This window comes from Cupriavidus sp. 291-E7 (assembly GCF_057798835.1).
Window position 1 is genome coordinate 56,564 of record NZ_JBYOJV010000015.1, and the last position, 111,131, is coordinate 167,694.

At 63.2% G+C, this 111,131-nt stretch carries 120 protein-coding genes and 1 tRNA gene (2 of these 121 running past the window's edge); 20 read left to right on the plus strand and 101 right to left on the minus strand.

The genetic code is table 11. The features are described from left to right. Positions 1-373, plus strand: the 3' portion of a protein-coding gene (locus AC3FLX_RS23790; protein WP_488699787.1) for a UbiX family flavin prenyltransferase. Its footprint begins 242 nt before the window's first position; 373 of the gene's 615 nt are visible here — the last part of the coding sequence; its start codon lies off the left edge, out of view; the stop codon is at positions 371-373. 148 nt (positions 374-521) lie between these two features. Here AC3FLX_RS23790 and AC3FLX_RS23795 read toward each other — a convergent pair whose 3' ends face one another. From AC3FLX_RS23795 to AC3FLX_RS23805, 3 genes are all read right to left on the minus strand, one after another. Beyond that, positions 522-740, minus strand: a complete 219-nt coding sequence (locus tag AC3FLX_RS23795; protein WP_488699788.1) for a hypothetical protein — start codon at positions 738-740, stop codon at positions 522-524. A gap of 150 nt (positions 741-890) precedes the next feature. Next, entirely contained in the window at positions 891-2,429 is a 1,539-nt protein-coding gene (gene amaB, locus AC3FLX_RS23800; protein WP_488699789.1) for an L-piperidine-6-carboxylate dehydrogenase, read from the minus strand. Further along, positions 2,426-3,619 carry a saccharopine dehydrogenase family protein gene (locus AC3FLX_RS23805; protein ID WP_488699790.1) on the minus strand — a complete coding sequence of 398 codons (1,194 nt, stop codon included), beginning with the start codon at positions 3,617-3,619 and terminating at the stop codon, positions 2,426-2,428. The genes amaB and AC3FLX_RS23805 overlap by 4 nt, the downstream gene beginning before the upstream one ends. A gap of 137 nt (positions 3,620-3,756) precedes the next feature. Here AC3FLX_RS23805 and AC3FLX_RS23810 point away from each other — a divergent pair, with 137 nt between their 5' ends. Both AC3FLX_RS23810 and dapB read left to right on the plus strand, forming a co-directional pair. Next, on the plus strand, positions 3,757-4,206 hold the full coding sequence (locus AC3FLX_RS23810) for an Lrp/AsnC family transcriptional regulator (RefSeq protein ID WP_488699791.1): 450 nt from the start codon (positions 3,757-3,759) through the stop codon (positions 4,204-4,206). A 70-nt stretch (positions 4,207-4,276) separates the two neighbouring features. Next, a complete protein-coding gene (gene dapB, locus AC3FLX_RS23815; RefSeq protein WP_488699792.1) occupies positions 4,277-5,086 on the plus strand; it encodes a 4-hydroxy-tetrahydrodipicolinate reductase in 810 nt (269 codons plus the stop codon). Positions 5,087-5,107: 21 nt separating this feature from the next. Here dapB and AC3FLX_RS23820 read toward each other — a convergent pair whose 3' ends face one another. The 4 genes from AC3FLX_RS23820 to AC3FLX_RS23835 all read right to left on the minus strand — a co-directional run bounded on the left by AC3FLX_RS23820 (position 5,108) and on the right by AC3FLX_RS23835 (position 9,045). Next, the gene (locus AC3FLX_RS23820) at positions 5,108-5,878 is read right to left on the minus strand and encodes a hypothetical protein (protein WP_488699793.1); all 771 of its coding nucleotides are present in this window, start codon (positions 5,876-5,878) and stop codon (positions 5,108-5,110) included. A 101-nt stretch (positions 5,879-5,979) separates the two neighbouring features. Beyond that, positions 5,980-6,276, minus strand: coding sequence for a hypothetical protein (locus AC3FLX_RS23825; RefSeq protein ID WP_488699794.1), 297 nt, complete (start codon positions 6,274-6,276; stop codon positions 5,980-5,982). A 240-nt stretch (positions 6,277-6,516) separates the two neighbouring features. After that, entirely contained in the window at positions 6,517-7,488 is a 972-nt protein-coding gene (locus AC3FLX_RS23830) for a Bug family tripartite tricarboxylate transporter substrate binding protein (RefSeq protein ID WP_488699795.1), read from the minus strand. Positions 7,489-7,551: 63 nt separating this feature from the next. After that, positions 7,552-9,045: an acyl-CoA synthetase gene (locus AC3FLX_RS23835; protein ID WP_488699796.1), complete on the minus strand. Its 1,494-nt coding sequence runs from the start codon at positions 9,043-9,045 to the stop codon at positions 7,552-7,554. Positions 9,046-9,176: 131 nt separating this feature from the next. On the opposite strand from AC3FLX_RS23835, the gene AC3FLX_RS23840 reads away from it, so the two are divergent. The 3 genes from AC3FLX_RS23840 (at position 9,177) to AC3FLX_RS23850 (ending at position 12,038) form a co-directional block, all read left to right on the plus strand. Next, positions 9,177-10,097, plus strand: coding sequence for a LysR family transcriptional regulator (locus AC3FLX_RS23840; RefSeq protein ID WP_488699797.1), 921 nt, complete (start codon positions 9,177-9,179; stop codon positions 10,095-10,097). Between the two features lie 77 nt (positions 10,098-10,174). Beyond that, complete coding sequence (locus AC3FLX_RS23845; RefSeq protein WP_488699798.1) at positions 10,175-10,687, plus strand: winged helix-turn-helix transcriptional regulator; 513 nt, start codon at positions 10,175-10,177, stop codon at positions 10,685-10,687. Further along, a complete protein-coding gene (locus tag AC3FLX_RS23850; RefSeq protein ID WP_488699799.1) occupies positions 10,674-12,038 on the plus strand; it encodes an MATE family efflux transporter in 1,365 nt (454 codons plus the stop codon). The genes AC3FLX_RS23845 and AC3FLX_RS23850 overlap by 14 nt, the downstream gene beginning before the upstream one ends. Before the next feature lie 92 nt (positions 12,039-12,130). Here AC3FLX_RS23850 and AC3FLX_RS23855 read toward each other — a convergent pair whose 3' ends face one another. From AC3FLX_RS23855 to AC3FLX_RS23870, 4 genes are all read right to left on the minus strand, one after another. Next, positions 12,131-13,591 (minus strand): efflux transporter outer membrane subunit, encoded by a 1,461-nt coding sequence (locus tag AC3FLX_RS23855; protein WP_488699800.1) that lies wholly within the window; start codon positions 13,589-13,591, stop codon positions 12,131-12,133. Then, complete coding sequence (locus tag AC3FLX_RS23860; RefSeq protein WP_488699801.1) at positions 13,588-16,761, minus strand: efflux RND transporter permease subunit; 3,174 nt, start codon at positions 16,759-16,761, stop codon at positions 13,588-13,590. Before AC3FLX_RS23860 ends, AC3FLX_RS23855 begins: the two co-directional genes overlap by 4 nt. Positions 16,762-16,773: 12 nt before the next feature. Further along, the gene (locus AC3FLX_RS23865; RefSeq protein ID WP_488699802.1) at positions 16,774-17,994 is read right to left on the minus strand and encodes an efflux RND transporter periplasmic adaptor subunit; all 1,221 of its coding nucleotides are present in this window, start codon (positions 17,992-17,994) and stop codon (positions 16,774-16,776) included. 159 nt (positions 17,995-18,153) lie between these two features. Then, positions 18,154-20,565: a carbohydrate-binding family V/XII gene (locus AC3FLX_RS23870; RefSeq protein ID WP_488699803.1), complete on the minus strand. Its 2,412-nt coding sequence runs from the start codon at positions 20,563-20,565 to the stop codon at positions 18,154-18,156. Positions 20,566-20,767: 202 nt separating this feature from the next. Between AC3FLX_RS23870 and AC3FLX_RS23875 the strand changes: the two genes are divergently transcribed. Beyond that, positions 20,768-21,922 carry a metallophosphoesterase gene (locus AC3FLX_RS23875; RefSeq protein ID WP_488699804.1) on the plus strand — a complete coding sequence of 385 codons (1,155 nt, stop codon included), beginning with the start codon at positions 20,768-20,770 and terminating at the stop codon, positions 21,920-21,922. A 63-nt stretch (positions 21,923-21,985) separates the two neighbouring features. On the opposite strand, the gene ettA is transcribed toward AC3FLX_RS23875, so the two are convergent. Further along, on the minus strand, positions 21,986-23,653 hold the full coding sequence (ettA, locus tag AC3FLX_RS23880) for an energy-dependent translational throttle protein EttA (protein ID WP_488699805.1): 1,668 nt from the start codon (positions 23,651-23,653) through the stop codon (positions 21,986-21,988). A 146-nt stretch (positions 23,654-23,799) separates the two neighbouring features. Here ettA and AC3FLX_RS23885 point away from each other — a divergent pair, with 146 nt between their 5' ends. Beyond that, the gene (locus AC3FLX_RS23885; protein WP_061953311.1) at positions 23,800-24,024 is read left to right on the plus strand and encodes a hypothetical protein; all 225 of its coding nucleotides are present in this window, start codon (positions 23,800-23,802) and stop codon (positions 24,022-24,024) included. A 42-nt stretch (positions 24,025-24,066) separates the two neighbouring features. Then, entirely contained in the window at positions 24,067-24,564 is a 498-nt protein-coding gene (locus tag AC3FLX_RS23890; RefSeq protein WP_488699888.1) for a M48 metallopeptidase family protein, read from the plus strand. Between the two features lie 18 nt (positions 24,565-24,582). On the opposite strand, the gene AC3FLX_RS23895 is transcribed toward AC3FLX_RS23890, so the two are convergent. After that, on the minus strand, positions 24,583-25,476 hold the full coding sequence (locus tag AC3FLX_RS23895; RefSeq protein WP_488699806.1) for an endo alpha-1,4 polygalactosaminidase: 894 nt from the start codon (positions 25,474-25,476) through the stop codon (positions 24,583-24,585). 350 nt (positions 25,477-25,826) lie between these two features. Here AC3FLX_RS23895 and AC3FLX_RS23900 point away from each other — a divergent pair, with 350 nt between their 5' ends. Both AC3FLX_RS23900 and AC3FLX_RS23905 read left to right on the plus strand, forming a co-directional pair. After that, entirely contained in the window at positions 25,827-27,710 is a 1,884-nt protein-coding gene (locus AC3FLX_RS23900; protein ID WP_488699807.1) for a PhoX family protein, read from the plus strand. A gap of 244 nt (positions 27,711-27,954) precedes the next feature. After that, positions 27,955-28,857 (plus strand): HNH endonuclease, encoded by a 903-nt coding sequence (locus tag AC3FLX_RS23905; protein ID WP_488699808.1) that lies wholly within the window; start codon positions 27,955-27,957, stop codon positions 28,855-28,857. Positions 28,858-28,956: 99 nt separating this feature from the next. On the opposite strand, the gene AC3FLX_RS23910 is transcribed toward AC3FLX_RS23905, so the two are convergent. From AC3FLX_RS23910 to petA, 6 genes are all read right to left on the minus strand, one after another. After that, positions 28,957-29,032: transfer RNA gene (locus tag AC3FLX_RS23910), tRNA-Thr, on the minus strand. Between the two features lie 52 nt (positions 29,033-29,084). Beyond that, a complete protein-coding gene (locus tag AC3FLX_RS23915) occupies positions 29,085-29,585 on the minus strand; it encodes a ClpXP protease specificity-enhancing factor (protein ID WP_488699809.1) in 501 nt (166 codons plus the stop codon). A gap of 28 nt (positions 29,586-29,613) precedes the next feature. After that, positions 29,614-30,225, minus strand: coding sequence for a glutathione S-transferase N-terminal domain-containing protein (locus AC3FLX_RS23920; RefSeq protein ID WP_008643086.1), 612 nt, complete (start codon positions 30,223-30,225; stop codon positions 29,614-29,616). Between the two features lie 306 nt (positions 30,226-30,531). Then, positions 30,532-31,275, minus strand: a complete 744-nt coding sequence (locus AC3FLX_RS23925) for a cytochrome c1 (RefSeq protein ID WP_488699810.1) — start codon at positions 31,273-31,275, stop codon at positions 30,532-30,534. A gap of 37 nt (positions 31,276-31,312) precedes the next feature. Next, positions 31,313-32,716: a cytochrome b gene (locus tag AC3FLX_RS23930; RefSeq protein WP_488699811.1), complete on the minus strand. Its 1,404-nt coding sequence runs from the start codon at positions 32,714-32,716 to the stop codon at positions 31,313-31,315. Between the two features lie 2 nt (positions 32,717-32,718). Continuing rightward, positions 32,719-33,336 carry a ubiquinol-cytochrome c reductase iron-sulfur subunit gene (gene petA, locus AC3FLX_RS23935; RefSeq protein WP_124683095.1) on the minus strand — a complete coding sequence of 206 codons (618 nt, stop codon included), beginning with the start codon at positions 33,334-33,336 and terminating at the stop codon, positions 32,719-32,721. Between the two features lie 243 nt (positions 33,337-33,579). On the opposite strand from petA, the gene mscL reads away from it, so the two are divergent. Then, positions 33,580-34,020: a large conductance mechanosensitive channel protein MscL gene (gene mscL / locus AC3FLX_RS23940; RefSeq protein WP_488699889.1), complete on the plus strand. Its 441-nt coding sequence runs from the start codon at positions 33,580-33,582 to the stop codon at positions 34,018-34,020. Between the two features lie 52 nt (positions 34,021-34,072). Here the strand turns inward: mscL and AC3FLX_RS23945 are convergent, their stop codons facing one another. After that, entirely contained in the window at positions 34,073-34,819 is a 747-nt protein-coding gene (locus AC3FLX_RS23945) for a Nif3-like dinuclear metal center hexameric protein (RefSeq protein ID WP_488699812.1), read from the minus strand. 20 nt (positions 34,820-34,839) lie between these two features. Here AC3FLX_RS23945 and AC3FLX_RS23950 point away from each other — a divergent pair, with 20 nt between their 5' ends. Next, complete coding sequence (locus AC3FLX_RS23950; protein WP_488699813.1) at positions 34,840-36,033, plus strand: Do family serine endopeptidase; 1,194 nt, start codon at positions 34,840-34,842, stop codon at positions 36,031-36,033. Positions 36,034-36,559: 526 nt separating this feature from the next. Here AC3FLX_RS23950 and AC3FLX_RS23955 read toward each other — a convergent pair. The 27 genes from AC3FLX_RS23955 to AC3FLX_RS24085 all read right to left on the minus strand — a co-directional run bounded on the left by AC3FLX_RS23955 (position 36,560) and on the right by AC3FLX_RS24085 (position 57,595). Continuing rightward, positions 36,560-37,723 (minus strand): porin, encoded by a 1,164-nt coding sequence (locus tag AC3FLX_RS23955; RefSeq protein WP_488699814.1) that lies wholly within the window; start codon positions 37,721-37,723, stop codon positions 36,560-36,562. A 254-nt stretch (positions 37,724-37,977) separates the two neighbouring features. Beyond that, entirely contained in the window at positions 37,978-38,769 is a 792-nt protein-coding gene (gene tatC / locus AC3FLX_RS23960) for a twin-arginine translocase subunit TatC (RefSeq protein ID WP_488699815.1), read from the minus strand. A gap of 2 nt (positions 38,770-38,771) precedes the next feature. Beyond that, entirely contained in the window at positions 38,772-39,281 is a 510-nt protein-coding gene (tatB, locus tag AC3FLX_RS23965) for a Sec-independent protein translocase protein TatB (protein WP_488699816.1), read from the minus strand. A gap of 90 nt (positions 39,282-39,371) precedes the next feature. Further along, positions 39,372-39,608: a Sec-independent protein translocase subunit TatA gene (gene tatA, locus AC3FLX_RS23970; protein WP_488699817.1), complete on the minus strand. Its 237-nt coding sequence runs from the start codon at positions 39,606-39,608 to the stop codon at positions 39,372-39,374. Between the two features lie 161 nt (positions 39,609-39,769). Continuing rightward, positions 39,770-40,126 (minus strand): histidine triad nucleotide-binding protein, encoded by a 357-nt coding sequence (locus AC3FLX_RS23975; RefSeq protein WP_488699818.1) that lies wholly within the window; start codon positions 40,124-40,126, stop codon positions 39,770-39,772. A 64-nt stretch (positions 40,127-40,190) separates the two neighbouring features. Continuing rightward, complete coding sequence (locus AC3FLX_RS23980) at positions 40,191-40,583, minus strand: DUF4870 family protein (protein WP_488699819.1); 393 nt, start codon at positions 40,581-40,583, stop codon at positions 40,191-40,193. An 87-nt stretch (positions 40,584-40,670) separates the two neighbouring features. Continuing rightward, positions 40,671-41,039, minus strand: a complete 369-nt coding sequence (locus AC3FLX_RS23985; RefSeq protein ID WP_488699820.1) for a phosphoribosyl-ATP diphosphatase — start codon at positions 41,037-41,039, stop codon at positions 40,671-40,673. Beyond that, on the minus strand, positions 41,036-41,443 hold the full coding sequence (hisI, locus tag AC3FLX_RS23990) for a phosphoribosyl-AMP cyclohydrolase (RefSeq protein WP_488699821.1): 408 nt from the start codon (positions 41,441-41,443) through the stop codon (positions 41,036-41,038). Before hisI ends, AC3FLX_RS23985 begins: the two co-directional genes overlap by 4 nt. Before the next feature lie 2 nt (positions 41,444-41,445). After that, on the minus strand, positions 41,446-42,216 hold the full coding sequence (gene hisF, locus AC3FLX_RS23995; RefSeq protein WP_488699822.1) for an imidazole glycerol phosphate synthase subunit HisF: 771 nt from the start codon (positions 42,214-42,216) through the stop codon (positions 41,446-41,448). 67 nt (positions 42,217-42,283) lie between these two features. Next, on the minus strand, positions 42,284-43,027 hold the full coding sequence (hisA, locus tag AC3FLX_RS24000; protein WP_488699823.1) for a 1-(5-phosphoribosyl)-5-[(5-phosphoribosylamino)methylideneamino]imidazole-4-carboxamide isomerase: 744 nt from the start codon (positions 43,025-43,027) through the stop codon (positions 42,284-42,286). Between the two features lie 176 nt (positions 43,028-43,203). Continuing rightward, a complete protein-coding gene (hisH, locus tag AC3FLX_RS24005; RefSeq protein ID WP_488699824.1) occupies positions 43,204-43,857 on the minus strand; it encodes an imidazole glycerol phosphate synthase subunit HisH in 654 nt (217 codons plus the stop codon). After that, positions 43,854-44,477 carry a YchE family NAAT transporter gene (locus tag AC3FLX_RS24010; RefSeq protein ID WP_488699825.1) on the minus strand — a complete coding sequence of 208 codons (624 nt, stop codon included), beginning with the start codon at positions 44,475-44,477 and terminating at the stop codon, positions 43,854-43,856. The genes hisH and AC3FLX_RS24010 overlap by 4 nt, the downstream gene beginning before the upstream one ends. Before the next feature lie 102 nt (positions 44,478-44,579). Next, positions 44,580-45,167: an imidazoleglycerol-phosphate dehydratase HisB gene (gene hisB / locus AC3FLX_RS24015; protein ID WP_488699826.1), complete on the minus strand. Its 588-nt coding sequence runs from the start codon at positions 45,165-45,167 to the stop codon at positions 44,580-44,582. A gap of 7 nt (positions 45,168-45,174) precedes the next feature. Beyond that, a complete protein-coding gene (gene hisC / locus AC3FLX_RS24020) occupies positions 45,175-46,275 on the minus strand; it encodes a histidinol-phosphate transaminase (RefSeq protein WP_488699827.1) in 1,101 nt (366 codons plus the stop codon). Positions 46,276-46,309: 34 nt separating this feature from the next. Further along, positions 46,310-47,644 (minus strand): histidinol dehydrogenase, encoded by a 1,335-nt coding sequence (hisD, locus tag AC3FLX_RS24025; RefSeq protein ID WP_488699828.1) that lies wholly within the window; start codon positions 47,642-47,644, stop codon positions 46,310-46,312. 61 nt (positions 47,645-47,705) lie between these two features. Next, the gene (hisG, locus tag AC3FLX_RS24030; protein WP_488699829.1) at positions 47,706-48,380 is read right to left on the minus strand and encodes an ATP phosphoribosyltransferase; all 675 of its coding nucleotides are present in this window, start codon (positions 48,378-48,380) and stop codon (positions 47,706-47,708) included. A 43-nt stretch (positions 48,381-48,423) separates the two neighbouring features. Beyond that, entirely contained in the window at positions 48,424-49,674 is a 1,251-nt protein-coding gene (murA, locus tag AC3FLX_RS24035; protein ID WP_488699831.1) for a UDP-N-acetylglucosamine 1-carboxyvinyltransferase, read from the minus strand. Between the two features lie 69 nt (positions 49,675-49,743). Continuing rightward, positions 49,744-49,992 carry a BolA family protein gene (locus AC3FLX_RS24040; RefSeq protein WP_124683075.1) on the minus strand — a complete coding sequence of 83 codons (249 nt, stop codon included), beginning with the start codon at positions 49,990-49,992 and terminating at the stop codon, positions 49,744-49,746. 34 nt (positions 49,993-50,026) lie between these two features. Further along, positions 50,027-50,857 carry an ABC transporter permease gene (locus tag AC3FLX_RS24045; protein ID WP_488699832.1) on the minus strand — a complete coding sequence of 277 codons (831 nt, stop codon included), beginning with the start codon at positions 50,855-50,857 and terminating at the stop codon, positions 50,027-50,029. Next, entirely contained in the window at positions 50,854-51,804 is a 951-nt protein-coding gene (locus AC3FLX_RS24050; protein WP_488699833.1) for an ABC transporter ATP-binding protein, read from the minus strand. Before AC3FLX_RS24050 ends, AC3FLX_RS24045 begins: the two co-directional genes overlap by 4 nt. 254 nt (positions 51,805-52,058) lie before the next feature. Next, positions 52,059-52,355: an STAS domain-containing protein gene (locus tag AC3FLX_RS24055; protein ID WP_488699834.1), complete on the minus strand. Its 297-nt coding sequence runs from the start codon at positions 52,353-52,355 to the stop codon at positions 52,059-52,061. A 123-nt stretch (positions 52,356-52,478) separates the two neighbouring features. Continuing rightward, on the minus strand, positions 52,479-53,108 hold the full coding sequence (locus AC3FLX_RS24060; RefSeq protein ID WP_488699835.1) for an MlaC/ttg2D family ABC transporter substrate-binding protein: 630 nt from the start codon (positions 53,106-53,108) through the stop codon (positions 52,479-52,481). Between the two features lie 243 nt (positions 53,109-53,351). Next, positions 53,352-54,134: an MlaA family lipoprotein gene (locus tag AC3FLX_RS24065; RefSeq protein WP_488699836.1), complete on the minus strand. Its 783-nt coding sequence runs from the start codon at positions 54,132-54,134 to the stop codon at positions 53,352-53,354. Then, positions 54,131-54,709 (minus strand): outer membrane lipid asymmetry maintenance protein MlaD, encoded by a 579-nt coding sequence (gene mlaD / locus AC3FLX_RS24070; RefSeq protein WP_488699837.1) that lies wholly within the window; start codon positions 54,707-54,709, stop codon positions 54,131-54,133. The genes AC3FLX_RS24065 and mlaD overlap by 4 nt, the downstream gene beginning before the upstream one ends. A gap of 23 nt (positions 54,710-54,732) precedes the next feature. Next, entirely contained in the window at positions 54,733-55,509 is a 777-nt protein-coding gene (gene mlaE, locus AC3FLX_RS24075; RefSeq protein WP_488699838.1) for a lipid asymmetry maintenance ABC transporter permease subunit MlaE, read from the minus strand. Further along, on the minus strand, positions 55,506-56,357 hold the full coding sequence (locus AC3FLX_RS24080) for an ABC transporter ATP-binding protein (protein ID WP_488699839.1): 852 nt from the start codon (positions 56,355-56,357) through the stop codon (positions 55,506-55,508). Before AC3FLX_RS24080 ends, mlaE begins: the two co-directional genes overlap by 4 nt. A gap of 149 nt (positions 56,358-56,506) precedes the next feature. Continuing rightward, positions 56,507-57,595, minus strand: coding sequence for a tripartite tricarboxylate transporter substrate binding protein (locus AC3FLX_RS24085; RefSeq protein WP_488699840.1), 1,089 nt, complete (start codon positions 57,593-57,595; stop codon positions 56,507-56,509). Positions 57,596-57,768: 173 nt separating this feature from the next. Here AC3FLX_RS24085 and AC3FLX_RS24090 point away from each other — a divergent pair, with 173 nt between their 5' ends. Next, positions 57,769-58,293, plus strand: a complete 525-nt coding sequence (locus AC3FLX_RS24090) for a GNAT family N-acetyltransferase (RefSeq protein ID WP_488699841.1) — start codon at positions 57,769-57,771, stop codon at positions 58,291-58,293. Between the two features lie 58 nt (positions 58,294-58,351). Here AC3FLX_RS24090 and AC3FLX_RS24095 read toward each other — a convergent pair whose 3' ends face one another. From AC3FLX_RS24095 to pilM, 11 genes are all read right to left on the minus strand, one after another. Beyond that, the gene (locus tag AC3FLX_RS24095; RefSeq protein ID WP_488699842.1) at positions 58,352-59,815 is read right to left on the minus strand and encodes a glutamate synthase subunit beta; all 1,464 of its coding nucleotides are present in this window, start codon (positions 59,813-59,815) and stop codon (positions 58,352-58,354) included. Positions 59,816-59,926: 111 nt separating this feature from the next. Further along, entirely contained in the window at positions 59,927-64,594 is a 4,668-nt protein-coding gene (locus AC3FLX_RS24100) for a glutamate synthase-related protein (protein WP_488699890.1), read from the minus strand. 389 nt (positions 64,595-64,983) lie between these two features. Continuing rightward, on the minus strand, positions 64,984-65,721 hold the full coding sequence (locus AC3FLX_RS24105; protein WP_488699843.1) for a transposase: 738 nt from the start codon (positions 65,719-65,721) through the stop codon (positions 64,984-64,986). Positions 65,722-65,776: 55 nt separating this feature from the next. Beyond that, a complete protein-coding gene (locus AC3FLX_RS24110) occupies positions 65,777-66,937 on the minus strand; it encodes a deoxyguanosinetriphosphate triphosphohydrolase (RefSeq protein ID WP_488699845.1) in 1,161 nt (386 codons plus the stop codon). 55 nt (positions 66,938-66,992) lie between these two features. Next, on the minus strand, positions 66,993-68,099 hold the full coding sequence (gene aroB, locus AC3FLX_RS24115) for a 3-dehydroquinate synthase (RefSeq protein ID WP_488699846.1): 1,107 nt from the start codon (positions 68,097-68,099) through the stop codon (positions 66,993-66,995). After that, on the minus strand, positions 68,096-68,695 hold the full coding sequence (locus AC3FLX_RS24120; RefSeq protein WP_488699892.1) for a shikimate kinase: 600 nt from the start codon (positions 68,693-68,695) through the stop codon (positions 68,096-68,098). The genes aroB and AC3FLX_RS24120 overlap by 4 nt, the downstream gene beginning before the upstream one ends. Before the next feature lie 255 nt (positions 68,696-68,950). Beyond that, entirely contained in the window at positions 68,951-71,092 is a 2,142-nt protein-coding gene (locus AC3FLX_RS24125) for a type IV pilus secretin PilQ (protein ID WP_488699847.1), read from the minus strand. Continuing rightward, complete coding sequence (locus AC3FLX_RS24130) at positions 71,089-71,631, minus strand: pilus assembly protein PilP (protein ID WP_488699848.1); 543 nt, start codon at positions 71,629-71,631, stop codon at positions 71,089-71,091. Before AC3FLX_RS24130 ends, AC3FLX_RS24125 begins: the two co-directional genes overlap by 4 nt. Then, positions 71,628-72,302: a type IV pilus inner membrane component PilO gene (locus AC3FLX_RS24135; protein ID WP_488699849.1), complete on the minus strand. Its 675-nt coding sequence runs from the start codon at positions 72,300-72,302 to the stop codon at positions 71,628-71,630. The genes AC3FLX_RS24130 and AC3FLX_RS24135 overlap by 4 nt, the downstream gene beginning before the upstream one ends. 2 nt (positions 72,303-72,304) lie before the next feature. Next, a complete protein-coding gene (locus AC3FLX_RS24140; protein ID WP_488699850.1) occupies positions 72,305-72,952 on the minus strand; it encodes a PilN domain-containing protein in 648 nt (215 codons plus the stop codon). An 18-nt stretch (positions 72,953-72,970) separates the two neighbouring features. Continuing rightward, complete coding sequence (pilM, locus tag AC3FLX_RS24145; protein WP_488699851.1) at positions 72,971-74,041, minus strand: type IV pilus assembly protein PilM; 1,071 nt, start codon at positions 74,039-74,041, stop codon at positions 72,971-72,973. Positions 74,042-74,506: 465 nt separating this feature from the next. On the opposite strand from pilM, the gene AC3FLX_RS24150 reads away from it, so the two are divergent. Then, positions 74,507-76,885: a penicillin-binding protein 1A gene (locus AC3FLX_RS24150; protein WP_488699852.1), complete on the plus strand. Its 2,379-nt coding sequence runs from the start codon at positions 74,507-74,509 to the stop codon at positions 76,883-76,885. Positions 76,886-77,001: 116 nt separating this feature from the next. Here the strand turns inward: AC3FLX_RS24150 and cyaY are convergent, their stop codons facing one another. Next, complete coding sequence (gene cyaY / locus AC3FLX_RS24155; protein WP_488699853.1) at positions 77,002-77,337, minus strand: iron donor protein CyaY; 336 nt, start codon at positions 77,335-77,337, stop codon at positions 77,002-77,004. Positions 77,338-77,452: 115 nt separating this feature from the next. Between cyaY and lptM the strand changes: the two genes are divergently transcribed. Both lptM and lysA read left to right on the plus strand, forming a co-directional pair. Continuing rightward, positions 77,453-77,719, plus strand: a complete 267-nt coding sequence (gene lptM, locus AC3FLX_RS24160; RefSeq protein ID WP_488699854.1) for an LPS translocon maturation chaperone LptM — start codon at positions 77,453-77,455, stop codon at positions 77,717-77,719. Between the two features lie 14 nt (positions 77,720-77,733). Then, on the plus strand, positions 77,734-78,996 hold the full coding sequence (gene lysA / locus AC3FLX_RS24165; RefSeq protein ID WP_488699855.1) for a diaminopimelate decarboxylase: 1,263 nt from the start codon (positions 77,734-77,736) through the stop codon (positions 78,994-78,996). A gap of 46 nt (positions 78,997-79,042) precedes the next feature. On the opposite strand, the gene msrQ is transcribed toward lysA, so the two are convergent. The 8 genes from msrQ to AC3FLX_RS24205 form a co-directional block, all read right to left on the minus strand. After that, positions 79,043-79,660: a protein-methionine-sulfoxide reductase heme-binding subunit MsrQ gene (gene msrQ / locus AC3FLX_RS24170; protein ID WP_488699893.1), complete on the minus strand. Its 618-nt coding sequence runs from the start codon at positions 79,658-79,660 to the stop codon at positions 79,043-79,045. A 77-nt stretch (positions 79,661-79,737) separates the two neighbouring features. Beyond that, the gene (gene msrP, locus AC3FLX_RS24175) at positions 79,738-80,748 is read right to left on the minus strand and encodes a protein-methionine-sulfoxide reductase catalytic subunit MsrP (RefSeq protein WP_488699856.1); all 1,011 of its coding nucleotides are present in this window, start codon (positions 80,746-80,748) and stop codon (positions 79,738-79,740) included. 81 nt (positions 80,749-80,829) lie between these two features. Then, a complete protein-coding gene (locus tag AC3FLX_RS24180; RefSeq protein WP_488699894.1) occupies positions 80,830-81,660 on the minus strand; it encodes an anti-sigma factor family protein in 831 nt (276 codons plus the stop codon). Further along, a complete protein-coding gene (locus tag AC3FLX_RS24185) occupies positions 81,660-82,193 on the minus strand; it encodes an RNA polymerase sigma factor (protein ID WP_488699857.1) in 534 nt (177 codons plus the stop codon). Before AC3FLX_RS24185 ends, AC3FLX_RS24180 begins: the two co-directional genes overlap by 1 nt. Before the next feature lie 34 nt (positions 82,194-82,227). Continuing rightward, positions 82,228-82,656 (minus strand): COG4315 family predicted lipoprotein, encoded by a 429-nt coding sequence (locus tag AC3FLX_RS24190; protein WP_488699858.1) that lies wholly within the window; start codon positions 82,654-82,656, stop codon positions 82,228-82,230. 255 nt (positions 82,657-82,911) lie between these two features. Then, complete coding sequence (gene ccsB / locus AC3FLX_RS24195) at positions 82,912-84,135, minus strand: c-type cytochrome biogenesis protein CcsB (protein ID WP_488699859.1); 1,224 nt, start codon at positions 84,133-84,135, stop codon at positions 82,912-82,914. Positions 84,136-84,237: 102 nt separating this feature from the next. Further along, complete coding sequence (locus AC3FLX_RS24200) at positions 84,238-86,490, minus strand: cytochrome c biogenesis protein ResB (RefSeq protein WP_488699860.1); 2,253 nt, start codon at positions 86,488-86,490, stop codon at positions 84,238-84,240. A gap of 198 nt (positions 86,491-86,688) precedes the next feature. Continuing rightward, complete coding sequence (locus AC3FLX_RS24205; protein WP_488699861.1) at positions 86,689-87,351, minus strand: c-type cytochrome; 663 nt, start codon at positions 87,349-87,351, stop codon at positions 86,689-86,691. 332 nt (positions 87,352-87,683) lie between these two features. On the opposite strand from AC3FLX_RS24205, the gene yihA reads away from it, so the two are divergent. From yihA to AC3FLX_RS24220, 3 genes are all read left to right on the plus strand, one after another. Continuing rightward, the gene (gene yihA / locus AC3FLX_RS24210; protein WP_488699862.1) at positions 87,684-88,364 is read left to right on the plus strand and encodes a ribosome biogenesis GTP-binding protein YihA/YsxC; all 681 of its coding nucleotides are present in this window, start codon (positions 87,684-87,686) and stop codon (positions 88,362-88,364) included. Positions 88,365-88,638: 274 nt separating this feature from the next. Next, positions 88,639-89,637, plus strand: a complete 999-nt coding sequence (gene hemB, locus AC3FLX_RS24215; RefSeq protein WP_488699863.1) for a porphobilinogen synthase — start codon at positions 88,639-88,641, stop codon at positions 89,635-89,637. Positions 89,638-89,652: 15 nt separating this feature from the next. Beyond that, entirely contained in the window at positions 89,653-90,894 is a 1,242-nt protein-coding gene (locus tag AC3FLX_RS24220) for a magnesium transporter CorA family protein (RefSeq protein ID WP_488699864.1), read from the plus strand. A 21-nt stretch (positions 90,895-90,915) separates the two neighbouring features. On the opposite strand, the gene dsbD is transcribed toward AC3FLX_RS24220, so the two are convergent. From dsbD to AC3FLX_RS24390, 34 genes are all read right to left on the minus strand, one after another. Next, a complete protein-coding gene (gene dsbD, locus AC3FLX_RS24225; RefSeq protein WP_488699865.1) occupies positions 90,916-92,775 on the minus strand; it encodes a protein-disulfide reductase DsbD in 1,860 nt (619 codons plus the stop codon). Positions 92,776-92,876: 101 nt separating this feature from the next. Further along, complete coding sequence (gene cutA / locus AC3FLX_RS24230) at positions 92,877-93,257, minus strand: divalent-cation tolerance protein CutA (RefSeq protein ID WP_488699867.1); 381 nt, start codon at positions 93,255-93,257, stop codon at positions 92,877-92,879. A gap of 99 nt (positions 93,258-93,356) precedes the next feature. Next, positions 93,357-93,752, minus strand: a complete 396-nt coding sequence (rplQ, locus tag AC3FLX_RS24235) for a 50S ribosomal protein L17 (protein ID WP_010812373.1) — start codon at positions 93,750-93,752, stop codon at positions 93,357-93,359. A gap of 158 nt (positions 93,753-93,910) precedes the next feature. Next, entirely contained in the window at positions 93,911-94,891 is a 981-nt protein-coding gene (locus AC3FLX_RS24240; RefSeq protein ID WP_488699868.1) for a DNA-directed RNA polymerase subunit alpha, read from the minus strand. Positions 94,892-95,066: 175 nt separating this feature from the next. Then, the gene (gene rpsD, locus AC3FLX_RS24245) at positions 95,067-95,690 is read right to left on the minus strand and encodes a 30S ribosomal protein S4 (protein ID WP_488699869.1); all 624 of its coding nucleotides are present in this window, start codon (positions 95,688-95,690) and stop codon (positions 95,067-95,069) included. Between the two features lie 280 nt (positions 95,691-95,970). Continuing rightward, the gene (gene rpsK / locus AC3FLX_RS24250) at positions 95,971-96,372 is read right to left on the minus strand and encodes a 30S ribosomal protein S11 (RefSeq protein WP_008642963.1); all 402 of its coding nucleotides are present in this window, start codon (positions 96,370-96,372) and stop codon (positions 95,971-95,973) included. A gap of 24 nt (positions 96,373-96,396) precedes the next feature. Next, complete coding sequence (rpsM, locus tag AC3FLX_RS24255) at positions 96,397-96,762, minus strand: 30S ribosomal protein S13 (RefSeq protein WP_011299299.1); 366 nt, start codon at positions 96,760-96,762, stop codon at positions 96,397-96,399. A 19-nt stretch (positions 96,763-96,781) separates the two neighbouring features. After that, positions 96,782-96,898: a 50S ribosomal protein L36 gene (gene rpmJ, locus AC3FLX_RS24260; protein WP_008642959.1), complete on the minus strand. Its 117-nt coding sequence runs from the start codon at positions 96,896-96,898 to the stop codon at positions 96,782-96,784. Between the two features lie 31 nt (positions 96,899-96,929). Beyond that, a complete protein-coding gene (gene infA / locus AC3FLX_RS24265; protein WP_010812378.1) occupies positions 96,930-97,148 on the minus strand; it encodes a translation initiation factor IF-1 in 219 nt (72 codons plus the stop codon). 28 nt (positions 97,149-97,176) lie between these two features. Next, on the minus strand, positions 97,177-98,520 hold the full coding sequence (gene secY, locus AC3FLX_RS24270; RefSeq protein ID WP_488699870.1) for a preprotein translocase subunit SecY: 1,344 nt from the start codon (positions 98,518-98,520) through the stop codon (positions 97,177-97,179). Between the two features lie 49 nt (positions 98,521-98,569). Next, positions 98,570-99,004 (minus strand): 50S ribosomal protein L15, encoded by a 435-nt coding sequence (gene rplO / locus AC3FLX_RS24275; protein ID WP_008642954.1) that lies wholly within the window; start codon positions 99,002-99,004, stop codon positions 98,570-98,572. 19 nt (positions 99,005-99,023) lie between these two features. Continuing rightward, entirely contained in the window at positions 99,024-99,206 is a 183-nt protein-coding gene (gene rpmD, locus AC3FLX_RS24280; RefSeq protein ID WP_008642953.1) for a 50S ribosomal protein L30, read from the minus strand. 10 nt (positions 99,207-99,216) lie between these two features. Beyond that, positions 99,217-99,735, minus strand: a complete 519-nt coding sequence (rpsE, locus tag AC3FLX_RS24285; protein WP_488699871.1) for a 30S ribosomal protein S5 — start codon at positions 99,733-99,735, stop codon at positions 99,217-99,219. 21 nt (positions 99,736-99,756) lie between these two features. After that, complete coding sequence (gene rplR, locus AC3FLX_RS24290) at positions 99,757-100,113, minus strand: 50S ribosomal protein L18 (protein WP_488699872.1); 357 nt, start codon at positions 100,111-100,113, stop codon at positions 99,757-99,759. An 11-nt stretch (positions 100,114-100,124) separates the two neighbouring features. Continuing rightward, positions 100,125-100,658 (minus strand): 50S ribosomal protein L6, encoded by a 534-nt coding sequence (rplF, locus tag AC3FLX_RS24295; RefSeq protein WP_488699874.1) that lies wholly within the window; start codon positions 100,656-100,658, stop codon positions 100,125-100,127. Positions 100,659-100,667: 9 nt separating this feature from the next. Next, positions 100,668-101,063: a 30S ribosomal protein S8 gene (gene rpsH / locus AC3FLX_RS24300; RefSeq protein ID WP_153949082.1), complete on the minus strand. Its 396-nt coding sequence runs from the start codon at positions 101,061-101,063 to the stop codon at positions 100,668-100,670. 27 nt (positions 101,064-101,090) lie between these two features. Further along, positions 101,091-101,396 (minus strand): 30S ribosomal protein S14, encoded by a 306-nt coding sequence (gene rpsN / locus AC3FLX_RS24305; RefSeq protein WP_008642942.1) that lies wholly within the window; start codon positions 101,394-101,396, stop codon positions 101,091-101,093. Positions 101,397-101,405: 9 nt separating this feature from the next. Further along, entirely contained in the window at positions 101,406-101,948 is a 543-nt protein-coding gene (gene rplE, locus AC3FLX_RS24310; RefSeq protein ID WP_124683034.1) for a 50S ribosomal protein L5, read from the minus strand. Positions 101,949-101,973: 25 nt separating this feature from the next. Next, the gene (rplX, locus tag AC3FLX_RS24315) at positions 101,974-102,282 is read right to left on the minus strand and encodes a 50S ribosomal protein L24 (RefSeq protein WP_488699875.1); all 309 of its coding nucleotides are present in this window, start codon (positions 102,280-102,282) and stop codon (positions 101,974-101,976) included. A 9-nt stretch (positions 102,283-102,291) separates the two neighbouring features. Continuing rightward, positions 102,292-102,660 (minus strand): 50S ribosomal protein L14, encoded by a 369-nt coding sequence (rplN, locus tag AC3FLX_RS24320; RefSeq protein ID WP_006576237.1) that lies wholly within the window; start codon positions 102,658-102,660, stop codon positions 102,292-102,294. A 274-nt stretch (positions 102,661-102,934) separates the two neighbouring features. Further along, a complete protein-coding gene (rpsQ, locus tag AC3FLX_RS24325) occupies positions 102,935-103,213 on the minus strand; it encodes a 30S ribosomal protein S17 (RefSeq protein ID WP_008642939.1) in 279 nt (92 codons plus the stop codon). Beyond that, the gene (rpmC, locus tag AC3FLX_RS24330) at positions 103,210-103,404 is read right to left on the minus strand and encodes a 50S ribosomal protein L29 (RefSeq protein ID WP_010812390.1); all 195 of its coding nucleotides are present in this window, start codon (positions 103,402-103,404) and stop codon (positions 103,210-103,212) included. The genes rpsQ and rpmC overlap by 4 nt, the downstream gene beginning before the upstream one ends. 10 nt (positions 103,405-103,414) lie before the next feature. Beyond that, a complete protein-coding gene (gene rplP, locus AC3FLX_RS24335; RefSeq protein WP_006576240.1) occupies positions 103,415-103,831 on the minus strand; it encodes a 50S ribosomal protein L16 in 417 nt (138 codons plus the stop codon). A 2-nt stretch (positions 103,832-103,833) separates the two neighbouring features. Further along, on the minus strand, positions 103,834-104,631 hold the full coding sequence (gene rpsC / locus AC3FLX_RS24340) for a 30S ribosomal protein S3 (RefSeq protein WP_488699876.1): 798 nt from the start codon (positions 104,629-104,631) through the stop codon (positions 103,834-103,836). A 9-nt stretch (positions 104,632-104,640) separates the two neighbouring features. Then, on the minus strand, positions 104,641-104,970 hold the full coding sequence (gene rplV, locus AC3FLX_RS24345; RefSeq protein ID WP_092602198.1) for a 50S ribosomal protein L22: 330 nt from the start codon (positions 104,968-104,970) through the stop codon (positions 104,641-104,643). A gap of 9 nt (positions 104,971-104,979) precedes the next feature. Then, a complete protein-coding gene (gene rpsS, locus AC3FLX_RS24350) occupies positions 104,980-105,255 on the minus strand; it encodes a 30S ribosomal protein S19 (protein WP_488699877.1) in 276 nt (91 codons plus the stop codon). A gap of 22 nt (positions 105,256-105,277) precedes the next feature. Then, positions 105,278-106,108 (minus strand): 50S ribosomal protein L2, encoded by an 831-nt coding sequence (gene rplB, locus AC3FLX_RS24355; protein WP_488699878.1) that lies wholly within the window; start codon positions 106,106-106,108, stop codon positions 105,278-105,280. A 2-nt stretch (positions 106,109-106,110) separates the two neighbouring features. Continuing rightward, positions 106,111-106,425: a 50S ribosomal protein L23 gene (rplW, locus tag AC3FLX_RS24360; protein ID WP_061956557.1), complete on the minus strand. Its 315-nt coding sequence runs from the start codon at positions 106,423-106,425 to the stop codon at positions 106,111-106,113. Next, positions 106,422-107,042 (minus strand): 50S ribosomal protein L4, encoded by a 621-nt coding sequence (rplD, locus tag AC3FLX_RS24365; protein WP_019451020.1) that lies wholly within the window; start codon positions 107,040-107,042, stop codon positions 106,422-106,424. The genes rplW and rplD overlap by 4 nt, the downstream gene beginning before the upstream one ends. Positions 107,043-107,054: 12 nt before the next feature. After that, entirely contained in the window at positions 107,055-107,699 is a 645-nt protein-coding gene (gene rplC / locus AC3FLX_RS24370; RefSeq protein WP_066731279.1) for a 50S ribosomal protein L3, read from the minus strand. Positions 107,700-107,967: 268 nt separating this feature from the next. Further along, the gene (locus AC3FLX_RS24375; protein ID WP_488699879.1) at positions 107,968-108,483 is read right to left on the minus strand and encodes a flavin reductase family protein; all 516 of its coding nucleotides are present in this window, start codon (positions 108,481-108,483) and stop codon (positions 107,968-107,970) included. A gap of 1 nt (position 108,484) precedes the next feature. Beyond that, positions 108,485-109,726, minus strand: coding sequence for a styrene monooxygenase/indole monooxygenase family protein (locus tag AC3FLX_RS24380; protein ID WP_488699881.1), 1,242 nt, complete (start codon positions 109,724-109,726; stop codon positions 108,485-108,487). Between the two features lie 32 nt (positions 109,727-109,758). Beyond that, positions 109,759-110,547 carry an SDR family oxidoreductase gene (locus AC3FLX_RS24385; protein ID WP_488699882.1) on the minus strand — a complete coding sequence of 263 codons (789 nt, stop codon included), beginning with the start codon at positions 110,545-110,547 and terminating at the stop codon, positions 109,759-109,761. A 68-nt stretch (positions 110,548-110,615) separates the two neighbouring features. Then, positions 110,616-111,131, minus strand: partial view of a dienelactone hydrolase family protein gene (locus tag AC3FLX_RS24390; RefSeq protein WP_488699883.1) — the end only. Its footprint extends 714 nt past the window's final position; only the last 516 of its 1,230 coding nucleotides appear in the window; its start codon lies off the right edge, out of view — the gene reads right to left on this strand; it ends in the stop codon at positions 110,616-110,618.

Consider the following 111,131-nt stretch of genomic DNA (forward strand, 5'->3'; position numbering starts at 1 on the left):
CAGCGGTTCGTTCCGCGCCCACGCGATGATCGTCGCGCCGTGTTCGATGCGCACGCTGGCCGCCGTGGCCCACGGCCTGTCCGACAATCTCATCACGCGAGCGGCCGACGTTACGCTCAAGGAACGTCGCAAGCTGGTGCTGATGGTGCGTGAGACCCCGCTGAACCTGGCGCACCTGCGCAACATGACCGCCGTGACCGAGATGGGCGGCATCGTGTTTCCACCCGTGCCGGGGTTCTATCAGAAGCCGCGGACCATCGCCGAACTCGTCGACCATACCGTGGGTCGCGTGCTCGATCTGGTGGACCTGCGCGAAGTTGGTGAAACGCTCGCGCCCGGATGGGGCGGGTTGAATGGCACCACTAGCGACTGAGACTGACTGCTTTCCCCCTCGGCTGTCTCTCCCCGTTTTCTCCCCCTCTTCCGCATGAACTGGTTTCTCCGTGGCTTTGCTCCCCTCACCTGCTACTTGTCGGCGAGGAGAGTTTGCTTCCGGCGTTCACGCGGTATTGCTTTATTGCTTACCAGTGCCTGTAGTACCGGCGGCCATAGTAGCCACCGTAGTAGCCGTACGCCGGCCGCACCACGACCGCGGGTGGCGACACATATACCGGTGCCGGCGCGACTGCCACCGGTGCCGGTCCCACTTCGGGGCCGTACGGCGTGGGATATACCGCGCAGCCGCCAAGCATGGCTGCACCAGTCACTGCCAAGCCCAATACAATCGCTTTCGTTCTCATCGCAACGTCCTTTTGTCACAGGCACTGCGAATCGCAATGCGCTGCTCTTAAGAACGTTATACGGGGGGGTCCGGTAATACAGCGTCAAGGCGCTGTAACCATTGTTACGATTCGCAACCTCTTCATGCATGTAAGTCGAGGAGGGATGGCTCAGACATCGAAGCGGATACCCTGGGCCAGCGGCAACGTGTCTCCATAGTTGATCGTATTGGTGGCGCGCCGCATGTAGCCTTTCCATGCATCGGAACCGGATTCTCGGCCGCCGCCGGTTGCCTTCTCTCCGCCAAACGCGCCACCAATTTCCGCGCCGCTGGTGCCGATGTTGACGTTGGCGATGCCGCAATCGCTGCCCGCCGCCGACAGGAACATCTCCGCCTCGCGCAACGATTCCGTGAAGATGCACGACGACAGGCCATGCGATGCCGCATTGTTCAGCGCGATGGCCTCGTCCAGCGATGTGTACGGCATCAGGTAGAGGATCGGCGCGAAGGTTTCGGTCAGCATCGTGTCGTGCTGGCTATCGGTCAGCACCAACGCCGGCCGCACGTAGCAGGCATGCGGATAACGGTCGGCCAGCAACCGCTCGCCGCCGTGCACGACGTTGCCCTGCGCGCGGCAACTGGCCAGCGCGTTGGCCATGACATCGCCAGCGGCTGCATCGATCAACGGTCCGACCAGCGTCCCGTCCTGCAGCGGATCGCCTACCGGCAGCCGCGCGTACACCTGCCGCAAACGCTGCGTCACGGTTTCGATCAGGTCCGCGTGCACGAACGCACGACGCAACGTGGTACAGCGCTGGCCGGCCGTGCCGGCCGCCGCGAACGTCATCGCACGGATCGTCATTTCCAGGTTAGCCGACGGCGCGACGATGGCCGCGTTGTTGCCGCCCAGCTCCAGGATGGCGCGCTTGAAATGCGCGGCGCAGGCCATGCCGACCTCGCGGCCCATGCGCGTCGAACCGGTTGCGCTGACCAGCCGCACCGATGGATGCTGCACCAGCGCCTGCCCGAGCTGGCGCCCGCCCGTCAGCACGCAGGACAGACCGGAAAACTGCGGCGCATGTTCGTCGATCACACGATCGAGCAGACCCTGAACGGCCAGCGCGCACAACGGTGTCTTCTCCGACGGCTTCCAGACCACGCCATTGCCACACACCAGCGCCAGCGCGGCGTTCCACGCCCAAACCGCCACCGGGAAATTGAACGCCGAGATCACGCCGCAGAGGCCATACGGATGCCAGGTCTCGCGCATCGCGTGCGCCGGCCGCTCCGAGGCAATCGTCAGCCCATGCAACTGGCGCGACAGCCCCACCGCGAAGTCGCAGATATCGATCATTTCCTGCACTTCGCCCAGCCCTTCCTGCAGGATCTTTCCGGCTTCCATCGATACCAGCCGACCCAGCGCAGGCTTGTGGGCGCGCAGTGCCTCGCCAAGCCGCCGCACCACCTCGCCGCGTACCGGGGCCGGTGTCAGCGCCCAGATGCTCTGCGCGGCGTGGGCGCGGGCGATGCGCGCGTCGGCATCGGCGGGAGAACAAACCGGCAACTGGCCGAACACTTCGCCGTCGATCGGTGACCGCACGGGCAACGTGCCCGGCGCGGCCTGGTTGGTGGCGGTCCATGCCTGTTGCGGCAGGCCCATGTCCCGCCAGCAGTCTGCAAACTTCCGGGCAAACTCCTGCGCTTTCATGCGAGCGTCTCCTGTAGTGGATGCCGTGCGTAATGCTGGCCGAACCGGTTGGCCATGAAGCGGCCCAGCGGCATGGCTTCCTGCCTCACGAATCCGGCCTGCGGCAACACGCCGGTGGCCACGAGGTCCAGCGCGGTGCAGATGCCCGCCGCGGTGGTCAGCTGGATTGCGTTGACATGGCCGATGCCCGCGAAATCATCCATTCCGCCGATCCGCGCCGAGAACGATGCCTGGGTCAGCGGCCCGCGTTTGCCCTCGCCTCGCACGCCGGGCGGGTGGCCCGTGGCGCTGGCGAACACGATCACCACATCCTGCTCGGTCACCGGAATGGCGTGCTCGAAGATCTCGCGCAGCCAGTCGCGGCGCTCGCGCAGGCGCAGGTCGTTCAGCAGCAGCTTCATCTGGGCACAGTGGCCGGGATAGCGGATGGATTTGTAGTCGACCTGGCGCGCGCGTCCCGCCAGCGTGTCGGGCAAGGTGCCCAGGCCCCCTGAAGTATTAAAGGCTTCGTACTCCACGCCGTCCAGTGCGAAAGTCTCCTGGCCCTCCAGCGCGGGCAGTTCCACGCGACGGCCATCGACAATCGCTTCGCACGGGTTGCAGTACTCGTTGATCAGCCCCTCGGTGCTCCACGTGAGGTTGTACTTGAGGGCATTGCTGGGATAGCGCGGCAGCGCGCCCACGCGCATGCGAAGGTCCAGCAGCTCACCGCCGCGCCCCAGAAAGCGCTGCGCCAGATCGTGTCCCACCACGCCGATAAAGCCAGGCGCCAGCCCGCATTGCGGCATCAGCACCGACCGTGCGCCGTTGGCCAGCGTGCGGATGGCATGGGTCGCGGCCACGTCCTCGGTCAGGTCGAAGTAGTGCACACCGAGTCGCGTGGCCACCGTGGCCACATGCACCGCCGCATGGAACGGCAGCGCGTTCAGCACCGCATCGGCGCCGGCCAGCAAGGCCGCACAGGTGCCGGGTTCGGTCGGATCGCCCGCGCGCACGGCGATCTCGCGCGGCAGGCCATCGAGCCGGTGCGCGTCGTGATCGACCAGGCAAACGCGGTAGTCGCCGGAATTGGCCAGCATCGTGGCAATCACACGGCCAATCTTGCCCGCACCGAGCACGACGACCGAAAGCGGACGGGGGGCGTGAGTCAGGTCACGCGCGGAAGCGGGACCCAGCGTGGAGGGTTGCATGGCTGACTCCGTCAGAAACTTGTTGTCGGTGACTGAAGTATGGGCAGTGGCGCGCACGTTTTATAGCCACAAGATTGACGAAAGCCCTGCATAATCGGTCGTACTGACATCGTATTTCGACGAAACGTCAAACTCATATGGCTGACCTCGACCACACTGACCGGCATCTGCTGGCACTGCTGCAAGCCAATGCGCGCGAAAGCGCGGCCAATCTGTCGCGTGCGCTGGGCATTGCACGCACCACGGTCGTGGCGCGCATTGCCCGGCTGGAGCGCACGGGCGTGATCGCCGGCTACGGCGTGCGCCTTGGCAGCCAGATGGAAGACAACGCGATCCTGGCGTTCTGCGGACTATCGGTGCAGCCGAAGTCGGCGCCCGCGGTGGTGAAGGCACTGCAGCGGCTGCCCGAAATAGAAGAACTGAACTCGGTGAGCGGCCCGGTCGACTACATGGCCGTCATCCGCTGCGACACCCATGCGCGGCTAGACAAACTGCTCGATGAGATCGGCATGCTCGATGGCGTGAACCATACGACGACGTCGATCGTGCTGGCGCGCAAGATCGATCGGCGGCGGGCGGCGGATTGATGGCGCGGCCAGCGCGCCCGAGGCCGGCGCGCTATGCTTGCTCCCCTTGCCACCGGATAAGGAGAGAACGATGACCGACAACATTCGCGTTGCCGTAGGCGGCGTCACCGGATGGGCCGGAGGTGAACTCGCGCGGGGCGTTGCGCACGCCGCCGACATGACGCTCGTTGCCGGCCTTTCGCGTGGCGCGGCGGGCCAGACGCTGGCCAGCCTGACCGGCCACAAGGACACGCCGGGCGTGGCCGCCGCCAGTATCGAGGAACTTGGGCAGACGCCCTACGACGTCTACGTCGAGTACACCAAGCCGGCCGTCGCCAAGCACAACATCCTGCAGGCGCTGGCGCACGGAGCGCACGTGGTGGTGGGGACTTCGGGACTGTCCGATGATGACTACGCCGAGATCGACGCCGCCGCGCGCAAGGCCGAACGCGGCGTGCTGGCCTGCGGCAATTTCGCCATCACGGTGGTGCTGTTGCAGAAGTTTGCCGAAGCGGCCGCCCGGCACCTCGATCACTTCGAGATCATCGACTACGCCAAGGCCGGCAAGGTCGACGTGCCGTCGGGCACCGTGCGGGAACTGGCATTCCGGCTCGGCCAGGTCAAACAGGCCGCGCAGGCCGTGCCCGTGGATCAGGTCAGCGGACCGAAGGAGACGCGCGGTGCCACGATGTCGGGGGTGCAGGTCCACGCGGTGCGGCTACCCGGCTATCAGCTTGGCGTCGAGGTGATCTTTGGCGCCGATGGCCAGCGCCTGCACCTCAAGCACGAGGCAGGCGACGGTTCCAAGCCCTATGTGTCCGGCGCCTTGCTGGCCATCCGCAAGGTCGGCACGCTGCGTGGCGTGGTGCGCGGGCTGGATAAGGTCATGGAAGGGCTGTGACGCCCTTCCATGCCATGCGGCTTACCAGCTGCCAGGATTGACCGGTTTGGCGGAGGCTTTCTTCTCCGCCTTGTCGGTCTTTTCCGTCTTATCGGTTTTTTCTGACTTTTCGGTCTTGCCGCCCTTGGCCGCCGCTGCGGAAGCAGGCGGTGCCAACGACTTTGCAACCTCGGCATCGCGGTTGGCCATCAGCGCGCGCGCCTGCGGCAGCAGAAGCTCGATCGTGCCTTCAGCCGGATCTTCGGGGATTGCGTACAGCTCAATCGTCAGCGGCTTGCGCATCCAGCCGGCGTGGATGGTCTTGACGCTCTTGCCAGCCTTGTCCTTCATGTCCTCCATTTCCTGGCGGAACGGCTTGCCATAGCGGGCGTTCAGCGCCTGCGCGGCGGCGTCCTGCGAGCGGATGCCATCGGTCGGCACGATCAGGCCCACCAGTGCGTTGCCATCGGCGAGCGCTATCAGTCGCGGGCCATCCATGAAGGTGGGACGCTGGTCGCGCGGCACACCTACCTGGCGCATCACGCCATCGCCACGCAGTTCCACGCAGTACGCGGTCACGTCCTTGCCGTCAGGCGTCCGGTGGTCGGCGCAATCGGGCAGCGCCGGCAGCGGGCTGCCGATCTCGAGCGTGTCGAGCATCGTCGAAAAACGGTCCTTGCCGTCGATGTTCGGCGCGGCAGCGGCTTTGGTGACAGGCTGCGCGGCGGGCGCGGCAGGCGCTGCCGGTGCGGCATGGGCGACGGTTGTCGCCAGCAGGGCGGCTGCGGCCAGCCCGGCAAGAGGAAATCTCAAAACACACTCCTGGAAATCGGCTCCGCGTTGGAGCCTGCCCCGGGCCGAGGGTTCCTGCCGGGCACCGCATCAATGATGTGATGCCGGGTCGACAGCGTCGGTCAGAGCATATGCTTCACGGCCTGAAAGCATACCAGCGCGACGCCGATCAGCAGCGCCCACAGGATCAGCTTCGGCACCTGGCTCGGCGGCAACTGCCGTGGCGGCGTGCGTTGCGCCACGGGTACGCGCATGCGGGTGTTGGTCTGCAGGCCGCGCGTATGCCAGATGGCGGTGTCGGCGTTCAGGTCGCCCCACGGGGCGCCTTGCCTGGGCGCGCCCGGCTTCGACGCATTGCTGCGCGGCGCGTTGCCGTGGGACGTGGTTGGGCGCGTGCCGCCCGGTCGTTGCGTGGCCATTTCCTGCTCCCCCGAAATGCTTCGAATGCCAGTTCGCCCGACGAGTCGATGTGCCGCCGGAACACATGCACGCCGTCCGATCTACTGCCAACGGTCAGTGCGCGGCACATGGTATGACAACGCGCAAGTGCCCGCTACGGGGCTTCGATGCCAAACCCACACTTCGACTGCGTGGCGCGGCAAAGACTTTGTAACCACCTGTAACTCCGCGCGCGGGCGGGGGGAGAAGTGCGGAAAGCGTCAGTCCAGGCTGATGCTGTTGGCGCGAATGACCTTGCCCCAGTTGTCACGATCGGCGTTCACAAAACGATCGATCTCCGCCTGGGTGCGCGGTTGCTGCACGACCAGCCCGAGCGCACTGAACACATTGCGGAACTGCGCCTCGGTCAGCACGTGCGACGCCGCGGCCTGAAGCTTCGCAACGGCGTCCGGCGGCGTCTGGGCCGGCACGGCCAGTCCGAACCACGTGGATGCATGGAAGTTCGGATAGCCGCTTTCCGCCACGGTCGGCACGTTGGGCAGCACGTCCAGGCGCGCGCGCGTCGTTACGGCCAGGGCCTTGAGCTTGCCGGCCTTGATGTGCGGCAGAGAGGTACTGACCACGTCGACCATCAACTGCGTGTCGTTGGCCAGCAGTGACGACAGTGCCGGCGCGCTGCCGTTGTAGGGCACGTGCGTCATCTCGATGCCAAGCTCGGATTTCAGCATTTCCGTGGCCAGCTGCAGCGGATTGCCAAGCCCTACCGACGAATAGTTGAGCTTGCCGCCCGCCGCCTTCGCATAGCCGGCAAAGTCCTTGATCGTGCTGGCCGGCACCTGGTTGTTGGTGACCACCACGAGCGGTACCTCGATGCCGATCAGGATGACCTTGAAGTCCTTCGGGTCGTAGCCGGTCTTCTTGTAGAGCATCGGGTTCAGCACCATGCTCGCGCTGCTGCCCATCAGCACCGTGTAGCCATCGGGCTGCGCACGCGCCACGCTCTGCGTGCCAACCATCGTGTTGGCGCCGGGGCGGTTCTCCACCACCACGGGCTGTTTCAGTTCGCGTGCCATGCCTTCGGCCATCGCGCGGCCGAACTGGTCCGTCGAGCCACCGGGGGTATAGGGAACGACCAGCTTCACCGGACGCTCGGGGTAGGCAGCAAAGGCCGATGGGATGGCAAGCGCCATGCCGAGTGCGGCGGCACAGAGTCTGAAGGTAATACGGTTCATGGTTGTCTCCTGCTTCTTGTTCTGGAGCGTCCGCGTCTCTGGCGACCGCCTCTTTCGTTCACATCAAACCCGCCGCTGCCTGCCCGCCCAGTGCTGGTCGCGCAGGCGGCGCTTGGCCAGCTTGCCGGTCTCATCGCGCGGCAACTGGGCCACGATCTCGATCGTGCGCGGCACCTTGAAACCGGACAGCCGGCCACGCAGCCAGTCGATGACGGCCTCCGGTTCGACGCCCGCACCTGCCACCGGCTGCACCACCGCGTGCAGGCGCTCGCCGTACTCGTCGTCAGGTACGCCGAACACCACGCAGTCCGCCACGCCGGGGTAGTGCACCAGCTCGTGTTCGATCTCGGCGGGATAGATGTTCACGCCGCCCGAGATCACCATGTCCGATGCACGGTCGCAGATGAACAGATAGCCGTCGGCATCGACGTAGCCCATGTCACCAAGCGCGACGCGGCCGTCGATATCGATGGCACGCCGTGCCGCATCGTTGTTCAGGTACGTGAAATCGGGATACGCGGGCTGGCGGACGTAGACCAGGCCCACCTCTCCGGGCGCGCAAGGCTTGCCGTTTTCGTCGATGATCCGCACGCTGCCTCCATCGACGGGACGCCCCGCCGTGCCGGGCCGCATGGCGGCGTCCTCCGGCGTGGCCACGGTGACCAGTCCGGCTTCGCTGGACGCGTAGGTTTCGTGGATCACCGGCCCGAACCAGTCGAGCATGGCTCGCTTGACCTCGGGCGCGCACGGCGAGCCGGTCGATGCCACAAAGCGGATCGACGACAGGTCGTATCGCGCGCGCACTTCCGCCGGCAGCTTGAGCAGCCGCACGTACATGATCGGCACCAGGTAAAGCACGTCGATACGATGCTTTTCCACCAGCGCCAGCACCTGCTCCGCATCGAAGCGCGGCGTCAGCACCAGCCGCTCGGCCATCTGCAGGGCGTTCTGCACGAACACGCTCGGGGCGCTGTGATAGAGCGGCGCCGACATCAGGGCACGGCAGCCCGGCACGATTCCGTATGCCTGCCTGATCAGCGAACGCAGACCGGTCTGCTGCGCTTCCAGCTCATCGAGCGGCACCGGCTGGCGCAACACGCCCTTGGGCCGGCCGGTGGTGCCGGAGGTATAGGCCAGATGCCCGCGCGGCGCCACGCGCGGGCCATCGTACGGCGTCTGCGCGGCGAGCCACGGTTCGTACTCGATGGCATCGGGATGCGCGCCTCCCACGGCCAGCACCACCACGCCGGCCGGCACCACCGCCTGCACCGCCGCCAGCAGGTCGGCATGGACGATCAGCACGCGCGCGCCGCTATCCTCCAGCAGAAAGCGCACTTCCTCGGCCGTGAAATGCCAGTTGATCGGGCAGTAGTAGGTGCCAGCCATGCGGCAAGCAAACACCACGTCGGCGAACACCGGATCGTTGCGCAGCAGCACCGCGACGACCGCGCCCTGCTCAAGTCCAAAGCGCCGCAGGCCGCCAGCCAGCCTGGTGCCACGCTCCTGCACCTCGTCACCGGGGCGTTGCAACGATTCGAACCAGAGGTCTGCGGGCATGCGGGGTCTCCTTGAAATGCGACTTCTCGACTAATAGCAGAGCACTGTAGCGATGCACGCTGCCGTCGACAATCCCGTCAACCGGAATCACAATGTTGCGTCAAACTTGACATTGCTTTCAGAGAAGTCGCATGGACCTCAATCTCGTTCAGGCCTTTGTAGATATCGTCGAAGCGGGCAACCTGGCCGAGGCCGGACGTCGGCGCGGCGTCACCCGGTCGCAGATCAGCCGGCAGCTCGGGCAGCTTGAAGAGCAGGCCGGCACCATGTTGCTGCGCCGGACCACGCGCCACCTGGAAATGACCGATGCCGGCCAGTCGCTTTACGAGCACGGCCTGCGCATCCTGCAGGAGATGGCGGCGGCACAGGCCGAGATCGACAGCCTGGGCAAGACACTGCGCGGCCATGTGCGCGTCAGCGTGCCAACCGGCCTGGGCGACGCCTTTATCGCCCCGCTGCTGCTGCGTTTTGCCGAACTGCATCCCGGCATCTCGCTGCGTGTGTTCTTTGCGAACCGCGTCACCGACCTGATCGCCGCCGAGATCGATGTGGCGCTGAAGGTGACCTCGCTGCCGCCGCTGGATACGGTGGCACGCGAAGTCTGCGCCATCCGCTGGCAATTGTGCGCATCGCCCGAATACCTGGCGCGCGTGCCGCCGCTGCAGAAGCCGCCAGACCTGGCCGAGTGCCGCTTCCTGTGCCCGCCCTACACTTCCAGACGTTTCCTGTTGACGCTGGGCCGGGATTCGTCCTGCGGACCGGAGCGCCACGACGTCGAGATTACGCCTTACCTGCAATCCGAACATTTCCCGTTCCTGATGAATGCCGTGCGGCAGGGACACGGCATCAGCCTGCTGCCGGTCTACATGGGCTGGGAAGACGTGCGCCGTGGCGCACTGGTGCCGGTGCTGCCCGAGTGGAAGCCGGAGGGCCTGGGCAATCGGCTCTACATCATCACCACGCCGAATCCGCACCTGTCGATGGCGACGCGGGCATTGATCGGGTATTTGCGGGAGGCGGTGGCGGGGCTGCCGGTATTCGCACAGGCCTGACAAAAAACGCCTACAAACTTTCAAATCGCAAGCTATCATCCTTTTTACTTGCATATCAAAAGTAAAAAGAGGAGACGATGGCACACACGGACTTTGCCAACATGCCATGCCCGGTGGCGCGTTCGATGGCGATGCTGGGCGAGCGATGGGCGATCCTGCTGATGCGGGAGGTCTACTACGGCAGTTCCCGCTTCGACGAATTCGAAAAGCACCTCGGCATCGCACCGAACATTCTCAGTGCACGGCTCAAGACGCTGGTCGAGCATGGGCTGCTGGAAAAAGTGCCAGCCCCTGGCGGCGGCGCGCGGCAGGTGTATCTGCTGACCGAAATGGGGCGCGACTTCTTTCCGGTTTATGTATCGCTCAAGGCCTGGGCAGACCGCTGGCTGGCCGATGAAAAGGGGCCGCTGACCGTGCTGGAAGACAAGCGCGACGGCAGGGAAATCGTGGCCGGATGCCTGACCCGGCCCGATGGCAGCACGATTTCGGTGGATGACCTGCGCGTCCGGCCCGGCCCTGGCGCCGGCCGGTATCTGCGCGAACGGTTCGGCACGCAGCCTGCCCCGGAGGCCACCGATGAGCAAGTCTGATTCCCTGACCCTGAACGCCTCGGCTACGCCAGCCGAGTCCGTTTCCTCCTACGAGATTGCCCGCCGTATCGCCGTGCTGGCGGCGCCCACCAGCCTCGTCGCATTTCTGCAGGCCGGCTCGCAGTTGATCGAAACCTGGCTGGCCGCGCGGCAAGGCACGGAGGCATTGGCCGGCTGGGCGGTCGTGCTGCCATTTGCCTTGTTGCTGCAGCAGATGTCCGCCGGCGCGATGGGTGGTGGCGTCGTCTCGGCCATCGCGCGCGCGCTCGGTGCGGGCAAGCGCGAAGATGCGTCATCGCTGGTGATGCACGCCGTGATCATCGCGGTCACCGCGGGCCTGGTCTTCGCCATCGTACTGGCAGGCTTTCCACGTGAGGTATTTGGCGCCGTGGCCGGTTCCACGGCGGCCGAAGCCGCGGCGACCTATGCAATCTGGCTGTTCGGTGCCGGCGCGGTGCCAGCGTGGCTGGCCAATACGCTCGCGTCAGTGCTGCGCGGCGGCGGGCGGCATGCGCTGGCGGCGCGCGTGCTGGCCGGCATGTGGATCGCCTTTCCGATACTCGCATGGTGGTTCTCGGAAACGCTCGGCATGGGCCTGGCCGGCATTGGCGCCGGGCTGGCGGCTGCATCGTGGGCGGCGGCGCTGATGATGGCTTGGGTGGTAATGCGCGGGGGCGCCGGCTTTGTGCCGACGCTGCGCGTGAAGCTGTTGGGTGCGCTGTTTCATCGAATTCTCGCCGTCGGGCTGATCGCCTGCGCGCTGGCATCGGTGGCGAACCTCACCACGATCCTGGTCACGGCGCAGCTTCGCCACTACGGCACCACGGCCGTCGCGGCCTATGGCATCTCCGCCCGGCTGGAATTCCTGATGATTCCGCTGGCATTCGGCGTGGGATCGGCCCTGACCGCGCTCGTCGGCCGCTCGGTTGGCGCGGGCGACTGGCACACCGCACGCCGCACCGCCTGGGTAGGCGCCCTGCTTGCGCTGCTGCTTGCCGGCAGTGTCGGTGCCGCGGTCGGGCTGGCCCCAACCAAGTTCGCCTCACTGTTCACCAAGGACGTCGAAGTGGCAGCCATCGCGGCGCAAGCGTTGTCGTGGGTCGGTCCGGCATTCGGCGGATTCGGGCTGGGCATGGCGCTTTACTTTGCCTCGCTCGGTGCAGCGCGCATGCGCTGGCCGGTCGTCGCGGGCTTGAGCCGGATCGGCCTGGCGGCCGGCGGCGGCTGGGTGCTGGCCAACGTGGCCGGAATGGGCCTCGATGGCCATTTCCTGGGCGTGGCGCTAGGCATCACGGCCTATGGACTGGTCACGGCAATAGGTGTGCGCAAGGGTGAGTGGTCACCGCGCTAACCTGCTGAAGGGCTGACGACCGGTCCCCTCTCCCATTCGTGGGAAAGGCGGGCCGGATGAACCATCCGCGCAGTCGAAGACGACGGGCGAACCTAGCGCGTGGTTGGCGTGTTCGCCTTGGCCTCGCCCACCAGGCCGGCATCCCGCACATCGGGCGGCACTGCCGGCCACCCTCCGCCCAGCGCCTTGTACAGCCCGGCCGCGCTCGTCAGCACGTCGACCTGCCCCTGGATCGCCGCAAGCTGCACGCTGAACAGCTTCTGCCGTGCATCGGTGACTTCGAGATAGCTCGAATAGCCGCCCTCGTAGCGTGCGTTGGCCTGGTCCGCGTAGATCGTCAGGCTCTGCTCCTGCTTGCGCAGGCTGATCAGCCGGTTGCGCGTTTCGATGCCGTTGGCCAGCGACGTGTTCACATCGGCCAGTGCATTCAGCACACTCGACTGATAGCCAAGCATCGCCTGGCTGCTGACTGCTTCCGCCGCATTGACCTGCCCGCGAATCGCGCCGCCCTGGAATACGGGCTGCGTCAGGTTCGCGCCGAATCCCCATATCTGCGATGCGCTGTGCCACAGCGCGCCCGGTGAAGTGGCGAGCGCTCCGAAAAATCCCGACAGATTGACCGATGGCAGGAACAGCGCCTGCGCCGCACCCACCTGCGCATTGGCGGCCACGGCCTGCTGCTCGGCCTGCAATACGTCGGGCCGGCGCGCCAGCAGTGCGGCCGGCAGGTCGGCGCCCACGCCCGGAGCCTGCAGATCCGTGATCGATTTGCCCCGCTCGATCGTTCCCGGCTCGCGTCCCAGCAGCAGCGACAGCGCGTTCTCTGTCTGCGCGATCGAACTACGCAGCGTTGGAATCGTCGCCTCGGCCGAGTAGTAATCGTTTTCCGATTGTGCAAGCTCGACCTGCGAAATCACGCCGCCTTCATAGCGCTGCTTGAAGATGTCCAGCGCCTGGCCGCGCGTGACCAACGTCTGCTGCGCGACTTCCAATTGCGCATCGAACCCGCGCAGCGTGGCATACCCTTGCACGACCGATGCGGCCAGCGACAGCACCACGCCGCGCCGCGTGTATTCGGCATTCCACAGGCTGGCTTCCGCGGCTTCGGCCTGCCGTCGGATGCGGCCCCAGAGGTCGATCTCCCAACTCGCGTTCAGCAGTGCCTCGTACGAATTGCGCGGCCCGCCGAACGACTCGAACGCCGTGCCATTCAACGTGCCGCCCTTCTGCCGTCCCGCCGCTGCCGTCGCGTTGATTTGCGGATAGAAACCCGACCGCGCAATCATCAACTGCGCGCGGAATTCGTCGATACGCGCCGATGCGATGCGCGCGTCGTAGTTGTTGCGCAGCGCGGTCTCGACCATCGCCGTCAACACCGGGTCATTGAAACTGTTCCACCAGTCGTCGTCAGCCGCCACGGTCAGCAGGCCCGTATCGAGCCGGTACGCCGGTGGCTGGGCCACCTCGGGGCGCTGGTAATTGGGGCCGATGGAACAGGCCGACATCAGGCCGGCACCGAGGGCCAGCATCGCGCAGCGGCAGGTACGCTTCATGACGGTTCTCCAGCTTGGGGCGTGGGCGGCGTGACGGCGGATTCCGGCACGGGTCCGCGCTTGCGCGCCGCCCACTTGTCCGCCGCCGAGCCAACGATCCACGAGAACAGCGGCACGAACAACAGCGCCAGCGTCGTGGCCGCAATCATGCCGCCGATGATGCCGGTACCGATCGAATGGCGCGAGTTCGACCCCGCCCCCGAAGCGATGAACAGCGGCACCGCGCCCAGGATGAACGCCAGCGACGTCATCACGATCGGACGCAGCCGCAGCTTGGCTGCCTCGACCGCGGCATCGGCATGCGACAAACCTTCCTTGTGCTTCATTACCGCGAACTCGACGATCAGGATCGCGTTCTTCGCGGCCAGTCCTATCAGCGTCACCATGCCGATCTGGAAGTACACGTCGTTCGACAGCCCTCGCAACAGAATCGCCAATAGCGCGCCAAAGATGCCGAACGGCACCGCCGTCAGGATCGACAGCGGCAGCGACCACGACTCGTACTGCGCCGCCAGGATCAGGAACACCATGACGATGCCAAACACGAACACGATGGTGGTGGTGTTGCCCGATTTCTTCTGCTCGAACGCCTCGCCGCTCCATGCAAAGCTGTAGCTGGCCGGCAGCGTTTCGCGCGCCACGGCCTCCATCGCGGCCAGTGCCTGGCCGGAGCTATAGCCAGGCGCGGCATCGCCGGTGATCTTCGCCGCTGGGAAATTGTTAAAGCGCGACAGCAGGTCCGGCCCGCTGCCGTAGTGGTTCAACAATAGTCCAGATACCGGCACCATCTTGTTGTCGCGGCCACGCACGTACAGGTATTCCAGATCGTTGGGCGTGCCCCGGTACTGCGGCTCCGCCTGCAGGATCACCTGCCACACGCGGCTGTACTGCGAGAACTGGCTCACGTAGAGCGAACCGAATTGCGTCTGCAGCGTGCCGTACACATCGGAAATCGGCACACCCATCGTTTCGGCCTTCTCCTTGTCCACCTCCACGCGCATCTGGCGTGACGCCGACTGGATCGTGCTGGTCAGGCGGCCCAATTCCTTGTGATTGGCCGCGGCCTTGATGAAGTTGCGCGTCACGCCCTCCAGCTCGGCCGTGCTGCCCGTGCCGCGGTTCTGGACCCAGAACTCGAAGCCGCCTTGCGAACCCAGTCCGGGTATCGATGGCGGGTTCACCGGAATGATGATGGCTTCGGGAATCGCGCGCAGCTTCGGCGTCATTTCGTGCAGCATGGCCGGCACGCCGAGGTCCGCCGAGTCGCGCTTCTTGAAACTCTTCATGCCGACGAACACGGTGCCCGCATTGGTCTTGTACTGGCTGTCGATAAAGCTGTAGCCCGACAGCGCCGATGCATCCTCCACGGCGGGATGCTGCCGGAACATCGCCGCCACCTGCTCGGTCACTTTCTCCGTGCGGTCCAGGCTGGCCGAGTCCGGCATGATCACGGCCACGAGGATGTAGCCCTGATCCTCGGCCGGAACGAACGCCGTGGGGATGTGCGAGAACATCTGCCACACCGCCACCATCATCACCGCGAACAGGCCAAGCGCCAGCACCGCGCGTCGCATGAAGCCGCGCACCCAGGTGCCATAGTGGTGCACCAGCCGGTCAAACTTGTCGTTGAACCAGACAAAGCCGCGCCACGGCGTGTGATGTCCCGGCTTCAGGATCATCGCGGCCAGCGCGGGCGACAGCGTCAACGCGCAGAAGCCCGAGATCACCACCGACACCACAATGGTCAGCGCGAACTGCCGGTATAGCTGGCCGGTGGTGCCCGACACGAACGCCACCGGTATGAACACGGCGGAAAGCACGAGCACGATGGCGATCACCGGGCCGGTCACTTCCTCCATCGCGCGCAACGTCGCTTCGCGCGGCGACAGCTTGAACTCCGCCATGTTCCGCTCGACGTTCTCCACCACCACGATGGCATCGTCCACCACGATGCCGATGGCCAGCACGAGCGCGAACAGCGTCAGCAGATTGATCGAAAACCCGAGCGCCAGCAGCCCGGCAAACGTGCCGATGATCGACACGAACACGGCCAGCACCGGAATCACCGTGGCGCGGAAGTTCTGCAGGAAGATGAACACCACCAGCACCACCAGGATCACGGCTTCCACCAGCGTGTGCACCACTTCCTCGATCGAAGCGCTGACGAACTCGGTGGTATCGAGCGATATTTTGTACGCCATGCCAGCCGGGAACGTCTTCGACATTTCATCGAGCGTCTTCTTCACATCCTTGGCCACCTGAATCGCGTTGGAGCCGGGCTGCTGGTAGACCGCGATGATCGTCGCCGCCTTGCTGTTCAACGACGAACGCAGCGTGTACTGCTGCTGGCCGATCTCCGCATGCCCCACATCGCGCAGCCGTACAATGGCCGCGCCCTGGCTGTCGGCGCGCAGGATGATGTTGTCGAACTGCTCGGGCGTGGTCAGCCGTCCCGGCGTGACCAGCGGGAACGACAACTCCACCGGCTTGGCATTCGGTGCCTGCCCGACGCTGCCGGCACCGAACTGTTCGTTCTGGCTTTGCACGGCGCGCTGCACGTCCTGCGCGGTGATACCAAGCGCGGCCATGCGATCCGGCCGCAGCCAGATGCGCATCGCCAGATCCGCCGAACCCATGATCTGCGCCTGATTGGCGCCGTTCACGCGCTTGATGGCATCGAGTACATACAGGTTCGCGTAGTTGTTGATGTACTGCTGATCGAATCGGCCATCGGGCGAATAGACGGCAATCAGCAGCAGGAAGCTCGACGAGCGCTTTTGCACGTTGATACCGGTCTTCTGCACCGTATCGGGCAACTGCGGCAGCGCCAGGTTCACGCGGTTCTGGACCTGCACCTGCGCCGTGTCCGGATCGGTGCCGATGTCGAAGTAGACGTTCAGCGTCATCGATCCGGTTGGCGAGGACGTGGACTGCATGTAGATCATGTTGTCCGCGCCATTGACCTGGGTCTCGATCGGCGCGGCCACTGTCTGGGCCACCGTATCGGAGTCGGCGCCCGCGTAGGTGGCGCTGACGGTCACCTGCGGCGGCGTGATATCGGGATACTGGGCGATGGGCAGCGCGAACATCGCCACGCCGCCGCCGATGACAATGATCAGCGATATGACCATCGCGAAGATCGGCCGGTTGACGCAGAAGGCTGAGAGCATGGCGGCCTCCGGTCAGGGCTTGGTGGCGGTTGGCGCGGAAGCCCCCGCGGACGCGGGTGCCGCGGGCCGGCTGCCCTCGCCCACGGCCGCCAGCGGTGCGTCGCCGGTGACGCGCACCGGCGCGCCTTCGGTGAGCTTGCCGGCGCCGTCGACCACCACCACCTCGTCGGGCTGCAAGCCCTTGGCGATGCGCCACATCGGACCGGACAACTCGCCCACCATCACCGGGCGCGGCATGGCCTTGTTGTCCTTGTCGATGACAAACACGACGTCGCCTTTCGGCCCGTGCATCACCGCGCGCTGCGGGACGACGATGGCATTGGGGCGCCGGGCGCCGTCCACCAGCACGCGCACGAACTGGCCTGGCCGTAGCACCCCGTCGGGATTGGGCATCAGCGCGCGCACCAGGAAGGTACCGGTCTGCTGGTTGTAGGTGGCATCGGCGAACGTGATGCGGCCCTGGTGCGGATACTCGCTGCCATCGGCCATGACGACGGTGACGGTGTAATGCTGGTCGTCGGGCACGACTAGCGACTTATCGAGTCGCTGCGCGCGGAATTGCAGTGTCTGCGGCTCGGACACGCTGAAGTTGATCCGCATCGGCTGCAGCGTGGACACCGTGGTCAGCAGACTGTTGGTGGTGCTGACATAGGCACCTTCGGGCAGCACCGCGAAACTCGATACGCCGTCCACCGGTGCGCGCACATAGGTATAGGACAGGTTCAGCTGCTGGGTTTCCACCTCGGCGATGGCCTGCTCCACGCCCGCCGAGGCTTCATGAAAATTTCCGGTGGCATCGTCGAGATCTTTCTGCGAAAGCGCGTTGCGCGCCGCCAGTGGCTTCACACGCGCCAGATTGGCGCGGGCCACTTCGAGCCGCGCCTTCTGCTGCTGCAACTGCGCGCGGGCGGCATCGAGCTGGGCCTGAAACGGCTTGTGATCGATCTCGAAGAGCAGCTGGTTCGTCTTGACCACCGCACCTTCGGTGTAATTACGCTTGATCAGGAAACCAGCCACGCGGGCGCGGATGTCAACGGCCTGGTCGCTCTGCGTCTGTCCGACGAAATCGAACGTGACCGGCAGGTCCTGCGCACGGGTCTTGAAGACCTGCACGGGAACGGCCTGCTGTGCCGCCGCTGGTGGTTCGGACTTGCCGCAGGCGGCCAGTGTCAGGATGGTCGCTACGAAAACCGCAATCCGGCGCACCCGCGCCATCTGAACTGCCCGCGTCATCAGCCGCTCCTTGGCGTACCGGGCGCGCAATGCGCCCCTGTATGCGGCAGGTTATGACTGTGCAAAGACCGCGACCACTGAATCTTTTAGTCAACGGCGTTAAGGGAAATCGTAATGAAATTGTGCGCCGTGGATGGCAGCGTTTCAATGTGCGCGATGCTATCGCCTGAATCCGTGGAACCGTCCGCCACCGCCGCCGCCAAAGCGGCCGCCACCTCCTGAAAACCGCCCCTGCCATTGCTGTGCCGCCGCGCTATTGAACCGCTGCTGCCCCGTTTGGCGTGCTTGGCGCTGCTGATCCAGCCGGCCCTGCATCTCATTGTTCTGCTGCACGGGCTCCCAGCCGTTGGTCGTATGTTTCTGCCAGCCGTTGTCGGTGTGCTGATAGACGTTGCCATCATGGCCCGCGTAGACATTGCCGTTGTTCCAGACCACCGCATTGTCCTTGTTCGGATTGGCGACAAAGCCACGGCTGCCCGCCGTGTACTGGCCGGTCTGCGTATTGCCCGTGATGCCGGCTTCCGCGGCACCGACACGCCCGGTCTGTGCGTTGTAGCCCGCCGCCTGCCGGCCGGCGGCATAGTTACCCGTGTATTCGTTGCCGGCCACGCCGCCGCGTGCCGCGCCTTCGCGTCCCGTTGACGGATTGGCGAACGAACCCTGCCGGCCCGCCGCATAGTTGCCCGAGTATGGGTTGAACGCGGCACCCTGGCTGCCCTGGAAGCGCGCGCCGGTGGCCGCGTTGTAGCCAGAACCGGCGGTACCGCGCCACTGCGTGCCGGTCCACGAATTCCACCCTTCGGCATGGGTCACCGTGCCTTGCCCCCATCGGCCATAGAAGTTGGCCTGGTTGACGTTGACGAAGTTGGCGCCGCCATACCAGTACGGTCCCCAGTACGGCACGGCGGAACCCCAGATCGCCCCGGCTGCGAAGCCGAAGGCGAACCCTTCCGCCACGCCAATCCCAAACCCCGCGCCGTAGCCGTACGTCACCGGGTATCCGTAGTAGTAGGTGCCGACGTAGGGCGGATACACGTAGCCCGTGCCATAGACCACGGTGCCGTCGGGACCGACCACCACGCCCAGATACCCCGGCGTGTAGCCCACCACCACGGCGGTGGGTGTGACCGAATAGATCCGCACATAGGTCACGTAGTACAGCGGTGAGTTGGGCGGGATCGTGTAGATGGCCGACGGCACCTCGGTGGCAACCTGCCACGGTCCGCCCGGCACGCTGGCGGTGAACCAGACACCGTTGACCACGGCATAGTAGTGCGTGCTGTCGACCTCGATCACCGGCGTGCCGGTGTTGATCGCATAGCGCAGCGACGTGCTCGGGATCGACTCGAACTTCGGCGGTCCGTCATAGGTAATCGCCGCCACCGCCTTGGAGCGCGACACCGACGCCGTTTGCGGAATCGTCGCCGCGATCTCGGCCTCGCGCGCCTGCGGGGTGCCCGGCACCGATACCAGCACGTTGGCCTTGGGGTCCTGTGGCGAGATCTTCGCAAAGTCCGGTGGCAACTGCGTGCCCTGCACGTGCTCCCAGGGGCCGTTGAGCATCGCCGCCCGGAACCAGCGGCCCGAAATCAGCACATAGGTCTGGTTGCTCGACGGATCGATGAATACCGCATGGTCGGCGTTCGACATCGTCAGCAGACCGGTGCCACCGACCGGCGTCATCTGCGGCTCGCCCGTGGTCAGGATCAGTTCGGCGGGCCGCGTGGCCATCAGCACCGCCGGCGCGCGCGGCGGCTTCTTGCCATCGGCGGGCATCATCGGATCGGGCTTGGGTTCGTCCTTGCCTGCGGCGATCTTGCTCGCCGCGCCCAGCAATGCGGCGGGCGGCGTGGCCACTGGCTCCCAAGTGCCGCCCGCGGATTCCGAGCGGTACCAGTATCCGGCCACCTGCAGCCACAGTTCTCCGCCTGCTTCGCGCAGCAGCAACGCGCGACTGTTGATGGCGCGCTCGTAGGACGTGCCGGCGGCCTGGCGCCACGCCGGATCGCCATCGACATGCACCAGAACGGTCGGCGTGGTGGCAAAAAGGATCTGCGGCGCGTCGTTCTTTACCGGCACACGCGCTGCCTTGGCCAGTTGCTGCGACACCGCGTAGCTGGCCTGCAGTTCTTCCAGCGGCACGGTCAGGCCCTGGGGCGACAGGCGGCCAATCAGCGCCTGCCGCACCTTGTCGGCAGCTTCGGGCCGGGTCGGCACGTCGACACTGTCGATCTGGATATTGCTCAGTTGCACCAGCGACGATGGTTTGTCGATATCGGCCGTTGCCGAGAACCGCGCCACCCCATAGACGGGCGTGCCGTCCTTGGCGCCGATACCCACGGCAGCGCGGCTCGCCAGCCGGTTGCCTTCCCATTTCTCGATTTCCGGCTGGTACAGCTCGACATGGTCGCCCGCCACCTCGAAGTTGCGCGGCCAGCTCAGCGGCGCAAGCGGCTGGGCGGTATTGGCCAGCGTGGCGGGCTTGGCCGCCCGCACAGTCGTCGGAATGGCGACCAGCAGCGCCACGGCGAGCAGTGTCTGGCTCAGGCGAAGAAGCTTGGCGAAAGACATGGAATCTCCGGCGTTCAGCGTGAGATGAATCTAAATTAGTGCGCTTGCAGGAACAATACGCGACGAAAACATTCAACCACCCGCGCAAATCCTACAGATCACAATCATTCAGAGAGGCGCCGGGCGCACATCGCGTATCAACAGGCAGCCGGCCCTTGAAGCACCGACGGCGCAGCCTCACCTACACTCGAATCCGACTCTGATGCCCCCTGCCATGAGTACCAGGCGCTCCCGCCGTTCCCTGCTGGTTCCCACCGCGATCGTCGCACTGCTTCACGCCTATATCGGCGCGCGGCTGCTGCCCGCGCTGCCCCTGCCAACAGCCATCCACGCGCTGGCGGTACTGTGGTTGATCGCGTCGACGCTACTGATCCCCGCCGCCCTGATGGCGCGGCGTCTTGCCGGCGACTGGGCAGACAAGCTGAGCTGGACCGGCATGCTCGCAATGGGATTTTTCTCGTCGCTGCTGGTGCTGACCTTTGCGCGCGACCTCTTTCTGCTGGTGGCCATGCTGGCGCGCTGGCAGCCCGCCGGGCTGGCCTTCTATAGTGCGACCGCGGTTGTCGGGTTATCGATCGCCATATCCGTGATCGGCTACTTCAATGCGCGCGGGCTGGCCAGGGTCAAGAAGGTGGACGTGCCGATCGCCAACCTGCCGGACGCATTGGAAGGTTTCGCAATCGCGCAGATCAGCGATATCCACGTGGGACCGACCATCAAGGCGCCATACCTGAATCGCATCGTTGATGCCGTGAACGGGCTGAAGCCGGACGCGATTGCGATTACCGGCGATCTGGTGGATGGCTCGGTGCGCGAGCTGTCGTCCCATACCGCGCCGTTTGCACGGCTATCAGCAAAGCATGGCGCCTATGTGGTGACGGGCAATCACGAGTATTACTCGGGCGCGGAGCCGTGGATCGAAGAGCTGACACGCCTGGGGCTGCGCGTGCTGATGAACGAGCATGTCGTGGTGGCACGCGGCGGCGCGTCGCTGGTGCTCGGGGGCGTGACGGACTACACAGCCGGGGGATTTATCGAAAGCCATCGCAGCGATCCGGTGAAGGCGCTGGACGGTGCGCCCGCCGATGCAGGCGCGCGCGTACTGTTCGCCCACCAGCCGCGATCGGCACCGGCCGCCGCGGCAGCGGGCTTCGATCTGCAATTGTCGGGTCACACGCATGGTGGCCAGTTCTGGCCGTGGAATCTGTTCGTACCGATGCAGCAGCCCTATGTGCATGGGCTGAACCGGCATGAAAGCATGTGGATCTATGTGAGCCGCGGAACGGGCTACTGGGGTCCGCCGAAGCGGTTTGGGGCGCCTTCGGAGATTACGCTGATAAGACTGGTGAAGGCTTGATGGTGCATCTTGCGCCCCGCTCCCGCGGGACGGGAGAGGGACGCAAGACGATCAGCGCGCCAATCAGCGCGTGATGGGCTTGTAGCGGATGCGCTTGGGCTTGGCGGCTTCTTCGCCCAGGCGCTTCTTCTTGTCGGCTTCGTATTCCTGGTAGTTGCCGGGGAAGAACTCCACATGCGAATCGCCTTCGAAGGCGAGGATGTGGGTGGCGATACGGTCCAGGAACCAGCGGTCATGGGAAATCACCATGACGCAGCCAGCGAATTCCAGCAGCGCGTCTTCCAGCGCGCGCAGCGTTTCCACATCGAGGTCGTTCGACGGTTCATCCAGCAGCAGCACGTTGCCGCCGGCGATCAGCGTCTTGGCCATGTGCAGGCGGCCCCGTTCACCACCGGACAGCGTGCCCACGGTCTTCTGCTGGTCACCGCCCTTGAAGTTGAAGCGGCCGATGTACGCACGCGACGGCGTTTCGTACCTGCCCACGGTCAGGATGTCCGAACCGCCCGAGATTTCCTCGAACACGGTCTTGCTGCCGTCCAGTGCATCGCGGCTCTGGTCGACGAACGCCATCTTCACCGTCGGCCCGATCTTGATCTCGCCGCTATCCGGCTGTTCCTTGCCCGCCAGCATCTTGAAGAACGTCGACTTACCGGCGCCGTTCGGGCCGATGATGCCGACGATGGCGCCCGGCGGCACCTTGAAGCTCAGGTTCTCGATCAGCATGCGATCGCCAAAGCCCTTGCTGACGTTGTCGAACTCGATGACCTCGTTACCCAGGCGCTCACCCACGGGTATGAAGATTTCCTGGGTTTCGTTGCGCTTCTGGTATTCCTGGCTGTTCAGTTCGTCGAAACGGGCCAGTCGCGCCTTCGACTTGGCCTGACGGCCCTTCGGGTTCTGGCGCACCCACTCCAGTTCCTTGTTCAGCGCCTTCTGGCGGGCCGATTCGCTGGCCTCTTCCTGCTTCAGGCGGTTTTCCTTCTGCTCCAGCCACGAGCTGTAGTTGCCCTTCCAGGGAATGCCGTGGCCGCGGTCCAGTTCCAGAATCCACTCGGCGGCGTTGTCCAGGAAGTAGCGGTCGTGGGTCACTGCCACGACGGTACCCGGGAAGCGCGTCAGGAACTGCTCGAGCCAGTCCACCGATTCAGCATCCAGGTGGTTGGTCGGTTCGTCGAGCAGCAGCATGTCCGGGCGCGACAGCAGCAGGCGGCACAGCGCCACACGGCGCTTTTCACCACCGGACAGCTGGCCGATCTTGGCGTCCCACGGCGGCAGGCGCAGCGCGTCGGCGGCGATTTCCAGCTGCAGTTCGACATTGTTGCCATCGCTGGCGGCCAGGATGGCCTCGTACTTGGCCTGGTCAGCGGCCAGCGCGTCGAAGTCAGCGTCCGGCTCGGCATAGGCCGCATAGATTTCGTCGAGCTTCTTGCGCGCTTCGAACACGCCGCCAAGCGCTTCTTCCACCGATTCACGCACCGTCTGCTCGGGATCGAGCTGCGGCTCCTGCGGCAGGTAGCCGATGTTCAGGTTCGGCATCGGCGTGGCTTCGCCTTCGATCTCTTTGTCGAGGCCCGCCATGATCTTCAGCAGCGTCGACTTGCCCGAGCCGTTCAGGCCCAGCACGCCGATCTTGGCGCCGGGGAAGAAGGACAGCGAAATGTCCTTGAGAATGTGACGCTTGGGCGGAACGATCTTGCCCACGCGGTTCATGGTGAAAACGTACTGTGCCATGAGAGCTGTCTGGTTGGATTCGATTGGAATTCGGGGAATGGCGGGAGTGTAGCAAACGGGCCGTGCGCTTTTGTCCGCTCCACGCCGATCGGGCCTGGCCGGTACAATGCAAGGTTTCGCATTCACGCAGTTTTCAACGGATTTCCATGAGCAAGCCCGCCCTGACCCTCAAGTTCAAATGCAAGAAGTGCACGAAACCCGTCACGCTGTACCTGCAGAAGACGTCGGCCTGCTCGCACATCACGCCATACCAGGGCTTCTGCAAGTGTGGTGAGTTGATGCGCCATGCAACTGGCGACAAGGATGCCGTCGAGTCCTTTGTGAACTCGATGGATAACAGCTGGATGCACCACCACCATCATCACCACTAAATCGACGTGACCGAAGGCTGGCGGCCGGGCGTGAAAGACCCGATGCGATTCCTGGGCGGTTATCCGCCCAACGTGCTCGACCAGGTGCGCGCCGCGATGGCGGCCGGCACGCTGGGCGACCACATTGCGCGCCGCTACCCCGAACGGCACACGGTCCAGACCGATCGCGCGCTCTACGATTACACCGCCGAAATCAAGCAGGAATATCTGCGCAGCGCACCGCCGCTGCACAAGGTGGGTTACGACGCGCGACTCGATACCGCGCAGCATGCGCTGGGTCTTCACACGGCGATTTCGCGCGTGCAAGGCGGCAAGCTGAAAGCGAAGAAGGAAATCCGCGTGGCGTCGCTATTCAAGGAAGCGCCGCCCGAATTCCTGCGCATGATCGTCGTGCATGAGCTCGCGCACTTGAAAGAGTCCGATCACAACAAGGCTTTCTATCGGCTCTGCGAGCATATGGAACCGCAATATCACCAGCTCGAGTTCGATACGCGGTTGTACCTGGCCTGGCGCGAAATGGAAAAGGTGGGCAACAAATAGCCGCCCACCTTCAGCGCATCAATCGCAGGTGTATCGGAACTTGTCATTCAACGCCAATGGCAGCACCAGCGTATGCAGATTCAGCGCCTTCGCCTTGGCGCATAGCTTCTGGCGCGTGGCCGCATCCTTCCACTTCGACTGATATTCGACGTTGAACACAGGCTTGCCCTGCACCGTGAATGCCGAATAACCGCTGCACTCGTTGTACTGGAAGCACTGCTCGTTCACCGCAAAATCGAATGACGATGCGAGGTCGCTCAACTGCGCGACCGCATTCTTCAGGCCCACCGCCAGCCCGCGCGCGTGCGCCTGGTCAGCCAGGAAACGGTTGTAGTCGAGCTGCGTTGCGGCCGTCAGCGGCAAACCCGGATTGTTGGTATAGCCGTCGACGTTATCCGCATCGATACCATCGCAACCCTTCGACTTGGCCAGATCCATACGCGCCTGCATGATGGCGCGCACGTTGGCCGACCGCGTATCGAGCCAGCGCTCACCCGCCCAGCCGTCCAGCGCGTTGCCCATATCGGCCGGCAGGAACTTCGAGTAATCAGGGCGCCAGTTCTCGCTACTGCCTGCGGAGAAATAGCAGACCACCCGCTTGCCCTGGGCCTTCAATGCATTGATGGTGGCTTGCGGTGTATCGAACAAATCGATGTCGTAGACGGCGACGTTATAGCTGGTGTTGATCGTGCCTTGCAGCTGGAGCTGCCAGGTGTCCGTAAGCGACGGAATCCAGCGTGTGGGATTGGCTACTACGGCGCTCACGGCCTTCGGCGACAACGTGGATGCCTCCGAGACGCGCACCACCGATCCGCCATCGTCATCGCCACCACCACCACAAGCGGCCAGCGTGGCGACGAGGGTGGCCGCGGCCAATTGCGCAAGGCGGCGGCTTGCCAGTTTGTTATGCATGTTTGACCTCTCCTGTTCAACCCAACAAAAAATAACCAGCGAATATGTATTGCCCTTTTCAGGAAGGGTCGATTCGGCGTGACGCCGATTATGCGCGAGACAAGCACCGATGCCATAGCCATGTCATCGGACGCCGCAACCCTTACGGGACTTGCCTCCTTTAGCGTTATCGGATGGGCCACTTCGAACTGAAGCAGCCTTCAGAACCGGCGCTCCGCACCCTGCGCCAATGACTGAATGACCAGTCATTCAGTAACCAAAGCGACATATTCCTTCCCTAGTATCTGCCCCGGCTATCCCCCGCCGGCACGGCGTGCATGGCGGCGTCCCCACAAATACTGGAGGAACACATGTCGTACATCACCGACAGGCTGCGCGCGCCACGCCGCGAAGCCGAAGGCAACAAGACTGTCCCTGGTCAAACGCTGGAAGAACTGGTCGCCGCCAACCCTGCTCGCCGCCGCGTGCTGCGCGGCAGCCTGGGCGTTTCGCTGCTGTCCGCTTTCGGCGGCAGTTCCTTGCTTGCGGCCTGCGGTGGTGACGACGACAACGGTGGCGCCGCACCGGCTCCTTCGCCCGCGCCGGCCCCCGCTCCCGCGCCGGGCCAGCAACCGCTGGACTACAGCGTGAACTTCCAGCCGCTGCCCTCGAAAATCACGGCCAACCAGGTGACGGTGCCAAGTACGTATGAAACTTACGTACTGTTTTCCGCCGGCGATGCCGTCGCCGCTGGTGCGGCCGGATACAAGGGCGCGTTCCAGACTTCGATGGAAACCGAACAGCAGGCCGGCGGCAATCACGACGGCATGCACTTCTTCGCAATTCCCGGCGTGGACCCGCAAAAAGGCGGCCTGCTGGCGATCAACCATGAAGCACTGGACGCTGCCATCCTGATGGCGGGCAGCTACGACCCGGCTACCGCAACCGCCGAGCAGAAGCGCATCGTGCTGTCGTCGGTGGGGGTCTCGGTCATCGAGATCGAACTGTTGTCCGGCAAATGGCAGGTCAAGCGCAATTCGCTCTACAACAAGCGCTACTCGGGCAACACCGCCTACCGCGTATCCGGCCCGGCCGCCGGCGCCGTGGGCCCGGTTGTCATCGGCACGCTCAACAACTGCTCCAGCGGCCATACGCCGTGGGGCACCTACCTGACGTGCGAGGAAACCACCGATAACTACCTGGACCCGACACAAGCCGAAGAGGGCTACGGCTGGATCGTCGAGATCGACCCACTGCAACAGATCTCCGGCCTGCCCGTGAAGCGCACAGCAATGGGCCGCTTCGATCACGAGAACACCGCGTTCATGGCCGACGCCAGCAACCGCGTGGCGTTCTACATGGGCGACGACGGTACGCCGGGCTGCATCTACAAGTTCATCCCCAGCAGCGCATTCGACGCGACCAACCGCCTGAACAACGCCAGCCTGCTGGACAACGGCACGCTGTACGCTGCCAGGTTCAACGCCGACGGCACCGGCGACTGGATCGAGCTGACGCAAGGCAAGAACGGCCTGCTGGCCGGCGCATCGGACCCGGGCAACTGGACGCAATCCGCCATGCCTCCCGCACCGACCAACATCGACTTCAACACGCAGGCCGACGTGCTGATCAACACCAAGGCCGCGGCCCGCGTGGCCGGCGCCACGCTGATGGACCGCCCCGAATGGATCACGGTCGGCCAGGACAAGACGATTTACTGCACGCTGACGAACAACGGCGGTCGCGTCCAAACGGATGCCGCCAACCCGCGCGCGAACAATCCGCATGGGCACATCGTCCGCTGGCGTGAAGACGGCGATTCGCCGCTGGCTTCGAAATTCAAGTGGGAAATTCTGCTACTGGCCGGTGACCCGTCGATTGCCGCGGCCAACCAGAAGGGCAACATGATCGGCGCGACATTCAGCAGCCCGGACGGCATTCGCGTGGATCCGAAGGGCCGGCTGTGGATTCAGACCGATGCCGGAACGGGTTCGTCCACGACAAGCATCTTTGGCGCGAACTCGATGCACTACCTGGACCAGGTAACGCGCGAGGTTCGACGACTGCTGGTGGGACCGGTGGGATGTGAGATCACCGGGTTGGCCTACACGCCTGATTTGACAACGTTCTTTGTGAACATCCAGCATCCGACCGGCACCGGCGCGGCCGGTGGAAACTGGCCGGATGGGACGCTGCCTTCGCGCTCATCGACGGTGGTGTTGAGGCATAAGGAAGGGAAGCCGGTGGGGGCGTGAAGTTGGTTTCGCTTTTGTTGTTGGATTGAAGGGAAACGCCGCGAGGGCTCTAGCACTTGCGGCGTTTTTTGCTTTAGTACGGGGGACTGTCGCGGACCGGTGCTTGCCGGATTTGGCTTGGCAACGATGTCTAGAACCACCGGACGAGAGAATTCGAGCGATTTGATGCATCTGTCGAGGGGTTGACACACATACGTCGGTTGGGCGGAAATTCTGATCTATTCAGAACGACGGCGCCAAGGCGATGAATTTCTATTGGGTCAACGTGGGCAAGACGATTAAGGAAGTTCTCAACGGGAATTTTCTTTGGGCGCCAGAGGCATCGCGAACAAAATCTGGGCAGACAAAACGATTGGATCATTGGGACAACGTGGCAAACGTTCAGGCCGGAGACCTGATCTTCTGCTGCCACGATCAAACGATCACACACGTCGCCGAAGCCACGCGCAATGCATATCAAGCTACTCGCCCCGCGACACGCTCATTCTCAGAATGGGCGGACCTTGGCAATCGGGTTGACGTAGACCTGACCAGCCTGCCGACCCCAGTTCGCCGAGATGACATTGCAGACGACTTCATTGCGCTCTATGACTCTCATTGCCATCCGCGCGTATTCACAAAGGAAGCGACGCTGAAACAGATATACATGGCGAGGTTACCCAAAGATGCCGGAGTCTATCTGCTAGAGACCGCACACCTTGTCGAGGGATTCGAGCTAACTCTTGTCGACAATGAGAGCCACGGCAGGCTCAGCACCACAACACGCGAAACCATTGTCAAAGCACGCGTCGGACAAGGGAAGTTTCGTACGGACCTGCTTCAAAAGTGGGGCAATCAGTGCTCCCTTACCGGTCTATCAAATGCAGACCTCCTGATCGCCTCGCATATTCATGCTTGGAGCCTAAGCAATAACGACGAGCGCATCGATCCTGAAAATGGACTGCTGTTGGCACCACATATCGATCGGCTGTTTGATCGGGGACTGATTTCTTTTGACGATGGCGGGAGGCTTCTGATTGGCTCGTCCCTACCTTCAGTCGATCAGCTAGCCCTTGGTTTGGATCGGTACAAGGCGTTGCGTGGAATGACGCCCGGAAACCGGCGGTACATGGCCTTGCATCGGCGCCGATTTGGCTTTGAGCACTGAGTAGTAGTTGTACTTGGCCCGATCACATCTGGAGTAGGTTCCAGTGCTCGGCCACAAAGCAAAAAGGCCACGCGAGAGCGTGGCCTTTTCACATGATTCTGGTGCCGGCTGCAGGACTCGAACCCGCCACCTGATGATTACAAATCAACTGCTCTACCTGATGAGCTAAGCCGGCATGTTTGGTGCAGACCGCGATTCTACTGCATGCGGTGTGTCTTGGCGATGGCTTATTTGACCACCTTGAGAGACGGCTTCTTGCCACCGATGCGCGGCACCGGCGGTGGGTTGGGATCGTCGTCCGAACCCTCGTTGCCCTCTTCCGCCGTGACCGGAGCCGGCGTTTCGGCGTCTACCGAAGCCAGTTTCGGAGGCGGGTTGTTTTCGCGTTCCGTGGCCGCCTGGGTTTCGGGGATGCTGCGCTCCACCGGGAATGCCATGCCCTGACCGTTTTCACGTGCATAGATCGCCAGCACGTTTTCCACGGGAACGTCGATCTTGCGCGATACGCCACCGAAGCGTGCGCTGAAGGTAATCCACTCGTTGCCCATGTCCAGGCCGCTGGTCGCGTCGAAGCTCACGTTCAGCACGATTTCGTTGTTCTTCACGAACTCGCGCGGCACGTTGGTATTGCCGTCGACAAAAACTGCGACGTACGGCGTGAAACCGTTGTCCGTGCACCATTCGTAGATGGCGCGGATCAGGTAGGGCTTGGTGGAAGTTTCTGGCATTACGCGTTGCGGTGGCGTCGGGTACGTCTTAGCGACGCATGACCTTTTCAGACGGGGTCAGTGCTTCGATGTAGGCCGGGCGGCTGAAGATGCGTTCCGCGTACTTCAGCAGCGGTGCGGCGTTCTTCGACAGCTCGATGCCGTAATGGTCCAGGCGCCACAGCAGCGGGGCGATGGCCACGTCGAGCATCGAGAACTCTTCACCCAGCATGTACTTGTTCTTGACGAAGATCGGTGCAAGCTGAGTCAGACGGTCGCGGATCGCGGCGCGGGCGCGCTCGTGATTCTTCTCGGCGGCCTTACCCTTTTCGTTCTCCAGCACGTAGACGTGGGTGAACAGTTCCTTTTCGAAGTTGAACAGGAACAGGCGGGCGCGGGCGCGCTGCACCGGGTCTGCCGGCATCAGTTGCGGATGCGGGAAGCGCTCGTCGATGTACTCGTTGATGATGTTCGATTCGTACAGGATCAGGTCGCGCTCGACGAGGATCGGCACCTGGCCGTACGGGTTCATCACCGAAATATCTTCCGGCTTGTTGAACAGATCAACGTCGCGGATTTCGAAGTCCATGCCCTTTTCGAACAGGACAAGGCGGCAACGTTGGGAAAACGGGCAGGTGGTACCCGAATACAACACCATCATGGTTTGGATTCCTTGGGTGTGAAGTGCGCCAATTTCATTGAAATTTGACGAACTTGGCGGTGCTAGTTCAGACAGGGCAAACATTCTGTCAGAACGGCCCATCGAAAAGCAAATTAGTTACAAATAGCCAGCCAACGATTCGCGTGCTTCACGGGGCCCTTTCCCCCGGAGTCGCGCAAAACAAAAGGCCGGCGCGGTGCTGCACTGCTGCAACTTCCGCGCCGGCCCTCGAGGCCGTGTGCCTTTATCGCTACATATCTTGTTACAAATCAGGACACGATGCCGATGTCCGGCTGGCCGAAGGACTTACTTCACGTCCTTCCAGAATGCGGCGTTCAGGCGCCAGGCAAACACTGTGAACACTCCCAGGAACAACAGCACCCAGACGCCCAGGCGCTTGCGATGGCTTTGCGCCGGCTCGGCCATCCAGTTCAGGTAGTTCACCAGGTCAGCTACCGCCTGATCGTATTCCTGCGTGCTCATTTTGCCCGGCGTGATCTGCTCCCAGCCGGCCAGCTTGTGCACCTTCTCGCCATGCTCTTCCACTTCGGCGTACTTCGGCGCGCGCTGGCCCTGCAGTTCCCACAGCACGTGCGGCATGCCGACGGCCGGGAAGACCAGGTTGTTCCATCCTGTTGCGCGGGAATCGTCGCGGTAGAACGTACGCAGATAGGTGTAGAGCCAGTCGTTACCGCGGGCGCGGGCGATGACCGACAGATCCGGCGGATTGGCACCGAAGAACGTCTTGGCATCCTTCGGCGGCATCGCGATCGTCATCGTGTCGCCCACCTTGTCCGCGCTGAACAGCAGGTTCTGACGGATCTGGTCGTCGGTCAGGTCCAGGTCCTTCAGCCGGTTGTAGCGCATCATCGACGCGCCGTGGCAGTTCAGGCAGTAGTTGACGAACAGCTTGGCGCCGCGCTGCAGCGACGACACATCGCTCGTGTCCAGCGGCGCAGGCTCCAGCGGATAACCGCCTTCTGAGGCCATCGCGGGCAGCGCGGCAAAGCATGCGCCGACCAGTGCGAAGATCGAAAGCAACTTTTTCATCTTGTGTCCTTGTCCTCTTGTAGGGTCGCGCAGCGTCTTAGTGCGGATGGAACGTGACACGCTCCGGCACCGGCTTGAACGTGCCGGCACGGCTCCACAGCGGCATGGTCAGGAAGAAGGCGAAGTACAGCAGCGTACCAAGCTGCGACACCTTCTCACCCACCGGCGACGGCGGTTGCACGCCCAGGTAACCCAGGACCAGGAACACCACCACGAAGACGATCAGGATCGACTTGTGGAAAGCGGGACGATAGCGGATGGACTTGACCGGCGAGCAGTCGAGCCACGGCATGAAGAACAACACGATCACCGAGCCGCCCATCACCAGCACGCCCCAGAACTTGGCGTCGATGAAGTAGAAGCCCACGGCCAGGATCACCAGCACCGCGATCGAGCCGATGCGGATCCGCGCGTCCTTCGTGCGCAGGAACACCATGCCCAGCACGAACGCGAAGAACAGCCAGAGGATCGGCAGGAAGTTCGAAGTCGTGGCACGCAGCATCGAGTAGAACGGCGTGAAGTACCAGACCGGCGCGATGTGCGGCGGCGTCTTTAGCGGGTCCGCCGGGAAGAAGTTGTTGGCTTCAAGGAAATAGCCGCCCACTTCCGGGAAGAAGAAGATCACGGCGGAGAAGATGATCAGGAAGCCAGCCACGCCCAGCAAATCGTGCACCGAGTAGTACGGATGGAACGGGATGCCATCGAGCGGCACGCCGTTTTCGTCCTTCTTCGCCTTGATTTCCACGCCGTCCGGGTTGTTCGAGCCCACTTCGTGCAGCGCGATGATGTGCGCCACCACCAGGCCCAGCAGCACCAGCGGCACCGCGATGACGTGGAACGAGAAGAAGCGGTTCAGCGTGGCATCGCTCACCACGTAGTCACCACGGATGAACAGCGACAGATCCTGACCGATTACCGGAATTGCCGAGAACAGGTTCACGATCACCTGCGCGCCCCAGTACGACATCTGGCCCCAGGGCAGCAGATAGCCCATGAACGCCTCGGCCATCAGGCACAGGAAAATCAGGCAGCCGAAGATCCAGACCAGCTCACGCGGCTTGCGGTACGAGCCGTACAGCAGGCCTCGGAACATGTGCAGGTACACCACGACGAAGAACGCCGAGGCGCCGGTGGAATGCATGTAGCGCACCAGCCAGCCCCACGGTACCTCGCGCATGATGAATTCCACGCTGGCGAACGCCACGGGAATGCCGGCGGCGTTGAGCGTGCCATCGGGCTTGTAGTTCATCACCAGGAAGATACCGGTGACGATCTGGATCACCAGCACCAGCAGCGCCAGCGATCCGAAGAAGTACCAGAAATTGAAGTTCTTCGGTGCGTAATACTTGGAAAGGTGGTCTTCCCAGAGCTGGGTCGCGGGAAAACGGGCGTCGATCCAGCCCAGCAGCCCGGTAGTCTTGACTTCTTTTTCGGCCGCCATGATCACGCTTCTCCTTTCTCGTCCTTGCCGATCACGATCTTGGTGTCGGTCAGGAACTGGTACGGGGGTACGTCAAGATTCTGCGGGGCAGGCTTGTTCTTGAACACGCGGCCTGCGAGGTCGAAGGTAGAACCGTGGCATGGACACAGGAAACCGGGGTCCGCGCCAAGCTGCGGGTTGGCGCCGGAAGCGAACGGGCCGGACGGCGAGCAGCCAAGATGCGAGCAGATGCCGACCACGACGAGCAGGTCCTTGTGCTCGGCGCGCGACCGGGTCTCGTTCTTGCAATAGTCCGGCGTCTTCATCGTGAAGGGCACGTCGGAATTGGGATCCGCGACTTCCGCATCAGTCTTCTTGAGCGAAGCCAGCATTTCGGGGGTGCGGCGCAGAATCCAGACCGGTTTGCCACGCCATTCCACGGTCATCATTTCACCGGGCTTCAATGCACCAATGTCTGCCTCGACGGGCGCGCCGGCGGCCTTGGCCTTTTCCGACGGTGCAAAGGTACTGACAAACGGAACTGCTACTGCTACGCCTCCTACGCCGCCCGCGACAGAAGTCGCGATCAACCAATTGCGGCGACCTTTGTCTACGTTCTTCACGTCTTGCTGGTCACTCATTCCAAACCCCAGGGGATGTCATCAATTGAATCCTGCGTCAACAAAAAATTATACCTGAGGCACATCTGGCGACGATAGGCGAACTACTGATAGCCGTGGCGCCGATAATCGGTCATGGGATCGGTTGTGGGATCGCGCGGGAAGCGTTCGAACGCGGCATCCAGACTTGCACTCGAGGTTGCGATGATGCAGTCTTCGTCAAACACAAACGTTAATCTGGAACAACAAATTGGAGAAAAACCGATGGGAATGATGAGCGAGTTCCGAACTTTTGCGATGCGCGGCAACGTCATCGACCTCGCAGTTGGTGTGATCATCGGCGCCGCGTTTGGAAAGATTGTTGATTCGGTTGTCAATGACCTGATCATGCCGGTAGTGGGCCGCGTGATCGGCAAGCTCGATTTTTCCAACATGTTCGTTACGCTGGCCGAACCTCCGCCTGGCGTGCCGCAGACGCTCGATGCCTTGAAGAAGGCAGGTGTTCCGGTGTTTGCCTACGGCAATTTCCTGACCATCCTGGTCAACTTTGTGATCCTGGCCTTCATCATCTTCATGATGGTCCGCGCGTTCAACAAGATGCGCGAGAAGGAGCAGGAAGCCCCGGCGCCGGCCGCGACGCCCGAGGACATCCAGCTGCTGCGCGAAATCCGCGACAGCCTCAAGGCCCAGCCCCCGCGCGCCTGAGTATTTCCGTTCCTGCTCTATTCGGTCTATCCGGATATCCGGACCTGGTTGCTCAGACCGGGTTCGGAATATCGATAAAGGTGTGGCGCAAATCGAAGCGCTGCGCCAGATGTTCCCCGACGGCGCGGATGCCGTAGCGCTCCGTCGCGTGATGGCCTGCCGCGATATATGCGACGCCGCTCTCGCGCGCCAAATGCGTGGTTGGCTCGGACACTTCCCCACTGATATAGACATCCACGCCCGCGGCCACCGCGGCCGCGAAGTATCCCTGCGCGCCGCCCGTACACCAGCCTACGCTGCGAATCATCTGATCCGGGTCGCCGATGGCCAGCGGCTCACGATCGAGCACGCCACCCACATGTGCCGCAAACGTGCTCAGTGGCATCGGCTGGAGCAGCGTACCGGTCCAGCCAAGCTGATCGTCGCTGAATCGACCATTCGCCTGAATGCCGAGCCGCAGGCCAAGCTGCGCGTTGTTACCTAGCTCCGCGTGGTTGTCCAGCGGCAGGTGATAGGCCATGAGATTAATATCGGAACCGAGCAACTTCTTCAATCTTGCGTGCTTTTGGCCGATGACCCGTGCGTCCTCGTTCTTCCAGAAGTAGCCATGATGCACGAGGATCGCATCGGCGCCCGCGTCGATGGCCGCCTCGACGAGAGCCAGACTGGCCGTCACACCAGTGACGATGTGAGTGACTTCCGGGCGACCTTGCACTTGAAGCCCGTTCGGGCAATAGTCCTTGAAACGGGGAACCTCCAGCAGGTCGTTCAAGTACAATTCCAGCTCTTTGGTTTTCATTTTCGGGTCAATACTCCAATATGTTGCGCCGATTCTGGCTGTTCTTCGCTCAGGCCGTCACGGTCGTGCTGGCCGTGTTGTTCGTGATAGCCACACTCAAACCCGAGTGGCTGCAGCGTGGGCGGGTGGCCGTGCAGTCGGGCTCGCCCATCGTGGCACTGAAGGAGGTCGTGCCAAGTGTGGCCGGCTCAGCGGCACAGGGCTCTTATAGTGACGCCGCCAAAGAGGCTATGCCCGCGGTGGTCAACATTTTCACCAGCAAGAACGGCACAAAGCGTTCGCCCAATCCGCAGGCGGAGGATCCGTGGTTCCGCTTCTTCTTTGGCGACCGGCTGCCGGAGCGCCAGGAGCCGGTATCCAGCCTGGGCTCGGGGGTCATTGTCAGCGCCGAGGGTTACATTCTAACCAACCACCATGTGGTGGATGGCGCCGATGAAATCGAAGTCGCGCTGACCGATGGCCGCAAGGCCAACGCCAAGGTTGTCGGCTCCGATCCCGAGACCGACCTGGCAGTATTGAAGATCACGCTGAAGGATCTGCCGGCGATTACACTCGGCCGCATCGAGAATGTGAAGGTGGGCGACGTGGTGTTGGCCATCGGCAACCCGTTCGGCGTGGGCCAGACCGTTACGATGGGTATCGTCTCGGCACTTGGCCGTAGCCACCTGGGTATCAATACGTTCGAGAACTTCATCCAGACCGACGCGGCAATCAACCCCGGCAACTCGGGTGGTGCGCTTGTGGATGCGCAGGGCAACCTGCTCGGCATCAACACGGCGATCTATTCGCGCTCGGGTGGCTCGCTCGGTATCGGTTTTGCGATTCCCGTTTCGACTGCCAAGCAGGTGATGGAGTCGATCATCTCCACAGGTAGCGTAACGCGCGGGTGGATCGGCGTTGAACCGCAGGACCTGACGCCGGAAATCGCCGAGTCCTTTGGACTTGATGCCAAGGAAGGCGCGCTGATTGCGGCGGTGGTTCAAGGCGGCCCGGCCGACAAGGCAGGCGTACGGCCCGGCGACGTGCTTGTATCGGTCGATAACCAGGTCATTTCGGATACGACGGCGCTGCTGAATGCCATCGCCCAACTCAAGCCTGGCGCAGATGTGAAGATGAAGGTGATTCGCCGCGGCAAGCCTGCCGATATCTCCGTGACGATCGGCAAGCGTCCACCGCCACCGCGTCGTGCGATGCCGCTGGAAGAGGAAGAGTGATCGTAGTAGCTGGGTGGATGACGGGTTGTTGATGCGTTAGGTTTCGCGCACGTTGCCCGGTTCACGGCGGTAGATCGCCACAAGCCAAAACCCCCGTCAGCAATGGCGGGGGTTTTTGTTTTGGGGGTGCTTTGGAGTTGGGTCGGTGCGGCTGCTGACTCGTACCTGGTTGGAGTTCTTGAATTGCTGCGCCCTCTCCTCCAGCCGTCTGCCGCGTCGCGGGAGAGCGGGCAAGACAAGCTGCATCGCGCTGACACGGACCTGGTCGGCGAGTAAACTGCCGCGCCCCCCCCTGTCACGTCTCCGACATCGTGGGATGCGCGAAGCAAGGCAGGCCGACACTGCTGACTCGGGCTTAGTCACAGTCGGGACCCTATCCCCTGCCCCTGACGGCTCCCACGGACAGCGGGAGGATCAAGACACCTGCCGGGGCGTACGCTGCCTCCAATGACAAAACGCCGGCATCCTTGCGGATGCCGGCGTTTTGATCAAGCCGAATCTGAAGCGGGCTTACACCCGCGTCAAATTAGAACTTGTGGCGAACACCAACCACGGCGCCGAACTGGTTTGCACCGTTGGCGGTCGTGCCGAAGCCCGAACCACCTTGGTTGCCAGTTTGACCCGAGGAAACGCCCAGGCTCGAGCCGTCCTTGTTCTTCGTGTACGACACGTTGAAGTAGGCGTCGGTACGCTTCGAGAACGCGTAGTCCGTCGAAACCACGAAGCTCCACGGATCAGCACCCGAATTGCGGAAGTCCTGGTAGTAGGCGGCGCCCGTCAGCGACAGAGCCGGCGTCAGCTGGTAGCCAGCGCCCAGCCAGTACAGGTTCGAAACCGTGGCGTTCGTCGTCGTACCGTTGAACGTGGTCACGCCGCCCGGCAGGATTGCGCCTTGCAGTGCGTGAGCGTAACGGTAACCGGCAAACACCTTGGCCGGGCCGAATGCGTACGTACCAGCAACCGAAGCGCGTTGAACCTTGGCGCTGGCGGTGTTGGTGCCCGGGACCAGTGCGGTCGGGTTGCCCAGGTTGGTTTCGTCAAAGATCGCGCCGATCGAGAACGGGCCGCCGTTGTAAATCAGGCTTGCGCTGTACTCACGGCCGGTCTTGTACGAACCCGGAACTTCGCCAGAAACACCTTGGAAGGCGCTGGCCGAACCAACGGTGTTCGCGCCGGTGCTGTACAGCAGCGAGGCGGTCAGGCCACCGAACGTGCCGGTGTACTTCACCGAGTTGTCAGCACGGCTCGAGAAACCTGCGTCTTGCGAGGTGATCGAGTAGTTCGTCGAGATGGCCATCGGGTCGAAGGCCAGACCGAAGTCATAGAACGGGGTCTGGTGACGGCCCAGGCTCAGCGTACCGTACTGGCTTTGCAGACCGACGAAAGCTTGACGGCCGAACAGACGGCTACCTTGACCCGACGTACCGGTGTCAACGCTGAAACCGCTTTCCAGCACGAAGACACCCTTCAGGCCACCGCCCAGGTCTTCAACGCCGCGCAGGCCCCAACGGCTGCCGGACATGTTGCCCGAGGTCAGGCGCACGACGTCATGGCTACCGCTCACGTTCGGCTGGTGGTTGGCGTACTCGATACCGGCGTCAACCACACCGTACAGGGTTACGCTCGACTGGGCATAGGCACCGCCGGCGGCCAGAGCGGCTACGGCAGCTGCAAACAGTTTCATCTTCATATCGACACTTTCCTTGTCAACTGATTGGGAAATCTTGGTTGCCCAAGTGCTTGGGCGACGCATTAACACTCACGTCTGCGTCGTATTATGTGTCACCCCCCCTGCGCGTCAGAAGTCTTTTTCGCCGTAAACACGGTTTACCGGCGGTTCTTGTTGTGACGAAGCAACAGCAATCGAGGGAATTTTCACCACTTTGGTGCATAACGCAGCACTCAGAGCTGCGTGATACAGGCCGTTAACAAGCTCCGGGGAACTCAGTCGGCCTGCGTTTCACCTTCGGCAGCGGTGCCGAGTGGCTGTTTTGTCACAAAACGTGCCATCAGCAGACCCAGTTCGTACAACATGATCAGGGGCACTGCCAGCAACAGCTGCGACATCACATCGGGCGGGGTGACCACGGCGGCGATGATGAACGCGCCGACGATCACATATGGCCGAATCTGTTTGAGTTTTTCCAGTTCCACCACGCCAAACTTCACCAGCACGATTACCACCACCGGCACTTCGAACGTAATGCCGAATGCCAGGAACGTGGTCATGGCAAAGCTCAGGTACTTGTCGATGTCGGTCGACATTTCCGCCCCGAGCGGCGCGTTGTAATGCGCCATGAAGTGGAAGACCGTGGGAAACACCAGGAAGTACGCGAATGCCACGCCACACAGAAACAGCACATAGGTGCTGGTCACCAGCGGCAGGATCAGCTTCTTTTCATGCTGATACAGCCCCGGCGCCACAAAGCGCCAGATCTGGTACAGCACCCACGGCAGCGCGATGAGGAACGAAACCAGCATCGTCACCTTCATCGGCACGAAGAACGAGCCGGTGACATCGGTCACGATCATGCGCCCGTTCTTGGGCAGCGACGCCGTCAGCGGCGCGGAAAACAGGTTGAAGATTTCCGCCGCCCAGTAAACCAGGCCGAGAAAGACGACGAGGACCCCGGCCACCGCCTTGACCAGCCGCTCGCGCAGCTCGATCAGGTGGGAAATAAAAGTCTCCTGCTGGGACTCGTCGTTGGGGTCGTTGGGGTTCTGGGTGCCCGCCATGCTTACTCGAAGAAGGAACGGTTACGGCCGCTGGCCGGGCGGTGGCGCTTCACGCGCGCGGCGCCGGACTGCACCCACACGCGAACATTCTGCTGACGCTTGAACCAGATTGGCCTGGCGCCCTGCTTGACGCGCCAGCTCTTGCGGCCGTTGCGGGTTTTATGCGCGCTGTCCCAGCTGGGTATGTACCCCGTGCTGCCATCGCCGGAGCCGGCACCGTCGGACGTCTCGCCACTGAGCGCCTCGTTCAGCGCCTGGGTGTGCTCGCTGACTTCCTTGTGGATGGTCTGCTCGACGTCGCGCGCGGCGTTCTCGAATTCCGTGCGCATCTTGCGCAGCTCCTCGAGCTCCACCTCGCGGCTGACCTCAGCCTTTACTTCATTGATATAGCGCTGCGCGCGGCCGACGAGTGCGCCGACCGTGCGCGCCACCTTCGGCAAACGCTCGGGGCCAATCACGATCAGCGCCACTGCGCCAATCAGTGCCAGCTTGGAAATGCCGAGATCAATCATGCGGACATCGGGACAGTGACACGGGACAGGCAGGCCGCGTCGTGCGCGGCCGCCGGGTAGGGGACAGACAAGGAATGATCCAGCGACGGATTATTCCTGGCGCTGCTTTTCCTTGGCTTCCACGTCGATGGTGGTCGAATCGCGCAGCTCCTTGGCCGGAGCCGACTTGGCGCCGGGTTCCTCGGCGTTGCCATCCTTCATGCCATCCTTGAAGCCCTTCACCGCACCGCCCAGATCCTGGCCGATGTTGCGCAGCTTCTTGGTACCGAAGACGAGCATGACGATCACCAGCACGATCAGCCAGTGCCAAATGCTAAACGAACCCATTTCTTGCTCCTGATAAAGCCGCGGGCGTCGGAATATGATCGCCCGGCCCCGTAGTTCCGTCCCTCAAAGGCTGCGCCGGGCGACGGTGGCCGACACAGCATTTGGCCGGGACATCGCTGCCCCAGCCTCTCTCATGCCTCAGGCTGTCCTGAGATTCCCACTCAGAACGCCGGTGACTTCCACTGGTTGCGCGGGCCACCGAGTACGTGCAGGTGAAGGTGGAAAACCTCCTGTCCGCCATCCGTGCCGGTGTTGATCACCGTCCGGAACCCGTTGCTGCAGCCCGCAAGGCGCGCCAGTTCAGGCACCTTCAGCATCATTCTAGCAAGCACACCCGCATCGCCGGGTCCGCATTCGGCCAGCGAATCGACGTGCGATTTCGGAATAACCAGAAAGTGTACCGGCGCTTTGGGATGGATATCGTGAAACGCCAGCAGGTCGTCGTCCTCATACACCTTGTTGGACGGAATCTGGCCGGCCACGATCTTGCAGAAAATGCAATTGTCCTGGGATTTCATGAAGTTCTTATTGCAGCTTGTCGGCACATTCCGAGGAATCGTGCCGGATCCTCTCCGCCCTGCTTCAGAACGCCTCGTCCGGATACATCGGCTTGCGGTCGTTCAGGTACAGCCAACCTTTGACGATACGATACAGTATCCACAGTGACAACACGCAGAATACGGCGATTGCCACCGGAAATAGCAACACCGTCACAAACATGAAGCCCCCTACCACGTACCAGACGATCGACCACCAGAACGTGCGGATCTGCCAGGCGAAGTGCGAGGCATAGACGGTACCTCGAGTATCGTCGCGTTTCACATAGTTGACGATGATGGCGATCAGCGCCGTGATGCCGCCGGTGAACCAGTGGATCGCATACAGCGCATACAGGATGTGCGTGAGTTTGCGCAGCCCGTCGAGCTTGTCCGCGTCCGCCGTAGTCGTGACCTGCGTGGTGTAGTCCGTCGCCATCGTGCCCTCCAGCGTTATGCCGCGTTGTACCGATTGTGCCGCTTTGTGCCGATTCCGGAATGGTTCCGGGCGGCCATAGGCTCAATGCTACTCCTTGCGGCTGGCTTTCTCGACCAGCCCGGACAATCCTTCGCGTCGTGCCAGCTCGTTGACCACGTCCGCCGGCGTGGCGCCGATGTGCGACAGCAGTACCATCGTGTGGAACCACAGGTCGGCCACCTCGTAGACCACCTTGCCGACGGCCTCGTCGCCCAGGCCCGCGGCACGCGCGTCCTTGGCGGCCATCACTGTCTCGGTGGCTTCCTCGCCGATCTTCTTCAGAATGGCGTCGTCGCCCTTCTTGTACAGACGGGCCACGTACGACTTATCCGGATCGCCGCCGTTTTCCGGCTTGCGCGACTCGAGCGTGGCGGCCACGCGCGCCAGGATGTCGGCGGTGTTGATGTCCTGGCTCATGATTTTGCGGCGTAGATCGTCGACGGGTCCTTGAGCACGGGCTCCACGGTCTGCCAGTCGCCCGACTCGACGTCGCCCTCGAACTTCTGGAAGAAACAGGAGTGACGGCCCGTATGGCAAGCGATGCTATCGATCTGCGTAACCTTCAGCAGTACCACGTCCTCGTCGCAATCCAGGCGAATCTCGTGCACCTTCTGCACATGGCCGGATTCCTCGCCCTTGTGCCATAGACGCTTGCGCGAGCGCGACCAGAACACGGCCTCGCCCAACTCCACGGTGCGCTGCAGCGCTTCGCGGTTCATGAACGCGAACATCAGCACATCATTGGAACCCGTCTCCTGGACGATCACCGGCACCAGGCCGTTGTCGTCCCACTTCACCTTGTTCAGCCACTTCTTTGCCATGATCAGATCCGGACGGGGATGCCCTCGCGGGCCATGAAAGCCTTTGCTTCGCCAACGGTGTGCTGGCCGTAGTGGAAGATGCTGGCAGCCAGTACCGCATCGGCATGGCCCAGCTTGATGCCGTCGGCCAGGTCCTGCAGGCCGCCTACACCGCCTGATGCAATAACGGGCACCGGCACGGCGTCGCTGACCGCGCGCGTCAGTTCCAGGTCGAAACCGCTCTTGGTGCCGTCCCGGTCCATGCTGGTCAGCAGGATTTCGCCCGCGCCGCGGCGCGCCATTTCGCTCGCCCATTCCACGGCGTCCAGACCGGTCGCCTTGCGGCCGCCATGCGTGAAGACCTCCCAGCGCGCCGGTTCGCCCGGCGCCGAGCTGCGCTTGGCATCGATGGCCACCACGATGCACTGCGAGCCGTACTTGCCCGTGGCATCTGAAACCAGTTGCGGATTGGCGATCGCCGACGAATTGACGCTGATCTTGTCCGCGCCCGCATTGAGCAGCCGCCGCACGTCTTCCACGGTGCGCACGCCACCGCCCACGGTCAGCGGGATGAACACCTGCGAAGCCACGCTCTCGATGATGTGGAGAATCAGGTCGCGGCCGTCGCTGGTCGCGGTAATGTCCAGGAATGTGATTTCATCGGCGCCCTGGTCGTCGTAGCGGCGCGCGATTTCCACAGGGTCGCCCGCATCGCGCAGCTCGACGAAGTTGACACCCTTGACCACCCGCCCGTTGGTCACGTCCAGGCAGGGGATGATACGTTTGGCTAGCATGAGATTCCTTGCCTGCCGCGGCCCCGCCAGGGGCGCGCGGCTGGTTGTGGCGTCCTGCCCGGCGGCGTTATTCGGACGCCAGCTTGTCGGCGTGCGACTGGGCTTCGGTGAAGTTCAGGTCACCCGAATAGATCGCGCGGCCGCAGATCACACCTTCCACGCCCTCACGCTCGACGGCGCAGAGCTGGTCGATATCGGCCATGTTCGACAGGCCGCCGCTGGCGATCACCGGAATCGACATCGACTGGGCCAGCTTGACCGTGGCATCGATGTTGATGCCCTGCAGCATGCCGTCGCGGCCGATGTCGGTATAGATGATGGCCTCCACGCCGTAGTCTTCGTACTTGCGTGCCAGGTCCGCCACTTCGTGGCCGGTCAGCTTGCTCCAGCCGTCGGTGGCAACCTTGCCGTCCTTGGCGTCGAGGCCGACGATGATGTGGCCGCCGAATGCCGAGCAGGCGTCCTTCAGGAACCCTGGGTTTTTGACGGCAGCCGTGCCGATGATCACGTACGACAGGCCGTCGTCGAGCCAGCGCTCGATAGTGTTCAGGTCGCGGATACCGCCGCCGAGCTGCACGGGGATCTCGTCGCCCACTTCGGCGATGATGGCCTTGATAGCGGCCTCATTGCGCGGCTTGCCAACGAAAGCGCCGTTCAGGTCGACCAGATGCAGGCGACGCGCGCCCTGGTTCACCCAGTGACGTGCCATGGCGGCGGGATCTTCGGAAAAGACGGTGGCCTGGTCCATGTCGCCTTGTTTGAGGCGTACACACTGACCGTCCTTCAGGTCGATGGCCGGAATGAGCAACATAGCGTAACGAGCGTGGTGGTTGTGTAAAAAGGAAAAGGTAGCGATGCCAGCACGGCTGTGCCGGCGTTCAGGTCATGTCAGTTTTGCAGTGGATGCAGTCTGGGTCGGTGGCTCTGAACAAACACGATATCGCTGATGATCTTGTGGCGCTTCTGGTAACAGGTGCTTCTGACGCTTTACGGATTCCAGTGCACGAAATTCCGGTATAGCTGCAAACCCATCGCGGCGCTCTTCTCCGGGTGGAACTGCGTGGCGAAAATATTATCGCGTGCCACCGCACTGGTAAACACGACGCCATACTCCGTTTGACCGGCAATATGGGCGGGGTCCTGCGCTTGCACAAAGTAGCTGTGCACGAAATAGAACCAGCTATCGTCCGGGATGCCGTTCCACAGCGGGTGCGGCTTCGCCTGGTGCACACGGTTCCAGCCCATCTGCGGCACCTTGAAGCGCGAGCCATCGGGCTGCGTCATCCCTTCCAGGTCAAAGCGAATCACCTCGCCGGGCATCAGGCCCAGCGCCGGCGTACTGTCCGCGCCCGCGCGAGCTTCGCTGCTGCGCTCGAACAGCATCTGTTCGCCAACACACACACCCAGCATCGGCTTGGAAGCCGCGGCTTCCAGCACAGCCTGCTGCAGGCCCGATTCCCCGAGCGCGCCCATGCAGTCCGGCATCGCGCCCTGGCCTGGCAGCACCACGCGGTCCGCCGCGCGGATCCCCTCGGGCCGGTCCACGACCTGCACGTCCGCTTCCGGTGCCGCGGCACGCAGTGCCTGCGCCACCGAGCGCAGGTTGCCCATGCCGTAATCCACAATTGCTATGGTAGTCATGATTTCAAAACAGGCAACAATGTCTTCAGCCCGTCAACAATGAATTCAACGGCCAGCGCCGACAGGATCAAACCCATCAGACGCGTACCGATATTGATCCCGGTCCTGCCAACCACCCGCGCGATGGGATCCGCCGCACGGAACGTGCCATACACCACCAGCCCCAAAATCACGCCGATGCCCACCAGGATCAGCAGCTCATACCAGTGGTGCGTCTTGCCAGCGTAGACGATCACCGTACTGATCGATCCAGGCCCGGTCAGCAGCGGCAGCGCCAGCGGCACCACCGCGATGCTGGTCTTGGCCTCCGCCTCGTCTTCTTCCTCGGGCGTGGCCTTGGTGCGGCCGGTCTGGGCGTTCAGCATGTTCATGGCCATCATGATCATGATCAGCCCGCCGCCCACCTGCAGCGACGCCACCGAGATATTGAAGAACTCGATGATCTGCTGCCCCAGCAACGCCGACAATCCCACCACGATCGCCACCGCGATGGATGCGGTCTTGATCGTCCTGAGTTTCTCCGACTCTGTCTGCTGACTGGTCAGGCTGATAAAGAACGGGATCGCCCCGATCGGATTGATCAGCGCCAGCAGCGAGATGAAAGACTTGAGCGTATCCATCGGATGCGGGTGTGTCGGTGGTTGTCAGCGTCGCCGCAACCAGCCGGCACGCCTGCTAAATGGGGGCGCAGGTCAGTGGTTCAGGTCAGTAGCCAGTATGGGTCAGAGAGAACCCTTGGTCGACGGAATCTGGTTGGCCGCACGCGAGTCCAGCTCCACCGCCATGCGCAGCGCACGGCCAAAGGCCTTGAACACCGTTTCGCATTGATGGTGGGCATTGATGCCGCGCAGGTTGTCGATATGGAGCGTCACCCCGGCGTGATTGACGAAACCGCGGAAGAACTCGATCGTCAGGTCGACATCGAAGCTGCCAACGCGAGCACGCGTGAACGGCACGTGGAACTCCAGGCCCGGACGACCCGAGAAATCGATCACCACGCGCGACAGGCACTCGTCCAGCGGCACATAGCTGTGTCCGTAGCGGGTGATGCCCTTCTTGTCGCCGATGGCGCGCGCCACGGCCTGGCCCAGCGTAATGCCGACGTCCTCCACCGTATGGTGATCGTCGATATGGGTGTCGCCCGTGGCCTCGACCTCCAGGTCGAACATGCCATGACGGGCAATCTGGTCCAGCATGTGGTCGAGGAACGGCACGCCGGAGGCCAGCTTCTGGCGGCCGGTGCCATCAAGGTTCAGCGAAACGCGGATTTGCGTTTCCGAGGTATTGCGGGTGACCTCTGCAACACGCATGGTGGGGTTAATCCTGCAATGAAGCGTTGAACGCTTCAAGAAACTGCGCGTTTTCTTCGGGCGTGCTGACCGTCACGCGCAGACAGTTGGCCAGCAATGCGTGCATTTTACTCACGTTCTTGATCAATACCTTCCGCGCCAGCAGACGCTCGAACGCCTGTGCCGCATCCGGCACGCGCACCAGCAGGAAGTTGGCGGCGCTCGGGAACACCGTCACACCGGGCACGGCCGACATGGCATCCGCCAGCTTCGAACGCTCGGCGCGCAATTGTGCGGCCTGGTCGTCCAGCACGGCAATGTGTTCGAGCGCGAACAGCGCGGTGGCTTCGGTCAGCACGTTGACGTTGTACGGCGGGCGAACCTTGTCGAACTGCCCCAGCCACGCGGGCGAGCCAGCCATGTATCCAAGGCGGATACCGGCCAGGCCCAGCTTCGACACCGTGCGCATGACCAGCAGGTTGCCAAACTCCGTCAGGCGCGGCATCCAGCTTTCCTGCGCGAACGGCTGGTACGCCTCGTCGACCACCACCAGGCTCTGGCAGACCTCGCCCTGCGCGGCACGGACGATGGCTTCCATGTCGGTCGCGTCGAACAGGTTGCCGGTCGGATTGTTCGGGTAGGCCAGGTAGATGATCGCCGGCTTGTGCTCGGCCATCGCCGCCAGCATCGCCGCGCGGTCCAGCGTGAAATCGGCGCGCAGCGGCACACCCACGAATTCCATGCCCGCGAACTGCGCCGACATTGCATACATGACGAAGCCCGGCACCGGCGCCAGCACCTTGGCACCGGGCTTGGAAGCGGCCAGCGAAAGGATGCTGATCAACTCATCCGAACCATTGCCAAGCATGACATCCATGCCGGCCGGCACCTGCATCACGCTCTTCAGCTTCGCGCGCAGTGCCTCGCTGCTCGGCACCGGGTAGCGGTTCAGGGCCACTTCGCCCAGCCGCGCGGCCAGTTGCGCGCGCAGCTCGGGCGGCAGCCGGTAGGGATTCTCCATCGCGTCGAGCTTCACCAGTCCGTGAGACTCGGGCACGTGGTAAGCGCCCATAGCGCGCACGTCGTCACGGATGATGCGTTCGATCAGGGATGGGTCTACGGCTGACATGATGGTCCTTGTTGATCCTGCTTTAAGAAGGTGCTTAACGTTTGAAGCGGTACTCGGCCGAGCGGGCGTGCGCCTGCAGGCCTTCGCCATAGGCCAGCTCGGCGGCGATCTGGCCCAGCATCTGCGCGCCGCCCTCGCTCACCTCGATCAGGCTCGAACGCTTCTGGAAGTCGTACACGCCCAGCGGCGACGAGAAGCGCGCGGTGCGCGAGGTAGGCAGCACGTGGTTGGGACCCGCGCAGTAGTCGCCCAGCGATTCGCTCGTATAACGGCCCAGGAAGATCGCGCCGGCGTGGCGGATCTTCTCGCTCCACTGGCGCGGGTTTTCGGCCGAAATCTCAAGGTGCTCGGGCGCGATCGCGTTGGCGATCTCGCACGCCTCTTCCATGTCACGCACCTTGATCAGCGCGCCCCGCCCCGCCAGCGACGCGGCGATGACTTCGCGGCGCGGCATCGTCGGCAGTTGGCGCTGGATGCTTTCTTCCACGCGGTTCAGATAGGCCTCGTCGGGACAGAGCAGAATCGACTGTGCCAGCTCGTCGTGCTCGGCCTGCGAGAACAGGTCCATTGCCACCCAGTCCGGATCGGTCGTGCCGTCGCAAATCACGAGGATTTCCGACGGGCCGGCGATCATGTCGATACCGACCGTACCGAACACGCGGCGTTTGGCGGCAGCCACATAGGCGTTGCCCGGACCGACGATCTTGTCGACCTGCGGCAGCGTGGCGGTACCATAGGCCAGCGCGCCCACGGCCTGCGCGCCACCGATCGTGAACACCCGGTCCACACCGGCGATCTGCGCCGCTGCCAGGACCAGTTCGTTGCGCACGCCACCCGGCGTGGGCACGACCATGATCACTTCCTTGACGCCAGCCACGCGTGCGGGAATCGCGTTCATCAGCACGGACGACGGATAGGCCGCCTTGCCACCCGGCACGTACAGGCCCACGCGGTCCAGCGGCGTCACCTTCTGGCCCAGCATGGTGCCGTCGGCCTCGGTGTATTCCCAACTGTGGCTACCGCATTCGATCTTCTGCTTCTCGTGATAGGCGCGCACGCGGGCCGCCGCGGCTTCCAGCGCGGCGCGGCGCTTCGGCTCCAGGTCTTCCAGCGCGGCTTCGAGCTGCGATTGCGACAGTTCCAGCGCACCCATCGAAGCGGCTTCCACACGGTCGAAGCGGCGCGTGTATTCGAGCACGGCCTCGTCGCCACGGCGGCGCACATCGGCCAGGATATCGGCCGCGGCACGATCGATGGCTTCGTCTTCCGACGCCTCGAATGCCAGCACCTGGCGCAGCGCCTCTGCAAAACCGGGCTCGGTCGAGTCGAGCCGACGGATCGACAGGTTTTCCATATCGGTTTCGTTCATGACTGCTTTTTCCTTGCGGATCCTCTTACGGGTCCCCGGTCAATTCCAGTTTGTGGCTACCTCAGGCGAGCGCCGCCGAGGCCCGTTCAAATGCGTCGAGAATCGGCGCCAGCCGTTCCCGCTTGAGCTTCAACGCCGCCTGATTGACCACCAGCCGCGACGAGATCTGCACGATCTCTTCCACTTCGACCAGATTGTTCGCGCGCAGCGTGCCGCCGGTGCTGACCAGATCGACGATGGCATCGGACAGGCCGACGAGCGGGCCCAGCTCCATCGAACCGTAGAGCTTGATCAGGTCCACGTGAACGCCCTTCTTGGCAAAGTGCTCGCGAGCGGTCTGCACGTACTTGGTGGCCACGGCCAGGCGCGCGCCCTGACGCACGGCGTTGGCATAGTCGAAACCGGCCGGAACCGCCACGGACATGCGGCAGCGCGCGATGTTCAGGTCGATCGGCGCATACAGGCCGGTCATGCCATGCTCCATCAGCACATCCTTGCCGGCCACGCCAAAGTCGGCCGCGCCGTACTGCACATAGGTCGGCACGTCCGAAGCACGCACGATGATCACGCGCACGGCCGGATCGGACGTGGGCAGGATCAGCTTGCGCGAGGTTTCCGGGTCCTCGGTCACCTGGATGCCGGCCGCGGCCAGCAGCGGCAGCGTTTCGGTAAAGATGCGGCCCTTGGACAGCGCCAGCGTCAGCTGGTTGGGCGAGGCATTGAAAGCGGGGCTCATCGTCAGTTCTTCAGCAGGTTTCGGGGGCGGCTTTGCCGTTGGCTCAGCTGATACGGCGGATCTTCGCGCCGACGGCTGACAGCTTGTTCTCCATGCGGTCGTAGCCACGGTCCAGGTGGTAGATCCGATCGATCGTGGTTTCGCCGTCGGCCACCAGGCCGGCGATCACCAGGCTCGCGGACGCACGCAGGTCGGTGGCCATCACGCTGGCGCCGGACAGGCGCGGCACGCCCGTCACCACCGCGGTATTGCCCTCGGCCGTGATGTTCGCGCCCAGACGGTTCAGCTCCTGCACGTGCATGAAGCGGTTCTCGAAGATCGTCTCGGTGATGCGCGCGGTGCCATCGGCCACGGCGTTCAACGCCATGAACTGCGCCTGCATGTCGGTGGGAAACGCCGGGTACTCCGAGGTGCGGAAGCTCACGGCCTGCGCGCGTTGCGTCATGGCCAGGCGGATCCAGTCATCGCCGGTCTCGATCGTCGCGCCGGCTTCGCGCAGCTTGAGCAGCACCGCGTCCAGAATCAGCGGCGGGATGTCGCGCACGACGATGTCGCCCAGCGTGGCAGCGGCGGCGCACAGGAAGGTACCGGCCTCGATGCGGTCAGCCACCACGCTGTGTTGCGCGCCGTGGAGCTTGTCCACGCCATGCACGATCAGGCGGTCGGTGCCGATGCCGTCGATCTTCGCGCCCATCTTGACGAGCAGCTCGGCCAGGTCGGTCACTTCCGGCTCGCGCGCGGCGTTTTCGAGAATCGTCTCGCCATCGGCAAGGGTTGCCGCCATCAGCAGGTTCTCGGTGCCGGTCACGGTGATCATGTCCGTCACCACGCGTGCGCCCTTCAGGCGGCTGGCACGCGCGTGGATAAAGCCGTGCTCGATATTGATCTCGGCGCCCATTGCCTGCAGGCCCTTGATGTGCTGGTCCACCGGCCGCGCACCGATGCCGCAGCCACCAGGCAGCGACACGCGTGCCTCGCCAAAACGGGCGACCAGCGGGCCGAGCACCAGGATCGAGGCGCGCATCGTCTTGACGAGGTCATAGGACGCCTCCGGCGCATTGATGTCGGCGCCGTTCAGCGTGGCCACGCCGTCCACCATGTCCGCCTGCATGCCCATCTGGCGCAGCAGCTTGAGCATCGTGCGGGTGTCCTGCAGGTCGGGCACGTTGCTGAGGGTAACCGTATCGGCCGTCAGCAGACCGGCACACAGGATCGGCAGCGCGGCGTTCTTGGCGCCCGACACACGGATCTCGCCTTTGAGCGGCCCGTTGCCCTGGATCTGGAATTTGTCCATTGTTCAGTCTGGTCATCCGGCCGGGCACGCGCCCGTCCGGTGGTGTTGTAGGTGGTGTGCCGGTACGGCTTACTTACCGGCCTCGGCCTGCCATTCGGCCGGCGTCAATGTCTTCATCGACAGCGCGTGAATCTCGGCGCGCATGCGGTCGCCCAGCGCCGCGTACACACGCTGGTGGCGCTGAATCAGGCGCTTGCCTTCGAATTCTCCGCTTACGATCGTGGCGAAGAAGTGCTGGCCGTCGCCTTCCACTTGCAGATGGTCGCAGGGCAACCCTTGGGCAATGTAATCCCTGACTTGTTCCGGAGTAGGCAGCATGTCTGTCTCTATGAAAACGGTGTATTGCGGCAGGTCAGTGCCGCAGCTTGTAACCCTTGCGCAGCATGCGCAGCGCCAGCGTGGCCAGCACCGCGAACGCCACGGCCACGACGGCCAGGCTCTGCAGCGGCGGCACATCGGACACGCCGAAGAAGCCAAAACGGAAACCGTCGATCATGTAGAAGAACGGGTTGGCATGCGACACGGCCTGCCAGAACGGCGGCAAGGAGTGGATCGAATAGAACACGCCGGACAGGAACGTCGCAGGCATGATCAGAAAATTCTGGAACGCGGCCAGCTGGTCGAACTTTTCGGCCCAGATACCGGCAATCAGCCCCAGCGTACCCAGGATGCCCGCGCCGGCCAGCCCGAACACGAGAATCCATAACGGATGCGCGAAATGCAGGTTCGCAAACCAGGCCGTCACCAGCAGCACGCCCAGGCCCACGCAGAGTCCACGCACGATCGACGCCACCACGTAGGCACCGAACATCTCCCAGTGCGACAGCGGCGGCAGCAGGATGAAGACCAGGTTGCCAGTGATCTTGGACTGGATCAGCGACGACGAACTGTTGGCGAACGCATTCTGCAGCACGCTCATCATCACCAGGCCCGGCACCAGGAAGGCGGTATAGCTGATCTGGTCATAGACGCGCACACGGTCTTCCAGCACATGGCCGAAGATCAGCAGGTACAGCACGGCGGTCAGCACCGGCGCGGCCACGGTCTGGAACGAAACCTTCCAGAAACGCAGCACTTCCTTGTAAAGCAGCGTGCGAAAGCCGACCCAGCCGCCAACGGCCATCGACGCCAGGCGTTGCTCATCGCGCTGCTGGCTCACATTGATCTCCGCGGGATTCTTCATGCGGCAGCCTCCACAGCGGTGTTCGGCATGCTGCCGGGCATTGCACCTTCACGACGCATGATCTGCACGAACACGTCCTCCAGATCGGCCTTGCTGATTTCCATATCTTCGATTTCGCAACCGGCGGCGCGCAGCGCGGCCAGGATCGGCTCCACGGCCTCGTAGCCGGACAGCCGCAGACGGTGCGCGCGCTCGCCCGGATTGCCCGGCGTGCGCAGCGCTTCCAGCTCGGCCGGCAGCGTACCTTTCGAAAGTGTCAGAACCAGCTGCAGACCCGCGAACTGGTTCAGCAGGCTGCTGGTGCGGTCGAGCGCCACCACTTCGCCGAACTTGAGCATGGCGATGCGGTCGCACAGCGCTTCGGCTTCTTCCAGGTAGTGGGTGGTCAGGATGATCGTGTGGCCCTCGCGATTCAGGCGAGAAATGAACTTCCACAGGGTCTGGCGCAGCTCTACGTCCACGCCGGCCGTCGGCTCGTCGAGCACGATCACGGGAGGCCGGTGCACCAGGGCCTGGGCGACCAGCACCCGCCGCTTCATGCCGCCCGAAAGCTGGCGCATGTTGCTGTCGGCCTTGTTGGTGAGATCGAGGTTGGCCATGATTTCGTCGATCCAGTCGTCGTTGCGTGTCAGGCCGAAGTAGCCCGACTGCAGCCGCAGCGTTTCACGCACGGTGAAAAACGGATCGAACACCAGTTCCTGGGGCACCACGCCCAGCATGCGGCGCGCCATGCGGTAGTCGTCCACCACGTCGTGGCCCAGCACGCTGACCTTGCCGGAGTCGGCCCGGTTCAGGCCCGCCAGGATCGAGATCAGCGTGGTCTTGCCCGCGCCGTTGGGACCGAGCAGGCCGAAGAATTCGCCGCGCTCTACGCTGAAACTGACGCCCTTGAGCGCCTGCAGATTGCGGTAGCGCTTGCGGACATCGCTGATTTCGATGGCTTTCATGGCCGAATGTCTTGGATGGGGCCGCTGTCTTTTCGGCCTTTCCTGATGTTGGGGGAGCGCCCCTGAGGTTAGCCGCGCAGCACCTGTGGAATCGTGTCAGGACACTTGGGGACGACTTGGGGACGAACAACCCGGAATTATAGGGGATGCAGGGGTTCCCCCGCTCTGCCCGGCGCGACGCCAGGCCCTCGGCCCGACGCCGTGGCATCGCATGGCCGTACGCAGCAGAAACGCGCACGGCAACGGATGCCGGTTCAATGTCGGTGGTGGTGGTGTTCCGGGTGGGTAGCGGCTGCCAGGCCCAGCAGGCCTTCGACGCCGTACAGGCTCGCCAGCGAGCGCAGCTGCGGCGAAACGCCGGCAATGGCCAGCGACTGGCCGCGCTGGGCAGCCGCCCGTTGCCAGGCCAGCAGCACTGCCACGGCCGAGGAATCGACCTGCGTCAGCATGCTGCAATCGACCGCCACATCGCCCTGCTGCACGCGCGACAGTCCGTCACGCAGCACGGAGGCGGCGTTGCGGTTGGTCAGCGAGGTGCCGAGGGCGGGCATGGAAGCGTGGAGTCGTGTCGTTGAAAACGGAAGCTCCCGCCCGAAGGCGGGAGCGAGTGGCCATTGTAGACCAGATCAGGCGCGCCGTGCTGCGGCGCAACCAGAATCGTCCGGGCCGGCCGGTCAGTTCTTGGCGTTGGCCAGCTGGCGGTTGCGGTCCTGCAGCGTCTTGATGACGCCGTCGACGCCCTGCTGGTTGGCGATGGTGTTGAAGCTGCCCTTGTAGGCTTCGGTCAGCCAGGCGCCCAGCACGTTGATGTCATAGACCCTCCAGCCCTCGGGCGTCTTTTCCAGGCGGTAATCCATCTGGATCGGCTCGCCCTTGTTGATGACCTGGGTGCGGATCGTGGCATCCGTGTCATCCGCCGTGCCGCGGTACGGACGGAACTGCACCTTCTGGTCGCGGATCTGGGCGATGGCGCCGGCGTACGTGCGGATCAGCAGCGTCTTGAACTCGTCGGTAATCACCTTTTGCTGCTCGGGCGTCGCCTTGGACCAGTTGCGGCCCATAGCGATCTGCGTGGTGCGGGCGAAGTTGGCGTGAGGCAGGATCTTCTGCTCGACCAGTTGCGTGATCTTGCCGATATTGCCGCCCTGCATGTCCTTATCGCTCTGCACGGTGGACATCACGTCGGTCACGACGGCCTTGACCAGGCCATCCGGCGTGGAGGCGTCGGCCTGCTGGGCATGCGCGGCGCCAGCGCCGGCAAATGCGAAAACGGTCAGAAACGGGAGCAGCAGTCGCTTGATCATGTGGGATTGTCCTTTCTATTCGGGGCGGCGTCTGTCGTTATATCGATCTGTCTTTATATCGGCAGGATCGGCCCCTCCAACAGGGCGCTGGAATGCGCCGCCGTCGGGAATCATTGAAACACAGGCATCGGCGGAACATGGAACACAAACATGCCCTAAACGCCACTTTCAAACACTTTGTTTCAGGGGTCACAGGGCGCTCACAGGCCCCGTGATCCGTTGTCCTGACTCGGCTGACCGGCTTCAGTCGGTCTTCTTTTCCGAGGGTGCCGCTTCACCACCATCCTGCTTCTGCTCCGGTGCCTTTTCCGGCTGAGGCTGGTCTTCATCATCCTGCGACGGCGGATTGCCGTCATAGATCAGGTACTGGCGGCGCTGCATGTACGAATCGCGCAGGAACGCGTACTTGTCCAGTGCGGCAGCCTCGATCAGGCTCGTGGCACCAAGCAATTGAGACCGGCCGTCGACTACCCGTACCGTCGACACCGAAAGGCTGGCGTAAAACGGTGAAATATAGGTAGTCGGGTCCATGAACCGGTCCACCACCATGCCCGAGGCGTCGCGCACGCTGCTCGGCCCGAACAGCGGCAGCACCAGGTACGGGCCTGACGGCACGCCCCACACGCCCATAGTCTGGCCGAAGTCTTCCTTGTACTTGGGCAGGCCGGCCGGCGTGGCGATGTCGATCAGGCCGCCGATGCCGAGCACGCTGTTGATGGCCACGCGCATCGTGTCTTCCGCCGCACGCGTCGGCTTGCCCTGCAGCAGGTTATTGGCCGCCGAGTAGATGTCGCTGACGTTCGAGAAGAAGTTGCCCACCGCCGTACGCACCGGAGACGGAATGTAGTCCTGGTACGTCTCGGCAACCGGCTTCAGCGCGTACTTGTCGAGGTTGTCATTGAACGTGGAGACACCGCGGTTGAACGGTTCCAGCGGATCGGCCGGGTTGGCGTTGGGTCCTGTGGCACAGCCGGCCAGGGCGAACGCGGCCAGTGTTGCCGCGGTCAGGCGTTGAAGAGTACTCATTTGCTGCCGCCCATCCCAGGCGCGGCTGGCAATGCTGCCGCGCCCGAACTGGACGAATTCGACGAAGAAGACGTGGAAGGTGCCAGGGACGCCGACGAACCGCTGCCGCCGCCAGCACCCGAATCGGCGGCCTTGTTGTAGAGGAACTGACCAATCAGGTTTTCCAGCACCACGGCGGATTGCGTCATCGTGATCTTGCTGCCCTGCGCCAGCATCTTGTCGTCCCCGCCCGCTTCCAGGCCGATGTACTGCTCGCCGAGCAGGCCGGACGTCAGGATCTTGGCCGACGTGTCGCGCGGAAACTCATAGCGCTTTTCCAGGTTCAGCGTCACCGTGGCCAGGTACTGCTTGTCATCGAAATTGATGGCGGCCACGCGGCCCACCACCACGCCGGCACTCTTCACCGGCGCGCGTGGCTTCAGCCCGCCGATATTGTCGAACTGCGCGGTCACGGCGTAGGTGTCCTGGAACGAAAAGCTGCTCATGTTGCCGGCCTTCAATGCCAGGAACAGCAGGGCCGCAAAGCCCACCACCACGAACAACCCCACCCAGTAGTCGAGCGAATTTTTCTTCATGCGAGTCTCTTGTCGAATGCTTGTCAGCTGAACATCAGCGCGGTCAGCAGGAAATCCAGTCCGAGCACGGCCAGCGAGGCCATCACCACGGTTCGTGTGGTGGCGCGCGATACGCCTTCAGGCGTCGGATTCGCCTCGAATCCCTGGTACAACGCGATAAACGTCACCGCAATGCCAAAAATAAAGCTCTTGATCACACCGTTCAGCACGTCGGCGCGCACATCGACGCCGCCCTGCATCTGGGACCAGAAAGCGCCGGCATCCACGCCGATCATCTGCACGCCCACCAGGTAGCCACCCAGGATGCCAACCGCACTAAAGATCGCAGCCAGGATCGGCATGGCGATGACACCGGCCCAGAATCGTGGCGCAATCACGCGCTGCAACGGGTTGACGGCCATCATTTCCATCGCAGTCAGCTGCTCGCCGGCCTTCATCAGGCCGATCTCGGCGGTAAGCGACGTACCGGCGCGGCCCGCGAACAGCAGCGCGGACACCACCGGCCCCAGCTCACGCACCAGCGAAAGCGCCACCAGCAGCCCCAGCGCCTGCTCCGATCCATAGCGGTTCAGCGTGTAGTAACCCTGCAGGCCCAGCACGAAGCCCACGAACAGGCCCGACACGGCGATGATGACCAGAGACAGGTTGCCGACGAAGAAGACCTGGTCAGAGATCAGGCGGAAGCGCCGCAGCAGCGCCGGCGACAGCGCCAGCAGCGTGAAGAACATGCGCGTGGCACGGCCCAGGCCGCCCACGAACTGGCGCACCGCGGCGCCGATGGTGATGAAGAAGCCGGTCAACGCGAGCCTCCGGCCAGGAAATCATCGGCCAGCGTCGGGCCGTTGTAGTGGAATGGCACCGGGCCATCGGCCTCGGCATGCACGAACTGATGTACGAACGGATCGCTCGACGCGCGCAGCTCGTCCGGCGCCCCCTCGGCGGCAATCTTGCCGTTGGCGATGAAATACACGTAATCGGCGATCTGGAACGTCTCCTGCACGTCGTGCGAGACGATGATGGTGCTGGCGCCAAGCGCGTCGTTGAGGTCGCGGATCAGGTTGGCGGTGAGTCCGAGCGAGATCGGGTCCAGGCCCGCGAACGGCTCGTCGTACATCAGCAGCGCCGGGTCCAGCGCAATGGCCCGCGCCAGCGCCACGCGCCGGGCCATGCCGCCCGAGATCTGCGCCGGCATCAGGTCGCGCGCACCGCGCAGGCCCACTGCGTTGAGCTTCATCAGCACCAGGTCGCGGATCATCGAATCCGGCAGGTCGGTGTGTTCGCGCAGTGGGAACGCGACGTTGTCGAATACTGACAGGTCGGTAAACAGCGCGCCGAACTGGAACAGCATGCCCATCTGGCGGCGCACCGCGTACAGGGCGTCCCGGTCCAGGCTATCGATGTCGGCGTCATTGAATGTGACCCTGCCGCTCTGCGGGCGCACCATGCCACCGATCAGACGCATCACGGTAGTCTTGCCGCAGCCCGAACCGCCCATGACGGCCACCACCTTCCCGCGCGGAAAACGCATGGAAAGGCCGGAAAGGATAGGCTTGTCGCCCGCCGCGTATGCAAAATCTACATCCGCGAGTTCGACGACATTCGGGCCTGTAAAGGCCGGGCCAGACGAGTTCGGCACGGTAGCGGTCACGTTGTCACCGGGTTAGGACAGGGCGCCATTATAAGGGCTACTACCTATCGGTCGCCGTGCCGTGTGGTGATCTCACCATTGCACAGGCGACAACAATCGGTGACATGGGTGTGACGCTAGCGCGACAACGGCGCCGCGCCGTGCTTTGTTCAAGGCTCCGCGCGAGGGCCCGCCTGGCGCAGGATGACCTGCCACTGAACCGATTCCGAGCGGATGGCCGTGGCAAATGCCTCGGGCGAGTCCCGCACGGGCGTGAGGCCCGCCGCCATCAATTGAGCGCGAACTTCCCGCTCATTGGTCACATTGTCCAGCTCGGTGGCCAATCGCGCGACGATCGCACGCGGGGTTTTGGCCGGGGCCATCACGCCGTACCAGGCCAGCGCCGCATAGCCATCCATGCCGGCCTCCTGCAGCGTGGGCACCTGAGGAGTCAGCGGCGAGCGCACCGATCCGGTCACAGCAAGGATTTTCAGTGCACCAGAGCGCACATGGGTCTGCACGGCGGTCCAGGAGCAGAAGCACGCGCTGACGCGGCCCGCCAACATTTCCTGCACCACGGCGTTTTCACCCTTGGCCACCACCAGCGGCACGCTGTTTGGCATGCCGCGCACCGCAAACTCGGCATAGAGGTGCGACGGACTGCCGGGCTGGCCATAGCCATAGCTGTAGGACGCCGGGCTCGACCGCACCGCCGTCACCCACTGCTGGAGCGTGGTCATCGGCAGATGTCCATCGATAACCAGGAACAAGGGTGTGGCGGCCACGCGCACCACGGGCGTGAAGTCGCGCATGACGTCATAGGGCACCGGCTCCAGCCCAGGCTGGATCAGCATGTTGGCCTGATGGAACAGCAGCGTATGGCCGTCGGAACTGGCCTTGGCGACAAGATCGCCCGCCGTGGTGCCTGACGCCCCAGGGCGATTGTCCACCTCGACTGACGTGCCAAGCCGCACAGCCAGGCGCTCCGCAAGCAGGCGCGCCACGGCGTCGGCCACGCTGCCGGCCGGGAACGGCACGATCAACCGCAGAGGGCGCGCCGGGAACGAGACCTGGCGGCTCGGAATCTCCGCGCGGGAGGCCGGCGGGATGCTGGCAAGCTGAGCCACAGCGGGAGGTTGAGCAAGGGCCGTCGCCGCACAATACGTAACGGCGACCGCGCACGACAACCATCTGGCAGCGAGTATTGGCAACTTCGCTATACCTCGCCAAAGCCGCATGCATTTGCGTACTTCGGGCATCAATTTCCTCCGGGCCGCACCCCACCGCTGCGGCACCATATCGGCTGAAAGGATTTCGAGGCAGTCTCTTCTTATCTAGTTTGAATTGATTGTAAGGACATAGCCCGACACGGCACAGACCACGTAAACGCTCTCCGGGAGGACCCGGATGTGAGCGCTCGTATAATCGACCGATGCCTGAATTCGTCCTGCGACCCATGCTGGCCGCCGACCTTCCCGCCGTCCTCGCCGTCCAGGCGCAGTGCTACGGCGAAACGCTGCTGGAATCTCCCGAGGCCCTGGCCAGCCGCCTCGCCCTGTCTCCCGACACCTGCTGGGTCGCGGCATTGCGCGGCCAACAACTGGCCGCGTACCTGTTCACCCATGCGTGGCCCGAGACGTCGCTGCCGCCGTGGAACGGACGGCTTGCGCGAGACTGGTCCGATACCGAGCCGCTGACGTGGTTCATCCACGACATGGCCGTGGCGCCAGCCGGACGCGGCGCGGGACTGGCTTCCAGACTCTACGGTGCAGCGCGTGACGAAGCGATGAAGGCCGGACTGCGAACATCGCGGCTGATTGCCGTGCAGTCGGCCGATGTGTACTGGCGCAGGCTTGGGTACGCGCCGGAGGCGGCGGAAATCCACGCCAACAAGCTGGCAACGTATGGGAATGACGCGGTGTTGATGGGGTGCCGGCTGCGGGTCCAGGCCCCATAAACAAAAAACCCCGGTGCGTCGAGCAACCGGGGTTTTTAGTTCTAACGGCGGGCGCAGCTTAGCGCGGCAGTTCCGAATGTCCCATCAGGAACGTGTCCACCGAGCGCGCGGCCTGGCGGCCTTCGCGGATGGCCCAGACCACCAGCGACTGGCCACGGCGCACGTCGCCGGCGGCAAATACCTTCGGCACGTTCGTGAAGTAGGCGCGGTCGCCTTCGGTCGACGCCTTGGCGTTCTTGCGAGCGTCGGTGTCCACGCCAAACGCTTCGAGCATCGAGCCGACCGGATTCGTGAAGCCCATCGCCAGCAGCACCAGGTCAGCCTTCAGCACGAACTCGCTGCCCGGCACTTCCTGCATCTTGCCGTCCTTCCACTCCACGCGGCAGGCCTTCAGCGCCGTGACCTTGCCGTTCTCGCCGACCAGTTCCTTGGTGGCAACCGACCAGTCGCGCGAGCAGCCTTCGTCATGCGACGACGACGTGCGCAGCTTGATCGGCCAGTACGGCCACACCAGCGGCTTGTTTTCTTCGTCCGGCGGTTGCGGCAGCAGTTCGAACTGCGTGACCGATTCGGCGCCGTGGCGGTTCGACGTGCCCACGCAATCCGAACCCGTATCGCCGCCGCCAATCACGATCACGTGCTTGCCTTCGGCACGGATGTCGTTGATGCCGTCGCCAGCCACTTCCTTGTTCTGCGGAATCAGGAATTCGAGCGCGTAGTGCACGCCGGCCAGATCACGGCCCGGCACCGGCAGGTCGCGCGGCACTTCCGAGCCGCCCGCCAGCACCACGGCGTCGAACTGGTCCATCAGCGCCTGCGCGGAGATCGTTTCGCGTGCGTAGTTCTTGATGCCGGCCGGCAGCGCGCCGTCGGTCACCATCACGCCCGCACGGAAGGTCACGCCTTCGGCCTGCATCTGCTCGATGCGGCGGTCGATCAGGTCCTTCTCCATCTTGAAGTCGGGGATGCCATAGCGCAGCAGGCCGCCGATGCGGTCGTTCTTTTCGAACACCGTCACGTCATGGCCAGCGCGTGCCAGTTGCTGCGCCGCGGCCATACCGGCCGGGCCCGAGCCAACCACGGCCACGGTCTTGCCGGTCTTGTGCTTCGGCACCTGCGGAGCAACCCAGCCCTCTTCCCAGGCCTTGTCGATGATCGCGTGCTCGATCGACTTGATGCCCACCGGCAGCTCGGTGATGCCCAGCGTGCAGGCGGCCTCGCACGGCGCCGGGCAGATGCGGCCCGTGAACTCGGGGAAGTTGTTGGTCTGGTGCAGCACTTCAATCGCCGACTTCCAGTCCTGGCGATACACCAGGTCGTTGAAGTCGGGAATGATGTTGTTGACCGGGCAGCCGTTGTTGCAGAACGGGATACCGCAGTCCATGCAGCGTGCACCCTGGATCTTCGCTTCGCTGTCGGACAGCGCGAACACGAATTCCTTGTAGTGCTTCACGCGCTTGACTACGGGTTCGTAGCCTTCGTTCTGGCGCGGAAATTCGAGAAAGCCAGTCGCCTTACCCATGTTGCATCCTTGGTCTTGCTTGGCGCGAGGCGGCCGGGCCGGCCTCGCGTGGGGTCAGTATCTTGTCGGCGCCGCGGCTGCTGCCACGGCGCCTCGTCGTGTGGCTGCCGGTCAGGCGGCTACCGCTTCGCGATCGCTGTCGCGGGCAGCCTGTTCCTTTTCGAACATTTCGCCCAGTGCGCGCTTGTACTCGGTCGGGAAGACCTTGACGAACTTGCGGCGAGCCGTGGTCCAGTCGGCCAGCAGCGCCTTGGCGCGCTCCGAACCGGTGTAGCGGAAGTGCTGCTCGATCAGGTCGCGCAGGATCACTTCGTCCAGCTGGCGGCGGCCATTGAACTTGTGCCATTGCGATTCCGGCTGGCCCTTCTGCTGGTCAGCCGAGGCGAGCACCGCTTCCAGCGCCACCATCGACGTGTTGCAGCGCTTGTCGAACAGGCCGTCCTCGTCGTAGACGTAAGCCACGCCACCCGACATGCCGGCTGCGAAATTGCGGCCCGTGCCGCCCAGCACGACCACGGTACCGCCGGTCATGTATTCGCAACCGTGGTCGCCGGTGCCTTCCACCACGGCCGTGGCGCCCGAGTTACGCACCGCGAAACGCTCGCCACCCACGCCGTTGAAGAATGCCTCGCCAGCCAGCGCGCCGTACAAGACGGTGTTGCCGACGATGATGTTGCGGGTCGGGTCGCCACGGAATTCGTGCGGCGCGCGCACGATCACGCGGCCACCGGACAGCCCCTTGCCCACATAGTCGTTGGCGTCGCCCACCAGATCCATCGTGATGCCATGCGCCAGGAACGCGGCGAACGACTGGCCGGCCGTGCCCTGGAACTGGATGTGGATCGTGTCGTCGGGCAGGCCCTCATGGCCGTACTGCTTAGCCACCACGCCGGAGAGCATCGCGCCCACGGTGCGGTTCACGTTCTTGACCGGCTGGATGAAGCTCACGCGCTCACCCTTGTCGATGGCCGGACGGGCCTTGGCGATCAGCGTGTGATCCAGTGCCTTGCCGGACTCCACCGACAGGCCGTGATCCTGCACGTCGGTGTGGAAGCGCGGCACGTCAGCCGGGATCGGCGCCTGGAAGAAGATGCGGCTGAAGTCCAGGCCACGTGCCTTCCAGTGTTCGATGCCAGCGCGAATGTCGAGCAGGTCGGCACGGCCGATCAGTTCGTCGAACGTGCGGATACCCAGCTGAGCCATGATCTCGCGTGCTTCTTCCGCGACGAAGAAGAAGAAGTTCACCACGTGCTCGGGCTTGCCCTGGAATTTCTTGCGCAGCGCCGGATCCTGCGTGGCCACGCCCACCGGGCAGGTGTTCAGGTGGCACTTGCGCATCATGATGCAGCCCTCGGCCACCAGCGGTGCCGTGGCAAAGCCGAACTCGTCGGCGCCCAGCAGCGCGCCGATCACCACGTCGCGGCCGGTCTTCATCTGGCCGTCAGCCTGCACGCGGATACGGTTGCGCAGGCCGTTCAGCATCAGCGTCTGCTGCGTTTCGGCCAGGCCCAGTTCCCACGGCGAACCTGCGTACTTGATCGAGGACCACGGCGATGCGCCGGTGCCGCCGTCATGACCGGCGATCACCACGTGATCGGCCTTGGCCTTGGCAACGCCGGCAGCCACGGTACCTACGCCCACTTCGGACACGAGCTTCACCGAGATATCCGACGCAGGGTTCACGTTCTTCAGATCGTGGATCAGCTGTGCCAGATCCTCGATCGAATAGATGTCGTGGTGCGGCGGCGGCGAGATCAGGCCCACGCCCGGCACCGAGTAACGGAGCTTGCCGATGTAGTCGGACACCTTGTGACCCGGCAGCTGGCCGCCTTCGCCCGGCTTGGCGCCCTGCGCCATCTTGATCTGGATCTGGTCAGCCGATGCCAGGTATTCGGCGGTCACACCGAAACGGCCCGACGCCACCTGCTTGATCTTCGAGCGCAGCGAGTCGCCGGCCTTCAGCTCCAGGTCCTTCTCCACCACGTGATCGCCCAGGATGCTCTTGAGCGAATCGCCCTGCTTGATGGGGATGCCGCGCAGTTCGTTGCGATAGCGCTTCTCGTCCTCGCCGCCTTCGCCGGTGTTCGACTTGCCGCCGATGCGGTTCATCGCCACGGCCAGCGTAGCGTGGGCTTCGGTCGAGATCGAACCCAGCGACATCGCGCCGGTGGCAAAACGCTTGACGATGTCCTTGGCCGATTCCACTTCGTCCAGCGGGATGGCGCGGGCCGGATCGACCTTGAACTCGAACAGGCCGCGCAGCGTCATGTGACGGCGGCTCTGGTCGTTGATGATGTTCGCGTATTCCTTGTACGTCTGGTACTGGCCGCGGCCATCATCGGCGCGCACCGAGTGCTGCAGCTTGGCGATCGAGTCCGGCGTCCACATGTGTTCTTCGCCGCGGATACGGAATGCGTACTCGCCACCGGCGTCGAGCATGTTGCTCAGCACAGGGTTGTCGCCGAATGCATCGGTGTGCAGGCGCAGCGCTTCTTCAGCCACCTCGAAGATGCCGATGCCTTCCACATTCGACGGCGTGCCGTGGAAGTACTTCTGCACCAGCTCGCGCGACAGGCCGATGGCTTCGAAGATCTGAGCGCCCGTGTACGACATGTACGTGGAGATGCCCATCTTCGACATCACCTTGAACAGGCCCTTGCCGATTGCCTTGACGAAGTTCTTGACCGCCTTTTCGGGCGACAGGTCGCCCGACAGGCCCGAGGCCATATCGGCAAGCGTTTCCATCGCCAGGTACGGGTGCACGGCTTCGGCACCGTAGCCGGCCAGCAGCGCGAAGTGATGGACTTCACGGGCCGAACCGGTTTCCACGACCAGGCCGGTGGAGGTGCGCAGGCCCTTTTCCACCAGGTGATGATGGATGGCCGACGTCGCCAGCAAGGCCGGGATGGCAACCTGCGTGTCGTCGACACGGCGGTCCGACACGATCAGGATGTTGTAGCCCGAACGCACGGCGTCCACGGCTTCCGCGCACAGCGATGCCAGGCGGGCTTCGATGCCTTCCTTGCCCCACGCCACCGGGTAGCAGATGTTCAGTTCATAGGAACGGAACTTGCCGCCGGTGTAGTGCTCGATGTTGCGGATCTTCGCGATGTCCTTGAAGTCCAGCACGGGCTGGGACACTTCAAGACGCATCGGCGGGTTGATGTTGTTCAGTTCCAGCAGGTTCGGCTTCGGGCCTATGAACGACACCAGCGACATGACCATGTTCTCGCGGATCGGGTCGATCGGCGGGTTGGTCACCTGGGCGAACAGCTGGCGGAAGTAGTGGTACAGCGTCTTGTTCTTCGACGACAGCACGGCCAGCGGCGAGTCGTTACCCATCGAGCCGGTGGCTTCCTCGCCGGCCAGCGCCATCGGCGCCATCAGGAACTTGACGTCCTCCTGCGAGTAGCCGAACGCCTGCTGACGGTCCAGCAGCGGCGACACCGGCTTCTTCTCGGCAGCCACGTCTTCCGGCTTGGCATCGAGCTCGTCGAGCTTGATGCGCACGGCGTCGATCCAGCTCTTGTACGGCTTGGCGTTGGCCAGGTTGTCCTTGAGTTCCTTGTCGTCGATGATGCGGCCCTGCTCCATGTCGATCAGGAACATCTTGCCCGGCTGCAGGCGCCACTTGTTGACGATGCGCGATTCCGGGAACGGCAGCACACCGGCTTCCGAAGCCAGCACGACGAAATCGTCCTCGGTGACGTAGAAACGGGCCGGACGCAGACCGTTACGGTCCAGCGTGGCGCCGATCTGGCGGCCGTCGGTGAAGCAGATGGCGGCGGGGCCGTCCCACGGCTCCATCATCGCGGCGTGGTATTCGTAGAAGGCGCGACGGTTGTCGTCCATCAGCGTGTGCTGTTCCCAGGCTTCCGGGATCATCATCATCATCGCGTGGACGAGCGGGTAGCCTGCCATCGTCAGCAGTTCGAGGCAGTTGTCGAACGATGCCGTATCCGACTGGCCCGGATAAATCAGCGGCCAGAGCTTGGGCAGGTCTTCACCCAGCACCGGCGACGAGATCGCGCCGGTACGTGCGTTCACCCAGTTCACGTTGCCCTTGACCGTGTTGATTTCGCCGTTGTGGGCGACCATGCGGTACGGGTGGGCCAGTTCCCAGGCCGGGAACGTGTTGGTCGAGAAGCGCTGGTGCACCAGTGCCAGGGCCGACACGGCGCGCGAGTCCAGCAGGTCCAGGTAGTACTCGCCCACCTGGTTGGCCAGCAGCAGGCCCTTGTACACGACGGTACGGGCCGACATTGACGGCACGAAATACTCCTTGCCGTGCTTGAGCTTGAGCGCCTGGATGGCGTGGCTGGCCGTCTTGCGGATCACGTAGAGCTTACGCTCCAGCGCGTCCGTGGTCATGATGTCACGGCCGCGGCCGATGAAGATCTGGCGGATGACCGGCTCGGTCTTGCGCACGGTCGGGGACATCGGCATGTTGCAGTCCACCGGCACGTCGCGCCAGCCCAGCACGACCTGGCCTTCCAGGCGCACGGTACGCTCGAGCTCCTGCTCGCAGGCCAGGCGCGAGGCGTGTTCCTTCGGCAGGAAAATCATGCCGACGCCGTATTCGCCAGCGGGCGGCAGCGTCACGCCCTGCTTGGCCATCTCTTCGCGATAGAACTGGTCCGGGATCTGGATCAGGATGCCGGCCCCGTCGCCCATCAGCGCATCCGCGCCAACTGCGCCCCGGTGGTCCAGGTTCTCAAGGATCTTCAGACCCTGCGAAATGATCTCGTGGGATTTCTTGCCCTTGATATGCGCGACCATGCCGACGCCACAGGCGTCGTGCTCATTGGTCGGGTCGTACAGGCCCTGGGCCTGCGGGCGGGCGGCGAGGTCGGAAGGTTGTTGCGAGTGGTCCACGGGCTGAATTCCGGTGAAGGCTGCGCAGCCAGCAAGGCAGACCGAACGGGATGACTGTCGCGGGGCGCCTCTATCTCTTCGGATGGGCTTTGGTGGACAGTGGAACCGCAGCGGCGTACACGAGCGTGACGCGCCGCACAATGACTGTGGGTGGAGCAACTATAAGAGAATCGTCCAGACGCCGCAAAATTATTAAATGGGGTCAGAACACATTAAATATTGCACCGCCCCTGGTCGCATTTTAAATGGGGACACATTAGATTTGCGCCACAAATGCACGTTTATGGTGCATTTCAATCATGGCTGACCTCGTGTTCCACGTCTGCGCCTTCTTCTTCCGAAATAGTCGACTTGCGCGGTCGACCTTTCGGAAGTGGCTGAACCCGCCGCGTTGCATGGCGCTCAAGCTGCGCGAGGAAGCCTTCGCTGCCGAGCGGCCAACCGCTATGCGCATGTTTCTGGAGCGTGGCCAGCGTCCGGCCCGACAGACCTTCCGCGGTGAGCGCCCGGTAGTTCGATTGGCGCTCGAACGGCGTATTGCCAAGATCCCAGTACGTGGAGTGATCGCTCACAATCGGGCTTGCTTCAATACCGGCGTGGTGCCGGTAGCTGTTCCAGCGGTCAGCCTCTGGCGTCATGGCGTCGCCGGCCCGCATGGCATTCCCTTCGACATAGAGCATGGCCGGCAACAGCCAGGTCTCCGGCTCGACGACAGCCGACCGAAAACGGCCTTCCCAGAGGGTGCCGGTGCGGTCGGCCACGCGGTTGAAGTGACGAGCGTAACGACGCCCCACCGCCTGCATCGTCAGACTCAGCGAATCGGCGCCCTTGGGGGTCGCAACCAGGTGGATATGGTTGGGCCGCAGTGCATAGGCATGGATTGCAACCTCATGCTCGCGCGCGGCCATGCGCAGGCAATCGAGGTAATAAACATAGTCCTCGGTGCCCAGAAACACGGGTTGGCGATTGTTGCCGCGCTGCAACACCATTGCCGGCAGGCCGGCTGGAGAGAATCGGGGAAGGCGGGCCATTGGGCATCCCTCATGGAAGATGCCCGCATGATAGCTTGATCTGTCCCCGTTTTTATCAGCCGAGCGAGTTGCTCTCGCTGACGGCGAAGATGCGCCTGTGCTCGCGAATGGCGTAACGGTCCGTCATGCCCGCGATGTAGTGCGCAATCAGGCGCGGCTGATCGGCGCCGTGACCGGCCTGGTATTGGGGCGGCAGCAGACGCGAATCCTGCATGAAGGCATTGAACAGATCCGAGATGATGCGCTGCGCCTTGGCCGACATGCGCATGACCAGGTAGTGCCGGTACAGGTGCCGGAACAGAAAACGCTTCAATGTGGCCGCTTCTTCGTGGATCTTCGGGCTGAACGAAACCAGCGGCCCGGCAGCGCGCACATCGTTGATCGATTTCGGGTGGGCCGCGGAGATATTGCGTGCCGTGGTCTCGATCAGGTCGACGATCAGCGTATTGATCATGCGCCGGACGGTCTCGTTGATCGCCCGACGCCCATTGATGCCGGGAAAGGCCGCCACGACCTCGGCGCGATGACGCCCCCACATCGGCACTTCATCGAGCTGCTCCAGCGTCAGCAGACCCGAGCGCAGGCCGTCGTCGATGTCGTGATTGTTGTACGCGATCTCGTCGGCCAAGTTGGCCAGCTGGGCTTCCAGCGACGGCTGGCTGCCCTCCAGGAAACGCCGGCCCAGCTCGCCAAGCGCCGCCGCATTGACGCGCGAGCAATGCTTGAGGATGCCTTCGCGCGTTTCGAACGTCAGATTCAATCCGTTGAAGCCGCCATAGCGCTCTTCCAGCTCATCCACCACAAGCAGGCTTTGCAGGTTGTGCTCAAAGCCGCCGTGGTTCTTCATGCAGCCGTTCAGCGCGTCCTGGCCGGCATGGCCAAACGGCGTGTGGCCGAGGTCGTGCGCCAGTGAAATCGCCTCGACAAGGTCCTCGTTGAGCCGCAGGTTGCGCGCGATGGAGCGGGCAATCTGCGCCACTTCCAGGCTGTGCGTCAGCCGCGTGCGGAACAGATCGCCCTCATGGTTGACGAAGACCTGCGTCTTGTATTCGAGCCGGCGGAATGCCGTACTGTGGATGACGCGATCCCGGTCGCGCTGGAATTCGCTGCGCGATGACGATGCCGGCTCGGCATGCACACGCCCGCGCGTCTTCGCGGAACGCGCGGCGTAAGGGGCAAGATGGGCGTCGAGGTCGGTCACTGGCGAGTTGGTCATGCGGGCAATCCGTTAATCCGTGGCTGGTTCAGGGTTGCAAGGCATAACCAGGCGCTCAGGCGACCGGTGCCTCTGCAGGAGGTTTCAAGACTGCGTGGCGCAACGTGTCACACAGATCCGGGTCCGGTACGGTGGTAATGAACGCCTCGCCAAGCTTGCGCAGCAGGATGAATTTGATGCTGCCTGCCTCGGCCTTCTTGTCCACCTTCATCAGTTCAACATAGCGGTCGACGCCGAGATCCGGCGCCACCACGGGCAGCATCGCCGCCTGCGTCAGTGTGCGGATACGTGCGCGGGTCTCGGTGTCGATGAAGCCCAGGCGGTGCGACAAGTCCGCCGCCATCACCATGCCGCAGCCCACGGCCTCGCCATGAAGCCATTCGCCGTAACCCATGCCGGCCTCGATTGCGTGGCCGAACGTATGGCCGAAATTCAGGATCGCGCGCAGGCCGCCTTCGCGCTCGTCCTGGGCCACGACAGCGGCCTTGATCTCGCACGAGCGGCGCACGGCCTCGGCCATGAGATCCGTGTCGCAGGCATTGAGCGCGGTGATGTTGTCCTCGATCCAGCCGAAGTAACCGGCATCGGCAATCGCGCCGTGCTTGATGACCTCGGCCAACCCGGCCGCCAGCTCGCGCGGCGGCAGGGTGCGCAGCGTGTCGATATCGGCAATCACCGCGTTCGGCTGGTGGAATGCGCCGATCATGTTCTTGCCGAGCGGATGGTTGATGCCGGTCTTGCCGCCCACCGACGAATCCACCTGCGACAGCAACGTGGTCGGCATCTGGACGAACGGAACGCCGCGCATGTAGCAAGCCGCCGCGAACCCGGTCATATCGCCCACGACCCCGCCGCCCAGCGCGATCAGCGTGGTCTTGCGGTCGGCGCCTGCCTTGAGCAGCGCGTCGAAGATCAGGTTCAGCGTTTCCCACTGCTTGAAGCGTTCGCCATCGGGCAGCACCACCGTTCGCACGGTCTTGCCCAGGCCGGCCAGCACCGCCTCGACGCGGGCCGCATAGAGCGGGCCCACCGTCTCGTTGGTGACGATGACGGCATGCTGGCCGCGCACATGCGGCTGCAGCAGGTCGGCGCGGTCCAGCAGGCCGCCGCCGATATGGATCGGGTAGCTACGCTCCCCGAGGTCGACTTCCAGCGTGATCATGAATGGGTGTCCTGCGCCGGCTGCCCCGTCACCACATGGGTGTCGGGCACGGGGTCCACGGATGGAAACGTGAAGCCGGCCATTTCAAGTTGCATGAGAACCATATTAGCAAGCTGCGCCACAGTCGGCTTGCCGGTTTCGATAATGAAATCCGCCACTTCGCGATAGAGGGGGTCCCGCTGGGCGTACAACGCCTCCAGCCGGCCCTTCGGATCCTCGGTTTGCAGAAGCGGGCGGTTGCGGTCATGGCGCGTGCGCAGCCACAGGTCGTGCGGACTGGCTCGCAGGTAGACCACCGTCCCGTTGGCTTTCAGCGCCGCGCGGTTGGCCTCGCGGAGCACCGCGCCACCGCCGGTGGCCAGCACGATGCCGGTTTGTCCGGTGAGTTCGGCAATCATCTGCGCTTCGCGGTCCCGGAACCCATCCTCGCCCTCGTGCTCGAAAATCACCGGGATCTTCACGCCGCAACGCGCTTCGAGCTCGTGATCGGAGTCGAAGAACGGGTAATTCAGGCGCCGGGCCACCGAACGGCCGACGGTGGTCTTGCCGGCGCCCATCAGGCCAACAAAGAAAAGATTCGGGCGATTGGCTGTCACTGGACTGTCTTGCACGATAAGGCTCGGGGCATTGGCACGGCGTCCGGGCCGCCTCGCTGGCGTGCTGCATACGCCATTGTGCACCATTGCGGTCCGGTCCCGGCTGGCCGTCGGTACCGCCAACGATGCCGCCAAAAAGAAAAAGGCCGCGTCAGATACGACGCGGCCTGCCAGTCTACTGCATCCGGGCCACCGACTGCACCCGGAAGCCACGTTTTCAGACTGATCTCAGCACTAATCCAGCGTTATTGCGCCTTATTTCAGCGATACGCTGTCATTCAGGATACGTGGCGTCAGGAACACCAGCAGCTCGGTCCGGTTATTGACCTTCGCGTTGTTCCGGAACAGGTATCCCAGCACCGGGATCTCGGCCAGGAACGGCACCTTGCTGTAGTTGTTGCTCTCGTCCTGGCTGTAGATACCGCCGATCACCACCGTACCGCCGTTTTCCACCAGCACCTGCGTCTGCACGTGTTTGGTATCGATCGCAAAGCCGTTGACGGTCTGGATACCGACGCTGTCCTTGTTCACGTCGACATCCAGCAGCACATTCCCTTCCGGCGTGATCTGCGGCGTCACTTCGAGCTTCAGGTTCGCCTTGCGGAACTGCACCGACGTGGCGCCGCTGGACGTGGCCGACTGGTACGGCAGTTCGGTACCCTGCTCGATCAGCGCCTTGATGTTGTTGGCCGTCACCACGCGCGGGCTGGAGATGATCTTGCCCTTGCCATCCGCTTCCAGCGCGGACAGTTCCAGGTCAAGGAATCGGCCAGCCGCCGTATTGAAGATACTGAAAGCCACGGACGCCGGGTTGGTACCGTTGATGGCCGCTGCCGGCAGGCTGACGGCCGGGCTCGTGGTCCATTCCGCATCCTTGGTGAACGGCGAGGCCACGTTCTCGTACGTATTGCCGTAGGCGGCGCCCGAACGGCGTGAGGCAAAGCCGAGCTTCACACCGAGATTGCGGCTGAACGTATCGCTGGCCTCGACGATGCGCGCCTCGATCACCACCTGCCGTACCGGGATGTCGATCTTCTGCAGGAAGATCTGCACTTCCTCAAGCTTGGAACCGATATCGGACACGAACAGCTGGTTGGTACGCGGATCGGCCGTCAGCGAGCCACGCTTGGACAGCATGCGCGTCGCGCCACCTGCCGCACCACCGGCGCCCCCAACCGGAGCCGCGGCTGCGGCACCCGCACCGCCGCCGGCGGCCAGGCCCAGCAGCATGCGTCGCACGTCTTCGGCACGCTGGTAGTTCAGCTGGAACACCTGGCTGCGAATCGGCTCAAGCTCGTTGATCTGCTGCTGCGCTTCCAGCTCGAGCTTTTCCTTCGTTGCCAGCTCGGCCTTGGGCGCCACCCACAGCACGTTGCCATTGCGGCGCGATGCCAGGCCCTTCGAATCCAGCACGATCTGCAGCGCCTGATCCCACGGCACATCCTTGAGACGCAGCGTCAGGTTGCCCTGCACCGTGTCGCTCGTGATGATGTTCAGGTTCGTGAAATCCGCGAAAACCTGCAGCAGGGACCGGATGTCGATGTTCTGGAAGTTCAGCGACAGACGCTCGCCGCGATACCCCTGGCCCGCGATCAGCTTGTTCGGATCGTCCTTGACCTGGCGCACTTCCACCACGAACTGGTTGTCAGTCTGATACGAGCTGTATTCCCAGTTACCACGCGGCTCGATCGTCAGACGTGCGGTGCCATTGGCGTCGGTGGCACGCATGGCCTGCACCGGCGTACCGAAGTCGGTCACGTCGAAGCGGCGGCGCAGATCCGTTGGCAGCCCGGTGCCGAGGAAGTCCACCACCAGGTTCTGGCCCTGCTGCTGGATGTTGATCCCCGAATCGCGCGACGACAGATCCACCACCACGCGGCCGGCACCATCGGTGCCGCGGCGGAAGTCGATATTGCGGATCAGCGTGCGGTTTGCAGCCACCGGCTGCATCGCCGGTGCTGCCGGTGCGAACGTCGGCACGGTCGCCGCGGCCGTCTGCGCCACGTTGTCCATCAGCACCACGAACTGCGTGCCACGCATTTCCGTGCGGTACGTAGCCGAGCGGGCCAGGTTCAGCACCACGCGGGTGCGGTCCCCGATCTGCATCACGTTGGCGCTCTTGAGCAGCTTGCCCGCGTAGTCATACTGCGCGCGGCCCGCCGCAAATCCCGTATCGAAGAAATCGATCGCGATCTTTGCAGGGTTCTGCGTCGTGAAGTCCACCGGCTTCTGGGCCAGCGGGCTCTGCAGGTCGACCGTGAAAACGGTCTGCTCGCCAACGACGTTGGCCTCCACCTGCTTGAGCTGGTTGTTCTGTGCAAGCGCGGCCGGAGAGGCCAGCACAAGCGCCATAGCTGAAGCGCCCGCAAGCGCCCGGACCCAACGTGCCGTGATCATGCGGATGCCTCCAGCTTCAGGCTGGTCATTTTCTCTTTCCAATCTGAGACCCCTTCCCGAACCAATTCGCGCAACACGATCTCTTGATCGTTGATGCGGACCACCCGGCCATAGCTCTGGCCGAGATACTGACCCACCTTGACGTGATGGATCTTGTTATCTACGCGTACGACACCGTAGGTCTCGCCGTTTTTCTTCAGCATCCCAAGCATCTTGAAGTTCTCCAGCGGATAGTCTTCAAGCGGCTCGTGTCGCCGGCCGGCCTCCGGCGACTCAGACATCGTCTTGTTCAGCTCGCCAATCTTGGTCTGCGCAAACGGCTCCGGCGAAGTGCGCCCGCCATATTCACGCGGCGTGTATGGCTTGACCTCGGGCAACGGTTCGGGCGGCGGCGCCTTGGCGGCGCGCGTCTGCGCCATCCACTGCTGCAGGCCGGCGTCGTCGCTCTGGCCGCAGCCGGCAAGCACCACTACGGCGAGCGCAGCGGCGGCGATCGTGTGCAGAGCGACTGGTGGTGGACGTCGGATCAGGCGGCTCACTTGGCGCCTCCGTTCTTGTTCTTGGCGGCGGCGTCCGCGGCAGCCCTGCGCTGTGCGGCCTGCTCGTCCGGGTCCAGCGCGCGGTATGCCATCGCTACCGCTTCCATCGACAGCGTGCCGTCCTTGGCGACGGTCATGTTCAGGTTACGCATCGAAACGATCCGCGACAGGGCCGCCACGTCCGCGTTGAACAACGCAACGTCGTGATAGCGGCCGGTGACCTTCAGATTGACCGGGATTTCGGCAAAGTACGGCTTGATGACTGCGGCCTGCGGCTTGAACAACTCGAACTGCAAACCGCGTGCAACGCCGGCGTGGTTGACGTCCGCCAGCAGCGCGTCCATTTCCGTGCTGTTCGGCAGTTGCCGTTCGGCCAGAGCCACGCGCTTTTCCACCTCGACCTTCTGCTTGCGCAGCTCTTCGAGATTGGCCACCTGCGTCACCTTCGACCTGAACTGCTGCTTGAGCTGCTCGTGTTCCGCATGCTTGCGCTCAAGCTCGCTGCTCTTGTCGCTCCAGTAGAACTGCCAGCCCAGAACCAGCACGATCACGGCGGCCAGGACAGAGAACAGCACACGCGGCGCGGCGGGCCAGGTTTCGGGTTCGTTCAGGTTCAGCCCGCGGAATTGCGCGGTCAGGTCCTGCAGCGAGATATCGGAATTCAGTGCCATGATCAGACCTTGCCTCCCGCCGGCTTGGCTGCCGCACCCGAGGCGCCGCCCTTCTTCTTGTCGCCCGGCTGTTCCGGCGCGCGGTACGAAAAGCGCATCGAGAAATCAAACAGCCGGCGCTGCTCGCGCAGGTTGTTGGTCATCATGATTGCCTTCGATTCCACAAGCTCGGCACGATCCAGCCATTGCACCTGACCGATGTTGCGCAGCAGCTCGGACACGCGTTCGTTGGACTGGGCCACGCCAGTCATGACGAAGTCGTCTCCTGTCTGCTTGAGGCCCGTCAGGTAGACACCCTCGGGCACCTGGCGCACCAGCTCTTCCAGCAGTTGCACTGGCAGGTTGCGCTGCGCCTGCAGGCTCTCGATCGCGCGCTGGCGATCCAGCAGCGCCTCGATATCCTTCTTGAGCGTGTTGACTTCCTTGATCTGCCCGTCCATGCGGGAGTTCTCGGCCACCAGCGTCTGGTTGAGTACGGTCGTTTCATCGATCTGGGAATCGATGTAGAAGCCGCCGATCAGCACCACGAGCGCTCCCGCACCCGCGGCACCACCCAGCATGCTGTAGACCTTCTTGCGCCGGGTTGCCTTGCGCGCCTCGTGATACGGCAGCAGGTTGACCGACGGAATGGAATTCGTCGTCGCGGACATGCGTGTCCCCCCGGTGGCTTATTGCAGGCCGCGCAGCGCCAGTCCCGCACTGACGATGTAGGCGGGCAGGTCACGCTGAAGATAGCGCTCGTTGACCTTGCCTGCGGTCGTCATGTTTGCGAAGGGATTGGCCAGCGTGGTCGTGATCTGCGTCTGTTGCTGGATCGCCGCCTGTACGCCAAGCAGCGATGCGTGCCCGCCGGAAAGCAGGATCTCGTCGACGCGGCCGAGGCTGGAGCTGGCAATGAAATTGCCGATGGCGCCCTGCACCTCCATTGCCAACGCCTCGAGCGACGGCTTGAGCAGCTGCGCGCGCCAGGCCTCAGGAAGCGTGTTCTTGCGCTTCTTGATTTCGGCCTTGAGCGCGTCGAGCGTGAACATGCGCGCCGCGCTCTGCGTGAGCTGATCACCGTAGCTGTTGAGCGGTTGCTCGTAGAGTTCCTTCCAGCCCTGGTAGAAGATTGCCTTGGAACGGCTGCCACCAAGATGGACCACTGCCACGACGGGCATGTCCTTGGCATCGGTTTCCGTCAGCCCGGCGGGAACGCCAAGCATCTGCACCACCGACCGTTGCACGGCGTACTCTTCCACGTCCATGACCTGCGGCTTCAGGCCCGCCATCTCGGCAGCCGTCACGCGTTCCTGGACACGATCACTGTTGGCGGCCGTGACGCGTACGCCGATGCCGCCTTCCGTTTCACTGGGACCAATCACCGCGAAGTCGAAGTTCACCGCCTGTGAAGGCGGATAGAGGCGGTGCGCCTCCGATTCGACCTGCGAATAGAGTTCGTCTTCGGACAGGTTGTCCGGCAGACTGACCGTTTGGGATTCCGTCAGCATGGACGGCACGCCCAGGACAACGTCCTTGGTACGTATGCCGGCCTTGCCGAGCGCGCGCTTGAGCGCGATACCCACGGCCTCGATGTTGACCACGTTGCCATCGGCAACGGCGTTGCGGTCCAGCAGTTCGCTGGCGCACTTCTCCAGCCTGTAGTCGTTCTTGCCCGCACCAACGGACAGTTCAACGACCTTGACGCTGGACGAACCGATATCCACGCCGACCGTAGTCCGGCGCAGAAGACCCGACAAGATGCCCCGTCGCAAGGTTGACCCCCTGACATTTGAACTCGCCCACGGCATGTCTGCTCTAATGGTGCGAGCCAGTTTCTTGGATGAAACGTTTGCTCTTTTATGTTCGTGGATTCTTACAAAATCCGGAGGCGCTGGCAATGTGCCGGTTTGACCACGCTTTCTTTTTCGGAAGGACTCCGCGATTCCGTTGTCAAAATCCGACGGTCTGCAACCCTGCCATCGGGTGGCATCGCCGTGACATGATCGTGCCACTCCATCTATCGCGAGTCGTCCTGACGCGCACACCTCCCTGAGTCCAACGCCCGCAAACCCGCGTCACACTTGCGCCCTGCATCACGTGACAGTCAGATCTCAACGGCATTACATCTTGTAACAGCGTCGTAGCGTCTTTGGCGGCACTGCCTGGGCGGAGCGCCGAGGTACCGACGATATAATCCGGGCACTCTTGTTAGGTAAACCCTTATGGCCACAGCACAACAGAAGCCGTCCCTTCCCGTCCGCCGTCCGTTATGGGCGCGCATCATGTTCTGGGTACTCGGGCTGCTTGCTGCCGGTGGCGTCGCCGTGGCGCTGCTGGTGGGCTACGCGTTGGTCGTGGCCGCGCCGAATCTGCCGTCGCTCGACACGATCACCGACTACCGTCCGAAGATTCCGCTGCGCATCTATACCGCCGACAACGTATTGATCGGCGAGTTTGGCGAAGAGCGTCGCAACTTCGTGCCGATCAGCGAGATCCCCGACGTCATGAAGAAGGCCGTGCTGGCCATCGAGGATGATCGTTTCTATGAGCATGGCGGCGTGGACTTCGTCGGCGTGCTGCGTGCCGGACTGGTGAACCTGCGCGGCGGCCTGTCGCAGGGCGCGTCCACGATCACGATGCAGGTGGCGCGCAACTTCTTCCTGTCCAGCGAGAAGACCTACACGCGCAAGATCTACGAGATGCTGCTGGCCTACAAGATCGAGGCCAACCTCAGCAAGGACCAGATCCTTGAGCTGTACATGAACCAGATCTACCTGGGGCAGCGCGCCTATGGTTTTGCCAGCGCGGCGCGCGTGTACTTCGGCAAGTCGATCAAGGACGTGACGCCAGCCGAGGCCGCGATGCTGGCCGGCCTGCCCAAGGCGCCGTCGGCGTACAACCCCGTGGTCAATCCGCGCCGCGCCAAGGTGCGCCAGGAGTACATCCTGCAGCGCATGCGCGATTTGCGCTACATCACGCCGGAGCAGTACGACCAGGCGGTGCGCGAAGAACTGAAGGTGCGCAGCGAGGGCAACGAGTTCTCCACGCATGCCGAATACGTGGCCGAAATCGTGCGTCAGCTGATGTACGCGCAGTATCGCGAGGAAACCTACACGCGCGGCCTGACGGTCTACACCACGCTGAACAAGACCGATCAGGACGCCGCCTATGAAGCGGTGCGCAGCGGCATCATGACCTACGAGCGCAAGCACGGCTACCGCGGCCCCGAGGCGTTCATCGATCTGCCATCGGATTCGGCCGAGCGCGAGCAGGCCATTGACGATGCACTGGTCGAGCACCCGGGCAGCGACGACCTGCGCTCCGCCGTGGTGACCAGCGTCACGGCCAAGCAGGTCAAGGCAACGCTGCTGTCTGGCGAAGTGGCTACGATCGAAGGCACGGCACTGCGTTTCATTGCGCCGTCGCTATCGGCCAATGCGCAGCCGAAGGTCAAGATCCGTCCGGGTGCGATCATCCGCGTGACGCAGGACCCGAAGGACAACTCGTGGTCGGTGACGCAGTTGCCCGAAGTGTCTGCCGCGTTTGTCTCGCTGAGTCCCGAAGATGGGTCGATCCGCTCGATGGTGGGAGGCTTCGACTTCAACCGGAACAAGTTCAATCACGTCACGCAGGCATGGCGTCAGCCCGGTTCGAGCTTCAAGCCGTTCATCTACACGGCGGCGCTTGAGAAGGGCTTTTCGCCGGCCACGGTGATCAACGACGCACCGCTGACCATCGGCCCCGATACGGGCGGACAGGTGTGGGAACCGAAGAACTACGACGGCAAGTTCGAAGGCCCGATGACGATGCGCCGCGCGCTGGCCAAGTCGAAGAACCTGGTGTCCGTGCGAATCCTGCGCGCGATCGGCACGCAGTACGCCCAGGACTACATCACGCGCTTCGGCTTCGAGGCAGACAAGCACCCCGCGTACCTGCCGATGGCGCTTGGCGCGGGCAGCGTGACGCCGCTGCAGATGGCTGGCGCCTACTCGGTCTTTGCCAACGGCGGTTACCGCGTGAACCCGTACCTGATCCAGCGCGTGGAAGATTCACGCGGCAAGGTCATTTCCGAGACCCATCCGCAGAAGGCTGGCGAAGATGCCGTGCGCGTGCTCGACGCGCGCACCGCGTTCATCGCGGACAGCATGCTGCGCGAAGTGGTGCGCAGCGGTACGGCCAACCCGGCCAAGCAGCGCCTGGGCCGCAACGACATGGCCGGCAAGACCGGTACCACCAACGATGCGGTGGATGCCTGGTTTGCGGGCTACACGCCCAAGCTCGTGGCCATCGCGTGGATGGGCTATGACCAGCCCAAGAGCCTGGGTGTGCGCGAGACCGGTGGCGGCCTGGCCCTGCCGATCTGGGTCGGCTACATGAGCAAGGCGCTCAAGGGCGTACCCGAAAGCCCGGACCGCCAGCCGCCCGAAGGCGTGGTCATGGCGGCCGGCGACTGGACGCTCGAAGAAAACGCGGCCGGCGCCGGTGTGGCTTCCGTGGGACTTGGCGATCCGTGGCCGGGCAAGCCGGATGAAAGCTCGCGCCCGCCGCAGGACACCGAGCAGGAAAAGAAGAAGATTCTGGAAATGTTCGGCGGAGCCTGACCGCCCGCTGAGTCCTTCCAGCCAAACAAAAAACCGGCCGCGAGGCCGGTTTTTTTATCGATGCCAGAGTATGGGCGCTATGGGCGCGTTACTTCAGGCGCGTTACTTCAGGCGCGTTACTTCAGCGTCAGCGTCGTACCCGCCTGCTGGCTCATGTAGCCCGACAGCGCCGCATACAGCTCGCCGCCACCGCGCGTATCGACCCACTTGGCGCCATCGTGGCGGAAATGGAAACCACCGGCCTTTGCCGCCACCCAGAGTTCCTGCATCGGCGCCTGACTGTTCACGATGATCTTGGAGCCATCCTCGAATTCCAGCTCCATGACATTGCCGGTGCGGTTGATTTCCACATCGGCGTCTGCCGCGTCGGCGGCGGACTCAATGTCGGCTTCCAGCTTGTCCAGGGCAGCGCCAGCCAGTGCCAGGAACTCGGTCTCGTTAAGGGGGGGCATGCTACACTCCAAGGCCGCCGGCAGCCCATCGAACTGGGACTTTCGAGCCGGCATCTAATTGATCGGAAACGGGAAAGCCGTGCGCTTTCCACAGCCATCCGGAAGCCATCCAACAATGAAAGACTCCCCGATGCTGCGTCGTGGTGCGATTGTATCGGCGTTTGCAGCCCTGCTTGCATTGCCCCTGGCCGGGTGCGGCATTCGTGGCCCGCTGTACATGCCCAGAGTGCCGCCCGAGCCCACGCCGCCCACCGTGGCCGATCCGGGCCTTGGCCAGCCCGGTGCGACGCCGCCCGCGGCCCGCCCGATGGGCGAGCCGGCCACGTCCGCACCGGTGCCCGCCGAACCCGCAAAGAACAGCTCCGCCCCCTCCGCACGCTAAGTGCACGCCAGAACATGACTGATTTCTTCCATCGCCGCGACAACGGCGCCCTGACCGTCGAACAAGTACCGCTGGCCAGCATCGCCGCGGAATTCGGCACGCCGACCTTCGTCTATTCGCGCGCCGCGCTGACTACGGCGTACAACGCCTACGCGGCTGCCTGCAAAGGCCGCAACGCGCATGTGCAGTACGCGGTGAAGGCCAACTCCAACCTGGCCGTGCTGCAGGTGTTCGCCAAGCTGGGCGCCGGCTTCGACATCGTTTCGGGCGGTGAACTGCTGCGCGTGATCGCCGCGGGCGGAGACCCGCGCAAGGTGGTGTTCTCGGGCGTTGCCAAGAGCGAGCCCGATATGGCCCTGGCGCTGGAACACGATGTGCGGGGCTTCAACGTCGAGTCGATCCCCGAGCTGGATCGCCTGAACGCCGTGGCCGGTCGCCTGGGCAAGCGTGCGCGCGTGTCGCTGCGCATCAACCCCGACGTCGACGCCAAGACCCATCCGTACATTTCCACGGGCCTCAAGGGCAACAAGTTCGGCGTCGCCTTCGAGGATGTACTGCCCACCTACCGTGCCGCCGCAGCACTGCCGCATCTCGAAGTCATCGGCATCGATTGCCATATCGGTTCGCAAATCACCGAGGTGGCGCCGTATCTGGAAGCGCTCGACAAGGTGCTGGACGTGGTGGAACAGCTAGAGGCCGAGGGCATCAAGCTGGAGCACATCGACGTTGGCGGCGGGCTGGGCATTACCTATGCGGACGAGACGCCGCCGGACATCACCGGCTTCGCCACGACGCTGATCGACCGCGTGGCCGCTCGCGGACACGGTCATCGTGAAGTGCTGTTCGAACCGGGCCGCTCGCTGGTCGGCAACGCCGGCGTGCTGCTCACGCGCGTGGAATTCCTGAAGCCCGGCGCGGCCAAGAACTTCTGCATAGTCGATGCCGCGATGAATGATCTGGCGCGCCCCGCCATGTACGAGGCTTATCACCGGATCGAACCTGTGGTGCCGCGCGGCGACAGCGCCGAGACCTATGACGTGGTGGGTCCCGTCTGCGAGTCGGGCGACTGGCTTGGCCGTGACCGCGCGCTGGCGGTACAGCCGGGCGACCTGCTGGCCGTGATGTCGGCCGGTGCGTATGGCTTTGTGATGAGCTCGAACTACAACACGCGCGGCCGCGCGGCCGAAGTGATGGTCGACGGCGACACCGTGCACCTGGTGCGTGAGCGCGAACTGCCCGCCGACCTGTTCCGCAGCGAGCGTCTGCTGAAGGACTGATCCCGCAGTCACGCAATACGAAAAGGCGACGCATGCGTCGCCTTTTTTATCGCCCCGTGGTCGCGGCCTTCGGCCTGAACGCCCACCAGACCCGCATGGCCAGCAGCACGAACACGACAGCCGCGTAGATCGATACCTCGCCAAAATCGTTCTTGCCGGCTTTGTGCCACCAGTAATGCAGGATCGCCAGCACGGCAATGACATAGATCGACCTGTGCAGCGCCTGCCAGCGCTTGCCACCGATCCAGCGGACCATCGCATTCATCGATGTGGCCGCCAGAGGCACCATCAACACGAACGCCGCAAAGCCCATCGTGATGAACGGTCGCTTGCCGATGTCCTTGAGCATGTATGCGAGGTCAAACCCGCGGTCGACCGCGAGCCAGAGCAGGAAGTGCTGCAGCGCATAGAAAAACGTGAACAGCCCCAGCATGCGCCGCAGCCGGATCACCCAGTGCCACCCCGTAAGCCGGCGCAATGGCGTGATCGTCAGCGTGACGCACAGCATCACCAGCGTCCACGTGCCGGTCGAGCGGGTCACAAATTCCAGCGGATTGGCACCAAACTGCGACGTCGATCCCAGGTACATCAGGCGGATGAACGGCAGCAGCGCCAGTATCCAGACAAGGACCTTCACCATCCGCACGCGCGCTGGCGCCAGCATGACCAGTCCGCCGGGCAGTTGCCTGCCGGGCGGCACGGGCCGTGGCTGGGTCGCGGTCCGCAGATCACGCTCGGCCATCAGAAATTCTTCCTCAGGTCCATGCCCTGATAAAGCGATGCAACCTGCGCGGCGTAGCCGTTGAACGGCAGCGTCTTGCGCTTGGGGGCGAACAGCGCCGAAAAGCCGCCGCCGCCCTTGTCCTCGCCGATGCGGCGCTCGGTGGCCTGGCTCCAGCGCGGATGATCGACGTCGGGGTTCACGTTCGAATAGAAGCCGTATTCGTTAGCGGCGGCAAGGTTCCAGCTGGTTGGCGGCTGCTTGTCCACGAAACGGATCTTCACGATCGACTTGGCGCTCTTGAAGCCATACTTCCACGGCAACACCATGCGCACCGGCGCGCCATTCTGGTTCGGCAGCACTTCGCCATACAGGCCGAAGGTCAGTAGCGCCAACGGATGCATCGCCTCGTCCATGCGCAGCCCTTCGCTATAGGGCCAGTCGAGCACGCCGCTGCTTAGTCCAGGCATCTGCTTCTTGTCCGCCAGCGTGATGAACTGCACGAACTTCGCGCCGGGTTGCGGTTCCACGCGCTTGATCAGCTCGGCCAGCGGGTAGCCGATCCACGGAATCACCATCGACCAGCCTTCCACGCAGCGCATGCGGTAGACGCGCTCTTCCATCGGCGCCACCTTCAGCAGCTCGTCGAGGTCATAGACCTTGGGATGCTTGACCAACCCCTCCACGGCCACCTGCCACGGACGCGGCCGCAGCGTGCCGGCGTTGCGTGCGGGGTCGGACTTGTCGGTGCCGAACTCGTAGAAATTGTTGTACGTGGTGACGTCCGCGTACGGCGTGCGTTTTTCGGTCACGACGAAGGCGTTGTTGAGCGTGGCCGGCAGCTTTGCCAGCTTGCCAGGCGCCTCCTGTGCGAATGCCTGTCGCGCAAACCACGGCGACGCCAGACCCGACGCGGCAGCGGCACCACCAAGCGAGAGCAAACGCCGGCGTGACAGATACAGCTGTTGGGGGGTGATTTCCGAAGCGGCGACGTCGTCACCGCGCAACCATTTCGGGGATGGAATCAGCATGATTTGCAGCGTTGGAGAGAACCTGGAGCATTGGACATCAAAAGCGGCGGGAAGGTGCAACACCGCCAGAGCGGTGCGGCCCTACCCCCGCTGATACTGCTGGTAGACCAGCTGGGCCAGGGCCAGCAGCCGTTCGCGTTCCAGCGGACCGGCCAGCGCAAAGCCGAGATCCCGGTCGACCCAGTAAAACGCCATCGTGGCACGGGCGGCGGCGGACCGTGCGGGCGTTCGGGGTGGCATCCGTTCGAGCCGGAACGCCGTATCGGGCGTGCCCTGTGCCATGCGCCGCAACTGCAGCGACAGCCGCGTGCCGGCATCGTCCTCGTACATCAGAATGGCCATCGGGCCACCTTCGGAGGCACCGAGTCGCCCGCCGATCAGCCGGAAGCCCTGCTGGTGCAGATCGGGCACCTGCAGCGCGGCACCAAGCCGTTTCGACAACCACGCGATCAGATGTGCCTCGTCGCTGGCCGGCACCTCGACCACATGCCGCACCTCGGGCGCATAGACGACATAGCTGGCCAGCGCATCGCGCGCAAAGCGCTCCATCGGTGCGGCAGCCACGGCATCGCCTCCGATGCGCTCGCGCGCCACCCACCCGCCCGCGGCACCCACCACCAGCGCGCACAGGCTCGCTGCCAGCGCCAGTGGCCAGGCAGGCCGCCATGCCGCGGCGCGGCTGCCGTGGGCATGCAACTGGCGCGGCAACGCTGCCAGGGGCACGGCCTCATTGAGCACGCCGTCCAGGCCGGCATGCAGCGCGGCGGCCTGCTGCCGCCAGGCTTCCACCTTGCGGGCGGCTTCCGGGTCGGCCGCCAGGAAGGCCTCCACCTCCGCACGGCGCGGGCCTTGCAACTGACCGTCTGCGTAGGCGTGGAGATCGGCTTCGCTCACCGGCGTCTGGGGACTCATCATTTCACCCGTTGCAGCGTGTTGGGCACCGCAACGTCCTTCGCGCCACCCTCAAGCAGGCGGCGCATATGTTCACGGGCGCGCGCCAGGCGCGACATGATCGTGCCGATGGGCACGTCGAGCACCTGGGCAGCTTCCGCGTACGAAAACTGTTCCAGGCTGACCAACAGCAACACCGCCCGCTGCGCCTCGGGCAGTGCATCCAGCGCCCTGAGCAGATCGCGGCGCAGACCTGGGTCCGCACCGACGGTGGCAACTTCCGGCACATCGTCGGTTGCGGTCACAAGGTCAGCCCTGCGCAGCGCATTGAGACGCAGGCGATGCATCAACGTCAGCAGCCAGGGCAACAGGCCATCGGCACCGTCACCCCACAGCGCCCCCGGACGCAGCCTGAACCGCCAGCGATAGCGCAGGGCACGCTCCAGCGTGTCCTGCACCAGGTCGTCGGCCAGCGCGGTGTCGCCGGTCAAGCCGCGCGCGTGGCGCCGCAGACGCGGTGCCAGCGCCACCAGCTGGCGCTCGAATCCGTCCATGCCCGGGTTGCCCTGCGTCCAGTTATCCCGTCAATCAGGGCTTGGCCACGTGCCAGACGCTATTGATGTTGTCGCCAGTCTTGTCACCCGGCTTGGCATCCTTCGCAAAGCGGTACAGCGGCATGCCCTTGTAGGCGTACTGACGCGCGCCGTCGTCACGGGTGATGATCGAATAGCTGCCCGAGGCAGTGCGGCCCGGCTCAGCCAGCAGCGGCGGCCAGTTGGTGGCGCACATGCCATTGCAAACGCTCTTGCCGCTGTTCGCCGCGTCGCGGTCGAACGTATAGAGCGTCAAGCCCTGTGGATCGGTCAGCACGCCATCGGTCACCTTGACGGTCGGCGGCATATTGCCCGCACTGGAACCCATGCCCATCCCCGAACATCCGGCCAGCAGGACGGCAGCGGCGCCAACTGCAAGGGCAAACGGGCGCAGCGCGGATACAGCAGTGTGACGATTGGTCATCTTCATGTTCTCCTTCTCCGGTTCGGAGCCGACAGTCGGCGCCGTTCATCCTCAGTAAACACCCGATGTGACGTCCTTATTCCGTTTAGTGGAAAAAAAGTGGCGTCTTCTCGCAAAAAGTGTCTTTCAAGGCATGAATTTCCCGATCACAGGTGCCTCACGGTCGTCTATTGAATACAGCACCGAGGGTGCGATGCAATAAAAAAAGCCTGCCGCAGGGCAGGCTTTTTGGGATCCGTCCAGAGGCGGTGCGAATCAGAGTTCGCCGTAGCTGTGCAGGCCAGACAGGAACATATTCACGCCCAGGAACGCGAAGGTCGTGACCAGCAGGCCCACCAGCGCCCACCATGCCGCCACCGTGCCACGCAGGCCCTTCATCAGGCGCATGTGCAGCCATGCCGCGTAATTCAGCCAGACGATCAGCGCCCAGGTTTCCTTCGGGTCCCAGCTCCAGTAGCCGCCCCATGCCTCCGCGGCCCACAACGCGCCCAGGATCGTGGCGATCGTGAAGAATGCAAAGCCAACCGCGATGGCCTTGTACATCACGTCATCGAGCAGTTCCAGCGACGGCAGGCGCTCCGCCAGAATGCCGCGCTGCTTGAGCAGATAGGCGACAGAAACCATCGCGGCCAGCGCGAAGGTGCCGTAGCCGATGAAATTGGCCGGCACGTGAATCTTCATCCACCAGCTTTGCAGGGCCGGCACCAGTGGCTGGATCTCCTGCGCGTTGCGGCTGACCGTGTACCACAGCAGAAATGCCACAGCGGCCGACACCACCAGCATCACGAACGGCCCCAGCGCGCGCGTGGCATAGCGGCGTTCGTAGTACAGGTAAAACAGAGACGTGATCAGCGAGAAGAGGACAAAGACCTCATAGAGGTTTGAAATGGGAATGTGGCCAATGTCGGCACCAATCAGGTACGACTCGTACCAGCGCACCATCAGCCCGGTAAAGCCCAACACCACCGCCGCCCAGCACATCTTGCTGCCGATGCTGGAGCCGGTGTCCGACTTCGCGGCGAACCCGACCCAGTAGAACAGCGTCGACAGAAAAACCAGCGCGCTCATCCAGAGGATGGCCGATTGGCTCGACAGAAAATACTTGAGGAAGAACGCCTGCTCGGCGCGCGCCAGGTCGCCCTGGTACAACTGGATGGCAAACAGCGACAGCACGGCAATGCCTGCCATCAGCGGCCGCACCGGCTTCCAATGCCAGCCCAGCAGTGCGAATGTCGGCACGGCGGCAATCAGCACAGCCTTGTCGTACACGTTCATCCAGTGGCCATACTGCAGCAGCGCAAACCCCGCGCCCACTACCAGCAGCAGGGCGAACAACCAGTCGACCCAGGTCAGCCGGCGCAGAAACGAAGGTTCGAGAAGATCGGCATCCAGCCCGGCCCCGTCATTGGGCACGTCGTTGGCTGCGGCCTTTTGTCGCGGCGTCAGGCCGGGATTGGCGTGATGAAGATTGGAGGACATGGCATTCCTGCTCTGCGGTGTGAAGCACCTGTTATGGCTGCTGTGTCAGCATGGCGCGGCCGGCCGGTTACGTTCCCCCGGCCGCCGGAAGCTCTCTTTCTACTATAGCGACGGCCCCTGCTTATCATCCGCCCCTGATGCGTCGGATCGCGGTGCGGTAGGCGCCATTGGCGCTGTCCCGTCGGCTGGCACGGCCGTCACTTCCGCACCGACCACCCGGCCAACATCGTCGCGCAATGTGACGAACTCTTTCTCAAAATCCATCGTGCGGCGCTGCGTGGACATTGCCATCAGCACATGGCTGCCTGCCGAGTTTCCGGCATCGTCGGGCTGCCTGTCCTTGACCCAAATCCAGACGCGGCGCTCGCGGATATAGAACATCGCAAACACGCCCGCCACCAGCAGCAGGCAGCCAAGATACACGATGTTCTTGCCCGGCGCACGGGTCATCTGGAACACGCTCGCGTTGACCTTTTGGAAGTCGTCGAGCTGCAGCAGCACCGGCGCGGCGTAGAAAAAACTGTCCGAAAGCGCATTGATCGACTGCTGCAGGAACTGGCCGCTCTTTGCATCGTTGGGGACGACGGGCAGCTTGTCCTGCTCGCGCGCCAGTTGCCACAGTTCCCACATCGAACCGTTGAGAATCTTGAGCAATACGTCAGCGGCCTTCTGCTGTTCACCCTGCGGCACCGATTTCTCGAGGAAGGCGGCAATGGCGGTAAAGCCTCCCGGCGGCGAGTCAGGCGACGATCGCGTGGCACCCGCAAACAGGTCCATCGCGCGGAGTGCACTCTCGGCAAGTTGCTTGCGCAGGGTTTCCTTGTCCGCGCCCGGCATGGACACTTCCGCAAAGCGCCGTGCGGCCTCGCCTCGCAGCGCACTGTTCTGCAGCGCGGCGCGCAGGCGCATCCAGTCGGCCACGCTCAGCTGGTCGTCGGCTGGAATGCGCAGATAGCGGAACGGCTCGCTCGGGGATTCGCGCATGCCGGCCAGGAAAAGCGTCTGGCCATCGAGTTGCACCGGCAGCATGTAGTTGTTGAATTCACGCGCCTGACCATTGCGGTCGCGCAGCTTGTACTGGACCGACGGACCGACGTTACGCAGGTCCTTGTCCTTATCCAGGCTCGCCGCCGCGCCCAGGTGCTGCTCGAGCGTGCTCAGTGAGGACTTGCGTGCCACCCCGCGCGCATCGGCCTTGCCCGACGCATCGGTCACTGTCTCGACGTTGATCTGCCGGAAATCGCTGAACTCGACCGTCAGGCTGTCCTGATCGGCAGCGGTACCGGTACCGCTCAGTTGCGCGTTGCCGCCGACCGTGCCCGAGATCGGGAACGTGGCGTGCGTGCTGCCGGCCATCGGATAGCCTACGAACTTCAGGCGCGAACCACCGTCCTCGAAGCTGGACTGGTAGATGGCCACGCCATCCACCACCAGCGGCTCGTTGACCTTGATCGTCGCTTCGGTCTGCTTGCCCGTGGCGCGGTCCGTCACGACGACATCGGATGCAAACAGCTTCGGCATACCGGTCGAGTAATAGTCGACGGTGAACTTCTTGAGCGTGATCGAGAAGGGCAGGTCTTGCACCAGCGCGCCATCGGCGATGTTCAGGATGGCAGTGGATACGGTCGCCCCTTCCGGCACGAACGCGTTGCCGCGGAAGCCCGGATTGGATGCCGACAGACGGTGCTTGGCGGGAATCTCGCTGATGATGGCGTTGCCGGAGATCGGCGACTTGCCGCCGAACCACATCTGCGCGCGGATGAGCATGTCTCCGTCCAGCAGGCCGCCGATGCAGATCACGACGATGGCCGTATGCGCGAGGATATAGCCGAGCTTGTTGGCCGCACCGGCCTTGGCTGCCAGCAGCGTGGCGCCGTCATGCTCAACCGGCTTTACCCGGAACCCGCGATTGCGAAGCAGCGCGGCAAGCCTGGCCACTGATTCCGTGCGCCCGCGCGGCGCATCGTATTCGCCGCGATGATGAAACGCGCGCAGGCTACGTTCGCGTACGTGATCTTTCCACGAACGCATGTCGACAATCATCTTCGGTGCGTTGCGCGCGATACACAGCGAGGTGGAGATCACCAGGAACGCCAGGATCAGCAGGAACCACCACGAGCCATACACCTTCTGCAGCGAAAGCGCGTGAAACAGGTCCGCCCAGAACGGCCCGAACTGGTTCACGTAGTTCGGGTACGGCTCGTTCTGCTTGAGCACGGTGCCGATGATGCTGGCAATGGCAATCACCGTCAGCAGCGTGATGGCAAAACGCATCGAGGACAGCAACTCGACGCTATCGCGCAACACTCGGTGTTGGGTCTTCAGGTGCAGGCCTGAAGTGGAAGGGGTCGACATGTGCGGTAAAGCCTGAAAGCCGATGTGGCGCTATTTACGTATGGCGCCAGTGTCGCGCGCCGATGTGACGCGATGTGGTGGCGCTGAAAATGAAAAAGGGTGGACATGCTTTGGCAAGCAGGCCACCCTCTTCGATTGTTGCCCGTGCGGCCGGTTCATCCCCTGCGGGAATCCCCGTACACGCGGCCCAGATACGACTTAACGGACGCCGGCGACGTAGTCCGCGACCGCCTTGATCTCGGCATCCGACATCCTGGCGGTAATCGTGCTCATGACCGAATTGTTCTTGCGGGTGCCCTGGCGGAACGCCACCAGTTGCGCTTCGGTGTACTCGGAATACTGGCCTCCAATGCGCGGATACTGTGCCGGGATACCGGCGCCAGTTGGTCCGTGGCAGCCTGCGCAGGCCGGCACGCCCTTGGCGGCGATGCCCGCGCGGTAGATCTTCTGGCCGTCCTCGATCGTTGCCTTGTTCTTGGCGGTGGCAGGCTTGAGCTGCTGCTTGGCCAGGTAGGCGCCGATGTCCTTCATGTCCTGATCGCTCAGTGCCTGGGCGTACAGCGACATGATGGCGTTATCGCGGGATTTGGTCTTGAAGTCCGCCAGCTGCTTGTGAACATATTCGCCCTGCTGGCCCGCCAGCTTGGGATTGACGGCGGCGGTGCTGTTGCCCGCCGTGCCGTGGCAGGAGAAGCATGCGGGAACATTGCGATCAGGTACGCCTTGCGTGTAAAGCGTCTCGCCCTTGGCGGGATCTGGCTTGGCGGCGTGGGCCTGCTCTGCGGCAGATGCCAGCCCTGTCATTGCACCCAGCGGAACAGCCAGCGCCATGACACCCAAAAGTTTCGCAATGCGGTTCATCCTTACACCTTGTCAGATTTGTTATGAACACCGTAATGCATGCCGGTTTCCTTTCTCCCCTTGCCCGGCGGTGAGGAGGCGCCAAGGGGGCAAGAGCTGGGAACGCGTATGCGCGATCGCTGATCATTGATCCGGGACAATATCCCCGACCCAATTTCAGACTTCGCCGATGACATCCGGCAAGGATGCCACACGTCACCCGCTCAGGAGACCGTAAACCGGGTTATTGTACAATAAATCGCTTTCCGGATTGACTTAGGTCAGTCTCTGTGGCGACGTCTGCACTGGCACCCTTGCCAGCCCCGAGTCTGCCCGCTCCACCGCACCTTCGCATGTCCCTTCTACATCAGGCCCGATTCTTCAATACCGTCAACCATCTGCGCGACCTGCCCGCCACGGCTGTTCCGGAGGTGGCGTTCGCCGGCAGGTCCAACGCCGGCAAATCGACGGCCATCAATACGCTGTGCAACCAGAAGCGGTTGGCATTCTCGTCGCGTACCCCCGGCCGTACGCAACACATCAATTACTTCACCGTGGCGCCGGTTAAGGCGACCGATCCGCTTGGGTTCCTGGTCGACCTGCCCGGCTACGGCTACGCCGAAGTGTCGGGCAGCGCCAAGTTCCACTGGCAGGGCCTGTTGTCCGACTACGTCCAGAGCCGCACCCAGCTGGCGGGTCTGATCCTGATGATGGATGCCCGCCGCCCGTTCACGGAACTCGATTGCCAGATGGTCGAGTGGTTCCTGCCCACCGGCAAGCCCATCCACGTGCTGCTGACCAAGGCCGACAAGCTCACCAACAGCGAAAATGCAACAGCGCTGCGTGAGGCACGGCAGATGCTGGCCGACTACGCCGGCCAGTTGGAGAACCCGCCGGCGCTGACCGCCCAGCTGTTCTCCAGCCTGAAGCGCCGCGGCATCGAGGAGGCGCAGCGCGTGGTGGCGGGATGGCTGGCGCTGCCCGAAGCCCAGCCGCCCGAGGCCGCCCAGGCACCGGACGCGCCGCAAGGCTAGATCTGCTTCGCCACCTTCCGACCGGCCAAAAAAAAGCCCCGTTGCAAGCAACGGGGTCCAACTTTCCCACCGGTTCAGGGCGGGTACCCGCTCAGGGAGGAGTAGCGGGGGACACCGCGCTGCGCGAAGCAACACAAGGTGTCCGCGAGTATGATAGCGGGCACGCACAAAAGTTCTTTTTTCTTTCGGTGCATGGGTTTTCTGTCGGCCGCGACCCGTCGCGGTGACGTGCGCCACGCATCCGTCCACGACTTTCTCCTCCCCCGATTCAGCCATGTCCACGTTCCCCGAGTACCGTCCCCGCCGCATGCGCCGCGATGACTTTTCGCGTCGCATGATGCGCGAAAACCGCCTGTCGGCCGACAACCTGATCTATCCGGTGTTTATCCTGGAAGGCCAGAACAAGCGCGAGGCCGTGGCATCGATGCCCGGCGTGGAGCGCATGTCGGTGGACCTGCTGATGCCGGTTGCGGAGGATTGTGTGAAGCTGGGCATCCCCGTGATCGCGCTGTTCCCGGTCATCGATCCGTCGATCAAGACGCCGGACGGCATCGAGGCCACGCGTGCCGAGGGCCTGGTCCCGCGCGCGGTGCGTGCCCTGAAGGATCGCTTTCCCGAACTGGGCGTACTCACCGACGTCGCGCTTGACCCCTACACGAGCCACGGCCAGGACGGCGTGCTCGACGAGAACGGCTACGTGATCAACGACATCACCGTCGACCTCCTGGTCAAACAGGCGTTGGTTCAGGCCGAAGCAGGTGTGGACATCGTCGCACCGTCCGACATGATGGACGGCCGCATCGGTGCCGTGCGCACCGCACTGGAAGACGCGGGCCACATCCACACGCGCATCATGGCCTACTCCGCCAAGTACGCATCGGCCTTCTACGGCCCGTTCCGCGACGCAGTCGGCTCGGCCGCCAATCTGGGCAAGGGCAACAAGATGACCTACCAGATGGACCCGGCCAATACCGACGAAGCCCTGCGCGAAGTGGCCCAGGACATCCTTGAAGGCGCCGACATGGTGATGGTGAAGCCCGGCATGCCGTACCTGGACATCGTGCGCCGCGTGAAGGACGAGTTCCGCTTTCCGACCTACGTGTACCAGGTCAGCGGCGAGTACGCGATGCTCAAGGCGGCCGCGCAGAACGGCTGGCTGGACCACGACAAGGTCATGATGGAATCGCTGCTGGCATTCCGTCGCGCAGGGGCCGACGGCATCCTCACGTACTTCGCGCGTGACGCCGCCCGCCTGCTGAAGGCCACCGCCTGACGCCGACGGCGCCGCATGCAGCTACTCGGCTTTTCGGCCAGCCAGGTACATCCGCTCGCGACGCTGGACGCCGCGCGCGACTTCCTCTCCGGCAATGCAGCGGCCCGCTTCGTCTGGGCCGACTTTGCCACCGACGAAGTCACGCCCGCGGCTGGCGCCTGGCGTGACCGCCTGGAAGCGCTGACCGGCGCCCCGATCCTGGACCTGCACCTGGCCGACGCCACCAACCCTGCGCATCCGTCGTTCTTCGACACGACCAATGCGTACGACATGGTGATCTTCCGCAAGCTGACATTCGAGACGAGCCGAAGGTTCGCCGAAGCAGATGCGGCGCCGGCCGGTGTGACCAGCGAAGCCAGCGCGGCCACCGCGCCGCCCGCGTCGCCGGGTACGCCATCGATGCCAGCGCCGCGCAAGGCATCGCGCAAGTACGCGCCGGGTTTTCTGCCGGCGCTCGCGCGCATCGACACGCAGCCGGTTGCCTTCTTCGTATTCGATAACGTGCTGGTCACCGTACGTCCCGCGCCATCGCGCACCATCGACCAGGTGCGGCAGCGGCTGCTGGACACTTGCGGCGGATCGTCATCGGCGCCGGCGCGATCGAACGGCGCGGCATCGTTGATGCATGGGGTGCGTCCGCCGACCCGACCTGAAGACCTGATGCTTCGGCTGCTGAACGCGATGGTGGACCGCTATCTGGACCTGCGAACGCCACTGACGCGGCAACTTGACCGCTGGCAGCGCGCGCTGCTCAGTGCCCGGCAGAGTTTTTCGAGCTGGGAGGGACTGCTCGACGCGCGTATCCAGTTGCGCCGGCTGGAGAACCTGAGCGAGGAACAGCGCGATGCGCTGCAGGAATTCCGGGACAGTTTGCTCGACAACCGCTACAGCACCGATGACGGTGATGCAGGCGCGGCCAGCCGAGATGAAGTGCTGCTCGTGCGGCTGACCGATCTGATGGAGCACATCATGCGGGTGCTCGCGCACGCCAGGCGTCTCGAAGACTCGATCGAATCGGCCGTGCAGATCCACTTTTCCGCCGTGGCGCACCGGACCAATCGCACGATGCGCGCCCTGACGATCATCACCGCGCTGTTCATGCCACTGACGTTAATCACCGGCGTATTCGGCATGAACTTCGCGCGCATGCCGTGGCTGCAGGAGCCAAACGGGTTCTGGTGGTCGATCGGCCTGATGGGCGGTGTTGTGGCCACCATCGGCGGCATCTGGGCCCTGGGACGCTGGCTGGATCGATAGGCCTGACGCCCCCGCGCTAACTCACGTTTGCGGCAGCTTGCCGAAGGCGCGCTCAAGGCTGTCGAGGAAGCGGTTTGCCGACTGGTAGCCAATCACGCGAACCGGGCGTTCACGGCCATCCGGTCCGAAAAGAATGATTCCCGGCGGACCAAACAGGCCAAATCGCTTCAGCAATGCCTTGTCATCAGCGTTATTTGCCGTGACATCGGCCTGCAGCAATACCACGTTGGCCAGCCGTGCCCGAACCTTCGCATCGGGGAACGTCAGCTTCTCCATTTCCTTGCAGCTGACGCACCAGTCGGCATAGAAATCGAGCAGCACCGGACGCCCTGCCGCGGCGGCCTGTGCCACGCGTGCGTCCAGCTCGGCCACGCTTCGCACACGCTCGAAACGGATGGCGGCCTCCTTGCCGGCCGTCACGCCTGCAGGCGAACCGGAGAGCGCACCCAGGTGCGACAGCGGCTGAAGCGGATCACGTCCACCGGAGGCCACGCCAACGATCTGGATCGCCCCTGCCAGCGCCGCGACCAGGCCGAGGCCTTTGCCCAGACGCAGCAGCCCGCGAGGATCGGGGCCGAGTGAGTCGAAGGCGCCAAGGTACACGGCGGCGACGATCAGCAACGCCGCCCACGCAATCATCACCGTCCAGGCCGGCAGTACTGGCGTCACCATCCAGATCGCCACGCCAAGCAGCAGAAAGCCGAAGAACCGCTTGGTTGCCTCCATCCATTTGCCCGCGCGCGGTAGCAGGTTGCCCGCGCCAACGCCCACCAGCAACAACGGCACACCCATGCCGAGCGCCATCGCCAGCAGCGCGGAGCCGCCGACGAACGCATCGCCGGTCTGCGCGATATAGGCCAGCGCGCCAGCCAGCGGCGCGGTCACGCAGGGACCGACGATCAGCGCCGAGATCGCACCCATCGCCGCGGCGCCAGCAATCTGGCCGCCTTGCCTGCGGTTGGAAGACTCGGTGAGGCGCGTCTGCCAGCGCTGTGGCAGCTGGAGCTCGTAGAGGCCGAACATCGACAGCGACAGCGCAATCAGCAGCAGCGCAAACACGCCGAGGACCCACGGCGTCTGCAGCATCGCGGCAAGGCCTTCGCCAGCCAGTCCGGCGCCGACACCCACGGCGGTATAGACGACCGCCATCCCGAGCACGTACGCCAGCGAGACAACGAATGCGCGGCTTCGGGTCACGCGCTCGCCCACGACGATCGACGACAGGATCGGCACCATCGGCAGCACGCACGGCGTGAACGTCAGCAACAGTCCAAGTCCGAAGAACAGCCCGGCGATCAGCGCGAGGTTGCGGCTCGCCAACGCCCCCGCAATGCGGTCGTTCTCATCGACTTGCGGGGCGCGTGCCGCAGGGGCTTCCGCCTGCGGTGTGGCGGGGCTTGAGCGAGCGGCTGCGCTGCGGTCACCGAACAGGTTACCGAGCACCGACCCGCCAACCTTGTACACGCTCTCCATCGGCGGGTAGCACAGGCCCTTGTCCGCACAGCCTTGCGACGTCACCACAAGCGTCCAGCGGCCATCCGCCGGCACCTGTTCCACCGGCACCTGGACGACTACGGCGCCGCGATAAGTCTCCATGTCCTTGCCAAAGGTCTCGTCAAAATGGACCTTGCCCTCTGGCATCGATGGTTTCCCGAGCGCCACGCCCGCCGGCTGCGCGGCAAACGCGAAACGCTCGCGGTAGAGGTAGTAGCCGTCCGCCACGTCGAAGCGCACTTCGATGGTCTTGGGATCGAGCTGGCGGGCCGCAAATCTGAACGCCTGCTCCGGCGGCAGGAAATCATCCTCGGTCGCGGCCTGGGCGCCAGACCAGGAAACGAGACAAGCGAGAAGCACCAGCACGATTGCGACAATATGCCGCATGCCTTGCTGCGCACGAAAGACTCGGCTGTCGCCGTTTGGCCACGCCGTACCGACACTGATCCCCGTCATTCCCATGAGTTGTTCCGATGCTTGTTCTTGCTTCAGGGCCTGTTAGCCACCCCTGTCGTCTCGCTGCGTACCCAGCCTAGATAGGCCGGCCATCCGGCCGCCAGGGGCCACGCAATGACCTCCGGCACGTCGTAGGGGTGTGCGGCGCGGATCGCGGCCTCAAGCCCGGCATACTGGCTTTCTGTCGTCTTGATCAGCAGCGGCCACTCTTGCGCCTGCTCCAGCCTGCCCTGCCACCAATACTCGGACTGGCACGGCGCCATGCGGTTCACGCACGCGGCCACGCGTGCCTCCAGTACGGCCCGCGCCACGCGCATCGCCGACGCCTCGTCGGGCAGGTTGGTCATCGCCATCCAGACCGGTTCCGCCGGGTCCGGATGGGTCGCGCCGTGAGAGGATTCTGAGACTGTCATGACTGGATAGGTGCACAAAACAAAAGAGCCAGGCAAAAGCCTGGCTCGATTGTAGTGCCGTGTCCGATAACCCGTCAGCGAGGACGGGTCGGGCATCACTTATTCCGCAGCTTCTTCAGCCGGGGCTTCGGTGATTTCCGGACGGTCGACCAGCTCGACCAGCGCCATCGGCGCATTGTCGCCCTGACGGAAGCCGAACTTCAGGATACGGGTGTAGCCGCCCGGACGGGTGGCGTAACGCGGGCCCAGTTCGGTGAACAGCTTCGTGACCATGTCGCGGTCGCGCAGTCGGGCGAAAGCCAGACGGCGGTTGGCAACGGTGTCCTTCTTGGCCAGCGTGATGAGCGGCTCGACAACCTTGCGCAGTTCCTTGGCCTTGGGCACGGTGGTCTTGATCAGCTCGTGCTGGAACAGCGAGTTGGACATGTTGCGCAGCATCGCGAGACGGTGCGACGAGGTGCGGTTCAGTTTCCGCAAACCATGACGGTGACGCATGATGATTCCTTTCGATTACAGTGTTTGACCAGCTCTTCTATCGCATACGCTTGCAGCTTGCGGGCGTCGGCGCGGGCCGGTAGTGCTACGGTGCCACGGGCGGAATTGCCTGTGGCGCGCTGATAGTGGAGCCGCCTTCCGGCAGCTCCACCCATCAATTACTTCTCCAGACCTGCGGGCGGCCAGTTCTCGAGCTTCATGCCGAGCGTCAGACCACGCGAAGCCAGGACTTCCTTGATCTCGTTGAGCGACTTGCGACCCAGGTTCGGGGTCTTGAGCAGTTCGTTCTCGGTACGCTGGATCAGGTCGCCGATGTAGTAGATGTTTTCGGCCTTCAGGCAGTTGGCCGAACGCACCGTCAGCTCGAGGTCGTCCACCGGACGCAGCAGGATCGGATCGATCTGCGGTGCGCGGCTCGAGGCAGCCTCGGCGGCCGACTCGGTACCTTCCAGGGCGGCGAACACCGACAGCTGGTCAACCAGGATACGGGCCGACTGGCGAATCGCTTCCTCCGGCGAGATCACGCCGTCGGTTTCGATGTTCATCACCAGCTTGTCCAGATCGGTACGCTGTTCCACACGAGCCGATTCCACGGCGTACGAAACGCGGCGCACCGGCGAGAACGAGGCGTCCAGAACGATACGGCCGATTACCTTGCCGGTTTCGTCGCCGAACTTGCGCACGTTGCCCGGCACGTAGCCGCGGCCTTGCTCGACCTTGATCTGCATGTCGAGCTTGCCACCTGCGGACAGGTGGGCAATCACGTGGCCCGGGTTGATGATCTCGACGTCGTGCGGCAGCTCGATATCGGCTGCCGTGACCACGCCTTCGCCATCCTTGCGCAGCGACACCGTGACTTCGTCGCGGTTATGCAGCTTGAACACCACGCCCTTCAGGTTGAGCAGCAGGTTGACGACGTCTTCCTGGACGCCATCGATGGTGGAATACTCGTGGACCACCCCTGCGATCGTGACTTCAGTCGGCGCATAGCCGACCATCGACGACAGCAGGACGCGACGCAGCGCGTTACCAAGCGTATGCCCATAACCGCGCTCAAACGGCTCCATCACGACTTTGGCGTGGTGGTCGCCCAGCGGTTCGACGGCGATAATTTTTGGCTTGAGGAGTGCTGTTTGCATTAGGTCGTCCTTTTCAATACCCTCGGCTCGTTACACCGATAAGGCTGACGTTTGGAACCTGAGAAAACCCATCGCGTGATGGGCAATAAGCCCGGCGCGCCGCATGGCACGCCGGGCTGAAAGCGAAGCCTTGAAGATCAGGCAAGCGCTGAACCGTTCGAATGTCGGTCCGCGATTAACGCGAATACAATTCGACGATCAGGCTTTCATTGATATCGCCGGAGATATCGGCGCGATCCGGGGCTTGCTTGAACGTGCCTTCGAACTTCTTGGCATCGACGCTAACCCAGGTCGGGAAGCCCGATTGCTCGGCCAGCGACAGGGCCTCGGCGATACGGACTTGCTTCTTCGACTGCTCGCGGATCGACACGATGTCGCCGGACTTGATCTGTGCCGACGGCACGTTCAGCGTCTGACCGTTCACCAGGATCGCCTTGTGCGAAACCAGCTGACGCGCTTCAGCGCGGGTCGAGCCGAAGCCCATGCGGTACACGACGTTGTCCAGGCGCGATTCCAGCAGTTGCAGCAGCTTTTCGCCGGTGTTGCCCTTGCGGCGGTCGGCTTCAGCGAAGTAACGGCGGAACTGACGCTCCAGCACGCCATAGATGCGCTTGACCTTCTGCTTTTCGCGCAGCTGGTTGCCGTAGTCGGACGTACGGGCACCCGAGGTGCGACCGTGTTGGCCAGGCTTGCTGTCCAGCTTGCACTTGTCAGCCAGCGAGCGACGGGCGCTCTTCAGGAACAGATCGGTGCCTTCGCGGCGGGAAAGTTTGGCCTTCGGGCCGGTATAACGTGCCACTTTATCTTCCTTTGATCGATCGCGACGCCATCATGACGCGCCGCGAGTCCGCCACCAATTGCGACGGACGGTGGGCTTATGGTTCTTCATCCGCGGTGGCCGAGCCACGCGGAGGCAACGCAAAAGCATGACGATATCGCCCTCGTGCGGAGACGGCAGTCTCAACACGCGGACGCAAAACGAAAGCCCGCCGCAACGAATTGCAGCAGGCCAACGCGGGATACTACCACAGTCCGGAGACGTCCGGTATAACCCGAACACACTCCGGCAAGCCTGGCGCTTAGATACGGCGGCGCTTCGGCGGGCGGCAGCCGTTGTGCGGCACCGGCGTCACATCTTCGATCACGGCGATCTTGATGCCCAGCGCGTTCAGCGCACGGACAGCCGATTCGCGACCCGGACCCGGACCCTTGATGCGCACTTCCAGGTTCTTGATACCCTGGTCTTGCGCCACACGGCCGGCGTTCTCGGCAGCGACCTGGGCAGCAAACGGGGTCGACTTACGCGAACCCTTGAAGCCTTGGCCACCGGCGGTTGCCCACGACAGGGCGTTGCCCTGGCGATCGGTGATGGTGATGATGGTGTTGTTGAACGAAGCGTGGACGTGCGCGATGCCGTCGGCAACGTTCTTCTTGACCTTCTTACGCGCGCGCTGGGCGGCGTTATTCGGACCTTTTGCCATTCGTTTCTTCCTATGCCTTCGGCTTTACTTCTTCAGTGCCACGCCGGCCTTGCGCGGACCCTTACGGGTACGAGCATTGGTGCGGGTACGCTGGCCGCGGAGCGGCAGGCCCTTGCGGTGACGCATGCCACGATAGCAACCAAGGTCCATCAGACGCTTGATGTTCATCGTGGTTTCACGACGCAGGTCACCCTCGACCGTGACCTTGCCCACTTCGTCACGAAGCTTTTCCAGGTCGGCGTCGGTCAGATCCTTGACCTTCTTGTCAAACGGTACACCGGTGGCCTCGCAAATTTTGCGGGCGCGCGAGCGGCCGACACCATAAATGGCCGTCAGACCGATTTCGGTGTGCTTGTGGTTCGGGATGTTAACCCCTGCGATACGTGCCATTCGTCAATCCTCTTTCCGATTAGCCTTGGCGTTGCTTGTGGCGGGGATCCGACGAGCAGATCACGCGCACGACACCGTTGCGCTTGATGATTTTGCAGTTGCGGCAAATGCGCTTAACAGAAGCCAGCACTTTCATGATTTTCCTCTTCCTTCAATTCCAGTTCGCGTCACTTCGTCCTGAAGACGATACGTGCGCGCGACAGATCATATGGAGTCAGCTCAACCGTCACCTTGTCACCCGGAAGAATCCGGATGTAGTTCATTCGCATCTTGCCCGAGATATGCCCGAGTACTACATGGCCATTTTCAAGCTTGACGCGGAACGTCGCGTTGGGAAGGTTTTCCAGGACCTCCCCCTGCATCTGGATGACGTCGTCTTTTGCCATACCTGGTGCCCGTCCCGACCCGGCTTTCCTAGCGCAAGGTCAGGTTACCCTTGAAATTCGCCTTCTTCAGCAGCGACTCGTACTGCTGCGACATGACATAGGACTGAACCTGTGACATGAAGTCCATCGTGACGACCACGATGATCAGCAGAGAGGTTCCGCCAAAATAAAACGGAACGTTCCAGCGCAGCACCAGGAATTCCGGCAACAGGCAGACTAGCGTGATGTAAATCGCACCAGCCAGCGTCAGGCGCACCAAGATCTTGTCGATATAGCGCGTCGTTTGCTCGCCCGGACGGATGCCCGGAATGAAGGCTCCACTTTTCTTCAGGTTATCCGCTACTTCCCGGCTGTTATAGACCAGAGCCGTATAGAAGAAGCAGAAAAATACAATCGCAGCCGCATACAGCAGGATGTAGACCGGCTGGCCCGGCGACAGCGTGGCAGCCAGGTCCTTGATGAACCGGCCAACCGCACCCGTCGAGTCAGACGTGAACCAGCCTGCAATCGTCGCCGGGAACAGAATGATCGACGATGCAAAGATCGGCGGAATCACCCCTGCCATGTTCAGCTTCAGCGGCAGGTGGGACGACTGACCGCCGTACACCTTGTTGCCGACCTGACGCTTGGCATAGTTCACCAGGATCTTGCGCTGGCCACGCTCGATAAACACCACGGCGAAGGTCACACCGGCAATGATCGCAACGATCAGGATCGCCGCAATGATGCTCATGGAACCCGTGCGGACCAGTTCGAACAGTCCGCCGATCGCGTTGGGCAAGCCCGCCGCAATACCGCCAAAAATGATGATCGAGATGCCGTTGCCCAGACCACGCTCGGTAATCTGCTCACCCAGCCACATCAGGAACATCGTTCCGGTCACCAGCGTAATCACCGCCGTCGCCCGGAACATCAGGCCCGGATCGATAACCAGCCCTGGTTGCGACTCCAGCGCCACCGCAATCGACAGCGCCTGGAACGTGGCCAGAACCACGGTGCCGTAGCGCGTGTACTGCGTGATCTTCCGTTGCCCCGCCTGCCCTTCCTTCTTCAGCGCTTCCAGCTGCGGCAGCACGATCGTCAGCAATTGCATGATGATCGACGCCGAGATGTACGGCATGATGCCAAGCGCGAAGACGGTAAAGCGCGACAGCGCACCGCCCGAGAACAGGTTGAACATCCCGAGGATGCCACCCGACTGACTCTGGAAAAGCTTCGCAAGCTGGTCCGGATCGATTCCCGGCACCGGTATATGTGCACCGATGCGGTAGACGATCAGGGCCAGCACCAGGAACATCAGCCGGCGCTTGAGATCGCCGTACTTCGCCGTGTTCCTGGCTTGCGCGCTTGCATTGGGTTTCGCCGTGGCCAAACGATGCTCCGACTGTGACTTCGCCTATGCTGCGAATGCTACTGCGTAATTACGCTTCGATCTGGCCGCCAGCGGCTTCGATCGCAGCCTTGGCACCAGCGGTGGCGCCCAGACCCTTGATCGTCACCTTGCGGGACAGTTCGCCGGCCTTGATGACCTTTGCGCTCTTGACCAGCTCGCCCACCAGGCCAGCTTGCTTCAGGACCAGAAGGTCCACTTCAGCAGCTTCCAGGCGCTCGATGTCGCGCAGGGTCACTTCGGCGGTGAAGGCCTTGGTCAGCGAGGTAAAACCACGCTTCGGCAGGCGACGATACAGCGGCATTTGACCGCCTTCGAAGCCGACCTTGTGGAAGCCGCCCGAACGCGACTTCTGACCCTTGTGACCACGACCGGCAGTCTTGCCCAGGCCGGAGCCGATACCGCGGCCGACGCGACGCTTGGCGTGCTTCGAACCGTCGGCCGGTTTCAGGTTGTTCAGTTGCATGTTGCTCTCCGAGTCCCGATCAGGCCAGAACCTTGACCAGGTACGAGACCTTGTTGATCATGCCGCGCACGGCGGGCGTGTCCTGCAGCTCCGAAACGGAGTTCAGGCGACGCAGGCCCAGGCCACGTACGGTGGCGCGATGATCCTCGCGCGTACCGATCAGGCTACGCACGAGTTGCACTTTTACGGTTTTCTGCGACATTTCGTTCACCTTAGCCGAGGATGTCTTCAACCGACTTGCCACGCTTGGCAGCGATTTCTGCCGGCGTGCTCATCTTGGTCAGACCATCGAGGGTGGCGCGAACCATGTTGTACGGGTTCGTCGAACCGTGCGACTTCGTCACGACGTTCGTCACACCCATCACTTCGAAAATCGCGCGCATCGGGCCGCCGGCGATCACGCCGGTACCTTCCTTGGCGGGCATCATCAGCACCTTGGCGGCGCCGTGCTTGCCAACAACTTCGTGCTGCAGCGTGCCGTTCTTCAGTGCGACCTTGACCATCTTGCGACGGGCTTCGTCCATTGCCTTCTGCACGGCCACCGGAACTTCCTTGGCCTTGCCCTTGCCCATGCCGATGCGGCCATCGCCGTCACCAACCACGGTCAGCGCAGCGAAACCGAGGATACGGCCACCCTTCACCACCTTGGTGACACGGTTGACCGAGATCATCTTCTCGCGGAGGCCGTCGTCGCGTTCGTCCTGTTGGACTTTTGCTTGCATCTTTGCCATGACGTATCTCTCTCTGAGCGCTTAGAACTTGAGGCCGGCTTCACGCGCGGCATCAGCCAGGGCCTTCACGCGACCGTGGAAGCGGAAGCCACCGCGATCGAACGCGACGGTTTCCACGCCAGCAGCCTTTGCCTTTTCGGCAACGCGCTTGCCCACCAGGGTGGCGGCCGCAACGGTAGCACCGTTGCCAGTCAGTTCCTTGCGCACTTCTGCTTCGGCGGTCGAAGCCGAGGCCAGCACTTGCGTGCCGCACGGCGAGTACACCTGAGCGTAAATATGCGAATTCGTACGGAACACGGTCAGACGATTGATCTTCAGTTCCGCGATTTTGGCGCGGGTCTGACGTGCACGGCGCAAACGAGCGTCTTTCTTGTTCATCATTGCACCCCTTACTTCTTCTTGGTTTCCTTCAGGATGACGCGCTCGTCAGCGTAGCGAACACCCTTGCCCTTGTAGGGCTCAGGCGGACGGTACGCGCGAACTTCCGCGGCAACCTGACCGACTTTCTGCTTGTCAGCACCCTTGATCACGATTTCGGTCTGCGTCGGCGTTTCGGCCTTCACGCCTTCCGGCATTTCGTGGATCACGTCGTGCGAGAAACCAAGCTGGAGCTTCAGCGCGGAACCTTGCAGTTGAGCGCGGTAACCCACGCCAACCAGGTTCAGCTTGCGCTCGAAACCGGCGGTTACGCCCTTGACCATGTTGGCCGCCAGGGCGCGCATGGTGCCTTGCAGGGCGTTAGCTTCACGCGATTCGTCAGCCGGTTCGAAAGTCAGCGTGCCGTCGGCAACGTTGGCCTTCACCAGGCTGTGAATCGGCTGAGTCAGCGTACCGAGCGGGCCCTTCACGGAGAGCACGCCAGCCGCCACATTTACTTCCGCGCCTTTCGGCAGCGCGATGGGAGCCTTACCTACACGGGACATGTTTGCTCCTTACGCGACGTAGCAGAGAACTTCACCGCCCACGCCAGTGGCACGTGCCTTGCGGTCGGTCATCAGACCCTGCGGGGTCGAGATGATCGCCACACCCAGGCCGTTCATCACTTGGGGGATGTCGCTGCGGCCCTTGTACACGCGCAGACCGGGCTTCGAAACGCGCTCGATGCGCTCGATCACCGGACGGCCGGCGTAGTACTTCAGACCAATGGTCAGTTGCGCCTTGCCACCTTCTTCCTGCACCGAGTAGTCGTCGACGTAGCCTTCGTCCTTCAGGACCTTGGCAATCGCAACCTTCAGTTTGGACGAGGGCATGACCACCGACGCCTTCTGCACGCCTTGGGCGTTGCGGATGCGCGTCAGCATATCGGCGATAGGATCGCTCATGCTCATACTGTTTCTCCTGTAGCCTGTGCGTAATTACCAGCTGGCTTTCGTCAGACCCGGGATTTCGCCCTTGAAGGCGATTTCGCGGATCTTGTTACGCGCCAGGCCAAACTTGCGGAAGGTACCGCGGGGACGACCGGTGATCGCGCAGCGGTTACGCTGGCGGGTCGGGTTAGCGTTGCGCGGGAGCTTCTGCAGCTCGAGTCGCGCCAGATAACGCTCTTCTTCCGACTTTTCTTGGTCGTCAATAATGGCCTTGAGGTTTGCGCGCTTGTCGGCGTACTTCGCCACGAGCTTTGCGCGCTTCTTCTCACGTTCAATCAGAGCCAGTTTAGCCACGGTTACCCCTTAATTACGGAACGGGAACTTGAACGCATTCAGGAGAGCCTTGGCTTCCTCGTCGTTCTTAGCCGTCGTCGTGATGCTGATGTTCAGACCACGCAGCGCGTCGATCTTGTCGTACTCGATTTCGGGGAAAATGATCTGCTCTTTCACACCGATGTTGTAGTTACCACGACCGTCGAACGATTTGCCCGACACACCGCGGAAGTCACGCACGCGCGGCAGGGCCACGGTCACGAAACGGTCGAGGAATTCGAACATACGCTCACCGCGCAGGGTCACCATCGCACCGATGGGGTAGCCCTGACGGATCTTGAAGCCGGCGATGGCCTTCTTGGCCTTCGTCACTACAGGCTTCTGACCAGCGATCTTGGTCAGGTCGCCCACGGCCAGCTCAATGACCTTCTTGTCATTGATCGCTTCGCCCAGACCCATGTTCAGGGTGATCTTGGTGAAACGCGGCACTTCCATGATCGACTTGTAGCCGAACTGCTTCATCAGCGCCGGCACAACCTGTTCTTTGTAAAACTCTTGCAGACGTGCTGTCATGCTCAACTCCTATCTGTGCCCAGAATCAAGCGGCCAGGACGGCACCGGTCGTCTTCAGCACGCGCACGCGCTTGCCGTCTTCGACCTTGATACCGACACGCGACGGCTTGCCATTGGCATCCACGAGCGCAACGTTGGAAATATGCAGCGGCATCAGCTTGTCGACCACGCCACCGGTGGTACCCAGCATCGGGTTCGGGCGAGCGTGCTTCTTGGCAACGTTCACGCCTTCAACCACGATCTTGTCGCCTTGCACTGCCTGGACGACACCGCGCTTGCCCTTGTCCTTGCCGGTCAGCACGATGACTTCGTCGCCTTTGCGAATCTTGTTCATGGCGGCTCCTTACAGCACTTCCGGAGCGAGCGACACGATCTTCATGAAGCGCTCGGTACGGAGTTCACGAGTCACCGGCCCGAAGATACGGGTGCCGATCGGCTCGAGCTTGTTGTTCAGCAGGACGGCGGCATTGCCGTCGAACTTGACGAGCGAACCGTCAGCGCGGCGCACGCCCTTGGCGGTACGCACGACGACTGCGTTATAGATGTCGCCCTTCTTCACGCGACCGCGCGGCGCTGCGTCCTTCACGGTCACTTTGATGATGTCGCCCACGCTCGCATAGCGGCGCTTGGACCCACCCAGTACCTTGATGCACAGCACTTCGCGCGCACCAGTGTTATCGGCCACTTCGAGCCGGCTTTCTGTCTGAATCATGGTGTTATCTTCCCAACTTAATCCGCCAGTCCTTCTGCAATTGAGGACAGCCGGTCAGTCTTGGTCCCGTCGGAGCCAGGCATTGCGCCAAAGCACCGCTTGGGTTGATCAACTTGGAAGTCGGTAGTGCTCGCATCCAAAACTACCGGATGCCAGCCCTTGCTCGCTTCACAGGTCCGCCGGGTGGTGTTGCTAAGGCGAACGCAATAAAGCGGAAGTCCAGGATTATAGCAACACAATCCTGGACTTGCAAGTCAACTTTGTACTGTTGTACTTAGATGACGCGCGCAGCTTCTACCAGCCGGGAAACCACCCAGGACTTGGTCCGCGACAGCGGACGCGTTTCCTGGATCTCAACCTTGTCGCCTTCCTTGTACTGGTTGGCTTCGTCGTGTGCGTGGTACTTCTTCGAACGCAGCACGTACTTGCCGTACAGAGGGTGCTTGACGCGGTTTTCGATCAGGACCGTGACGGTCTTGTCCATCTTGTCGCTCACGACACGGCCCACGAGGGTCCGGCGAAGCGACGTTTCAGTCTTCGCAGCTTCAGTCATTTCGCGTTCGCCTTCTGGGTCAGCACGGTTTGCACGCGCGCGATGTCCTTGCGCACCTTCTTCAGCTGGCTGGTGTTCTGCAGCTGTTGGGTGGCCTTTTGCATGCGCAGGCTAAATTGAGCCTTCAGCAGCTCGGAGAGCTCCTGGTTCAGGCCAGCGGCGTCCTTGCCGCGCAGTTCGGATGCTTTCATCCCAATCTCCTTACGTACCGACCTGACGCACCACGAAATTCGTGGCGATCGGCAGCTTGGCGGCCGCCAAGCGGAACGCCTCACGCGCCAGCTCTTCGCTCACGCCATCCATTTCGTACAGCATCTTGCCCGGCTGAATTTCAGCCACGTAGTATTCCGGATTGCCCTTACCGTTACCCATACGGACTTCGGCAGGCTTCTTCGAAATCGGCTTGTCCGGGAAAATCCGGATCCAGATGCGGCCGCCACGCTTGATGTGACGGGTCATCGCACGACGTGCCGACTCGATCTGGCGAGCGGTCAGACGGCCACGGCCCATTGCCTTCAGGCCGAATTCGCCGAAAGACACGGCGTTACCACGGGTAGCCTTACCCGTGTTGCGGCCCTTCTGCTCCTTGCGATACTTCCTACGCTTCGGTTGCAGCATTGTTATTCTCCACTCTTCGCGTCTGCGCCAGGCGCAGCACGACGACCAGCACCGGCACCACCGCGGCGGTTACCCGACGGACGGCCTTCGCCTTCACGGCGGCGGCCTTCCGGGCGACCCGGACGACGACGACGGTCTTCTTGCGGCTCTTCCACCACGGGCGCTTCGTTGCGGCCCAGATGATCGCCCTTGTAGACCCACACCTTGACACCGATGATGCCGTAGGTGGTTTCGGCTTCCGAGAAGCCGTAGTCGATGTCGGCGCGCAGGGTGTGCAGGGGCACACGGCCTTCGCGGTACCACTCGGTACGTGCGATTTCAATACCGTTCAGACGGCCCGAGCTCATGATCTTGATGCCTTGGGCACCCAGACGCATCGCGTTCTGCATCGCGCGCTTCATGGCGCGACGGAACATGATGCGGCGCTCGAGCTGCTGCGTGATCGAATCGGCGATCAGCTGCGCATCGGTTTCCGGCTTGCGGATTTCTTCGATGTTCACGTGCACGGGCACGCCCATGCGACGTTGCAGCTCGGCCTTCAGCAGTTCGATGTCCTCACCCTTCTTGCCGATCACCACGCCCGGACGCGAGCTGTAAATGGTGATACGTGCATTACGGGCCGGACGCTCGATCACAACACGGCCAACCGATGCGTTCTTGAGCTTCTTCTTCAGGAAGTCGCGAACTTCGATGTCTTCTTTCAGCATGCCGGCGAACTTCGTGTTGTTGGCGTACCAACGCGAAGCCCAGTTACGGCTGACGGCCAGACGGAAGCCAGTCGGATGAATCTTCTGTCCCATCGTGACTCCTTAGTTGCCGAGCGTCACAGTAATGTGACAGGTTTGTTTCTCGATGCGGTTGCCGCGGCCCTTCGCCCGTGCGGTGAAGCGCTTGAGCGAGGTTGCCTTGTCGACGAAGATCGATTTGACCTTCAGCTCGTCGATGTCGGCGCCTTCGTTGTGCTCAGCGTTGGCGATGGCCGATTCGACCACCTTCTTCACGATCCCGGCAGCCTTTTTCGGGCTGAACGTCAGGATGTTGAGCGCGCGCTCGATCGGCAGACCACGGATCTGGTCAGCAACCAGACGCGTCTTCTGGGCGGAGATACGGGCACCGCGATGAATCGCTTTCACTTCCATGATGGCACCTTACCTCTTCGCTTTCTTGTCAGCCGCGTGGCCCTTGAACGTGCGGGTGATCGCAAATTCGCCGAGCTTGTGGCCAACCATGTTTTCCGTCACGTACACCGGCACGTGTTGACGGCCGTTGTGCACGGCGATCGTCAGACCGATGAACTCAGGCATGATCGTCGAACGGCGCGACCATGTCTTGATGGGCTTCTTGTCCTTGCCGCCTACGGCCGCTTCCACCTTCTTCAGCAGGTGGTCGTCGCAGAACGGACCCTTTTTTGCGGAACGAGTCATATCTTTAGCTCCTACCTACCGATTAGCGCTTGTGGCGGCGCTGGACGATCATGCTGTCCGTGCGCTTGTTGCTGCGGGTACGGTAACCCTTAGCCGGGGTACCCCACGGCGATACCGGATCGCGACCAGCAGCAGTCTTGCCTTCACCACCACCGTGCGGGTGGTCCACCGGGTTCATCACCACGCCGCGAACGGTCGGGCGAATACCGCGCCAGCGAGTCGCACCGGCCTTGCCGATGACGCGCAGGCTGTGCTCTTCGTTGCCCACTTCACCGATGGTGGCGCGGCATTCGATATGAACGCGACGCACTTCACCGGAGCGCAGACGAACCTGAGCGTACAGGCCTTCACGGGCCAGCAGCACGGCGGAACCGCCAGCAGCACGCGCAACTTGCGCACCCTTGCCAGGCAGAATTTCAACGTTGTTGATCGTGGTACCGACCGGGATGTTGCGGATCGGCAGGTTGTTACCGGCCTTGATCGGCGCTTCCGAGCCATTCATCAGCGGCTGGCCAGCCACCATGCCCTTCGTGGCAATGATGTAGCGGCGCTCACCGTCGGCGAACAGCACCAGCGCGATGTTTGCGCTGCGGTTCGGATCGTATTCCAGGCGCTCGACCTTGGCGGGGATGCCGTCCTTGTCGCTGCGCTTGAAGTCGACCACACGATAGTGGTGCTTATGACCACCGCCCTTATGACGGGTGGTGATGTGACCATTGTTGTTACGACCCGACTTCTGGAATTGCTTTTCCAGCAGCGGAGCGTGCGGGGTGCCCTTGTGAAGGTCCTTGTTGACCACCTTCACCATCGAGCGACGACCCGGGGAAGTCGGCTTGGTCTTGACGAGTGCCATGATTACTTGGCCTCCGCTTCAAAATTGATTTCCTGACCCGGCTTCAGCGCCACGTATGCCTTCTTGACGTGGTTGCGACGGCCCATGAAGCGGCCAAAGCGCTTTTGCTTGCCCTTCTGGTTCAGGATCTGAACGGACTGCACCTCGACCTTGAACAGCAGTTCGACGGCGGCCTTCACTTCTGCCTTGTTGGCATCGCGAGCCACTTCGAACACAACCTGTTCGTTCTTGTCGGCGACCAGGGTTGCCTTTTCGGAAACCACCGGCGCGAGCAGCACCTGCATCAAACGATGATCGTTCTTGGCTACTTGCGTCATTTCAGCAACTCCTCGATCTGCGCGACAGCTGCCTTCGTCACGAGCACTTTCTTGTAGTGCACCAGCGACAGCGGATCAGCGTGACGCGGCTCCACGACTGCCACGTTCGGCAGGTTGCGCGAAGCCAGGTAGAGGTTTTCGTCGAGGCTGTCGGTAATGATCAGCACCGAGTCCAGGCCCATAGCCTTGAACTTGTCGGCCAGCAGCTTGGTCTTCGGGGCGTCGACAGCGAAACCGTCCACCACATTGATACGACCTTCACGTGCGAGCTGCGAATAAATCGAGCGCATACCGGCACGGAACATCTTCTTGTTGACCTTCTGGCTGAAGTTCTCTTCCGGCGAATTCGGGAAGATACGACCACCGCCACGCCACAGCGGCGACGACGACATACCGGCACGAGCACGGCCCGTACCCTTCTGGCGCCACGGCTTCTTGGTCGTGTGCTTGACTTCTTCGCGGTCCTTCTGCTTACGGTTACCGCTACGGGCGTTCGCCTGATAGGCAACGACGATCTGGTGAACCAGAGCTTCGTTGTAATCACGACCGAACACTTCGGCCGACGCGGCAACGCCGGCGCCGATTTGACCGTTGTCCTGGAGGAGCTTGAGTTCCATTACATGCGCTCCTTAAGCTTTGGCCTTGACGGCCGGGGTCACGATGACCTTGCCGCCCTTGGAACCGGGGATGGCGCCCTTGACCAGCAGCAGCTTGCGCTCTGCGTCGATCTTGGCGATCTCGAGGTTTTGCACGGTACGGGTAACGTCACCGAGGTGACCCGTCATGCGCTTACCCGGGAACACGCGACCCGGATCCTGCGCCATACCGATGGAACCCGGCACGTTGTGCGAACGCGAGTTACCGTGGGTGGCACGACCCGAAGCGAAGTGGTAGCGCTTGATGGTACCGGCGTAGCCCTTACCGATCGTCACGCCCTGCACGTCGATCTTCTGACCGACCTGGAACAGGTCGACCGACAGCGAACCGCCAGCTTGCAGTTCGGCAGCCTTGGCTGCATCGATGCGGAATTCTTTGATGATTTCACCAGCTTCCACGCCGGCTTTGGCGAGATGACCCGCCAGCGGCTTGGTAACGCGGCTTGCGCGTCGGCTGCCGAAGGTGACTTGAACCGCGGTATAACCGTCGGTCTCGTCCGTCTTGATTTGCGTCACGCGGTTGTCGCCGACCTCGACCACGGTAACGGGAATCGAATCACCGTCGTCCGTGAAAATACGGGTCATGCCAACCTTGCGACCTACAAGGCCAAGGCTCATGGTTTGCTCCATTCCCAGCTGCGATTGGCCGGGGCTGATTGATACACGAAAACTGTGCGATTGCGGGTTGCGCTAAAAGGATTGCGCCGACCAAAACGGTCCCCACTACCCGGAGAAACGGGTAGCCTTACAATATAACGTACTAGTTTGGAAAGGGCAAGTTCATTTGCCCAATTCCGCACGGACACGCGCGCGCGCGAACAGGATTCAGGGAAATAGCGACGTGAAGCCGACTTCGGGCAGCGCGATCGCCGCCGAAGCCGGCAATTCAGGCGGCCACGCTGACGAAATCTCCGCCGTAGAACACCAGGGGCTCCCCTTCGGAGGCCGCATGGTCGTCCACGGCGCCGACGATCAGCAGGTGGTCGCCGAGCGGATCGGCGCGCTCGACACGGCATGACAACGTCGCCAGCGCGTCTTCGATGTATGGCACGCCGTGCGCGCACCGCCAGTGCGGCACCCCGGCGAACTTGTCGGGCTGAGGTGTGGCAAAGCGGCGCGCCAGTTCGCCGTGGCCAGCGCGCAGGATGCTCACGCCGAAGGCCGCCCCTGGCGCAAATAGTCCTGCATTGGGCGAATGCCGCGCCAGGCTCCACAGGATCAGCGGCGGTTCCAGTGAGAGCGAGGCGAACGAGTTGACGGTCAGCCCAACCGCCCTGCCCTCCGGTCCGGATACACCGATGATCGCCACGCCGGTCGCGAAGCGTCCGCAAACCCGCCGCAGCGCGCGCGGATCGAAGTTTCTGGCCGGCGCGGCCGCGCCCTTCATGGTCATCGCTTCCATGTCACGCCGCCTGTGCCAGATGGTGGTCGATCAGTTGCTGGCACGCCGCCGGATCCGTCCACCAGGGGAAGAAGTCGGGCGGGTTGTCGAAGCCGTTGGCGATGCGCGCCGCCAGCGCCGGTGACTGGCCGGCCGCGCCCAGCAAGCCGAGGATATGCGGCGGCGGCGGCGTCAACAACGAGTTGGTCCAGCCCACGACATCCTGGGCGTAGCTCCAGTAGCGCTCGAACGTGTCGTGCATCCACGCGGCGTCGAAAGGACGATCGCCATGCGCCAGGATCGCATCCAGATAGACCTTGCAGCATTTGGCCGCATTGTTCGATCCCTGCCCGGTGATCGGATCGTTGACCACCACCGCATCCGCCATGCCGAACACCAGCCGGCCCGACGGCAGCGTCAGCACCGGCTTGCGCACCGTTGGCGCGAACCGGCCAGACAGGATGCCGTTGGCATCGGTCAGCGCCACGCGCTCGCAGCGCTCCGCCTCCCAGGGCAGCCACGTCCGCAGGATGCGCAGGCTCTCTTGCAGGTGCGCCTCGGGCGTGCGCGCGTCGGACCAGCGATCCATCGGGCCGCCAGGAATGCCTTCGAACACCATGATCTCGCAAGGCCCGGACAACGTAAGCGCGGGGAAAACGAAATACTCGCCAATGCCGGGAATCAGATTGAAGCAGACCCGCGAATACGGCGTACGGGGCGTCATGCCCGTGACGTACGTCAGCGCCAGCGCCCGCTGGGGCGCGCTGAAGGGACTGCGCGCGGCGTCGCGTTCAAAGCGGCCGACGATCTCGCCCTTGCCCGCGGCCAGCAGCACCAGGTCATGCTCTTGCGTCAGCGCTTCGAGTTCCTCGATGCCGACGTCGACAAGCCGAAGGTCGCCACCACGGGCTACGAATGCCTCCATCCACACCGGCATTTTCAGACGCTGGTCCACGGCCTGCGCCGGGCGGTCCAGCCGCGCTGCCCAGTCGATCGCTTTCATGCCAGCCTGCTCGGGATGAGGGACGGCAAGCCCGATGCCTTCCACCGGTGGACAGTCGTCGTCCCACCAATTGAGATCGAGATCACGTTCGGTCTGCAGCGCGCGGTCGAACATGCACTGGCTGGACATGACCTTGCCTGCGCGGATCTGGTCCGGTGAGCGGTTGGACAGCAGCGTTACCTGATAACCCTGGGACTGCAGCCCCAGCGCCATCTGCAATCCCGACTGGCCGGCTCCGACAATGGCAATGCGTTGGCTCATGGTTGTCTCCGTAATTGCGATTCGAGAACGGCTCAGCCCGCGAGCTTGCCGATGGCGGGCACGTTTTGCTCGGGGCCCATCGCCGCGTAGCCGCCATCGACGGCATAGTCGGCGCCGGTCACAAAGCTGGCGTGGTCGGAACACAGGAACAGAACGACCTGCGCGACTTCATCGGGTTCACCTACCCGGCCGAGCAGATGGAACGGCGCAGCCACTGCGTCCGTACGAGCGCGATTGCCACCGCTCACTTCGTCCATCAGGCGGCACCACGTCCATCCCGGCGACACGGAATTGACGCGAATGCGGTCGGGCGCCAGATCCATCGCCATGCTGCGCGTCAATTGCGTGATCGCGGCCTTCGACACTGGATAGAGCCAGCGCCCGGTCTGGGCAACTCGCGCCGAGATGCTGGTGAAATTGACGATGACGCCACCGCCCTGCTCTCGCATCCGGGGATGCACGGCCTGGGCAAGCATCACCCCGGAGACCACGTTCACGTCGAGCGCGGCCAGCCAGTCGGCGCGCGTGGAGCGGAAGCCATCGTCCAGATAGGTACACGCCAGGTTGACCAGGAAGTCGACGCGCCCAAAACGCTCGGCCACCCGCGTGACGGCGCTGCGGATCTGCTCGTCCTGCGTGATGTCCGTAGGCACGAACATGGCCATCGGTCCCAGTTCAGACGCGACGCGCTCACCGCCTGCTGCATCGATGTCGAGAATCGCCACGCGCGTGCCCGCCTCGACGAAGGCGCGCGCAACGCCCGCCCCGATCAGCGTGGCGCCACCGGTGACGATGGCAACCTTGTCCTGCAAGCCCTTCATGGTGTGTCTCCTCTTTATGTGCCGGGCGGCCTCTGCCGTGCCGCCCCTGTCCTAATTGCGCCGCGCGGCTACTTGCCTTCGCTTTCGCTCCATCGCGCCATCAGCGTGTTCGACGGCCGCGTCTCGTCGAGCAGCTTGCGGGCCGTTTCAACGCCCGCCACTGGCAAGCCCGCCGGATCGAGCAGGCCGATCTGCACGAGCACGCTGGCTTGGTCCCAATAGATATGCTCGTGGTAGAGCTTGTCACCGCGGAATTTGACGATGGCGATCAGCGGAATCTCGACGCGCTTGCCCGTGGGCGGCACGCCCGGCAGCATCCAGTCGATCTCGCAGGTGTGGGTGAAGCAGAACAGCATTTCGTCCACCACCTGGCTGGCGCCGATCGTGCGCGACAGCGGGATCAACGTGGTATCGGGCGGGTTGCTGTGCACGAAGTGGTGCTGGTAGAAGCGCTTGAGCTCGCGGTAGCCCACGCCGCCAGTCATCGTCGGAATGTGGTTGACGTAGGGTTGGGCCACCATCGTCGCCATCGTGGCATCGACGTCTCGCGTGGCGAATTCGTATTCGCAGTGTTTGTCCCACAG

Bases quoted from the DNA above. Each gene is read 5' to 3' on its own strand.
- AC3FLX_RS24045 (WP_488699832.1), bottom strand. From the start codon at position 50,857: ATGAAGAATCCCGCGGAGATCAATGTGAGCCAGCAGCGCGATGAGCAA.
- AC3FLX_RS24095 (WP_488699842.1), bottom strand. From the start codon at position 59,815: ATGGGTAAGGCGACTGGCTTTCTCGAATTTCCGCGCCAGAACGAAGGC.
- hisB (WP_488699826.1), bottom strand. From the start codon at position 45,167: ATGCGTGTTGCAGAGGTCACCCGCAATACCTCGGAAACGCAAATCCGC.
- dsbD (WP_488699865.1), bottom strand. From the start codon at position 92,775: ATGCGGCATATTGTCGCAATCGTGCTGGTGCTTCTCGCTTGTCTCGTT.
- petA (WP_124683095.1), bottom strand. From the start codon at position 33,336: ATGAGTGACCAGCAAGACGTGAAGAACGTAGACAAAGGTCGCCGCAAT.
- rplW (WP_061956557.1), bottom strand. From the start codon at position 106,425: ATGACGCAAGTAGCCAAGAACGATCATCGTTTGATGCAGGTGCTGCTC.
- murA (WP_488699831.1), bottom strand. From the start codon at position 49,674: ATGGACAAATTCCAGATCCAGGGCAACGGGCCGCTCAAAGGCGAGATC.
- rplX (WP_488699875.1), bottom strand. From the start codon at position 102,282: ATGAACAAGATTCGCAAAGGCGACGAAGTCATCGTGCTGACCGGCAAG.
- lysA (WP_488699855.1), top strand. From the start codon at position 77,734: ATGACTGATTTCTTCCATCGCCGCGACAACGGCGCCCTGACCGTCGAA.
- rpsC (WP_488699876.1), bottom strand. From the start codon at position 104,631: ATGGGACAGAAGATTCATCCGACTGGCTTCCGTCTGGCCGTCAGCCGT.
- AC3FLX_RS24180 (WP_488699894.1), bottom strand. From the start codon at position 81,660: ATGAGTCCCCAGACGCCGGTGAGCGAAGCCGATCTCCACGCCTACGCA.
- hisG (WP_488699829.1), bottom strand. From the start codon at position 48,380: ATGAGCCCCGCTTTCAATGCCTCGCCCAACCAGCTGACGCTGGCGCTG.
- AC3FLX_RS23930 (WP_488699811.1), bottom strand. From the start codon at position 32,716: ATGGCGGCCGAAAAAGAAGTCAAGACTACCGGGCTGCTGGGCTGGATC.
- msrQ (WP_488699893.1), bottom strand. From the start codon at position 79,660: ATGCTGGCGCCAGCGCGCGTGCGGATGGTGAAGGTCCTTGTCTGGATA.
- mscL (WP_488699889.1), top strand. From the start codon at position 33,580: ATGGGAATGATGAGCGAGTTCCGAACTTTTGCGATGCGCGGCAACGTC.
- rpsH (WP_153949082.1), bottom strand. From the start codon at position 101,063: ATGAGCATGAGCGATCCTATCGCCGATATGCTGACGCGCATCCGCAAC.
- AC3FLX_RS24200 (WP_488699860.1), bottom strand. From the start codon at position 86,490: ATGTCGACCCCTTCCACTTCAGGCCTGCACCTGAAGACCCAACACCGA.
- rplE (WP_124683034.1), bottom strand. From the start codon at position 101,948: ATGACAGCACGTCTGCAAGAGTTTTACAAAGAACAGGTTGTGCCGGCG.
- AC3FLX_RS23975 (WP_488699818.1), bottom strand. From the start codon at position 40,126: ATGAAATCCCAGGACAATTGCATTTTCTGCAAGATCGTGGCCGGCCAG.
- rpsS (WP_488699877.1), bottom strand. From the start codon at position 105,255: ATGACTCGTTCCGCAAAAAAGGGTCCGTTCTGCGACGACCACCTGCTG.
- AC3FLX_RS24385 (WP_488699882.1), bottom strand. From the start codon at position 110,547: ATGAAGGGCTTGCAGGACAAGGTTGCCATCGTCACCGGTGGCGCCACG.
- rplD (WP_019451020.1), bottom strand. From the start codon at position 107,042: ATGGAACTCAAGCTCCTCCAGGACAACGGTCAAATCGGCGCCGGCGTT.
- AC3FLX_RS24240 (WP_488699868.1), bottom strand. From the start codon at position 94,891: ATGCAAACAGCACTCCTCAAGCCAAAAATTATCGCCGTCGAACCGCTG.
- AC3FLX_RS23920 (WP_008643086.1), bottom strand. From the start codon at position 30,225: ATGATGGTGTTGTATTCGGGTACCACCTGCCCGTTTTCCCAACGTTGC.
- AC3FLX_RS23805 (WP_488699790.1), bottom strand. From the start codon at position 3,619: ATGCAACCCTCCACGCTGGGTCCCGCTTCCGCGCGTGACCTGACTCAC.
- AC3FLX_RS23850 (WP_488699799.1), top strand. From the start codon at position 10,674: ATGAGCAAGTCTGATTCCCTGACCCTGAACGCCTCGGCTACGCCAGCC.
- cutA (WP_488699867.1), bottom strand. From the start codon at position 93,257: ATGACAGTCTCAGAATCCTCTCACGGCGCGACCCATCCGGACCCGGCG.
- AC3FLX_RS24140 (WP_488699850.1), bottom strand. From the start codon at position 72,952: ATGTCCGCGACGACGAATTCCATTCCGTCGGTCAACCTGCTGCCGTAT.
- hisI (WP_488699821.1), bottom strand. From the start codon at position 41,443: ATGGCAAAGAAGTGGCTGAACAAGGTGAAGTGGGACGACAACGGCCTG.
- rplC (WP_066731279.1), bottom strand. From the start codon at position 107,699: ATGAGCCTTGGCCTTGTAGGTCGCAAGGTTGGCATGACCCGTATTTTC.
- hisA (WP_488699823.1), bottom strand. From the start codon at position 43,027: ATGTTGCTCATTCCGGCCATCGACCTGAAGGACGGTCAGTGTGTACGC.
- AC3FLX_RS24090 (WP_488699841.1), top strand. From the start codon at position 57,769: ATGCCTGAATTCGTCCTGCGACCCATGCTGGCCGCCGACCTTCCCGCC.
- yihA (WP_488699862.1), top strand. From the start codon at position 87,684: ATGTCCCTTCTACATCAGGCCCGATTCTTCAATACCGTCAACCATCTG.
- hemB (WP_488699863.1), top strand. From the start codon at position 88,639: ATGTCCACGTTCCCCGAGTACCGTCCCCGCCGCATGCGCCGCGATGAC.
- aroB (WP_488699846.1), bottom strand. From the start codon at position 68,099: ATGATCACGCTGGAAGTCGACCTCGGGGAGCGTAGCTACCCGATCCAT.
- cyaY (WP_488699853.1), bottom strand. From the start codon at position 77,337: ATGCCCCCCCTTAACGAGACCGAGTTCCTGGCACTGGCTGGCGCTGCC.
- rplN (WP_006576237.1), bottom strand. From the start codon at position 102,660: ATGATTCAGACAGAAAGCCGGCTCGAAGTGGCCGATAACACTGGTGCG.
- AC3FLX_RS23915 (WP_488699809.1), bottom strand. From the start codon at position 29,585: ATGCCAGAAACTTCCACCAAGCCCTACCTGATCCGCGCCATCTACGAA.
- lptM (WP_488699854.1), top strand. From the start codon at position 77,453: ATGAAAGACTCCCCGATGCTGCGTCGTGGTGCGATTGTATCGGCGTTT.
- tatB (WP_488699816.1), bottom strand. From the start codon at position 39,281: ATGATTGATCTCGGCATTTCCAAGCTGGCACTGATTGGCGCAGTGGCG.
- tatA (WP_488699817.1), bottom strand. From the start codon at position 39,608: ATGGGTTCGTTTAGCATTTGGCACTGGCTGATCGTGCTGGTGATCGTC.
- dapB (WP_488699792.1), top strand. From the start codon at position 4,277: ATGACCGACAACATTCGCGTTGCCGTAGGCGGCGTCACCGGATGGGCC.
- AC3FLX_RS24135 (WP_488699849.1), bottom strand. From the start codon at position 72,302: ATGGCACTGAATTCCGATATCTCGCTGCAGGACCTGACCGCGCAATTC.
- AC3FLX_RS23905 (WP_488699808.1), top strand. From the start codon at position 27,955: ATGAATTTCTATTGGGTCAACGTGGGCAAGACGATTAAGGAAGTTCTC.
- AC3FLX_RS24205 (WP_488699861.1), bottom strand. From the start codon at position 87,351: ATGAACCGCATTGCGAAACTTTTGGGTGTCATGGCGCTGGCTGTTCCG.
- amaB (WP_488699789.1), bottom strand. From the start codon at position 2,429: ATGAAAGCGCAGGAGTTTGCCCGGAAGTTTGCAGACTGCTGGCGGGAC.
- hisC (WP_488699827.1), bottom strand. From the start codon at position 46,275: ATGTCAGCCGTAGACCCATCCCTGATCGAACGCATCATCCGTGACGAC.
- AC3FLX_RS24150 (WP_488699852.1), top strand. From the start codon at position 74,507: ATGGCCACAGCACAACAGAAGCCGTCCCTTCCCGTCCGCCGTCCGTTA.
- AC3FLX_RS24220 (WP_488699864.1), top strand. From the start codon at position 89,653: ATGCAGCTACTCGGCTTTTCGGCCAGCCAGGTACATCCGCTCGCGACG.
- rpmJ (WP_008642959.1), bottom strand. From the start codon at position 96,898: ATGAAAGTGCTGGCTTCTGTTAAGCGCATTTGCCGCAACTGCAAAATC.
- rplV (WP_092602198.1), bottom strand. From the start codon at position 104,970: ATGGAAGTGAAAGCGATTCATCGCGGTGCCCGTATCTCCGCCCAGAAG.
- mlaD (WP_488699837.1), bottom strand. From the start codon at position 54,709: ATGAAGAAAAATTCGCTCGACTACTGGGTGGGGTTGTTCGTGGTGGTG.
- AC3FLX_RS24100 (WP_488699890.1), bottom strand. From the start codon at position 64,594: ATGGTCGCGCATATCAAGGGCAAGAAATCCCACGAGATCATTTCGCAG.
- rplB (WP_488699878.1), bottom strand. From the start codon at position 106,108: ATGGCACTCGTCAAGACCAAGCCGACTTCCCCGGGTCGTCGCTCGATG.
- AC3FLX_RS23985 (WP_488699820.1), bottom strand. From the start codon at position 41,039: ATGAGCCAGGACATCAACACCGCCGACATCCTGGCGCGCGTGGCCGCC.
- infA (WP_010812378.1), bottom strand. From the start codon at position 97,148: ATGGCAAAAGACGACGTCATCCAGATGCAGGGGGAGGTCCTGGAAAAC.
- rpsK (WP_008642963.1), bottom strand. From the start codon at position 96,372: ATGGCAAAAGGTCCGAATAACGCCGCCCAGCGCGCGCGTAAGAAGGTC.
- AC3FLX_RS24185 (WP_488699857.1), bottom strand. From the start codon at position 82,193: ATGGACGGATTCGAGCGCCAGCTGGTGGCGCTGGCACCGCGTCTGCGG.
- ettA (WP_488699805.1), bottom strand. From the start codon at position 23,653: ATGGCACAGTACGTTTTCACCATGAACCGCGTGGGCAAGATCGTTCCG.
- AC3FLX_RS23845 (WP_488699798.1), top strand. From the start codon at position 10,175: ATGGCACACACGGACTTTGCCAACATGCCATGCCCGGTGGCGCGTTCG.
- rplF (WP_488699874.1), bottom strand. From the start codon at position 100,658: ATGTCCCGTGTAGGTAAGGCTCCCATCGCGCTGCCGAAAGGCGCGGAA.
- rplO (WP_008642954.1), bottom strand. From the start codon at position 99,004: ATGCAACTGAACAACCTGAAACCGGCCGACGGTTCGAAGCACGCCAAG.
- AC3FLX_RS24050 (WP_488699833.1), bottom strand. From the start codon at position 51,804: ATGAAAGCCATCGAAATCAGCGATGTCCGCAAGCGCTACCGCAATCTG.
- AC3FLX_RS23865 (WP_488699802.1), bottom strand. From the start codon at position 17,994: ATGACGCGGGCAGTTCAGATGGCGCGGGTGCGCCGGATTGCGGTTTTC.
- AC3FLX_RS23835 (WP_488699796.1), bottom strand. From the start codon at position 9,045: ATGCCCGCAGACCTCTGGTTCGAATCGTTGCAACGCCCCGGTGACGAG.
- rpmD (WP_008642953.1), bottom strand. From the start codon at position 99,206: ATGTCGCAGAAAACCGTAAAAGTGCAACTCGTGCGTAGCCTGATCGGT.
- tatC (WP_488699815.1), bottom strand. From the start codon at position 38,769: ATGGCGGGCACCCAGAACCCCAACGACCCCAACGACGAGTCCCAGCAG.
- AC3FLX_RS24065 (WP_488699836.1), bottom strand. From the start codon at position 54,134: ATGAGTACTCTTCAACGCCTGACCGCGGCAACACTGGCCGCGTTCGCC.
- rpsQ (WP_008642939.1), bottom strand. From the start codon at position 103,213: ATGACTGAAGCTGCGAAGACTGAAACGTCGCTTCGCCGGACCCTCGTG.
- ccsB (WP_488699859.1), bottom strand. From the start codon at position 84,135: ATGTCCTCCAATCTTCATCACGCCAATCCCGGCCTGACGCCGCGACAA.
- AC3FLX_RS23855 (WP_488699800.1), bottom strand. From the start codon at position 13,591: ATGAAGCGTACCTGCCGCTGCGCGATGCTGGCCCTCGGTGCCGGCCTG.
- AC3FLX_RS24085 (WP_488699840.1), bottom strand. From the start codon at position 57,595: ATGCCCGAAGTACGCAAATGCATGCGGCTTTGGCGAGGTATAGCGAAG.
- AC3FLX_RS23870 (WP_488699803.1), bottom strand. From the start codon at position 20,565: ATGTCTTTCGCCAAGCTTCTTCGCCTGAGCCAGACACTGCTCGCCGTG.
- AC3FLX_RS24125 (WP_488699847.1), bottom strand. From the start codon at position 71,092: ATGATCACGGCACGTTGGGTCCGGGCGCTTGCGGGCGCTTCAGCTATG.
- AC3FLX_RS24060 (WP_488699835.1), bottom strand. From the start codon at position 53,108: ATGATCAAGCGACTGCTGCTCCCGTTTCTGACCGTTTTCGCATTTGCC.
- AC3FLX_RS23825 (WP_488699794.1), bottom strand. From the start codon at position 6,276: ATGGCCACGCAACGACCGGGCGGCACGCGCCCAACCACGTCCCACGGC.
- AC3FLX_RS23950 (WP_488699813.1), top strand. From the start codon at position 34,840: ATGTTGCGCCGATTCTGGCTGTTCTTCGCTCAGGCCGTCACGGTCGTG.
- AC3FLX_RS23900 (WP_488699807.1), top strand. From the start codon at position 25,827: ATGTCGTACATCACCGACAGGCTGCGCGCGCCACGCCGCGAAGCCGAA.
- AC3FLX_RS24190 (WP_488699858.1), bottom strand. From the start codon at position 82,656: ATGACCAATCGTCACACTGCTGTATCCGCGCTGCGCCCGTTTGCCCTT.
- AC3FLX_RS23795 (WP_488699788.1), bottom strand. From the start codon at position 740: ATGAGAACGAAAGCGATTGTATTGGGCTTGGCAGTGACTGGTGCAGCC.
- AC3FLX_RS23830 (WP_488699795.1), bottom strand. From the start codon at position 7,488: ATGAACCGTATTACCTTCAGACTCTGTGCCGCCGCACTCGGCATGGCG.
- AC3FLX_RS24010 (WP_488699825.1), bottom strand. From the start codon at position 44,477: ATGGATACGCTCAAGTCTTTCATCTCGCTGCTGGCGCTGATCAATCCG.
- AC3FLX_RS23980 (WP_488699819.1), bottom strand. From the start codon at position 40,583: ATGGCGACGGACTACACCACGCAGGTCACGACTACGGCGGACGCGGAC.
- rplP (WP_006576240.1), bottom strand. From the start codon at position 103,831: ATGCTGCAACCGAAGCGTAGGAAGTATCGCAAGGAGCAGAAGGGCCGC.
- AC3FLX_RS24105 (WP_488699843.1), bottom strand. From the start codon at position 65,721: ATGGCCCGCCTTCCCCGATTCTCTCCAGCCGGCCTGCCGGCAATGGTG.
- rpsE (WP_488699871.1), bottom strand. From the start codon at position 99,735: ATGGCAAAGATGCAAGCAAAAGTCCAACAGGACGAACGCGACGACGGC.
- hisF (WP_488699822.1), bottom strand. From the start codon at position 42,216: ATGCTAGCCAAACGTATCATCCCCTGCCTGGACGTGACCAACGGGCGG.
- AC3FLX_RS24110 (WP_488699845.1), bottom strand. From the start codon at position 66,937: ATGACCAACTCGCCAGTGACCGACCTCGACGCCCATCTTGCCCCTTAC.
- hisH (WP_488699824.1), bottom strand. From the start codon at position 43,857: ATGACTACCATAGCAATTGTGGATTACGGCATGGGCAACCTGCGCTCG.
- AC3FLX_RS23875 (WP_488699804.1), top strand. From the start codon at position 20,768: ATGCCCCCTGCCATGAGTACCAGGCGCTCCCGCCGTTCCCTGCTGGTT.
- AC3FLX_RS24380 (WP_488699881.1), bottom strand. From the start codon at position 109,726: ATGAGCCAACGCATTGCCATTGTCGGAGCCGGCCAGTCGGGATTGCAG.
- AC3FLX_RS23890 (WP_488699888.1), top strand. From the start codon at position 24,067: ATGCGATTCCTGGGCGGTTATCCGCCCAACGTGCTCGACCAGGTGCGC.
- AC3FLX_RS23925 (WP_488699810.1), bottom strand. From the start codon at position 31,275: ATGAAAAAGTTGCTTTCGATCTTCGCACTGGTCGGCGCATGCTTTGCC.
- rplQ (WP_010812373.1), bottom strand. From the start codon at position 93,752: ATGCGTCACCGTCATGGTTTGCGGAAACTGAACCGCACCTCGTCGCAC.
- AC3FLX_RS23945 (WP_488699812.1), bottom strand. From the start codon at position 34,819: ATGAAAACCAAAGAGCTGGAATTGTACTTGAACGACCTGCTGGAGGTT.
- AC3FLX_RS23810 (WP_488699791.1), top strand. From the start codon at position 3,757: ATGGCTGACCTCGACCACACTGACCGGCATCTGCTGGCACTGCTGCAA.
- rpsM (WP_011299299.1), bottom strand. From the start codon at position 96,762: ATGGCACGTATCGCAGGGGTTAACATCCCGAACCACAAGCACACCGAA.
- AC3FLX_RS24055 (WP_488699834.1), bottom strand. From the start codon at position 52,355: ATGCCCGCCCTCGGCACCTCGCTGACCAACCGCAACGCCGCCTCCGTG.
- AC3FLX_RS23860 (WP_488699801.1), bottom strand. From the start codon at position 16,761: ATGCTCTCAGCCTTCTGCGTCAACCGGCCGATCTTCGCGATGGTCATA.
- AC3FLX_RS23895 (WP_488699806.1), bottom strand. From the start codon at position 25,476: ATGCATAACAAACTGGCAAGCCGCCGCCTTGCGCAATTGGCCGCGGCC.
- rpmC (WP_010812390.1), bottom strand. From the start codon at position 103,404: ATGAAAGCATCCGAACTGCGCGGCAAGGACGCCGCTGGCCTGAACCAG.
- AC3FLX_RS24040 (WP_124683075.1), bottom strand. From the start codon at position 49,992: ATGCTGCCTACTCCGGAACAAGTCAGGGATTACATTGCCCAAGGGTTG.
- AC3FLX_RS23840 (WP_488699797.1), top strand. From the start codon at position 9,177: ATGGACCTCAATCTCGTTCAGGCCTTTGTAGATATCGTCGAAGCGGGC.
- msrP (WP_488699856.1), bottom strand. From the start codon at position 80,748: ATGCTGATTCCATCCCCGAAATGGTTGCGCGGTGACGACGTCGCCGCT.
- AC3FLX_RS23955 (WP_488699814.1), bottom strand. From the start codon at position 37,723: ATGAAGATGAAACTGTTTGCAGCTGCCGTAGCCGCTCTGGCCGCCGGC.
- AC3FLX_RS24375 (WP_488699879.1), bottom strand. From the start codon at position 108,483: ATGGAAGCGATGACCATGAAGGGCGCGGCCGCGCCGGCCAGAAACTTC.
- rplR (WP_488699872.1), bottom strand. From the start codon at position 100,113: ATGAACAAGAAAGACGCTCGTTTGCGCCGTGCACGTCAGACCCGCGCC.
- hisD (WP_488699828.1), bottom strand. From the start codon at position 47,644: ATGAACGAAACCGATATGGAAAACCTGTCGATCCGTCGGCTCGACTCG.
- AC3FLX_RS23885 (WP_061953311.1), top strand. From the start codon at position 23,800: ATGAGCAAGCCCGCCCTGACCCTCAAGTTCAAATGCAAGAAGTGCACG.